This is a genomic window from Micromonospora sp. WMMC241, assembly GCF_027460165.1.
Lineage (GTDB): Bacteria > Actinomycetota > Actinomycetes > Mycobacteriales > Micromonosporaceae > Micromonospora > Micromonospora humi.
This window is the reverse complement of the sequence record NZ_JAPZBF010000001.1, coordinates 5,696,326-5,810,155: the sequence shown is the minus strand read 5'-3', so window position 1 is coordinate 5,810,155 and position 113,830 is coordinate 5,696,326. Positions and strand designations below refer to the sequence as shown.

The window sequence follows — 113,830 nt, the reverse complement described above, 5'->3', positions numbered from 1 at the left end:
CCGACGACCCGAGCCAGCAGGTCACCTCCAACATCGCGCTGGTGCCGCTGGGCACCCCGCTGCTGGCCGGCCCCGGCGCCATCGTGGCCACCATGCTGTTCGTGCAGCGGGCCGGCGGAGTGACCGACTACGTGGCCATCGCGCTCGCCATCGTCGCGGTGATGGTGGCGGTCTGGGTGGTGCTGCGCTTCTCCGGCGGGATCGTCAAGGTGCTCCGCCCGGGCGGCATCGAGGTGCTGACCCGGATCGCCGGCCTGCTGCTGGCCGCCATCGCGGTGCAGCTCATCGCGGACGCGATCGCGGCGTTCGTGACCGAGTACCTCACCAACGCCTGAGCCGTCCGTCCGGTGTCACAGCCGGGTGGCAGGATCTCCGGTGTGCGACGACCTTCACCGACCGGACGACCCACCGGCGGCCGGGCGCCCCGGCCCCGCGCCGAGCAGGCCGAGCAGCTCGGCTTCGAGGGCATGCCCGAACGGCTGTTCGTCTGCACGCCCAGCAAGTTGGGCGCCTACGCCGACTGCCCCCGGCGCTACCGCTACGCGTACGTCGACCGGCCGGCCCCGCCGAAGGGGCCGCCGTGGGCGCACAACTCGCTCGGCGCCAGCGTCCACACCGCCCTGAAGAACTGGTATGCGCTGGCCCCCGACCGGCGCCGTCCCGAGGCGCTCGGCACCCTGCTCAAGGGCACCTGGGTGCGCGAGGGCTACCGCGACGACGAGCAGGAACGCGACGCCTTCCGGCGGGCGCTGGGCTGGCTCGAGTCCTACGTGGCGGGCCTCGACCCGGCCGACGAGCCGATCGGCGTGGAGCGGGTGGTCGCCGTCAAGACCGCTGTGCTGGCGTTCAACGGCCGCACCGACCGGATCGACTCGCGCCCCGGCCCCGACGGGCGGCCCGAGCTGGTCATCGTCGACTACAAGACCGGCCGCACCGGGCTCGACGCCGACGACGCCCGCGGCTCGCAGGCGCTCGCGCTCTACGCGTACGCGGCGGAGCGGGTGTTCCGGCGACCGTGCCACCGGGTCGAACTGCACCACCTGCCCTCCGGCACGGTCGCCGCGCACGAGCACACCCCGGAGTCGCTGCACCGGCAGCTCACCCGCGCCGAGGAGACCGCCCGCGACATCATGGCCGCCGAGCGCGCGGTGGCCGGCGGGGCCGACCCCGACGACGAGTTCCCCACCGAGCCGGGGCCACGCTGCGGCTGGTGCGACTACCGACGCACCTGCCCGGCCGGCGCGCAGGCCCCCGGCAAGGACCCGTGGTCGGCCGTCGAACGCTACGCCGACGCCGACTGAGGATGCCTCAGGCCGCCGCGAGCCGGGCCGCGCGCTCCTTGGCCGCCTGCTGCAACGGCCCCTCCCGGTAACGTCGCGGCACTGCCCCCAGGGCGAGCCGCAACGCCCGCACGCCAACCTCCGCCGAGAGCGCGGTGGTGGGCAGGCCCAGCCCGCCGTAGAGCCGCAACGCCCAGGGCGGCAGCAGCCCCAGCGCGGTGCCGGCCACCCCCAGGTACGCCCAGCGCGGCGGCCCGAGGTTCAGGCCCAGCTTCACCGTCGGGCTGAGCTTCCACGGGATCGGCGGGGCGGTCAGGAACAGCGCGGTCTCGGCCGCCTCCCGGGTCATCCGCAGCTCCGGGCGTACGTCCCGGTAGTAGGCCTCCACCTCGGCGGCGGTGCCCGGCACGGCCGCCGGGTCCAGCCCGACCAGGGCGGCCGACCGGCGCTGCTCGGTGTAGTAGCCGTCCACCTCGTCGTCGGTCAACGCGAGCCCGGCCCGCCGCGCGGTGCTCACGAACGACTCGACCTCGGTGACGTGCACCCAGCGCAGCAGGTCCGGCTCGTCGACGCGGAACTCCTCGCCGGTGACCGGGTCGGTGGCGCGCATCCGGGCGTGCAGCCCGCGCAGGCGCCGGCCGGCCGCCTCCGCCTCGGCGGTGGTGCCGTAGATCGTCGTCGCCACGTAGGTGGCCGTGCGGACCAGCCGACCCCAGGCGTCGGCACGGTAGTTGCTGTTCTGCGCCACCCCGGCCATCGCGCGCGGGTGCAGCGCCTGCAGGTAGAGCGAGCGCAGGCCGGCGACGATCAGGACCGGTTCCTCGTGCACCTTCCACGTGACCGATCCCGGACCGAACAGGCCGATGTCGTCGGTGTCCACCGATCAAGAGTGCCACGGGTGAACCGGAACGATCCTCGGTGCGTGGATCTCGGTGCGCGGCCACGCCGCGTCGTACGCTGACCGCGCGCGAATCCGTCCACTCGCCGGAGGTGTCGGTGTTCAGGGAAGTCAACGGTCTCCCGGGCCACGTCCTGGTCATTCACGCGGTGGTGGTGCTGGTGCCGCTGCTGGCGCTGCTCACCGTCGCCTACGGGGCGCTGCCCCGCTGGCGGCCCCGGCTGGACTGGGCGGTGCTGGCGCTCGCCGTGGTCACCCCGATCCTCGCCTGGGTGGCGACGGAATCCGGCGAGGAACTGGAGGAGGCGCTGGAGTCGCGCGGCTACCCGCCCGAGGGGCTCCAGAAGATCCACGAGCATTCCGAGTACGGCGAGACCCTGCTCTGGTTCACGCTCGGGCTGGCGGTCGTGGCGCTCCTGCTGGTGCTGAGCACCAAGGGCTTCGCCCGCACCCGCGACCTGCCCCGCTGGGTGCCCTTGGCGCTCACCGCGGTCGCGGTCGTGCTCGGCGTGTTCGCGCTGGTCTACGTCTATCTGACCGGCGACAGCGGGGCCAAGATGGTGTGGGACGGCATCGTCTGAGGCTGGCTCGCGATCCGCTGTCGCTCAGAACAGGATCCGCGAGCAGAGCAGGCACGTCAGCAGCAACAGCACCACGCCGACGACCGCCCCGATGCCGTAGGTGAGCTGTTGGGCGCGCTGCTCGGAACGGTCCATGGCGGCCATGTCCTGCGGCGGCAGCCGGCGGGGCGGTGGCACCTGCACGTGCACCGGCGGTCGCCAGCCGGGCGGCGGCGGGGTGCTGGGCGGCGGTCCGGCGTACCCGCCCGGCGCCGGGCGGCCCCCGGGACCGGCCGGGTCGGGCCATCCACCGCCGGTCGGGGTCCAGCCTCCGGCCGGCGCGGTCGGGCCCGGCCGCGCCCAGGGGCTCTCCGAGGCACCCGCACGCGACCACGGGCTGACGCCCTCGGCGGCAGCCACCTCGGGACCGTGGGCCGCGCCGGTGCCGGGCACCTCGGCTTCGGCAACGCCGGTGTCGCCCGTGCGGTCGTCAGAAGCGCCGGACCCGGCGGCCGGACGCCAGGCCGCGGCGGAGGCGTCCGCCGGGCCGGTTGCTTCGGAATGTGCCGCGTCGGACGGGCCGTCCCCTGCGGGGTCGCTCGCCTGGGTTCCGGTGGGACTCGCGTGGCCCCCACCGGCCGTCTCCGAGACCGTCGGGTGCGTCACGGCCGAGTCCGCGCCGGCGGGGTCCACCTCCTCAGCCGTGCTGTCGGAAGCGTGACCCGCTCCGGCCGGTCGGCCGGCGCCGGTGCGCTCCGCGTCCGGTGTCCCGTCCGCTGCGGCCGGCTGCTCGGGGCGTCGCCAGGTCTCGTCGGAGTTGCCGCTCGGCGTCGTCACGCCGACCGACGCTACCAACGCCTCGGCCACTCGGCCGCCCGACGCGGCGAGCGTCGATGGACCGACCGCGTCACGTTCGGCGGGCGCGCCAGGCGCTCACCCGGCTGCGGCCCGGGACCGCGCGCGCGGGCCGGCCGCTGCGAGACGCCGACCGACGCCGACCCTGCCCTCCCGAGCCCGCGGGCCCGCCCGGCCCGGGCCGGGCGGCGTGGCGGGTGGCGCGGGGGAGACGGGCCGCCGTCCGGCGGCGGTATCGTTGCTGCTCGTGACCGAACCCGGCATCCGGGTCCCGCGCGGCGACGACGACCGCGTGGTCGACCTCAGCGAAGACTTCGTGGTGCTGCCCGAGCAGACCACCGACGACACCGACCGTGGCTGGGGCGAGCGCCCCAGCGGCAGCGACGACTGGCTGCTCGCCGAGCGCCCGCCGCACTGGGACTGACCGACCGGCCGCCGCCGAAGTCAGCCGCGTACCACCACGGCGAAACGGCTGCCCTCGGGCAGGCCGACCGCGCGCCGAGCCTGCTCCGGCGGGAGCGCCAGGTAGAGCGCCGAGGACCCGTCGACCGCCCCGGCGGCACCCACCACGTCGAGCACCAGCGCGCGCGGGGCGAGCAGGCTCGGGTCGGGTGACCCGCCGGCCGGCACCACCAGCAGGTCGACCCGGGCGCCCGGGCGCAGCACCGCCAGGGCGGCCGGCTCGGCCAGCCGGATCGGTACGCCGACCGCCCCGGCGGGCAGTGCCGGAGACCCGGTGGTGCGGGCCGGGTCGGGCGTCGTGGGAGCGCCGGCCGGGGTCGGCCCGGGTGGACAGCCGGCCGGGGTCTGCAGCACCGCGGCGGCCAGCCCCAGCAGCACCGCGACCAGGGTCACCCGAATCAGCGTCCGGCGGCGGGGCAGCCCCCGCCAGCGCACCGGTCGCAACGTCGACTCCGCACCCGCCACCGCAGGCCTCCCGCCCGTCCCCGCATCCCGACCACCTGTCGGCCCGACCGTTTCCGGCCCGACCGTCCTGGCATGGTCCGACCAGTCCCGGCTGGGCCAGACCGTGCCCGGCCCACCAGCAGGCTAGGCGCGAGCCGTCGCTCCGCGTCGCCCCCAGCGCTCACCCTGTGGATAACCCGGCAGGCTGTGGACGAGCGGGGCGCGAGCCGCCGGGAACCACCGGTTCGGCGGCCGCTGCTCCCGGGTGCGCTGACGCCGCCACCGCGCCGGGCGGCGCGCTCGTCCGCTCGAGAGTTGTTAAGAGGGGGCCCCGCCTCTACCGAATGCGTTAACAGGGGGCCCCGCCTTTCCGCCGACGCGAGAAGTGGCCGCCCCGGACGGGACGGCCACTTCCGAAAGCGCGAGCGTCAGGACGAGCTGGCGGCCGAGGCCTTGCTCGCGGTCGAACCCGAACCGCCCCCCGAGGACCCCGAGGATCCCGACGACGAGGACGACGAGGACGATCCGGACGACGAGGAGTCGGACGAGGACGACGTCGACGACTCGGACTTGGCCGGCTTGTTCGTGCTGCCGGCGGCGTTGTCGGAACCGGACGAACGGGAGTCCGTCCGATAGAAACCGGAGCCCTTGAACACGATGCCGACCGAGTTGAAGAGCTTGCGCAGCCGCCCCTCGCACGCGGGGCACTCGGTCAGCGGCTGGTCCGAGAAGGACTGCACCGCCTCGAGCTGGTGGCCGCACGCGGTGCAGGCGTACTGGTACGTGGGCACGTTCTCCTCCGGATCTTGGCACGGCCGGTCTGGCACTCGTGGTCTTCGAGTGCCAATGGTGCGTCATCGCACCCGGATTCGTCCAGCGGAAGCGCCCGGTCCCACACCCGGCAGCGCGACCAGCCCGTCCCGAGGCGTGATCACGCAGTGCACCGGCCGGTCGTGCGGGTCGGCGGGAACGGCCGTGACCAGCTCGCCGTCGTGCAGCAGCGCCACCGTCGGCACGGTCGCGGGCACCCGGGCCAGCGCCCGGTCGTACGAGCCGCCGCCCCGACCCAGCCGGACGCCCCGGCGATCCACCGCCAGCGCCGGCACCACCACCAGGTCCGCCCCGGCCACCGCGGCCCGGCCCCGCGGCGGCCCGGTCGGCTCGCGCAGCCCTCGACCGGCGGCCCGCAGCGAACCCGGATCGGTGTAGGCGGCCCAGTCCAGGTCCAGGTCGTCGGCGAGCACCGGCAGCAGCAGCTCGGCGCCGGGCGGCAGCGCGGCCCGCAGCACCTCCGGCAGGTCGGGTCCGCCGGGCTCCGAGGCGACCGGCACGTACGCGGTCATCCGGGCCGGTCGCAGCCGGCGTACCAGCGCCGTCAGCTCGGCCTGCACGGACGCCGCGGCCTCGGCGCGGTGGGGCGCGGACAGCGACCGGCGGGCGGCGAGCAGCCCGACGCGCAGCTCCCGTTTCGCCTCGTGCACCTCATCCGAAAAATCCGGCACGCAACACTCCTGACGCAACGCTTGCCTACCGGTCGCTCTGTGTCAGCATCGCACCAAGGGGCGCGGAACTTCCGGGGGGAAGGCTTGACGCTACGCGGGCGGTTGACGGTGGCCTTCCTCGTGGTGGTCCTCGGCCCCGTGCTGCTCGGCGCGGCCTTCGTGGGCACCACGTTGAACGCGGTGGACCGCAGCCGCGCCACAGAGCGGCTGGGGCTGGCCGCGGCCGGCGTGCGTACCTCCGTCGACGCCCTCTGCCAGCAACTGCGCGCGGCGGCCGACGCGGTAGCGCTGGTCGCCGACCCGGCGGCCCGGTCGCGCGCCGCCGACCAGGTGGTCGGCCGCGGGCTGGCCGCCGCCGTGGTGATCGCCGACCCGACCGGCCGGACCAGCTACGCCACCGCCGGCGGGCCGGCCGGCCCCTGGCAGGACTGCGCCGGTGCGCCGGCCGGCCCGGTGGGCGCGCTCGCCGTCCAGGTCCGGCTCCGCGACCCGGCCGGCGCCGACCTCGGTGCGGTCGCCGCCGCGCTGCCCGTCGACAGGGCCTTCGTGGCGCGGCTCGCGGCCGTGACCGGCGTCGGGATCACCCTCCTCGGCGACCCCGGGCGGATCACCCACACGACCGAGGACCAGGGGGTACGCGCGGCGGTGCTGGCCGCCGCCCGCCGGGTGGCCGGGGACCGGGTGGCCGGCGCCGGCGACGGCCGGTACGTGCGTCGGGTCGGGCCGTCCCCGGGGCAGCCGCTGCCGCTGGTGCTCTCGGTGCCGGAGCAGCGCCCGCCCGGCCTGTACGGCGCGCTGGTCGCCGCGGTGGTGCTGGCCGCGCTGCTGGCGGTGCTGGCCGCCTGGCGGCTGGCCCGGGTGACCACCCGCCCGCTGGTCGAGCTGGCCGGCGCCGTGGACCGGGTGGCGCACGGCGACCTGACCGCGCGGGTGCCGGTGCGCAGCCGGGACGAGATCGGGCGGCTGGCCGGCGCGTTCAACCGGATGACCCGGGAGACCGGCAGCTACGTGGCGGCGTTGACCAGCAGCCGGGACCAGCTCCGCAACCACCTGGTGGTGCTCGGCGACACCCTGGCCAGCACGCACGACCTGCAACGCATCCTGCGGGTGATCCTGGACAGCGCGATCGCCGGGACCGGCGCGCGGGCCGGGGCGGTGCTGCTGCTCGACGGCCACGGGGTGCTGGTCGGCCAGTGCGTGGAAGGGCTGGCCGGGCGCTGGCCGACCGAGGACCCGGCCGACCCGGCGACGTTGCGGGTGCCGGTCGGCGCCGGGGTGGTCGGCGCGGTGGCCGCCACCGGGGAGCCGCTGCGCGGCCGGTGGACCCCGCCGGAGGCGCCGACCGGGGAGCCGACCTGCGAGACGTACGTGGCGGTGCCGTTCGCCGCGCCCGAGGCGCGCGGCCCGGAGCGGCCCGGCCACCCGCCGGCCGACGGCGACCCAGCCGCCCCGCCCAGCGCCGCGCTCGGCGTGCTGGCGCTCTACGACCGGCTCGGCGGGGACGAGTTCGACGACGACGACCTGGTCATGCTGCGGACGTTCGGCGGGCACGCCGCGGTGGCGGTGGAGAACGTCCGGGTGCACGAGGAGGCGCAGCGGCTCTCCCTCACCGACCCGCTGACCGGGCTGTGGAACTACCGCTACCTGCGCGAGTCGATCCGGCGGGAGGTGGAGCGGGCGAACCGGTTCGGCCGGATGCTCAGTGTGCTCGCCCTCGACCTGGACCGGTTCAAGCACGTCAACGACACCTGGGGGCACGCCGCCGGGGACGCGGTGCTCGTCGAGTTCGCCCGCCGGGTGCGCGGCGTGATCCGCGAGGTGGACCTGGCGTTCCGGCACGGCGGCGAGGAGTTCGTGGTGCTGCTGCCGGAGACCGACGCCCGGGGCGCCACGATCGTCGCCGAGCGGATCGGTGCGGTGGTGCGCGACCAGCCGGTGCCGGTCGACGGGCACGGCGACGAGCCGCTGCGGGTGCCGGTGACGGTGTCCATCGGCATCGCCGTCTACCCGGACCACGCCGGCGGCGGCCAGCAGGTGCTCGACGCGGCCGACGACGCGCTCTACGCGGCCAAGGCCGCCGGGCGGGACGGCTTCCGGCTGGCACCGGTCGGGGATCCGGTGCGCACCCAGGAGATTCCGGTGGTGGCGGCCACGGTCAGCCCACCCGACGGGCTGCCGAGGGCGGGCACGGCGGACCCGGCGAGCGCCGCACCGGGCGGCGCGTCTTCCGGTCCTCACCCGCCGCGGCAGAGCCGTGGCCGATAGTCTCGCGGCATGTCGGAGCACTCAGCGAACCCCTCAGCGGCCTCCGGTCGCTCCCGCGCGGTCAAGGCCGTCATCCCGGCCGCCGGCCTGGCCACCCGGTTCCTGCCGGCCACCAAGGCGGTCCCCAAGGAGTTGTTGCCGGTCGTCGACCGGCCGGTTCTGCAGTACATCGTCGAGGAGGCCACCCAGGCCGGCATCACCGACGTGCTGCTGATCACCGGGCGGGGCAAGACCTCGATGGTCGACCACTTCGACCGGCGGCCCGACCTGGAGGAACGGCTCGCCAAGAAGCCCGAGCTGCTGGCCGCGGTGAAGCGCACCGAGGAGCTGGCCGCGATCTACACCTGCCGCCAGCCGGAGCAGCTCGGCCTGGGCCACGCCGTCGGCTACGCCGAGTCGCACGTCGGCGACGCGCCCTTCGCGGTGCTGCTCGGCGACGAGTTCGTCAAGCCCTCCGAGCCGCTGCTGCCGGCCATGCTGGAGCTCCAGGCCCGCACCGGCGGCGTGGTGCTCGCGTTCTTCGAGGTCGACCCCGCCGAGACCAGCCGCTACGGCATCGCCTCGGTCGAGCCGGCCGAGTCCGAATACTCCGACATCGCCGAGGTCGTCAAGGTCACCGGGATGGTCGAGAAGCCCAGCCCGGACGAGGCGCCCAGCAACCTGGCCGTCCTCGGCCGGTACGTGCTCCCGGGGCGGATCTTCGACGCGATCCGGCGCACCGAACCGGGCAGTGGCGGCGAGATCCAGCTCACCGACGCGATGGAGCTGCTGCGCACCGAGGGCGTGCCGGTGCACGCCATCGTCTACCGGGGCACCCGCTACGACACCGGCATGCCGCTCGGCTACCTGCAGACCGTGGTCCAGATCGCCGCCGAGCGCGAGGACCTGGGCGCCGAGTTCCGCAAGTGGCTGGCCGAGTTCGTCAACAACGGCGACGAGACGGTCACCGCGGCGGTCCTCAACGGGATCCGCGACGCGTCCGGCGGTGCCAATACATGACCGCGACGGCCGACGCCGAGGCGGCCGCGAACGAGTTGACGCCGCTCGCCGACTACCTGGGCAGTGTGCTGCGCAGGTTACGCGCGCTGCCTCCGCTCGACCTCGACCTGACCCAGGCGTACGGCAACGTGCTCGCCGAGGACGTGGTCGCCCCGCACTCGTTCCCCGCCTTCGACCAGGCGGCGGTGGACGGGTACGCCGCGCGCTGGGAGGACATCTCCGGAGGGAGCCGGGGGCCGGGCTACGTCCCGGCCCCCTCCGGTATGCCCGGCGGGCGCAGCATCCGGCTCAACGTGGTCGGTGACCTGGGCGCGGCGAGCTGGCGACCGGTCCGGCTCACCCCCGGGGCGTGCTTCTCGGTGGCGGCCGGCGCGCCGCTGCCGATCGGCGCGGACGTGGTGGTCCCGGTCGAGTGGACCGACCAGGGCATGGCCGCGGTGGAGATCTTCCGCGCCCCCAAACGCGGGTACGGCCTGCGCCGCGCCGGGGAGGAGCTGGTCGCCGGCACGCTGCTCGCCCGCGCCGGCGCGTACGTCTCGCCGGCCCTGGTGGCGGTGTTCGCGGCCACCGGCATCGGGCACGTGGTGGTGCGGCCCAGCCCGCGGGTGGTAATCGTGGCCACCGGCGACGAACTGGTCGACGTGGGCCGGGGCAGCCAGCCCGGCCAGGTGGTGGACACCAACTCGCACGCGTTGACCGCGGCGGCGGCCGAGGCGGGCGGGCTCGCGTACCGGGTGGGCATCTGTGACGACGATCCGGAGGCGCTGCGCGGCCTGCTGGAGGACCAGACGCTGCGGGCTGACCTGATCATCACGACCGGCGGCACCGGCACCGGCCCGGGCGACATGGTCCGCCGGATCCTGTCCCGCCGGGACGGCGGGCGGGCCGGCCCGGTCTCCTTCACAGAGGTGGCCCTCTATCCGGGAACGGCTCTCGGGTTCGGTACGGTCGGCGCCGAGGAGGTGCCGGTGGTGTGTCTGCCCGGTGAGCCCGGCGCGGCGTTGATCGGTTTCGAGGTGCTCGCGCGCCCGGCCATCCAACTGCTGGCCGGCGCCGAGCCGGTGTTCCGGCCGAGCGTGCGCGCGCACCTGTTGGAGACCGTCGCGTCCCCGGTGGGGCTGCGCGAGTTCCGCCCCGCGCACGTCGCCGAGCGGCGCGGCGGCGGCTACACCGTGCAGCCGTTGACCGGCGGCCCCTTCACGCTCTCCGGCCTGGCCGAGGCGAACGGCCTGCTGGTGCTCGGCGAGCGGGTCACCACCGCCGCCGCCGGCTCCACCGTGGACGTGCTCCTGCTGGACCGGCGCCGGTGAGCGCGAGGAGTGCAGCGAAGCGGAGCCCCGCAGTCGCGAACGGTTCCGGCTCGGTGAGCGCGAGGAGTGCAGCGAAGCGGAGCCCCGCAGTCGCGAACGGTTCCGGCTCGGTGAGCGCGAGGAGTGCAGCGAAGCGGAGCCCCGCAGTCGCGAACGGTTCCGGCTCGGTGAGCGCGAGGAGTGCAGCGAAGCGGAGCCCCGCAGTCGCGAACGGTTCCGGCTCGGTGAGCGCGAGGAGTGCAGCGAAGCGGAGCCCCGCAGTCGCGAACGGTTCCGGCTCGATGAGCGCCCGGTGATGTTCCGGCGGGCGCCGGGGTGGCCGGCGGTGCTGGTGGACGGTCCGGTGGTGCTGCGGCCCTACCGGCGCTCCGACGCGTTGGCCTGGTCGGCGATCCGGCGGGCCAACCGGGAGTGGCTGGCCCCGTGGGAGTCGCATGTGCCGGGCGGGTGGGACGAGACGAACTCTCCGGCCGCGTTCCGCCTGGTCCACGCCGATCAGCGGAAGTCCGCGCGCACCGGCGACGGCATGCCGTTCGCGGTCTGCCTGCGCGAGGGCGGGCAGGAGCGGCTGGTCGGCCACCTCAACGTGGGCAGCATCGTGCGGCGGGCGTTCTGCTCGGGGTACGTCGGCTACTGGGTCGACTCCCGGGTGGCCGGCCGGGGTGTGATTCCGACCGCTGTCGCGCTCGCCGTGGACCACGCGTTCGGCCCCGGCGGCCTGCACCGGATCGAGGTGAACATCCGGCCGGAGAACGTGCCGTCCCGGCGGGTGGTGGAGAAGCTGGGCTTCCGCGAGGAGGCCTACCACGTGCGGTACATGCACATCGACGGTGCCTGGCGGGACCACATCGGATACGCGATGACCGGCGAGGAAGTGGCCGCCGAGGGCGGGCTGCTGGCCCGTTGGCACCGCGTACGTGACAACCGGCGTTGACCCCTTCGGGCGGTGAGCGCCCGGCGCGGCGCACGGTGAACCGGGTCGGCGGCCCGTAACCTCAAGTAACTGCAAGCTGTGGCAAGCGCTGTCCGCCCGCATGATGTGCGCCGTTAACGAGAGTCGACGGAAGAAGTTGCGGTCGTGTGGCGCTCGCCCCGAACTTGGTGACGGGAGGGGTGAGGGTGCCGACGTCGGTGCTCCTCGCCGTCCTCGCCGCCGCCGGTCTGCTCGCCTTCGCTCCGGCGCTGGTCCGCCGGTACGACGCCACCGAGCGGCTGGTGGCGGAGCGGGCGCAGTCGACGGCGCGGGTGCTCCAGCGCGAGCGTCGTCGCCGCACCGTGCCCGGACGCCGCCCGCTGCACCCGCCGCGCGCACTTGTCGTCACCTTGAGTGAGAATTCCGACACGGGCGGTCTTGCCCGACCGGTCTCCGCCCCGCCGGTCCGGCGGCGCTCCGGCCGACTCCGGCCCGTTTCGGCGGTCCCGGCGCAGTCCCGCCGACGGCACCCGCCCCGACGCCGGCACACTCCGGCGGTCTACCGTCGCCGCCGGGTGCTCGCCGCGCTGCTCCTGCTCAACCTGGTCGAGTTGGTCGGCGTGATGCTGGTCGGTCCCGGGTTCTGGATCAGCGTCTCGGTCACCGGCGCGCTGCTCGTCGCGTACGTCGTACACCTGCGGCAGCGGGCCCTGGCCGAGCGCCGGCGGCGGCGCGCGGACGCCCGCGAGGCGGCCTGGTTGGCTGCCCGCCAGGCCGAGGTGCGTCGTGAGCAGGCCCGGCGCGCCGCGGCGCGGCGGGAGGCGCAGCGCCGGCTGGCCGCCCAGCGGGAGGCGGTCCGGCGTACCGCGATGGGCCTGGACCGGCCGGCGGACCTGCCGCCGGCCGCCAGCGGCGGTTCGGTCTCCTACCGGCGGGCCGGCGGCCTACGCGGCCGCCCCTACCAGTCCGGCCGGGGCGCCTGACCCCGCCCCTTGCCTTCCCCTCCCCGCCTCCCGCCTCCGCGTCGATCTTGGACTTGTGGCGCCAAGGTTGCCCCGTTGGCGAATTATCGGAGGTGCCACGACTCCAAGATCGACGAGAAGGGCGAGCTGCGCCCCGCTGCCGTGGGGACGCGGGGCGGGGTGGTTCGCGTGGTGGGGGCGGGACCTGTTAGCCTTGGCGCCGGCCCGCCCGGTGAAAGCCGGGTGGGACCTGCGCCGGTCCGCCGGCGGAGGGGCTGTGGCGCAGACTGGTAGCGCACCTCGTTCGCATCGAGGGGGTCAGGGGTTCAAATCCCCTCAGCTCCACCCAGTTCAAAGGCCGTTTCCGCTTGGCGGAAACGGCCTTTTTTCGAACGTGTGGAGCGTCAGTCGAATAGCTTGTCGAGCGCCTTCTGTTCGAGGTCGCGCCAGCGCTCGGCGTCCTTCTGCGCCTTGGCGATCTCCTTCTCGTCGAGGTGGTGGGCGCCCTCCTCGCGGATGCACGCGACGCTGAACGGCCCGCCCACCGACGGCGAGGTCCGCTCCAGCGCCTCCAGCACCCGCACCACTCCCACCACGCCGAACTCGACGGTGCGGGCGGTCATCCGGAAGTGGGACAGCAGCGCGCCGGCCTGCTGGGCCATGGGCGCGCCTGATCCGATGGCGTGGAAGCCCACGTCCTCGTAGCGGCCGATGAGCCCGTTGGGGTTGATCTCCACGATCCACGGGCCGCCCTGGCTGTAGCCGGCCGCGAGCAGGTACGCCGACACCCCGCCGCCGCTGCCCTCGCCGGGCACGTCCGGGATGTAGTTCTCGTAGTGCTTCTTGAAGACGGGCAGGACGCGCTCCTGCAACTCGTCGCCGATGTCGGGTGCTTCGAGGATGGCGGTGGCCGAGTCCTGGAGGAGGGGGCGCAGGTCGTTGAGCACTCCCCGCGCGCCGCTGCCGCCCCAGGCGGCGCAGGAGCCCAGCGGGTGCAGCTTCTGGGCCGGGAAGCTCAGGCCGCGGTCGCTCTCGGTGATCTGGGAGTCCGCGCCGATCACCACCCCGTCGCTGCAGACAACGGCGAGTACGACGGTCATGGGGATCCTCCTGAGCAGGGGTAAGGGGTCGGGCGCGAGGTACCCGGCAGCCCGTCCGCCTACACCCCCGGCCGTCCAGGGCATCCACTGTCACCGATTGACAATGTTTGGAACCCAAACTTATTCTCGCGCCGGGCGGGGTGCGCGCCCGCCCGACCCGTCCACGCGCACACCCCACCACCCGAAGGAACCACGATGCTCGGCTTCTTCCGTACCGCGAGGCGGGCCCGCATGCGGGTCGGACTCGTGGCCGCCACCGCGGCGACACTCGTCGCCGGCACCGCCCTCCTGGCGACCACCGCCCAGGCGGCCGCCGGCTGCCGCGTCACCTACACGACCGCCAGCCAGTGGGCCGGCGGCTTCACCGCCGACGTCGCCGTCACCAACCTCGGCGACCCGGTCAACGGCTGGAGCCTGCGCTGGACGTTCCCGTCCGGCCAGCAGGTCACCCAGGCGTGGAACGCCTCGGTCAGCTCATCCGGCGCCCAGGTCACCGCCACGAACGTCGGCTACAACGGCGCGATCGCCACCAACGGCAGCGTCTCGTTCGGCTTCAACGGCTCCTGGTCCGGCGCCAACACGGCGCCGACCTCGTTCACGCTCAACGGCGTCGCCTGCACCGGCGGTGTCGTCGGGACCACCGCGCCGCCCAGCCCCACCCCGCCGGTGACCACGCCGCCGCCCACGACCCCGCCACCCACCACGCCGCCGCCGGCCGGCAACGCCATGGCGGCGGTCGCCGCCATGCAGCCCGGCTGGAACCTCGGCAACTCGTTCGACGCGGTCGGCGCGGACGAGACCGCCTGGGGCAACCCGCGGGTGACCCAGGCGCTGCTGGACAACGTGCGGGCGCAGGGCTTCAACAGCATCCGGATCCCGGTGACCTGGAGCAACCACCACGGCGCCGCCCCGAACTACACCATCGACGCCGCCTGGCTCAGCCGGGTACGCGAGGTGGTCGACTGGGCCCTCGCGGACGGCTTCTACGTGGTGATCAACATCCACCACGACTCGTGGCAGTGGATCAACACGATGCCCACCGACCGCACCACCGTGCTGAACCGCTACAACGCGCTCTGGACGCAGATCGCCGCCGCCTTCCGCGGCTCCTCGTCGAAGCTGATCTTCGAGAGCGTCAACGAGCCGCAGTTCACCGGCAGCTCCGGCGACGCGCAGAACGCCACCCTGCTCAACGAGCTGAACACCTCGTTCCAGCGGATCGTCCGCCAGTCCGGCGGCAACAACGCCACCCGGCTGCTCGTGCTGCCCACCCTGCACACCTCGGCCGAGCAGGCCCGGGTCGACGAACTGGTCAGCACGTTCAACACGCTGAACGACCCGAACCTGATCGCCACCGTCCACTTCTACGGCTACTGGCCGTTCAGCGTGAACATCGCCGGCGGCACGACGTTCGACGCCACCGTGCAGCAGGACCTGACCGACCAGTTCGACCGGGTCTACACCGCGTTCGTCACCCGGAACATCCCGGTGATCATCGGCGAGTACGGCCTGCTCGGCTTCGACCGCCACACCGGCACCATCGAGCAGGGCGAGAAGCTGAAGTTCTTCGAGTTCCTCGGCCACTACGCGCGCAGCCGAAAGCTCACCACCCAGCTCTGGGACAACGGCCAGCACTTCGACCGCACCTCCTTCGTGTGGAAGGACCCGGAGCTGTTCGCGCAGATCAGGTCGAGCTGGACCACCCGCTCCGGCACCGCGTCCCGCGACCAGGTGTACGTGCCGCGCACCGGCACGATCACCGCCAAGAGCCTGACCCTCAACCTCAACGGCACCACGTTCCAAGGGCTGCGGCAGGGCACCACCGACCTGGCCAACGGCACCGACTACACGGTCTCCGGCAGCACCCTCACGCTCACCGCGTCGGCGCTCACCCGGCTGGTCGGCTCCCGCGCCTACGGGGTGAACGCCAACCTCCAGGCCCGCTTCTCCACCGGCGTGCCCTGGCGGATCAGCATCATCACGTACGACCCGCCGGTGCTCGGCAACGCCACCGGCCCCACCGGCGGGTTCGACCTACCGGCGCAGTTCCGGGGTGACCAACTGGCCACCATGGAGGCGAAGTACGCGGACGGCAGCAACGCCGGCCCGCAGAACTGGACCCCGTTCAAGGAGTTCGACGTGACGTTCACGCCGAACTACAGCAGCAACACGATCACCTTGAAGCCGGAGTTCTTCGCCGAGGTCAACGACGGCCAGCGGGTCACCCTGACGTTCCACTTCTGGAGCGGCACCAAGCTGACCTACTACGTCACCAGGTCCGGCGGCACCGTCACCGGCACGGTGAGCTGACACCGGCCCGGCTCCCCGGCGGCCTCCGCCGCCGGGGAGCGGTCAGGCGGGGCGCAGGTCGGTGACCATGACCGGGTACGGGCCGGCGGGCGCGTCGGGCTCGGCCTGGTCGGCCGGGACCACGTTGTCCATCCGCATCAGCAGACGACCCGGCTCGACCGCCTCGAACACGATCCGCCAGGCCCAACCGCCGCCGTACTCGCCGGTCAGCTCGACTGTGGCCGCCCCGCCCGCCGTCCCGGTCAGCGTCATCGCCGTCGGCTGCTGGTGCCACGAGTCGCCCCACCAGGCCGCCAGCGAACCCGGCGACTCGCCTGCGGCGATCACCACCAGGCCGTCCTGCGGGCCGTCGTCCGGATGCGCCCAGGAGTACGCCACCGTGGTCAGGTGACCGCCGGCGGCGGTCGCGACGGCCAGCGTGGCCGGTGACTCGACGAGCGGGTCGGCGGGCATCATCCGGAAGCCGTTGGTGCCGGCCCAGGAGCCGGTCACATCCGCGAGAACCATCGACCCAGCATAGGTGCGGGATCGTCGGCCCACCGTCCGCGCCCGGCCCGGTCACCGGTTGTCGATGTGGACGACCACCTCATCGGAGACGGTGTGCGCATCGTCGGCGTACCGCCATCCGGTGCGCTGTCCAGTTCAAGATGCCGCTGGTCTCACGCTAGGCGGCGCGCCACCTCGCCCGGTCCTCGCCGGCCTTGCGCGTGCAGCGCATCAACGTGCCCTTGGCCGTGCGGCCGAGCGCCCCCTCCGGGGTGCAGAAGGCACCCGGGTGGACGGCACCCTTCGTGGTGCCGCTCGACGGCTTCGTGGTCCGGGGGGCGCTTGTGGTCCGCTTCGGCACGGGCTTGGGAGTGGTGCGCTTCGGTCTGGGGGTCGGCTTCGCGGTGGCCGTCCGGGTCGTCGGTCGGGGGGACCCCGTGGTCGGGGACGCCGACGGTGGGGCGGTCGGCGCCTCGACGGACGGCGGGCCGGATGCGGGGACGGCAAGCGCCAGGCCGGGGTCCGGTGCGGCTGCGGATGAGGCGGAGGTGAGCGGCGCCGGCTTCTCGTCCGACGAGCCGCCGATGGCCGCGAGCCCGCCGCCGCAGCAGCAGAGCACGAGTACGCCGGCGGACACGACCGCGACCTTCGCGCCGCCGGAGAGCCGACGCCACCACGACTGCTTGGGGGCGGGATGAGCTGATACGGGGGGAGCCGGTGGTGATGGGTGCGTCACGCTCCTCAGTCTGCTTGCACGCTCAGCAATTGCCAGCGGTCAATCGGAGCGCTCCGTGCCGACAGACCGACGACCAATCATGACGAGGGTGGCGGGATTCGGACCGACCGACGTGGTCCAACGCTGCCTCGGCGGTCAGGGCCAGCGGTTCGGTCGGCACCACGACGGACGGTAGCCCGGCGGGCGTCCACCCGTTCGGCCACCAGGGGTAGGCGCTCCCGGTCGGAGACCGGATAGATCTTGGTACGTTTCGGCCCCTCCCGGGGCCATTTCGTACCAAGATCTCGGGGGAGTGGCGGGTTTCAGTCGGTCGGCAGCGCGGCGGTCAGGTCGGCGGCGTGCTGGCGGGTGTCGGCCAGTCGCTCGCGCGACTCCGCGCCCAGCGGCACCGCGCCGGCGCGCCGCAGCAGGTCCCGCGCCGCCTCCGGTTCGTCGAGCAGCAGCGCCAGCTCCGCCCGGTAGACCAGCGCCTCCACGTGGACGGCGGGGTCGTCGGTGGCGTCCGGTCGGGCCAGTGCGCCGTCGAGGATCTTCGCGGCCTGCCGTGGGTTGCCCCGGGAGTCGGCCTGCACCACCGCGTTCCCCAGCGCCCGGGCCAGCGCGCCCTGGTCCTCGCGGTCACCAGGCCCACCGGTGGCCCGGGCCACGAACCGGATCCAGTTTCCGCCGGGGTCGACGATGCTGAAACCGGTGTGCCCGTCCTGGTTGCGGCGGACCCGGGGCCGGCTCATCCGGGGCACCCCGGAGACGAGCACCTTCCCGTACGCGGCGCGCAGGCCCGCCGCGAAGGCGCGGTGGATGCCGACCAGGTCGTCCACCACGACCAGGCAACTGCCGTACGAGGTGGCCGGGTCGAACTCCGGCATGCCGAAGAAGTGCAGGTTCAGATCCTCCCGACGCAGGGCCAGGTAGGGGTTGGGGCGCGCCTGCCGGTGCGTCACCTGGAAGCCGAGCGCCTGGTAGAACGGCGCCACGTCGTCGAGGAGCCGGCAGGGCAGCAGCGGGATGGTGGTCTCGTTCGCCATCGTTCGAGCCTGCCGGCCGGCGAACGGCCCGCGCACATGGAAAGGACCGAACGGCTGGGCGGGACCGTCCGAACGGCGAGGGGGCCGGTCCCGGGCGGGACCGGCCCCCTCCGCGGGGTCGCGCGGGGTCAGGGCTTCCAGGACCCGGCGGTACGCAGGTTGTGCTCGTACTCGACGACGCCGCTCTTGTCCTTGACGTCGAAGATGAGCTGGCCGCTGCGCTTGGAGCCGACCGGCAGGTTGTTGCCCGACGTCATCAGCTTGCCGCAGCCGGAGAAGGCGCCGCCGATGCCGCTCTCCTCGGTGCCGTCCGATCCCTTCCAGGTGAAGAAGAACGGGTTGATCGAGCCGGTGCCCTTGGTGATCTCGGCGGTCACGTCGGCGATCAGGAACATGCCGTTCTTCGGGCCGGGCATGAACTCCCGGCAGGCGGCGTCCTTGGTACGGAAGTTGCCGACCGTGATCTCGATGGTGCCCTCGTCGTCGTTGATGATGAGCTTGTCGCCGGCCGGCATGTTGAACGTCTCGTTGTCGGTGGTGCCCGGCTGCGGCGTGGCGGACGGCGCGCCGGTGGTCGGGGCGTCGACCGGGTCGCTGTAGGTGACGCCCGGCGTGGGCAGGCTGTCGATCGCCTCCTGGGTCTTCTTCGCCCCGCTGTAGATGGCGAAGATGCCGCCGCCGCAGCAGAGCAGCAGCAGGACCGCCGCCACGATGCCGATCGTGATCCAGACGTTCTTGTTGGACTTCTTGGCCGGCGGCCCGAACGGCTGCCCCGGCGGGGGCGGGTACGGCCCGGCCGGGTACGCCTCACCCGGCGGGTACTGCCCCGGCGGCGGATAGGGCGCGCCCGAGGTGGGCGGGTACGGCGGCTGCGCCCCGCCGGGCGGCGGGTAGCCCCCACCCGCGGGCGGGTACGAGCCACCAGGCGGCGGGTAGCCACCGGCCTGCGGATATTCGCCACCCGGCGGCGGGTAGCCACCGGCCTGTGGGTACTCGCCACCCGGCGGCGGGTAGGAGCTGCCCGGCTGCGCCTGGGCGCCGCCCGGCGGCGGGTACGGCGAACCCGAGGTCGGCGGTGCCGGCGGGAAGGCGGCCGTGGGCGGTGCCGGCGGGAACGCCTCGGTCGGCGGTGCCGGCGGGAACGCCTCGGTGGGTGGTGCCGGCGGGAACGCCTCGGTGGGTGGCGCCGGGTAGGGCGTGCCCGAGGTGGGCGCCTGCGGCGCACCGGAGGCGGGGGCCCCGGAGGTCGGCTGCTGCGGCGCGCCCGAGGTGGGCTGCGCGTCCGCGGCGGGCGGCGCCCAGGGGCTGCCGGAGGCCGGCGGCATCGGCGCGGTGGGAAACGCCTCTGTCGGCGGTTCCTGCGGCTGCTGGTTCGGGTCCTGCGACCCGGACGGAGGCTGAGGGTTGCTCACCGTACTCCTTGGGCACCTTCGGGATTTTCAGTCGGAACGACGGTACAAGCCGGGGGCAACCCGGCCGTCAGGCCCTCACCGGTGTGCCAGGACGGCGGCGGTGCGCACCAGGCCGTCGTCCACCGCGAACCGTCCGGTCACCGACGGCGGCGGATCGGACACCGGAGCGGCGGCGAGCCGGGCCGGGGAGATCTCCGCGTGAAACGTGCCCGCGTCGGGGTCGAGCGTGACCCGGGCGTCCGGGAAGCCCAGCCAGGTGCCGACGAGCGGGTACCAGACCTTGTAGACGGCCTCCTTGGCGCTGAACAGCACGGTCGGCCAGGGTGGACCGGCCGGCAGCCGGGCCAGGTCCGCTTCCTCGTCGGGCCGGCACACCTTGCGGCGTACCCCCTCGGAGAGCGGGCGGTGCCGCTCGGCGTCGATGCCGACCGCGCGCAGGTCGGCGGCGCGGGCGACGGCGGCCGCGCAGTAGCCGTCGGTGTGGGTGATCGCCCCGACCACGCCGGCCGGCCAGACCGGGGCGCGGTCGGCGCCGGCGGGCACCGGCGTGACCGGCAGGCCGAGCGTGGCAAGGGCCCGGCGGGCACACGCCCGGCCGGCGGTGAAGTCGCGTCGGCGGCTGGGCACGGCACGCTCGCCCAGCGCGGCCTGCTCGGCCGGCAGGAGTTCGCCGGACCAGTCGGCCGGGCCCGCCACCGCCACGGCGACGGCGGGTGGCAACAGATCACGCACGAGCGTCGGTGGGTGACGGGAACACGCGGTGACCGTACCGTAACGCCGGAGCGCGCTGTGGCGCTGAAGGAACGTTGCGGGGGGAGGCAGCGTAGAGATCGATGGAAGGAGTGGCCGATGACCCCCGGTGTGGAGGCGTCGGAACCACGGTCCGGCGAGCACGTCCCCGTGACGCCCGACTGGACCTGCGGCTCGTGCGGCGACGACTGGCCCTGCGCCACGAAACGCCGGCACCTGCTGATCGAGTACCAGGTGGACCGGGCGTCGTTGAGCGTCTATCTCGGGTCCTGCCTGGCGGCCGCCACGCACGACCTGCGTACCGCGCCGGTCACCGCGTTGCAGGACCGGTTCATCGGCTGGGTGCCGCGCGGTCCGCGCCCGGTCTGAGCCTCGGCGCTTCCGGTGGCCGCCGCGTCGGGTTCACGGCGGCCACCGGTCGCGGCTTCAGCGGCGGCGGGGCCGCCGGGTGAGGGCGAAGCCGGCGACGCCGGCCACGGCGGCGAGCACGCCGCCCACGGTGGTCCAGACCCAGCGCGAACCGGCCTCGGGCAACCAGCCGGTCAGGTCGGTCTCCTCCTCGACGACCGGTTCGGGCGTCGGCTCGGCGGCCAGCACCGTCCCGGCCCGCGTGTTCGGCACCAGCGGCGCCGCCAGCTCACCGTCGTCGCCGGACGCGCCGCCGGAGTCGGCGGCGCCGACCACCAGGTCCACGTCGATCGGCGCGCCCAGGTCGGGCTCGGGCAGGTCGGTGACGGAGAGCCGGACGTAGTAGGCGCCCGGTAGCGGGTCGCCCGACCACGGCTCGGCCCACGGCCGCACCCGGCGCAGCGTGCAACCGAGCGTCACGCTGGTGGCGGCCGGCTCCGCGGTCGGTGTCTGCGCGCCGGCCGTGCAGGCCTGCCGGCGGCGCAGCCCGTCGAAGACGTCGACGGTCCAGGTGGATGCGCCGGAGCGCGGCTTTCCGAAGGTGACCGTGACGCCGATCTCGTGCACCTGCCCGGCGTCGGCGCGGAACGACCAGTAGAGGTGGTCGCCGGTCGAGGCGCCCACCCGTACCGGCTGGCCGGCGTCGATGGTGGTGGCGGTGAGGAACGAGGTGCCGGCCTTGGCCACGGTGGTCGCGCCCGGTGACGGGCTCGGCGCGGCGAGGGCCGCGGTCGGGGCGAGGGCGAGGCCGGTGGCGGCCGTCGCCGCCACGAAGCGGATCAGGGTACGCATCCTCAGTTCTCCCTCCAGGTGGCGACCCACCAGCGGGTGAGCAGCCCGGCGACCAGCCCGGTGAGGAGGCCGGCCAGGGTGAGCAGGAGCAGCAGGGCCCAGCCGCGGCCGAGGTCCGGCCCGTCCGGCGCGGGGGAGGCGGCGACCACGTCCACGGTCAGCTCCACCGGCATGCCCGGCTCGGCCCGGGTGCCCGGGCGGGCCGCGAACGAGTTGCTGACCACCAGGCAGACGGTCCGGGCGGCCCGCGTACCGCTGGGGGTCGGTTCGGGGGTGACCGTTTCCTCCTCCTCGGCGGCCGACCAGCGCAGGCCGGCCGACACCACGTCGGTACGCCCGCTGCCGGCGTCGACGCCGCGGACCAGTTCCCGCCCGTCCGGCGCGGTGGCGCGCAGCAGCACCCCGTAATCGGGGTTGACCGGCCGGTCCAGCGCGACGCTCACCGACGCGCGCAGCTCCTGGCCCGGGCGCACCGGAACCCGGTACCAGCGGTGCTCGGAGAAGGTCTCCCGGTCGGTGTAGACGCCTGGTGCGAGCAGCGGGGCGCCGTCGCAGGCCGCCGTGCCGCCGACCACCGCCGGGGCGGCCGTGTACGTGTCGCGGGCCCGGTCGACAAGCTGCTTGATCCGGCCGGTCAGCTCCTCGGCGCTCTGCGCCGCGGTGTAGGTGCCGCCGGTGGCACCGGCGATGCAGAGCAACTGCCGGCGTACCTTCTCGTCCGGGGCGAGGCCGAGCGTGTCGACCACCAGCCGGGTGCCCTGGGCGGCGAGTTCGCGGGCCACCTCGCACGGGTCGGGCGGGGCGCAGGTGTCCTCACCGTCGGTGATCAGCACGATCCGGCGGGCGGTGCTGCCGGTGCCCAGGTCCTGCGCGGCGGACCGCAGCGCCAGCCCGACCGGGGTGAACCCGGTGGGGCGCAGGCCGGCGACGGCGGCCTTGGCCTGGGCCCGGTCGACCGGCCCGACCGGCACGATCTGCTGGGTGTCCCGGCAGCCCTGCTTCTTGTCCTTGCCCCGGTAGGTCGCGCCGAGCACGCGGATGCCGAGCTGTGTCTCGTCCGGGAGCCCGTCGACCACCTCGTTGAACGCCTGCTGCGCGACGGAGATCCGGCTGCGCCCGTCGATGTCGCGGGCCCGCATCGAGCCGCTGACGTCGAGAACCAGTTCGACCTTGGGTGGTTCGGCGGCGGGTTCGGTGGTCTCGTCGTCGGCCCCGGCAGGGCTCGGACCGATCAGCGCGGTCGCCGCCAGCAGTCCGAACAGGACGGCCGCCGATCGTCTCTTGTTGATCACCGGGCGAAGTGTAGTGAGATCCACTTTGGAAGATCATCCGGGTCGGGTCCGGTCGGGCCGGGCCGGTGGCGGTCCGGCGGCGATGCTGTCGAACTCGGTATGTTCCGGACGGATGACCCACCGTTAGATGCCCGATGTAAACCTTTCGGGGGGTGGCGCGTCGGTCGGAAATCTGACTCGGCTGCACCCGTTGTGCGGCTGGCGCGCTGTGGTTAAGCTCTGTCTTGCACGCCCCAATCGCCCGCTTCCCCCGTGGCAGGCGATCGGGGCGTGCTTTTTCGTGGCTCGGTTCGTCCATGCGTCCCAACGCGGTGATCGCAACCGAATTACGGCCCGGCGGGAACCTCCCACCGGGCCGTCGTGCGCTCGCCCCGCTCAGATCCAGCGGCCGTCCAGCCACATCCGAGCGGACCAGTCCGCGTACGGCAGGATCTTCCCCACGAAGATCGGATAGAAGTAGCCGAAGCAGAGCGCGACCAGCAGCACATAGGCGCCGGCGATGATGCCGCCGACCAGGCGACGGTCGTTGACCTGCTCGGCGGTCGGCGGCGCGGCCCCCGGGGCGACCGGCGCGGGCGTCACGATCGCACCGAGCACGTAGACCACCGCGAGCACCAGGAACGGCACCGCCGGCGCGGCGTAGAAGGAGAACATCGTCCGGCCGTCGAGGGCGAACCAGAACCAGGGCAGCAGGCCGGCGGCGGCACTCAGCAGGATCGCCCCGGCGCGCCAGTCCCGCCGGGCCAGGCCCAGCCAGGCCGTCGCGGCCAGCGCCGGCAGGAACGACCACCACAGCAGCGGCGTGCCCAGCAGCAGCACCTCGGAGGCGCAGCTCGACGCGCCGCAGCTGCCGTCGCCGGAATAGGAGAACGCGACCGGCCGGCCCAGCAGCAGCCACTGCCACGGCCAGGACTGGTATTTGTGCGGGTCGTCGAGCTGGGTGTGGAAGCCGTACGCGGCCTTGTGGTATTCCCACAGGTTGATCAGCGGGCCGATGAACGGCGTGTCGCTCAGCCCCGGAACGTTCGGGTAGCGGCTGGCCAGGCGGTAGTAGCCCTCGTCGCTGAGCAACCAGCCCGACCAGGTGGCCACGTAGGTGACCACCATGAGCACGCCGGCCGCGAGCAGCCAGGGCAACTCGTCGAGCACGGCGTCGCGCCACGGCCGGCGGACGCCGGACGAGCGGCGGACGCCGACCTCCCAGAGCAGCACCAGCAGCGCGAACGCCGGCACGAAGTAGACCCCGCTCCACTTCACCGAGCAGGCACACCCGAGCAGGACCCCGGCGGCCAGCCGCCACCACGGCCAGTTCCGCCAGCCCGACGGCGGCCGGCCGGCGCGCCCCGGCGTCGTCGGGTCGAGCCCGTCCGCCAACGCCCGGGCCCAGCGCCGCCGGCGGGCGTCCCGGTCGAGCACCAGCGCGCCGAACGCGGCCAGCACGAACAGCAGCAGGAAGATGTCGAGGATCGCCGTGCGGGACAGCACCAGGTGGAAGCCGTCCAGCGCGAGCAGCAGGCCGGCCGCGCAGCCGAGCGTGGTGGAGTGGAACATCCGCCGGCCGATGCGCACCAGCAGCAGCACCGACAGCGTGCCGCACACCGCCGCGCCGAAGCGCCAGCCGAACTCCGGCGCGGTGGTCATCAGGTGCCCGGGCACCGACACGTTGGTCTCGGCGTCCTGGTAGCCGAAGGCCCACTCGCCGATCCCGATCAACCACTTGCCCAGCGGCGGGTGGACCACGTAGGACGGGCCGTTGTCCTTGTAGTTCCACTCGACGCCGCGGTCGATCAGCCCGTAGGCGTCCTTGGCGTAGTAGGTCTCGTCGAAGATCTTGCCGGACGGGTGACTGAGCCCGACGAAGCGCAGGATCGCGGCGATCGCCACCACCACGGCGGTGGCCAGCCACGCCTGCCCCCGGCCGAGGTGGTCGTCGACGGTGGCGAGTCGCCGCCGGACCGCGGCCGGCAGCCCACCGCCCCCGCCCCCGTCGTCGCCCGGGGAGCCGGCGGCCCGGTCGGTGGTGGAGGGCTCCTGTGCTGTCGACGCACTCGTCACCCGGCGATCGTAGGCTGCGAGGGTGCCCGGTGGCGTCCGTCGTCCCCGAAATTGGTACGACCATCGATGAGGGAGCGCACGCCGTGGGGGAAATGTCCGAGGTAGGGCGGTTGGTGCTGCTCGGTGCGCCGCTGGGCAACCCGGCCGACGCGTCCGCCCGGTTCCGTGAGGTGCTCGCCGCCGCCGACGTGGTCGCCGCCGAGGACACCCGCCGGCTCACCCGGCTCGCCCGCGACCTCGACGTCACCGTCGCGGGCCGGATCGTCTCCTACTTCGAGGGCAACGAGGAGCGGCGTACGCCGGAACTGGCCGACGTGCTCACCGCCGGCTACACGGTCGCCCTGGTCACCGACGGCGGCATGCCGAGCGTCTCCGACCCCGGCTACCGCCTGGTCCGGGCCGCGCTGGAGGCCGGCGTCCCGGTCACCGCGGCACCCGGGCCGAGCGCGGTCACCACCGCCCTGGCGCTGAGCGGGCTGCCCTGCGACCGGTTCTGCTTCGAGGGCTTCCTGCCCCGTACCCCCGGCGCCCGCCGCTCCCGCCTGCGCGCGCTCGCCGGCGAGGAGCGCACGCTGGTGCTGTTCGAGGCGACGCACCGCATCGGCGGCGCCCTGGCCGACCTGGCCGAGGCGTTCGGCCCGGACCGGCCCGCCGCGCTCTGCCGGGAGCTGACCAAGACCTACGAGGAGGTGGTCCGCCGCCCGCTGGGCGAGCTGGCCGCGTGGGCCGCCGAGAACGAGGTGCGCGGCGAGATCACGCTGGTCGTGGCCGGCGCGTCACCGCAACCGGCCGCCCGGCCGGACGACGACACGCTGCGCGCCGCGGTCGACGAGCGCGAGGCGTCCGGGATGTCCCGGCGGGACGCGATCACCGAGGTCGCGACCGCGTACGGGCTGCGCCGCCGCGAGGTCTACGCGGTCGTCCACCGCTGAGTGGGTGTGTAAGGAAGGGCCCCCTCTTAACGCCTCCGGTAGAGAAGGGGCCCCCTCTCACCGCGAGGTGTTAAAAGGGGGCCCCGCCTTGCACCTCACCAGGCGGCGGCGAGGAAGCCGACCGTGATGAGCAGCGGACCGGCCAGCGCCAGGCCCACCGCCCAGCGCCGGTGCCGCTGGTCCGTCAGCCGGGTCGCGCCGGTCCACCGGGCGATCCCCGCCGCGCAGCCCGCCATCAGGGCGAGCCCGAGCAGCCAGCGCAGGTGCCGCCCGACGCCCCGGTCCGCGTAGGCGGTGGACCCGTCCGGGCCGGTCATCCGGGCCGGCAGCGTGCTGCCGGTGGCGGTCCGCCCCGCCGGCACGCCGCTGACCCGTACCCCCTGGGCCTGGAAGCGGTCATGGTCGGCCTGGAAGATCCCCCGGCAGCGCTGGGCGAGCCCACCCCCGGCGCACCCGGTGATCATCACGGTGCCGCCGGTGGAGTGCCCCACCGCGAGCCAGAACGGGCCCGCGCTCACCCAGGCGAAGAACGCGGCGAGCAGGCTCAGGGCCAGCAGCACGGCCAGCCCGGCGGGCGGGTCCGGCGGGCGGACCGGTCGGGTCGGGCGCCGGGCCGGGGCGTCGACGGCGCGGGGGCGTGGCTCGTCGCGCAGCGGCGTGCCGTCCCAGTGCACCTCCTCGATCGGCGCCCAGCCGTCCACCTCGTCGCCGGCCCGGGCGGACCGCCGGTGCCAGCGCGGCTGCCGCACCGGCACCCGGCGGGGGACCGCGTCGCGCGGCGCTCCGGTGGTCGGCTCCACCTCCACCGGCGGGTCGGCCGGGTCCAGCCGGGGCTGCGGGGCGACCGGAGCGCCGGGCACGGTCCGCGCGGCCCGGTCGGCCGCGGACGGCTCGGGTGCCGCTGGTCTGCTGGTCACGACGTTCATTGGACACCGGCACGCCGTGCTCGTCGGGCAGCTCAGGCCGCGTGTCGGCGACAAATCGGGCGTACGGCGGCGGCACCCGCCCTATTGGTTCGCGGGGCGCCCACGGCAATCACTAGTCTTGACGCTCATGAGTCACGTTCTCGCCGCGGTCGCCTGGCCCTACGCCAACGGCCCGCGCCACATCGGCCACGTATCCGGATTCGGCGTTCCCTCCGACGTCTTCGCCCGGTACATGCGGATGGCCGGTCACGACGTGCTCATGGTCTCCGGCACCGACGAGCACGGCACCCCGATCCAGGTGCAGGCCGACGCCGAGGGGGTCAGCCCGCGCGAGCTGGCCGACCGCTACAACCGGGTGATCGCCGAGGACCTGCGGGCGCTGGGCCTGTCGTACGACCTGTTCACCCGCACCACCACCCGCAACCACTACGCGGTGGTGCAGGAGCTGTTCACCGGGCTGCACCGCAACGGCTACATCGTCCCGAAGGTCACCACCGGCGCGATCTCCCCGTCCACCGGCCGCACCCTGCCCGACCGCTACATCGAGGGCACCTGCCCGATCTGCGGCTACGACAGCGCGCGCGGCGACCAGTGCGACAACTGCGGCAACCAACTCGACCCGATCGACCTGATCGACCCCAAGTCGAAGATCAACGGCGAGACGCCGGAGTTCGTGGAGACCGAGCACTTCTTCCTCGACCTGCCCGCCCTGGCCGACGCGCTGCGGCAGTGGCTGGACACCCGGGAGGGCTGGCGCCCCAACGTGCTCCGGTTCTCCCGCAACCTGCTCGACGACCTCCAGCCCCGGGCCATCACCCGCGACCTGGAGTGGGGCGTGCCGATCCCGCTGGAGGGCTGGCAGGACCGGTCCGACAAGCGGATCTACGTCTGGTTCGACGCGGTGATCGGCTACCTGTCCGCGTCCATCGAGTGGGCCCGCCGCACCGGTGACCCCGAGGCGTGGCGGAAGTGGTGGTCGGCGGACGGCGAGGGGAAGGACGCGCTCGGCTACTACTTCATGGGCAAGGACAACATCGTCTTCCACTCGGTGATCTGGCCGGCGCTGCTCGGCGGCTACTCCGGCGCGGGCACCCACGACGGCGAGCCCGGCGAACTGGGCCGGCTCAACCTGCCCACCGAGGTGGTCTCCAGCGAATACCTGACCATGGAGGGGCGGAAGTTCTCCTCCTCCCGCAAGGTGGTCATCTACGTCCGCGACTTCCTCGAACGCTACGACGCCGACGCGCTGCGCTACTTCATCGCCGTCGCCGGCCCGGAGAGCAACGACACCGACTTCACCTGGGCCGAGTTCCTCCGCCGCAACAACGACGAGCTGGTCGCCGGCTGGGGCAACCTGGTCAACCGGTCCGTCTCGATGGCGGCGAAGAACTTCGGCGCCATCCCGCCGGTCGACCCGGCCGGGCTGACCGAGGCCGACGAGGCGCTGCTCGCGGTGGCCCGCGCCGGCTTCGCCACGGTCGGCGACCTGATCGCCCGGCACCGGCAGAAGCAGGCCATCGGCGAGGCCATGAAGGTGGTCGCCGAGGCCAACAAGTACCTGTCCGAGCAGGCGCCGTGGAAGCTCAAGGGCGACGACGACAAGCCGCGGATGGGCACGATCCTGCACGTCGCCCTCCAGGTGGTCAGCGACGCCAACACGCTGCTCACCCCGTTCCTGCCGCACTCCGCGCAGCAGATCCACGAGCTGCTCGGCGGCACCGGCACGCACGCGCCGATGCCGGTGATCGAGGAGGTCGACGACCTCGACGGCGGCCCGTCCTACCCGGTGCTGACCGGTGACTACACGGTCGGCGCGCGCTGGGAGTCCGTACCCCTGGAGGCGGGCCGGCCGCTCGCGGCGCCCAAGCCGGTGTTCCGCAAGCTGGACCCGTCCATCGTCGACGAGGAACTGGCCCGCCTCGCCGGGTGACCACCGACGCGCGGACGGCCCCGGGGAACCCCCGGGGCCGTCCGTCGTTCCGGGTCAGGCCCGGGCCATGCTCGGCTTGCCGATGAACTCCATGATCGCGTTGTTGACCTCGGTCGGGTGCGTCCACGGCGTGCCGTGCGGCGCGCCCTTCAGCGTGACCAGCTTGGCGTCGGACAGCATGTTCACCAGCCGCTGACCCGTCACCGGGAACGGCAGCACGTTGTCCTTGTCGCCCTGGATGATCAACACCGGCACGTCGATGTTCGGCAGGTCCCCGCGGAAGTCGGTCTGCCAGGCGTCCACCGAGTCGTGGGTGCCCTTCGCCGACGCCTGCGCGCCGATCTGCCAGTGCGCGTGGTAGGCCTCGTCGCTGACCAGCTTCCCCCGGTTCTCGCTCGCGTTGAAGAACGCGTCGCAGAACTGGGTCAGATAGGCGAACCGGTCCTGGATGATCGCCTTCTGGAACCCCTCGAACATGCTCTTGTCGACGCCCTCCGGGTCGTCCGGGGCCTTCAGCAGGTACGGCGCCAACGGGGCCATCATGACCGCGCGCTCCACCCGGTCCGACCCGTACGCCCCCAGGTAGCGGGTGACCTCACCGGTGCCCATCGAGTGCCCGACCAGGATCGCGTTACGCAGGTCCAGCTCGGTCATCAGCACGTCGAGGTCGGCGGCGAACGTGTCGTAGTCGTAACCCGACGCCGGCTGCGCGGAACTGCCGAACCCGCGCCGGTCGTACGTGATCACCCGGTACCCGGCGGCGAGCAGCGGACCGCTCATCTTCTCCCAGGTGGCCCCGTTGAACGGGAAACCGTGGATCAGCACGATCGGCTGACCGGAGCCGTGATCCTCGTAGTACAGGTCGATGGGTGCGGAATTCTCCGTACCGACGGTGACGAAAGGCATGTCGGGATTCCCCCTACGCGTGGGTCTCGGACGCCCACGCCTTCCCGACCCGCCGCCGTCTATTCGTTCGGCCGCGGATAGGGCACGTCCACCACCCGGTCGTCGGTCAGCTCGACGCCCGGCGCCCAGACCTCGTAGACGCCGCGTTCGTGACACTGCGCCCCGGTCCGGGCCACCGCGTCCGGATCCGGGCGACGAAGCCGCAACCGCAGCCAGCCCGCCTCCTCCCGCAGCACCAGGCAGGGCACCCCGCGCCAGGCCGCCGTCCGCAGCCGGCGGGCCGCCGCCTCCACCGGATAGCGGGCCGCCCGGGTCATCGCCAGCACCCGGAACCCGCCCGGCTGGTCGGCCACCGCCTCGTACTCCACCCCGGCGTACGCGCCGACGAGCCGGGTGGAGCGCGGCGCGTCGCCGGTCGGCACGTACTCCTGGTCGGCCGCCAGCCCCGGCACCGCCGCCAGCAGGTGCCGCCACTGCGGGCCGGCCAGCCGCAACCAGCCGCGCTGCTCCGCCTGATAGGTGTAGAGCACCACCTCCACCCCGTCGGCCGGGTAGGCGAGCAGGGTGGCGTTCGCCGGCATCGGCAGGTCGGCGAAGTCCCGGGTGACGAACTCCGGGACGAGCTGCGCGTCGCTCGGCACGAAACCGGTGCCCAACACCGGCGGCCCGAGCCGGTCCCGGGGCGGCAGGACGGTCAGCCCGCGGTGCGCCGGGCCGACCGGCACGTCGTAGTCGGCCGGATCGGCGGCCCGCCAGCGCAACGCGTACGCCACGTCGCCGCCCTCCGGGTCGCCCCGCAGCACCGCCATCCCGGCCGGCGTGCGCAGGTGCGCCACGTCGTGCTCCCGGTAGCAGAAGCCGTGCGGCAGCCAACCCCGCACGTAACCGGCGAGCTGCCGGGCGGAGAGCACCTTCATCATCCGGGTGCCCGGCCGGATCACCGCCGACGCCCGCACCGCGGCCAACGTCGGATCGTCCGCCGCCGCCGGCCGCTGGCTGAGCTGGTGCACGTACGCCCAGCCGCGCGCCCGGTGCACCGGCATCAGCAGCGGCGCATCCGCCTCGTCGCTCGGCTCCGCCGCCCCGTGCACCGCCTCCACCTCGGTCGCGTGCACGAACCTCCGCCACGGGTGACCGCCGTCGGGTCGGGGGCACCACTCGAAGCCGGGCACCTCGTCGGCGCTGAACAGCTCGTAGGCCGCGCCCCGGGCGATCTCCTCGGCCGGGTGCACCCGGCCGTCGTACGTCACGCGCAACCCGGTCCGCTCGGAGGCGGCCCCGCCGGCCTGGTCAGTGACGGTCACCCCGGGACGCTAAGCCGGCCAGATGTGGGGCGTGTGAACGGACGATGGCGGTCCGGGAACGGGGTCGCCGGCCGGTGTGTGATGCTGGCCGCGATGACCGAGCAGACCGAGACCCGCAAGCAGCGCGCCGCCCGCCGGGCCGGCGAGTTCCCCCCTCCGCCGGAGCCGCTGCCGGCGCCCGTGGCGGACAGCCACACCCACCTCGACATCACCGTCGGCGAGTACGGCACGCCACCGGGCGGCACCGGCGACGGCGACCCGGTGGCCGCCGCGATCACCGTCGCCGCCGCTGTCGGCGTGGACCGGCTCGTCCAGGTCGGCGTGGACGTGGAGTCGTCCCGCTGGGGCGCCGACGTCGCCGACCGGCACCCGGCGGTGCTGGCCACCGTGGCGCTGCACCCCAACGAGGCGCCCCGGCTGGCGGACCTGGACGAGGCGCTGCGCGAGATCGAGGCGCTCGCCGGGCGGGACCGGGTCCGCGGCGTCGGCGAGACCGGCATGGACTTCTTCCGTACCGGCGCCGAGGGGCGGGCCGCGCAGGAGGAGAGCTTCCGGGCCCACGTCGCCGTCGCCAAGCGGTACGGCAAGGCGCTGGTCATCCACGACCGCGACGCCCACGCCGACGTGTTGCGGATCCTCGACGACGAGGGCGCGCCGGACACCGTGGTGATGCACTGCTTCTCCGGCGACGCCGACTTCGCCCGCGAGTGCGTCCGGCGCGGCTTCCTGCTGAGCTTCGCCGGCACGGTCACCTTCGGCAGCGCGGCCGCACTGCGCGAGGCCGCCGCCGTCACCCCGCCGGAGCAGATGCTGGTGGAGACCGACGCGCCCTACCTGACGCCGATGCCGTACCGGGGACGGCCGAACGCGTCGTACCTGATCCCGCTGACCGTCCGCTTCCTCGCCGAGACCACCGGCGCCGACCTGGAGTCGCTGTGCGCCGCCATCAGCACCAACAGCGAGCGCGCCTTCGGCCCGTGGTGAAAGGAGGGGCCCCTTCTTAACGCCAGGCGATAAGAAGGGGCCCCTCCTAACCCCAACAGCTGGGCGCTTACGCTACGGGGCGTGACCGGACTCCTCGGCCCGGCGGAGATCCGGGAACTCGCCGCGCGGCTCGGCGTCACGCCGACCAAGAAGCTCGGCCAGAACTTCGTGCACGACCCGAACACCGTGCGACGGATCGTCACCGCCGCCGGCCTCGCCCCGGACGACGTGGCGCTGGAGGTCGGCCCCGGCCTCGGCTCGCTCACCCTGGCCCTGCTGCCGGTCGCCGCGCACGTGCACGCCGTGGAACTCGACCCGGCGCTCGCCGCCGCGCTGCCGGAGACCGCCGGCCGGTTCGCCGGGCCGGACGCCGCCCGGCTCACCGTCCACCCCGCCGACGCGCTGCGGGTCACCGCCGCCGACCTGGCCGACCCGGCGCCCACCGCGCTGGTGGCGAACCTGCCCTACAACGTCGCCGTGCCGGTGGTGCTGCACCTGCTCGCCGAGCTGCCCACCCTGCGACACGGCCTGGTGATGGTGCAGAAGGAGGTCGCCGACCGGCTCGTCGCCGGTCCCGGCTCCAAGGTGTACGGCATCCCCTCGGTCAAACTCGCCTGGTACGCCCGCTCCCGGTCCGCCGGCAAGGTCCCACCGAACGTGTTCTGGCCGGTACCCAACGTCGACTCCGGGCTCGTCGCGTTCACCCGCCGCGAGCCGCCCCGCCCCGACGTACCCCGGCGGGCCGTGTTCGCGGTCGTCGACGCCGCGTTCGCCCAGCGTCGCAAGACGCTGCGCGCCGCCCTGGCCGGCTGGGCCGGCGGCGCGGACCAGGCCGCCGCCGCGCTCACCGCCGCCGGCGTGGACCCGGGCGCACGCGGCGAGTCACTCACCGTCGAGCAGTTCGCCGCCATCGCCGCGTCGGCCCCGGACGGCTCCGCCGCCGCCCAGTAGGCTGGCGCCGTTGCCCGACCCCGCCGAGGAGCTGACCGTGCAGAAGCCGTTCGACATCCGCCTGCGTCCACGGGAGTTCCCCCGGTGACCGAGGCCTGGCGACCGGAGGACGAGGACGGGCAGCGGCGCGGGGCCAGCGGCCCGGTGAAGGTGCGCGTGCCCGCCAAGGTCAACCTGCACCTCGGGGTGGGGCCGCTGCGCCGGGACGGCTACCACGAGCTGAACACCGTCTACCACGCGATCTCCATCTACGACGAGCTGACCGCACGCCGTGGCGACACCCTCACCCTCACCATGGAGGGCGAGGGCGCCGGCGAACTGGCCCTCGACGACACCAACCTGGTGCTGCGCGCCGCGCACGCCCTCGCCGGCTACGCCGGTGTCGCCCCGCACGCCCGGCTGCACCTGCGCAAGCACATCCCGCTCGCCGGCGGGCTGGCCGGCGGCAGCGCCGACGCGGCGGCCGCGCTGGTCGCCTGCGACGCGCTCTGGGGCACCGGCCTGTCCCGCGACGAACTGGCCGGCATCGCCGCCGACCTCGGCTCCGACGTGCCGTTCCTGATCCACGGCGGCACCGCGCTCGGCACCGGCCGGGGTGAGGCGGTCAGCCCGGTGCTGGCCCGCCCCACCTCCTGGCACTGGGTGGTGGCCATCGCCGACGGCGGCCTCTCCACCCCGGCCGCCTACCGCGAGCTGGACCGGCTGCGCGAGGCCGGGGCCGCCGGCACGCCGTTGGGCAGCACCGACGCGCTGCTCGGCGCGCTGCGCCAGCGGGACCCGAGGGTGCTCGCCGCCACGCTCGGCAACGACCTCCAGGACGCCGCGCTGACCATGCGCCCGGCGCTCGCCGGCACGCTCAAGGCCGGCGAGGCCGCCGGCGCGCTGGCCGGCCTCGTCTCCGGCTCCGGGCCCACCTGCGTGTTCCTCGCCGCCGACGCCGCCGACGCCGGGCGGATCGCCGACGAGCTGACCGCCGCCGGGGTGTGCCGGGAGGCCCGGGTCGCGCACGGCCCGGTGCACGGCGCCCGCATCGTCTGACGCCCCGTACCCTTGACTCAGGCGTCCCGGCCCCCGGGGCGCCTGAGTCATGAAAGGTGGGTCCGTGGCCAACATCGTCAACCTGGACCGGGTGTCCAAGGGGTACGGCGCCGCCGGGCCGCTGCTCACCGACGTGTCGCTCGGCCTCGACGACGCCGACCGGGTCGGCGTGGTCGGCCTCAACGGCGCCGGCAAGTCGACGCTGCTGCGGATGCTCACCCGCACCGAGGAACCCGACGACGGCCGGGTGACCCACCGTCGCGACCTGCGCGTGGCCTGGCTGCCGCAGCGCCTCGACCTGGCGCCGGACCTCACCGTGCGCGACGTGGTGCTCGGCACCGCCTGGCTCGACCAGAGCATGGGCGCCGAGCACGAGTGGGCCGGCGACGCCGGCGTCCGGGCCATCCTCGCCGGCCTCGGCATGCCCCATCTCGGCCTCGACACCCCGGTCGGCCCGATGTCCGGTGGGGAACGCCGCCGGGTCGCGCTCGCCGCGCTGCTGGTCCGCGACGCCGACCTGCTGGTCCTCGACGAGCCCACCAACCACCTCGACGTCGGCGGCGTCGACTGGCTGGCCCGGCACCTGGTCACCCGCAAGGGCGCGCTCGTCGTGGTCACCCACGACCGGTGGTTCCTCGACGCCGTCTGCACCACCACCTGGGAGGTGGCCGACCAGACCGTCCGGGCGTACGAGGGCGGCTTCGCCGCCTGGACGCTGGCCCGCATCGAGCGGCAACGCATCGCCGCCGCCACCGAGGCCCGCCGGCAGAACCTGCTCCGCAAGGAGATCGCCTGGCTGCGCCGGGGCCCGCCGGCGCGGACGTCCAAGCCCAAGTTCCGCATCGACGCGGCCAACGCGCTCATCGCCGACGTGCCGGAACCGCGCGACACCATGTCGCTGCAACGGCTGGCCACCGCCCGGCTCGGCAAGCAGGTGTACGACCTGGAACACGTCACCCTGCACGCCGGCCCGAAGGAGATCCTGCGCGACACCACCTGGCAGGTCGGGCCCGGCGACCGGATCGCCGTGCTGGGTCGCAACGGCGCCGGCAAGACCACCCTGCTGCGGTTGCTCGCGGGCGTGACCGGCGCCGACGGCGGGCGCTTCGCCGCCGGGCAGACCGTGCGGCCGGCGTTCCTCTCCCAAGAACTCGCCGAACTCCCCGGTCACCTGCGCGTCCTGGAGGCGGTCGAGGAGGTGGCCCGCCGGGTGCAGTTCGGCGACCGGGAGATCAGCGCGTCCCAGCTCGCCGAGATCTTCGGCTTCGACGACCGGCGGCTCTGGACCCCGGTGAGCGACCTCTCCGGCGGCGAGCGCCGCCGTCTGCAGATGCTGCGGCTGCTCGCCGGCGAACCCAACGTGCTCCTGCTCGACGAGCCCACCAACGACCTGGACACCGACACCCTCGCCGCGCTGGAGGACCTGCTCGACTCCTGGCCCGGCACCATCGTGGTGGCCAGCCACGACCGCTACCTGATCGAGCGGGTCACCGACGTCGCGTACGGGATGTTCGGCGACGGCCGGCTGGTGCACCTGCCCGGCGGCGTCGAGGAATACCTGGCGCGCGCGGCCGCGGCCGGTGGCCCGGCGCCCGCCGACCTCACCCCGGGCACGGCTGCGGCGGCCCGCGACGGCATGTCCGCCGCCGAGGTACGCACCGCGAAGAAGGAGCTCAACCGGCTGGAGCGGCAGATCGCCAAGCTCGAGCAGAAGGAGGCGGGCCTGCACGAGCAGCTCGCCGCCAACGCCACCGACTACGCCCGCGTCGCCGAGCTGGACGGCCAGCTCAAGGAGGTGCGGGCCGAGCGGGACCGCACCGAGGAGACGTGGCTGGCGCTGGCCGAGGAACTGCCCGGCGGCTGAGGAGTGGGGGTGTGCGGCGTCACTGACCGGCGTACGGGACAATCGGCGGTGGAACCCTCATCCGAACGGTCTTGGAGACGCAGAGATGGCCCACACCCCCGTCAACCACCCCGCGCGGCCGATCTTCCGGGCGATCGGCGGGCTGGTCGGTCTTTACTTCGTCGTCTTCGGTGGGCTCGGCTTCATCGCCGGCGCCGGCAGCGACTTCTTCGCCCAGGACGACACCAAGGCCCTCGGGCAGGGCACCAACATGGGCTTCTCGCTCCTGTCCGTGCTGATCGGCGTGGTGATCCTGGCCGGCACCGTGATCGGCCGCAACCTCGACGTGGTGATCAACCAGTGGATGGCCTACTCCCTGATGGTCGTCGGCCTGGCCGCGCTGGCGTTCCTCCAGACGGACGCCAACGTGCTCAACTTCTCGATCATGACGGTGGTCGTGGTCCTCACCCTGTCGCTGGTGCTCCTGGTGGTCGGCATGTACGGCAAGGTCGGCACCGACGACGAGCACGAGGCCTGGCAGAAGGCCCGCCTGGTGCTCTGATCCGTTCCGTCCCGACGGCCCGGCGCGACGCGCCGGGCCGTCGGCGTTTTCCGGGACGGAGGCGGGCGACTCAGGCGACAATTGCCCCGAATCAGTCAGGCGACTGGAGGGCACCATGGCGCACTTCCCGGTGAACCACCCCGCGCGACCGCTCTACCGGGTGCTGTCCGGGCTCATCGGCCTCTACATCCTGGTCTTCGGCGTCTACGGCGTGTTCCAGACCTGGGGTGACGGGCTGTTCGGCCGGGACGGCAACTGGGCCCTCGGGCTGCGCACCAACCTGGCCTTCTCACTGGTCTCGGTGGCCTTCGGCGCGGTCCTCATGCTCGGCGCGTCCCGCCGCGACAACCTCGGGCACTACATGAACCTCACCGCCGGCGCGGTCTTCCTGGTCACCGGCATCCTGATGATGTCGGTGCTGCAGACCTCGGCGAACTTCCTGAACTTCTCGATGTCCACCGTCATCGTGTCGATGCTGTTCGGGCTGATCCTGCTCGCCACCGGCCTCTACGACAAGGTCGGGCCGCCCGAGCACGCCGAGGAGGAGCGCCGGCGCCGCTACCACCCGGTCGCCGAGGGCCCTAACCGCTGATCGGGCCCGGCTTCGACTCCAGGTGGGACAGGCCGTTCCAGGCCAGGTTCACCAGGTGCGCCGCCACCGCCTCCTTGCGCGGCTTGCGGACCTCCAGCCACCAGCGCCCGGTCAATGCCACCATGCCCACCAGCGCCTGCGAGTAGAGCTCCGCAAGCTTCGGGTCGTACCCCCGGCTGTGGAACTCCGCGCCCAGGATGTGCTCCACCTGGTGCGCGACGTCGTTCATCACGCTGCTGAAGTTGCCCGTCGCCGACATCAACGGCGACTCCCGGACCAGCACCCGGAACCCGCTGGTCTCCTCCTCGATGTAGGTCAGCAACGTCAGCGCGGCCTGCTCCAACAGCTCCCGCGGGTGACCGGCGGTCAACGCCGTGGTGATCCGGTCCAGCAACGAGCGGACCTCCCGGTCCACCACCACCGCGTAGAGCCCCTCCTTGCCGCCGAAGTGCTCGTAGACCACCGGCTTGGACACCTTCGCCCGCGCCGCGATCTCCTCGATCGAGGTGGCGTCGAACCCGCGCTCGGCGAAGATCTGCCGAGCGATCGAGATCAACTGCTCGCGTCGCTGCGTCGCGGACATCCGGACCCGGGAGGGCTTGGCTGCCGGGACGGCCCGCCGGCGAGCGCGGTCGCTGCCGGGAACATCGGTCACCCGCCCCATCCTGCCAGGCGCGGCGGGCGGGGGCCGACTGGTCCGGATGTTGTCGTACACATGTTCTAAGTTGCGCTCATGGCTGACCCACTCGCCGCCGAGGCGCGGCGGCTGCGCGTCGAGGAGCAGCTCTCCGTCGCGGAGATCCGGGCTCGCCTCGGCATCGGTCGGGACAGGGTCTACGCCCTGCTGCGTGGCATCCCCCCGCCGGCTTGGACCCGCCGGCCGCGGGCTCGTGACGAGGCTCGCGCCGAAGCCCTACGGCTGCGCGCGGACGGTCGGTCGGTGAACCAGATCGCGGAGCAGTTCGGGGTCGCGAAGTCGACCGCCTACCAGTGGGTGCGACACCTGCCGCTGGACCCGGACCCGGCGACGGCCGAGCGTCGGCGCGCGCACTCGAAGGCGATGACGGACGCCCGGTGGGGCGCGTACCGGGAGTCACGGGACGCGGAGCAGGCCGTCGAGCGGGCGCGGGCGGCAGGGGTCGTGGGCGAGCTCAGTGAGCGGGACCTGTTGGTGCTGGGCGCGGCGATCTACTGGTGCGAAGGGGCCAAGTCCAAGCCGTGGCGGCGGCCGGTGACGATGCAGTTCGTCAACACCGACCCGGGTCTGCTGGCGCTGTTCCTGCGCCTCCTCGAAGTCTGCGGCGTGGATCGGGCGGTGCCGACCTACCGGGTGAGCATCCACGAGTCGGCCGACGCCGAGGCCGCCGTCCGCTGGTGGGCGCGGCGGCTGCGGCTGCCCCTGGAGCGGTTCGGCCGCACCGTGCTGAAGCGGCATAACCCGACAACGGTGCGGCGCAACACCGGCGACACCTATCACGGTTGCCTGGTGATCACTGTGCCGCGCAGCCGTGCGCTCTACTGGCGGATCGAAGGTATGATCTCCGAGCTGTTCCGGATCGCGGACGGAGAGGCCGAAGAGGGCGACCCGTAGGTCTTGACACGGCAATGGGGTGTGGGGTAACGGCAACCCGCAGGCCTTTGGAGCCTTGAGCTCCTGGTTCGAATCCAGGCACCCCAGCTCATTCGCTGAATCGCGCAGGCGAGCGGCGTTTGTGCGGCCGGATGTGAATTGGGGCGAGTCGCGTGGTTAGCATGACCGCGAGACTGTCGCCGTCCCGACGGGAGCACGTCGTGTCCCAGCCCCACCTCCGCACCGTTGTCGTGCTCGCCGCCGGTGAGGGCAAGCGGATGAAGTCGTCCCTGCCCAAGGTGCTGCACCCACTGCTCGGCCGTACCCTGCTCGGTCACGTCCTGGTCGCCGCCGAGCCGTTGGGCGCGGACCGCACCGTGGTCGTGGTCGGCCACGGCGCCGACCAGGTGCGGGCGCACCTGGCCGAGGTGGCCCCGGCGGCCACGTCGGTCCTCCAGGAGCGCCAGCTCGGCACCGGGCACGCGGTCCGCATCGCGCTCGACGCCGTGCCGGACGCCACCGGCACGGTCGTGGTGATCAACGGCGACGTGCCGCTGCTGCGACCGGAGACGGTCGCGGCTCTCGTCGAGGCGCACGAGGGTGCCGCCGCCGCGGCGACCGTGCTGGCCGCCGAGGTGCCGGACCCGACCGGCCTGGGCCGGATCGTGCGGGACGTGCAGGGGCAGCTGGAGCAGATCGTCGAGGAGCGTGACGCCACGCCGCAGCAGCGCGCGCTGCGGGAGATCAACGCCGGCATCTACGCGTTCGACGTGGCCCGGCTGCGGGAGGCGCTGAGCAAGCTCTCCACCGACAACGACCAGGGCGAGGAATACCTGACCGACGTCTTCGCCCTGCTCCGGGACGCGGGCGAGCCGGTTGCGGTGCACGTCGCGGCCGACCACGTGGAGACGCTGGGCTGCAACGACCGGGTGGAGCTGGCCGGGCTGCGCCGGCTGTTGCGCGACCGGGTCAACGAGCGCTGGATGCGCACCGGGGTGAGCCTCCTCGACCCGCACACCACCTGGATCGACGTGACGGTGACCGTGGAGCGGGACGCGGTGATCGACCAGAACACCCAGTTGCAGGGCGTCACGACTGTCGGCGCGGGCGCCCTGGTCGGCCCGGACACCACGCTCGTGGACACCGTGGTGGGCGAGGGCGCGAGCGTGGTGCGCAGCCACGCGGTGGGCGCCGAGGTGGGCCCGCAGGCCAGCGTCGGCCCGTACGCCTACCTGCGGCCGGAGTCGCGGCTGGGTCGCAAGGCGAAGGTCGGCACGTTCGTGGAGACCAAGAAGGCGTCGATCGGTGAGGGCTCGAAGGTGCCGCACCTGTCGTACGTGGGGGACGCGACGATCGGCGACCACAGCAACATCGGCGCGGCCTCGGTCTTCGTCAACTACGACGGGGTGCGCAAGCACCACACCACCATCGGCAGTCACGCGCGCACCGGGGCGGACAACATGTTCGTGGCGCCGGTGCGGGTGGGCGACGGCGCGTACACCGCGGCCGGTTCGGTGATCATCGCGGACGTGCCGGCGGGCGCGATGGCGGTGGCCCGGGGTCAGCAGCGCAACGTGGAGGGCTGGGTGCTGCGCAAGCGGGCCGGCACGGCGGCCGCGGAGGCGGCGCGGCGGGCCGGCGAGGGTGCGTCGGAGTCGGGCGGGTCCGCAAGCGAAGGTGACTGAATCCACGGGGGCGGCCGGGCCATGGGTGGACCGGTGAACCCGGGGGATACTGCAACCGAACAGTCCCCGGCCCCACCTCCGCCGGGCACCACCGACACACGGGAGCAGACGGGCCCATGGGCAGCATCGTCGCCGAGAACCGCAAGAGCCTGATGCTCTTCTCCGGGAGGGGTTTTCCGGAGCTGGCCAAGGAGATCGGTGAGGTGCTCGGCGTCGCGCCGACGCCCGCCGACGCCTACGACTTCGCCAACGGTGAGATCTTCGTACGGTTCAAGGACTCGGTGCGTGGTTCGGACGCCTTCGTGGTGCAGTCCGTGACGCACGGGGTGAACACCTGGGTCATGGAGACCCTGATCATGGTGGACGCGCTGAAGCGCGGTTCGGCCAAGCGGATCACCGTGGTGCTGCCGTTCTACCCCTACTCCCGGCAGGACAAGAAGCACCGGGGGCGGGAGCCGATCTCGGCGCGGCTGGTGGCCGACCTGCTGAAGACCGCGGGCGCCAACCGCATCCTCACCGTCGACCTGCACACCGCGCAGATCCAGGGCTTCTTCGACGGCCCGGTGGATCACCTGTTCGCGATGGACATCCTGGCCGAGTACGTCGAGCACAAGTACGCCGGCCGTCCGATGACGGTGGTGGCGCCGGACTCGGGCCGGGTGCGGGTGGCCGAGCGGTGGACGGACCGGCTGGGCGGTTGCCCGCTGGCGTTCATCCACAAGACCCGGGACCCGATGAAGCCGAACCAGGTGGTGGCGAACCGGGTGGTCGGTGAGGTCGAGGGCCGGGTGTGCCTGATCGTCGACGACATGATCGACACCGGTGGCACGATCAGCAAGGCGGCCGACATCCTGAAGGAGTCGGGCGCGGCGGAGATCGTCGTCGCGTCGACCCACGCGTTGCTGTCGGACCCGGCGACGGAGCGGTTGAAGAACAGCCCGATCAGCGAGGTCGTGGTGACGAACACGCTGCCGCTGCCGCCGGAGAAGCAGCTCGACAAGCTGACCGTGCTGTCGATCGCGCCGCTGCTGGCCCGGGCGATCCGCGAGGTCTTCGACGACGGTTCGGTGACCACCCTCTTCGGTGGCCTGAGCTGATCGTCCGGCCCGGCCGCCGGCGTCGTCCGGCGGCCGGGCCGTTGCCCTGCGGACCGGCCGGGGCGGTGATATGGGGACTGCCGGAGAGTCGGGAAATCGCTCGGGTAGACTGGTGCGGTTGCCACGGCGAGGGTGCCCGGCGGGCTGCTGAATAGCACCGCACGGAGGCGCCGTCATCGACGCGGTGCTCCGGGCGGTCGTTCATGACCTTGAGCCCCAGCGAGCCCCTCGCCCAGCACCGCCAGACGACAAGCCGCCGCAGCGAAGCATCAGGAGTTTCCCCGTGTCCGAGGTAAAGATCAGCGCCGAGCCCCGTACCGAGTTCGGCAAGGGTGGTGCCCGTCGTACCCGCCGGGCCGGCAAGGTGCCCGCCGTGCTGTACGGCCACGGCGAGAAGCCCAAGCACATCGCGCTGCCGGCGCGGGAGTTCGCCGCCGCGATCCGTAAGGGCGGCGCGAACCAGCTCTTCGCGATCGAGGTCAGCGACGGCACCCAGGTGCTGGCGCTGCCGAAGGCGATCCAGCGTGACCCGATCAAGGACAGCTTCGAGCACGTGGACCTGCTGCTGGTCCGCCGTGGCGAGAAGGTCACCGTCGAGGTCCCGGTCCAGCTGACCGGTGAGGCCGCGAAGGACACCCTGATCGTGCACGACCACGACACGCTGTCGGTGACCGCCGACGCGACCAAGGTGCCGGACCACCTGGAGGCGTCGATCGAGGGTGCCGAGCCGGGCACCACGATCACCGCCGGTGACGTCGAGCTGCCGTCCGGCGTCGAGCTGGCCACCGACGAGGAGACCGCTGTCGCCTCGGTGACCGCCGCGCCGACCGCCGAGCAGCTCGAGGCCACCCTCCCCGAGGTCGAGGAGGCCACCGAGGAGGCCGAGGCCGAGGCCGGCGAGGAGACCGCCGAGGCTCCGGAGGGCGCTCCGGCCGCCGAGGGCGAGGCTCCGGCCGAGGCGAAGACCGAGGCCTGATCGGTCCGCAGGCTGTGCGACAGGCGTCCCCGGGGTTCGGGGGCGCCTGTCGGCGTATCGGGGCGGGTCGTCGGGGTAGCGAGCGGGAAAGGGTGTCTCAGGTGACGGACGAGGCGGGGCCGTGGCTGGTGGTCGGCCTGGGCAACCCCGGTCGGGAGTACGCGAACAACCGGCACAACGTGGGGTTCATGGTGGCCGACCTGCTGGCGGCGCGGGTGGGCGCGAAGTTCGGCCGGCATCGGCGCGCGGTGGCCGAGGTCGCCGAGGGTCGGCTGGGGTTCGGCGGCCCGAAGCTGGTGCTGCTGAAGCCGTTGACCTACATGAACCTCTCCGGTGGCCCGGTGGCGGGGCTGGCCCAGTTCCACAAGATCCCGCCGGCTCGGGTGATCGCGGTGCACGACGAGCTGGACATCGACTACGGGCAGGTGCGGGTGAAGTTCGGCGGTGGCGAGGGCGGGCACAACGGCCTGCGGTCGATGTCGAAGTCGCTCGGTACGAAGGACTACGCGCGGGTGCGGTTCGGTGTGGGGCGCCCGCCGGGCCGGCAGGACCCGGCTGACTTCGTACTCTCGGATTTCTCCGCCGCGGAGCGCAAGGAGCTGGAGTTCCTGGTCGACCGCGCGGCGGACGTGGTGGAGTCGGTGGTCACCAAGGGTGTGGAGCCGACGCAGAACCTGTACCACGGGGCGTGACCGGCGGACCCGGCAGCGGCCGGTAGTCTGCGCCTTCGACGTGAGCGAAGGCGGGCGACGGGAGCGGTAACACGATGGGCAGTCCTCCGATGATCGACGGCGCGTTCGCCCGCTGGCTGGCGTCGCGGGCCGGGCAGGCGTTGACGGACCTGCGCGCGGAGATGGGCTTCGCCGACGCCGGGGCGTTGCGGTCGGCCGGGGACAAGGTCTCGCACGACCTGATCCGGACCGAGCTGGCGCGGTGGCGTCCGGCGGACGCGGTCCTGTCGGAGGAGGACGAGGGTTCGCGCCTGGCCTGGACCGCGGAGGTGAGCCGGGAGGCGATGCCCCGGCTGACCACGGACCGGGTGTGGATCGTCGATCCGCTGGACGGCACCCGGGAGTACGCCGAGGAGGGGCGCGGCGACTGGGCGGTGCACGTGGCGCTCTGGTCGCGGCACGCGCCCACGCCGCACGGTCTGGTGGCGGGCGCGGTGGGCCTGCCGGCGCAGCACCGGGTGCTGGGCACGGACTACCCGCCGGCCTATCCGCCGATGCGGGTGGAGGCGGCGACGGCGGGTGGCGCGCGGACCATCCGGTTGGCGGCGAGTCGCAGCCGTCCGCCGGTTTTCCTGACCGATCTGGCGGCGGACGTCGGCGCTCATCTGGTTCCGATGGGCTCGGCGGGTGCGAAGATCGCCGCCGTGGTCACCGGTGAGGTCGACGCGTACATCCACGCGGGCGGCCAGTACGAGTGGGATTCGGCCGCTCCGGTCGCTGTGGCGACGGCCACCGGACTGCACGCTTCCCGGATCGACGGTTCTGCGCTGAAATACAACGAGGCCGACCCGCGCCTACCGGATCTGTTGGTCTGCCGCAAGGATCTCGCGAGTCGGTTGCTTGCGGCGTTGCAGCGGCACTCCGGGTAACCTGAGCGTTCTTCTTCACGAGTCCGACCGGAAAGGTCTGGAATCCGATGTGCGGATCCGAGCGAATCGAGTTCGTGTCATGACGGCCCCCGCCGCGTACCAGGTGTCGCACCTCGACGCGCTCGAGGCGGAGAGCATCTTCGTGATGCGCGAGGTCGTCGCCGAGATGGAGCGGCCGGTGCTGCTCTTCTCCGGCGGCAAGGACTCGATCGTGATGCTCCGGTTGGCGCAGAAGGCGTTCGCGCCGGCCAACATCCCGTTCCCGGTGATGCATGTGGACACCGGGCACAACTTCCCCGAGGTGCTCGACTACCGCGACCAGCGGGTGGCCGAGCTGGGCCTGCAGCTCATCGTGGCGAGCGTCCCGGAGGCGCTGAACAAGGGCATGGTCCGCGAGGCGGCGGACGGCACGCGTAACCGGATCCAGACGCCGGTGCTGCTGGACGCGGTGGAGAAGCACCGTTTCGACGCGCTCTTCGGCGGTGCCCGGCGGGACGAGGAGAAGGCCCGGGCCAAGGAGCGGGTGTTCAGCTTCCGCGACGAGTTCGGCCAGTGGGATCCGAAGAACCAGCGCCCGGAGTTGTGGTCGCTCTACAACGGCCGGCACCACCCCGGCGAGTCGATCCGGGTGTTCCCGCTGTCCAACTGGACCGAGCTGGACGTCTGGCACTACATCGCACGGGAGCGGATCCCGCTGCCGTCGATCTACTACGCGCACGAGCGCGAGGTGATCGAGCGCGACGGCATGCTCTACGCGGTGAACGAGTTCTTCCGGGCCCGCGCCGGCGAGCAGCCGGTCAAGGCCCAGGTGCGGTACCGGACCGTGGGTGACGCCTCGTGCACCGCGGCGGTCCGCTCGGACGCCGACACGGTGGAGAAGGTGATCGAGGAGGTGGCCGCGACGCGGATCACCGAGCGCGGCGCGACCCGCGGTGACGACCGGGTCAGCGAGGCCGCCATGGAGGACCGCAAGCGGGAGGGCTACTTCTGATGAGTGTCGAGACCTTGGCGCCGGCCGACGGCGAGACCAGCGTACGGCCGATGGACCTGTTGCGGTTCGCCACCGCCGGCAGCGTCGACGACGGCAAGTCGACGCTGATCGGTCGGCTGCTCTACGACACGAAGTCGCTCTTCAGCGACCAGCTCGCCGCCGTCGAGGCGGTCAGCGCGGCACGCGGCGACGAATACACCAACCTGGCGTTGCTCACCGACGGCCTGCGCGCCGAGCGGGAGCAGGGCATCACCATCGACGTGGCGTACCGCTACTTCGCCACGCCGCGGCGCAAGTTCATCATCGCCGACACCCCGGGGCACATCCAGTACACCCGGAACATGGTCACCGGCGCCTCCACTGCCGATCTGGCGCTGATCCTGGTGGACGCGCGCAAGGGCCTGGTGGAGCAGTCCCGCCGGCACGCGTTCCTCTGCTCGCTGCTGCGGGTGCCGCACCTGGTCCTGTGCGTCAACAAGATGGACCTGGTCGACTGGTCGCAGGAGGTCTTCGAGCGGATCGCCGACGAGTTCACCGCGTTCGCGGCGAAGCTCGACGTGCCGGACCTGACCGTGGTGCCGGTCTCCGCGCTGCGCGGCGACAACATCGTCTCCCGCTCGGAGAACATGCCGTGGTACGAGGGCCCGTCGCTGCTGCACCACCTGGAGCGGGTGCACATCGCCTCGGACCGGAACCTGGTCGACGTCCGCTTCCCGGTGCAGTACGTGATCCGGCCGCAGTCCACGACCGTCACCGACTACCGGGGCTACGCGGGTCAGGTGGCCTCGGGCGTGCTCAAGCCGGGTGACGAGGTGATGGTGCTGCCGTCCGGCTTCACCAGCCGGATCGCCGCGGTGGAGACCGCCGACGGGCCGGTGGACGAGGCGTTCCCGCCGATGTCGGTGACGGTCCGGTTGACCGACGAGATCGACATCTCGCGGGGCGACTTGATCTGCCGCCCGAACAACGCGCCGATGGTCGCGCAGGACATCGAGGCGATGGTCTGCTGGATGGACGAGAGCCGGCCGCTCCAGGTGGGCGGCAAGTACGCGATCAAGCACACCACCCGGTCGGCGCGGGCGATAGTGCGCGAGCTGCACTACCGGCTGGACATCAACTCGTTGCACCGGGACGAGTCGGCCGGCGAGCTGAAGCTCAACGAAATCGGCCGGGTCCGGCTGCGGACCACCGTCCCGCTGCTCGCCGACGAGTACCGCCGCAACCGCACCACGGGCGGCTTCGTCATCATCGACGAGTCCACCAACCGCACGGTGGGTGCCGGCATGATCGTCGAGGCCAGCTGAGCTGACGCTGTTGTGTGAGAGGGGGCCCCTTCTTGACGCCAGGCGTTAAGAAGGGGCCCCTCCTTACAGCCGGGCAACGCCGGCGGCGGGGAGGACCGTGAGGGTGCCGGGGGCGGCGAAGCCGCGCTCGGCGTACGCGGCGGCCACCGCGGCCGCAACCGTCTCGGCGGCGGAGGCGTCGACCAGGGCGAGCACGCAGCCGCCGAAGCCGCCGCCGGTCATCCGGGCGCCGTACGCCCCGGCGGCCAGCGCCGCCTCGACCGCGGTGTCGACCTCCGGCACGGTGATCTCGAAGTCGTCGCGCATCGAGGCGTGCGAGGCGGTCAGCAGCGGACCGATGTCGCGGGCCCGGTCGGCGCGGAGCAACGCGACGGTGTCGAGCACCCGTTGGTTCTCGGTGACCACGTGCCGGACCCGGCGGCGGGTCTCGTCGTCGTCGAGGCGGGCCAGCGCCGCGTCGAGGTCGGCGGTGGGCACGTCGCGCAGGGCGGCCACGCCGAGCGTCGCGGCGGCCCGTTCGCAGCTCCGGCGCCGGGCGGCGTACTCGCCGTCGGCGTGCCGGTGCGGCGCGCGGGAGTCGACGACCAGCACGGCCAGCCCGGCGGCGTCCAGGTCGAACGGGATCTGTTCGACCTCCTCGCTGCGGCAGTCGAGGAAGAGCGCATGCCCCTCCCGGCACCGGACGACGGCGGACTGGTCCATGATCCCGGTCGGTGCGCCGACGTAGTCGTTCTCTGCGCGCTGGGCGAGCCGGGGCCACCGGTCGGTGGGCAGGTCGAGCCCGCCGAGGTCGACCAGCGCGGCCAGCACCGCCGACTCGATGGCGGCCGACGAGGAGAGTCCGGAGCCGACCGGGACGTCGGAGGCGATCGCGAGCCGCGCGCCGGGGACGTCGAGGCCGGCGGCGCGCAGCGCCCACACCACGCCGGCCACGTAGGCGGCCCAGCCGTCGACCCGGCCGGGTTCGTCGGCCTCCGCGGCCCCGAACTCGACTGGCTCGTCGTCCAGCTCCGACCAGACCGTCCAGCGGCCGTCCGGGCCGGGCGCCGCGGCGACGACGGTACGCAGGGGGAGCGCGAAGGGCAGCACGAAGCCGTCGTTGTAGTCGGTGTGCTCGCCGATCAGGTTGACCCGACCGGGAGCCGCCCAGCGGCCGGCCGGCTCGGCGTCGTACCGCTGCCGGAAGCCCTCGGTGGCGCGGTCCGCGACGTCGCCGCTCACCGCGCCGCCTTTCGTTCGCGACTGCGGGGCTCGCAACCCCGGCTCACTCCTCGCGCTCACGAGGTCGGCCCGGCGATGTGCTCGCGGTAGAACGCCCAGGCGTCGCCGACCATGTCGTGCAGGGTCGGCTTCGCCGGCACCCAGCCCAGCTCGTCGCGGGCCAGCGCGGACGACGCGACCAGCTCGGCGGGGTCGCCTTCGCGGCGCGGCGCCACCTCGACCGGCACCGGGTGACCGGTGACCTCGCGGACCACCTCGACCACCTGCCGGTTGGTGAAGCCGTTGCCGTTGCCCAGGTTGTAGATCCGGTGCCGGCCCGGCGTGGCCGCGTCGAGGGCGAGCAGGTGGGCGCGGGCCAGGTCCTCGACGTGGATGTAGTCGCGGACGCAGGTGCCGTCGGCGGTGGGGTAGTCGTCGCCGAAGAGCTGGAGTTTCTCGCGCCGGCCGGCGGCCACGTCGAGGGCGATCGGGATGAGGTGCGTCTCCGGGTCGTGCCGCTCGCCGATGGTCGCGCCGTCGTGCCGGTAGGCCCCTGCGACGTTGAAGTAGCGCAGCGAGACGGCGCCCAGCTCGTGCGCGATCGCCTCGGAGGTGAGCGCCATGTCGACGGCCAGTTTCGTGGCCCCGTAGGTGCTGGTGGGGGCCTTGACGGCGGTTTCCGGGATGGGCAGCTCGGTGGGGTTGCCGTAGACGGCGGCGGTGGAGGAGAAGACCATCCGCGGGACCCGGGCGGCGCGGACCGCGTCGATGAGGGCGAGCGAGCCGACGGTGTTGGTGTGCCAGTAGAGCTCCGGGCGGGTCATCGACTCGCCGGCGGCGATCAGGGCGGCGAAGTGCAGCACGCCGTCGAACCCGGCGTCGGGGGTGAGCACCCGGGCCGCCTCGTGCACCGGCAGGTCGACGTGGGTGGCGTCGGGGGCGAGCGCCTCGCGGTGGCCGGTGCGCAGGTCGTCCAGCACGGTCACCCGGTGGCCGTGGTCGAGCAGCATCCGGGTCACCACGCTGCCGATGTAGCCGGCGCCGCCGGTGACGAGCAGTTTCACGTCGGTCCTCCTGCCTGGCCGCGTCCGTGTCGGCCGTTCCGTGATCACCCTACGGCCGGCGGTGGTGGCACGGCGGTGGAGTGAGTCCCACTCCATTCCATCACGATCCACCAGGATTGAACAGATACGCACATCGGGTCGGCCGTCCGGCGGGCGCTGTCTACCATGCTTCTCATGCGGGAAGCGGGTGGTCCCGGGCCCCGGCGACGACCGTCGGGGCGACCCCGACGCGAATCCGGCCCGCTGGCCCGGACGGTGGCCCGCGTCGTGGTGCGGGCCGCCGACGGCGCCACCCGCCTGGTCACCGGCCTGCTCGGGGCGAGCCCCACCGCCGGGCGGGAACGGATCAGCGAGGCCGAGCTACGCGACCTGGTGGCGGCCAACACGCTTCTCGACGCGGACGAGCGCCGGATCATCGACGAGGTGCTGGTGGCCGGCGCGCGGCTGATCCGCGAGGTGATGGTGCCCCGCACCGAGGTGGTCTTCCTCGCCGCCGGCCTGCCGGTGACCGAGGCGCAGCGACTGGTGCGGGCCGACCCGCACACCCGCTACCCGGTGGTGGACGGCACCCACGACGACGTGGTCGGCCTGGTGCACCTGCGGGACGTGCTGCTCCGCCCGGAGCCGGCCGGCCCGGTCGCCGTCGGGGAGCTGACCCGCGAGGTGAAGCGGCTGCCGGGCAGCAAGCGGGTGCTCGCGGCGCTCACCGAGATGCGCCGGGAGGGCCACCACCTGGCCGTGGTGGTCGACGAGTACGGCGGCACCGCCGGCATCGTCACCTGCGAGGACCTGGTCGAGGAACTGGTCGGGGAGATCCACGACGAGGGCGACGGCCCACCCGGTCCGGCCCCCGCCGGCCTGCCCGCCGTGGTCGACGGCCGGCTCAACCTGGCCGACTTCGCCGAACGCACGGGCGTCCCGCTGCCCGCCGGCCCGTACGAGACGGTCGGCGGATACGTGATGGCCGCGCTGGGCCGCCTGCCGGTGGCCGGCGACGAGGTGCCGGTCTCGGTCGGGGCGGACGACGGGGCGGACGCCACCGATCCGGAGGGCTGGCTGCTGCGGGTGCTGGCGCTCGACGGCCGGCGGGTGTCCCGCCTGGCGGTCTCCACCCGGCGCCTGCCCGAGCCCCGGCGCGAGGTCAGCGGCCCGCCGCCACCCGTACCGGCCCGACCCGCCGGCCCGTCATGACGAATCCCCGGCCTTGCTGACAGAATCACCGCCATGTCCGACGTACCAGTCCGCCCGCGCGTCTTCTCCGGCATCCAGCCGACGGCCGACTCGTTCCACCTCGGCAACTACCTGGGCGCGCTGCGGCACTGGGTGGCCCTGCAGGACAGCCACGACGCGTTCTACTGCGTGGTGGACCTGCACGCGATCACCGCGGGCCACGACCCGGCGGTGCTGAAGCGGCGCAGCCGGGTGGCGGCCGCGCAGCTCTTCGCGCTGGGCATCGACCCGGAGCGCAGCACCCTCTTCGTCCAGTCGCAGGTGCCCGAGCACCCGCAGTTGGCCTGGGTGCTCGGCTGCATCACCGGCTTCGGCGAGGCCGGCCGGATGACCCAGTTCAAGGACAAGTCGCAGAAGCAGGGCAGCGAGCGGGCCAGTGTCGGCCTGTTCACCTACCCGATCCTGCAGGCCGCCGACATCCTGCTCTACCAGGCGCACGCGGTGCCGGTCGGCGAGGACCAGCGGCAGCACCTGGAGCTCTCCCGCGACCTGGCCCAGCGGTTCAACTCGCTGTTCGGCCCGACGTTCACGGTGCCGGTGCCGCACATCGTGAAGGACACTGCCAAGATCACCGACCTGCAGGACCCGACGGCCAAGATGTCGAAGTCGTCCTCCTCCCCGGCCGGCATCATCGACCTGCTGGAGGACCCGGCCCGCTCGGCCAAGAAGATCCGCTCCGCGGTCACCGACACCGGCCGCGAGATCGTCTTCGACGCGGAGGGGAAGCCGGGCATCTCCAACCTGCTCACCATCTACTCCGCGCTGTCCGGTCGCGGCATCGACGACCTGGTCGCCGCGTACGACGGCCGGGGCTACGGCGACCTCAAGAAGGACCTCGCCGAGGTGGTGCGGGAGTTCGTCACCCCGGTCCAGGAGCGCACCAACGGCTACCTGGACGACCCGGCCCAGTTGGACAAGCTGCTCGCGCAGGGCGCGGAGAAGGCCCGGGCGGTGGCGGCCGGCACGCTGCGCACCGCGTACGACCGGGTCGGCTTCTTCCCCCCGGTGCGGTCCGAGTAGCGGCCGGCGCGGAGATGGCGGACAACGTGACGGACGGCGGGGACACGATCCAGATCGGGATCGCGGTGGACATCCCCGAGCCGTGGGGCGGGATGCTCACCCGCCGGCGGGTCTCCGCCGGCGACCCGCAGGCCGTGCCGGCCCACGTCACCCTGCTCGGGCCCACCGAGATCCCGGTCCGCGCGCTGCCCGCCGTCGAGGAGCACCTGACCGGGGTGGCCGCCGCGCACCTGCCGTTCACCCTGCACCTGCGCGGCACCGGCACATTCCGCCCGGTCACCCAGGTGGTCTTCGTGACGGTCGCGGCCGGGATCAGCGAGTGCGAGCTGCTCGCCTCCGCCATCAACTCGGCCCCCGAGCTGCGTCGGGAGGCACGCTTCCCCTACCACCCGCATGTGACCGTGGCCCAGGACGTGCCGCCCGAGGTGCTCGACAAGGCCTACGAGGACCTCGCCGACTTCTCCGCGCTGTTCGAGGTGGAGGCGTTCACGCTCTTCTCGCACAGCGGGGCGGCCCGGTGGCAGCCCCGCCGCGACTTCCGGCTCGGCGGCCGGCGCTGAACACCCGACCCGCCGGGCCTCCTCCGCCGGGGGCGGTGATCGGCGAGGATGGCGGGGTGAACGTCTTCGGCCGGATCGAGGCGGCGCTCGGTCGCCGGATCGACGCGGCCCGCGGTCGATCGCCGGTCTTCGACCACCTGTGGCAGGCCGGGACGCTCTACGCCGACCTGCTCGCCGGTCGGCTCGCCGCCGCCATCGCCTACTACGGCTTCTTCGCCGTGTTCGCGCTCGCCCTGGTCGCGTACTGGATCTTCGGCGCGGTGCTGCGGGACAACGAGGACGTGAGCCGCGCGGCGGCCGACTTCCTCCGCGAGAACCTGCCGTTCCTCGACCCGGCCCAGATCGCCGAGAGCAGCAACACCGTCGGCGTGGTCGGCCTGGTCATCCTGGTCTTCACCGGGATCGGGTGGGTGGAGGCGATCCGCTCCTCCCAGCGGCTGATGTACGGCTTCAACCAGCAGCCCGGCAACCTGGTCATGCGCCGCCTGGTCGACCTCGGCGTGCTGGTCGCGGTCTTCGTGCTGCTCTTCGTCTCGGTCGCCGCCGTCGACGCCCTGGAGTCGCTGCTGCGGTTCCTGCTGCGCAGCACCGGTTCGGTCGGCCTGACCACGGTCAGCGCGGTGCTCAGCGTGCTGGTCAACGCCGTGCTCGCCGCCGCGCTGCTGCTGGCCGTGCCCCGGCTGCGGATGAGCCGGCGCCGGCTGCGCCCGGCGGTGCTGACCGTCGCGATCGGCATCACTCTGCTCAACACCGTGGGGCGCTACTACGTGGTGCGCACCGAGCGGAACCCGGCCTACACGGTGGTGGCGACCGCGGTGGGCCTGCTGCTCTACCTCTACCTGCTCAACCAGCTGGTGCTCTTCGGCGCCGCGCTCGCCGCCACCAGCCGGTACGGCCGGGTGGTGGACCTGGCCGAGGGCGGGGCGGGGGCACGGGAGGTGGACGTGGAGGCGGACGTGCTCGACGAGGAGACCGATCCGGGCACGCCCGGAGGCGGCGGATGAGCCCGCGCGTCCGGGTCGACGCCGAGTCGGCGGTGCCCCCGTACGAGCAGGTGCGCGCGCAGCTCGCGAGCGCCATCGGCGACGGTCGGCTGGCGGTGGGCACCCGGCTGCCCGCGGTCCGGCAGCTCGCCGCCGACCTGGGGCTGGCGGCGAACACGGTGGCCCGGGCCTACCGCGAGTTGGAGTCCGCCGGCCTGGTGGAGACCCGCGGCCGGCACGGCACCGTGGTGGCCCCGGGCCGCGACGACGCCACCGACCGGCTGCACCGCGCCGCCGAGGGGTACGCGGCCGAGGCGCGTCGCCTGGGTGTCCCGCCGGAGCGGGCGCTCGCGCTGGTCCGTGCGGCGCTGGACGCCGGTACGCGTGGTTGAGAGCGGTCGCCTGAGCGGGGAGAGTCGGGGGATTGCCGTCCCCGCGCGGGCGCGCAGCGACCATGATGGGCCGGTGGGCGCACTCGTGACACTGGACCTGCCGGACGACTCGCCGATGCTGGGCCTGCCGTGGATCATCACGTTCGGTCCGCTCGGCGCGGAGGACGAGTGGGAGCCGGTGGTCTGCGGCCCGTACGAGCGACCGCACGCGCTGGCGCTGGCCGAGGCGGTGGTGGCGGAGGAACAGCTGATGGCGGTCGTGGAGCCGCTGCTTCCGGCGCTCACCCCGGAGGAGATCCGCGGCGAGATCGCCGCCGCCCAGATCGCCGCCGCCGACGAGGTGGCCGAGATCGACCAGGCGGATCTCTACGGCGACTTCGAGGACGTCATCGACGACGAGCTGGAACTGGCCGCCGAGCGCCAGCCGGAGCCGCAGCCGGCGAGCCCGCCGGACCGCGACGAGGTCCGGGCCGGGTTCGCCCGGATCGCCGCGCTGCTCACCGCGAAGGGCGCCTGACCGCCGGGGCGGGCGTCGATGGACACCGGCCCCCGGGAGCGGACTCCCGGGGGCCGGTACCACCTCACCCCCCACCACAAGGGGTCGGCAGCCCAGCCGCCCGTCGGCGCGGGGCACAACGGACGGCCAGGTCGTTGGCGGGTTACCCGGCTCAGCGCCGTTCGAACCACGCAGCTGAGTCCACCGGCAGGACGTGTCCGTCGCCCCGCTCGGTGAGGTCGGCGCTGGCGACGAGCGGCCGGCCGTGGCCGGTGACCGTCACGTCGGCGCCGCTGAGGTTGACCACACAGGTCAGCTCGGTGTCACCGGCGGCGCGACGGAACGCCAGCACGCCGGGCTCGGTCTCCAGCCAGGTGATGCCGGCGAGGCCGGCCAGCGCGGGGTGCTCGCCCCGGATCCGCAGCGCGGCCCGGTAGAGCTCCAGCGTCGAGCCGGGCGTTCCGGTCTGGGCGGCCACCGAGAGGGCCCGCCAGGTCGCCGGCGCGGGCAGCCAGCTCAGCTCGCTGCCGTCCGGCCCGAAGCCGTACGGGGCCAGCTCGCCGCTCCACGGGATCGGCACCCGGCAGCCGTCGCGGCTCTCGCCGGTGCGCCGGAACGCCGGGTCCTGGCGCAGCTCGTCGGGGAGGTCCAGCACCTCCGGCAGGCCCAGTTCCTCGCCCTGGTAGACGTACGCGCAGCCGGGCAGCGCGAACATCAGCAGCGCGGCGGCCCGGGCGCGGCGCAGGCCGACCTCGCCGTCGCCGTAGCGGGTGACGTGGCGCTGCCGGTCGTGGTTGGAGAGCACCCAGGTGGTGGGCGCGCCGACGATCGTCGACTCGGCAAGCGCCGTGTCGATCACCTTGCGGAACGAGTCGGCCGACCAGGTGGCGTCGAGGAAGTCGAAGCTGAACGCCTGGTGCAGCTCGTCCGGGCCGATGTAGCGGGCCAGCCGCTGCGGCGTCTCGGCCCAGGCCTCGGCGACCGCCATCCGTCCGCCGGGGTAGCTGTCCAGGATCGGCCGCCAGGCGCGGTAGATGTCGTGCACCTCGTCCTGGTCGAAGTAGGGCAGCCGGCCCTTGCCGAGCAGCTCAGACTGGCGCTGCCCGGTGGTCATCGAGTTGAAACCGACGTCGGGCAGGCCCTCGGCCTTGATCATCCCGTGCGCCACGTCGATCCGGAAGCCGTCCACGCCGCGGTCCAGCCAGAACCGTAGGACGTCCTCGAACTCGGCGCGCACCTCGGGGTGGCGCCAGTTCAGGTCGGGCTGGGCCGGGTCGAACAGGTGCAGGTACCACTGGCCGTCGACGACCCGGGTCCAGGCGGGGCCGCCGAAGATGCTCTCCCAGTCGTTGGGGGGCAGCTCGCCCTGCTCGCCCTTGCCGTCGGCGAACAGGTAGCGCTCGCGCTCCGGCGAGCCCGGGCCGGCGGCGAGCGCGGCGGCGAACCACGGGTGCGCGCTGGAGGTGTGGTTGGGCACCAGGTCGACGATGATCCGCAGGCCCAGGGCGTGGGCGTCGGTGATCATCTCGTCGAAGTCGGTCAGGTTGCCGAAGAGCGGGTCGACGTCGCGGTAGTCGGCCACGTCGTAGCCGGCGTCGACCTGCGGCGAGGTGTAGAAGGGAGTCAACCAGAGCGCGTCGACGCCCAGGTCGCGCAGGTAGGGCAGGCGCCCCCGGATGCCCTGGAGGTCGCCGACGCCGTCGGAGTTCGCGTCGGCGAAGCTGCGGACGTAGACCTGGTAGACGACCGCGGAGCGCCACCAGTCGTCGTCGGTGGTCAGCGGCGCGGGGGTGGGGGCGGAGGTCATCGGCGTCGATTCCCGTTCTGTGGCGGCACAGGGTGTCTGAGCAGAATGCCGCGCCGCCTCTGCAAGAGTCAAGCATTCCTTGCGCAAGAAATGACCGCGATCACGCGTTGGCCAGGTCGATCACGCACGGGTAGCCGTCCCGGATCGCGGGACGGCGGGGCGAGGGGTTGGCGTCAGGCGGGGACGGCGAGGGAGGTGGGGGTGGGGCGCTGGCGCTTCACGGCGGGGGTGGGGCGGGAGACCGCGGTGGAGCCGCGCACCACCAGCTCGGGGCGGAACAGATACTCCGAGTGCGGCGCGGCGTGTCCGTTGATCTCGTCGACCAGGGCCCGCACCGCGGCGACCGCCATCGCGGTCACCGGCTGACGCATGGTCGTCAACGGCGGATCGGTGAAGGCCATCAGCGGCGAGTCGTCGTAGCCGACCACGGACAGCTCGCCGGGTACGGACCGACCGCGCTGCCGGGCGGCCCGGATCGCGCCGAGCGCCATCAGGTCCGAGCCGCAGACGATGCCGGTGACGTCCCGCTCGATGAGCCGGCCGGCGGCCGCCTCGCCGCCCTCCACGCCGAACAGGGACAGCTCGGCCAGCTCGTCCAGCTCGCTCTCGGCCACGCCGGCGAGCCGGGACATGGCGGCCCGGAAGCCGGCCACCCGGCGCTGCACCGGCACGAACCGGTCCGGGCCGGTGATCAGCCCGATCCGGCGGTGGCCGAGCGCCACCAGGTGGGCGACGGCCAGCTCGGTGGCCTCCCGGTCGTCGCAGGAGACGAACGGCGCGGCGATGTTGGGGGCGAACCCGTTGATCATGACGATCGGCAGCGGCCGGGCGATCAGCGCCCGGTACCGGTCGTGGTTGGCCGCGGTGTCGGCGTGCAGGCCCGAGACGAAGACGATGCCGGAGACCTGGCGGTCCAGCAGCATCTCCACGTACTCGTCCTCGGTGACCCCGCCCGGGGTCTGCGTGCACAGCACCGGGGTGAACCCGCTCTGCGCCAGGGTCGACTCGATGACCTGGGCGAACGCCGGGAAGATCGGGTTCTCCAGCTCGGGCACGACCAGGCCGACCAGCCCGGCGCTGCGCTTGCGCAGCCGGGCCGGACGCTCGTAGCCGAGCACGTCGAGGGCGGTGAGGACGGCCTGCCGGGTCTCCGGGGCCACTCCGGGGCGGTCGTTGAGCACCCGCGACACCGTGGCCTCGCTGACTTCGGCCTGTTGGGCGATGTCGGACAGTCGAGCGCGCATGGCGGCACTTTAGCTCAACGGCAAAGTCTTGCGTACACTTCTGCAAGCCCTTCCATTCTCTGCAACCTCTTGCTAACGTCCCCGCAACATGCGAGACCAGCGGCGCAGTACCCCCGCGCCGGTTAGCAAGAAATTTCAGAGGTTCCCACTGGCGGTCGCCCTTCCCCCGGCGGACCGCCATGACGACAGGAGTACCGATGCGCATCCGTACCGCGGGTGTGGTCGCCGTCCTCGGCCTGGCGCTCGCCGCGTCCGGCTGTGGTGACAGCGGCAGCGACAAGCCGGCCGCCGAGCAGTCCGCCAGCAAGGCGACCGGTGGCAAGCTGGTCATCTGGGCCGACGACAAGCGCACCGCCGCCCTCAAGCCCTTCGCCGACGAGTTCGGCAAGGAGAACGGCGTGACCGTCGAGGTCCAGGCCGTCTCCAAGGACCTGCAGACCAACTTCGTCACCGCCTCCCAGCAGGGCAGCGGCCCGGACGTCGTGGTCGGCGCGCACGACTGGATCGGCAACCTGGTCCAGAACGGCGCCATCGACCCGGTCCAGCTGCCGGCCGAGCAGAAGACCGGCTTCAACGAGACCGCGATCAAGGCCGTCACGTTCAACGGTCAGCTCTACGGTGTGCCCTACGCCACCGAGAACGTCGCGCTGATCCGCAACACCGAGCTGGCCCCCGAGGCGCCGAAGACGATCGAGGACCTGGTCACCGCCGGCAAGAAGCTCAAGGCGCAGAAGAAGGCCACCGAGATCCTCTGCCTCCAGTCCGGGCAGAACGGCGACGCGTACCACATCTACCCGCTGTACACCTCGGCCGGCGGCTACCTGTTCGGCACCGCCGCCAACGGCGACTACGACCCGAAGGACCTGGGCGTGGGCAAGCCGGAGTCGATCGCCGCGTTCCAGAAGATCGGCAAGCTCGGTGAGAAGGGCGACGGCGCGCTCAAGCGTTCCATCACCCCGGAGAACGCCATCTCCACCTTCACCGGCAAGAAGTGCGCCTTCCTGGTCTCCGGCCCGTGGGCCGTCGCCGACGCCAAGAAGGCCAACATCAAGTACGACATCTCCCCGGTCCCCGGCTTCGCCGGCGCCAAGGAGGCCCAGCCGTTCGTGGGCGTCCAGGCGTTCTACGTCGCCGCCAAGGGCAAGAACAAGGCCCTGGCCCAGGAGTTCGTCACCAACTACGTGACCAAGCCCGAGCTGGCCGTCGCGCTCTACAAGGCCGAGCCGCGCCCGCCGGCGCTGACCGCCGCCTTCGACCAGGTCAAGGGCGAGGACGCGGACCTGGCCAAGTTCTCCGAGGCCGGCAAGAACGGCCAGGTGCTCCCGGCGATCCCGGCCATGGCCGCGATCTGGGACCCGTTCGGCAAGGCCGAGGCCGCCGTCATCGGCGGCGCCGACCCGGCCAAGACGATCACGGCCGCTGGCAAGACCATCCAGGGTCAGATCAAGTAATGAGCGAGCCGCTGTCCGGCCCGGGGTCCGCCACGCGGACCCCGGGCCGGGAGCCCGCTCGGCCCGGGCTCCCGCGCTCCTCCCGCACCGCGCGGAACCACGCGCCGATCACCGCGACCGGTCTCCTCGTCAAGGTGGTCCTGCTCGGCCTGGTGGCCGGAATCGCGCTCTGGGCGGCGTTCCCGCTCATCGAGGCCGGATACTGGCTCGGACTGGGCGTCCTGGCGGTCACCACCGCCGGCCTGTTCTACCTCTACCTGAGCCGTCGGCACATCCCGGCCAAGTACCTGGTCCCCGGCACGCTCTTCCTGATCGCCTTCCAGATCTTCCCGGTGCTCTACACCGCGAGCACCGCGTTCACGAACTTCGGCGACGGACACCGCGGCAGCAAGGACGACGCGGTCGTCGCCATCCAGACCTCCTCGGTGAAGCAGGTTCCCGGCTCGACCGAGTACGCGCTCACCATCGCCACCACCGGTGACCCGGCGACCGGGCCCCTGACCTTCCTGCTCAGCGACCCGAAGACCAAGGAGGTCTTCGCCGGTGACGCGGGCGGGCTGCGCCAGCTCGACGCCTCCGACGTCACCGTCAGCAGCCTCAGCGGCAAGATCACCGCCGCCGACGGCTACACCGTGCTGAACATCGGGCAGGCCAGCGGCCGCAGTGACGCGATCACCGCGCTGATCGTGCCGACCGACGACGGCGCCATCCGCTCCAACGGCCTCACCCGGGCCTACGAGGGCAAGGCGGCCCGGGCGTACGACGCCGGCTGCGACTGCGTCAAGGACAGCGAGACCGGCAAGACCTGGACCGCCGACGAGAAGATCGGCTCCTTCGTCGCCGCCGACGGCGAGCGGCTCACCCAGGGCTGGAAGGTCAACGTCGGGCTGAAGAACTTCGGCGCGGTACTCACCGACCCGAACATCTCCAAGCCGTTCTTCGGCACGCTGGCCTGGAACTTCGCGTTCGCGATCGGCTCGACCGGGTTCACGTTCCTGCTCGGCATGGCCATCGCGCTCGCGCTGCACTCGCCCCGGATGCGGGGCACCAACTTCTACCGGGTGCTGCTGATCCTGCCGTACGCCATGCCCTCGTTCGCGATGCTGCTGGTCTGGCGGGACATGTTCAACACCGACTTCGGCCTGCTCAACAACCTGTTCGGGCTGGACGTCGACTGGTTCGGCGGCGCCTGGTCGGCCCGGATCGCGGTGCTGCTGGTGCAGCTCTGGCTCGGCTACCCGTACATGTTCCTGGTGGCCACCGGCGCGCTCCAGGCCATCCCGCGGGAGTTGACCGAGGCCACCTCGGTCGACGGGGCGTCGCCCTGGCAGTCGTTCAAGGCGGTCACCCTGCCACTGCTGCTGGTGGCGCTCTCGCCGCTGCTGATCGCGTCGTTCGCGTACAACTTCAACAACGTCAACGCGATCCTGTTCACCACCGAGGGCGGGCCGTTCGCGCCGGACAACCCGCGCAACGGCGCCACCGACCTGCTGATCACCTACACGTACCGGCTGGCGTTCGGCGCCCAGGGCGCCGAGTTCGGCCTGGCCGCCACCGTCTCGATCTTCATCTTCGCGATCGTGGCGACGGTGTCGGCGATCAGCTTCCGGCGCACCCGCAAGCAGGAGGAGGTGTACTCGTGACCAGCATCGCGCAGAAGCCGGCGGTCCGCGGATCGCGCAACCGGTGGTTCACCCAGGTCGGCTGGCGGCACCTGGTCGGGGTGCTGGCCGTGGTGTTCAGCCTCTTCCCGATCCTGTTCGTGATCTCGGCGGCGCTCAACCCGCTCGGCACGCTCTCCTCGACCCAGTTGCTGCCGACCGGGGCGTCGTTGGAGAACTTCACCAACCTGTTCGACCGCACCGCGTTCGGCCACTGGTTCCTCAACTCGCTGCTGCTCGCGGGCGTGGCCAGCTTCGCGTCGATCTTCCTGTCGGCGCTGGCCGCGTACGCGTTCTCGCGGATGCGGTTCGCCGGGCGTCGGGTCGGCCTGCTGGCGTTGCTGCTGATCCAGATGTTCCCGCAGTTCCTGGCGATCGTGGCGATCTTCCTGATCTTCACCACGCTCACCGACCTCTACCCGGTGATCGGCTTCAACACCCCGTGGGGCCTGTTCCTGCTCTACATGGGTGGCGCGCTGGGGGCCAACACCTGGCTGATGAAGGGCTTCTTCGACACGCTGCCGAAGGAGCTGGACGAGTCGGCGACCATGGACGGCGCCTCGCACGTGCAGGTCTTCTTCCGGATCATGCTGCCGCTGGTGGCACCGATCCTGGCGGTGACCGGCCTGCTCGCGTTCATCGGGTCGATCAACGAGTTCATCATCGCCAACGTGTTCCTCACCAACACCGAGTCGAAGACCCTCGCGGTCGGCATGTACGGCCTGGTGGCGGGCGAGCGCAACAACAACTTCGGGATGTTCGCGGCGGGCACGCTGCTCACCGCGATCCCCACGGTGCTGGTGTTCCAACTTCTCCAGCGCTACATCGTCTCCGGCCTCACCTCCGGAGCCGTCAAGGGCTGAGCCTCCTCGGCTCACGCTGCGGCAAGGGCGTCGTGTCGGCGTACACCACAGCGGTTTGGAGGGCGGACCGTCGCGGTCGGGTGACCGATCGCGGCGGTCGCCCCACTCACTGTCGGTACGACGCGGAAGGCACCACCATGTCCCTACAGCCGCACCACGACGGATCCGCCACCTACGTGCCGGAGCAGGAGCCCGCGCTCGGGCAGACCGTGCCGGTCTTCGTCCGGGTACCAGCCGGCTCCGGCGTCGACCGGGTGCACGTGCGCACCACCGGCGACGGCGAGCCGCACTTCGCCGAGGCGGTCGTCGACCGCACCGCCGGCGGTGACGTGTGGTGGCGGGCCGACGTCGAGGTCCGCAACCCGGTCAGCAACTACCGCTTCCTGCTCGACGGCGACCACGGTGCCCGATGGCTGAACGCGGCCGGCACGGCCGCCCACGACGTGCCGGACCACGGCGACTTCAAGCTGGTCAGCCACGCGCCGCCACCGGCCTGGGCCCGGGACGCGCTGATCTACCAGATCTTCCCGGACCGGTTCGCCCGATCGGGCGCCGCCGACGGCCGCGCCGCCCCGGACTGGGCCATCCCGTGTGACTGGGACACCCCGGTGATCGGCCGGGGCCCGGAGACGCCCCGCCAGTTCTACGGCGGCGACCTGGACGGGATCGCCGAGCGTCTGGACCACCTGGAGCGGCTCGGCGTCAACACGGTCTACCTCACGCCGATCTTCCCGGCGCGCTCCAACCACAGGTACGACGCGTCCAGCTTCGACACCGTCGACCCGCTGCTCGGCGGCGACGCGGCGCTGGTCCGGCTCGCCGACGCGGTCCGCGCCCGGGGCTGGCGGCTGCTCGGCGACATCACCAGCAACCACACCGGCGACGCGCACCGCTGGTTCACCGACGCGATCTCCGACGTCCACGCCCCGGAGCGCGCGCTGTACTACTTCGACCTTCCGGGACACGACTACGAGTCGTGGAACGGGGTGAAGTCGCTGCCGAAGCTCAACTGGGGCAGCGCGGAGCTGCGCCGGCGCTTCGCCACCGCCGAGGACTCGCTGCTGCGGCGCTGGCTGCGCCCGCCGTACGGGCTGGACGGCTGGCGGGTCGACGTGGCGAACATGACCGGCCGGCGCGGCGTGGACGCGTACACCCACGAGGTGGCGCGACTGCTGCGCGAGGTGGTCGCCGAGACCCGGCCGGACGGGCTGCTGCTCGCCGAGCACGGCCACGACCACACCGGCGACCTGGACGCCGACGGCTGGCACGGCACCATGAACTACGTCGGCTTCACCGACCCGGTGTGGTCCTGGCTGCGCCACGGCGACGGCCCGGTGCCGAACTTCCTCGGCACGCCGGGCGGGGTGCGGCGGCGGGACGCGGACGCGGTGCTGGCCACCATGAACGCCTACCGGTCGCTGATCTCCTGGCGGTCGTACACGCACTCGTGGCAGCTGCTCGGCTCGCACGACTCGGCCCGGATCCGCACCGTGGTCGGCGACGCGGCCCGGCAGGAGGTCGCCGCCGGGCTGCTCGCCACCATGCCCGGCACCCCTGTCATCTTCGCCGGTGACGAGCTGGGCCTGACCGGCACCAACGGGGAGGGCTCGCGTACCCCGATGCCGTGGCACCGGCCGGAGAGCTGGGACCGGCGCACGTTCGACGCGTACCGGTCGCTGCTGGCGCTGCGCCGCGACGAGCCGGCGCTGCGGCACGGCGGCCTGCGGTGGGTGCACGCCGACGCGGACACGCTGGTCTTCCTCCGCGAGACGCCGACCGGCTCGGTGCTGGCGCTGGCCCGCCGCGCCCCCGGCCGCCCCATCCACCTGCCCGGCCTGCCGGCCGCCGACAACATCTACGGCGGCGCGCCCGCGCTGCCCCCCGGCGCGGCCACGCTGCCCGCCGACGGCCCCACCTTCCAGCTCTGGCGCTGGTGAAAGGAGGGGCCCCTTGTTAACGCATTCTGCATAACAAGGGGCCCCTCCTAACACCTCAGCGCAGGAGCGCGCGGGCGCCCGCGAGGTAGGTGGCGCGGTCCGGCGAGCCGGTGAGGATCCGCTGGGTGAAGTAGCCCGGCACCAGCCCGAACAGCGCCGCGCCCACGGCGGCGGGATCGGCGTCGGGGGGCAGCTCACCGGCGTCGCGGGCCCGCTCGGCGGCCGTCACGAAGTGGCCGCGCAGCCGGGTGTACGTGGCGGCGACGAACTCGGCCAGCACCGGGTCCCGCTGCGCCTCGCTCCACACCTGAAGGGCCAGCGGCAGCACGCCGTCCGGGCCGAGCTGGGTGTCGACGAAGGTCAGGGCGCGTTCCAGCACGCCGGTCAGCGGCAACGGCGGCTCGGCGGTGGACAGGTCGGCGAAGGTCGCGTCGGCGGTGCCGACCACCGCCTGGGCGATGGCCGTGATCAGGTCGTTCTTGCTGGGGAAGTAGCGGTAGACCGCGCCGACGGAGAGCCCGGCCTCCTTGATCACGTCCTGCATCGAGGTGTGGTGGAACCCGTCGCGCACGAAGCAGCGCCGGGCCGCGTCGAGGATCTGCTGGCGGCGGGCGGCGAGGTGCTGTTCGGAGACGCGTGGCACGGCACACATCCTAAAGCGAACGTTCGTTCTTGACGAATGCGCGCATGACGGCGCACGCTCAGCTCAAGAGAACGAACATTCGTTTTAAGGAGATCGCGATGCCCCGCTCACCGTGGACCCTCGCCGCGCTGCTCGTCGGCGCGGCGGTGGTGGTGCAGGCGCTGCTCGTACCGCTGTTCGCGGCACCCGCCGCCCACCTCGCACCGCGCGACCTGCCGGTGGCCGTGGCCGGCCCGCCGCCGGCGGTGGCCGAGCTGACCGCCCGGCTCGCCGCGGCCCGCCCCGGCGGCTTCGCGGTCACCACGCTGCCGGACGCGGCGGCGGCCGACCGGGCGCTGCGCGACCGCGAGGTCTACGCCGCGTTCCTGGTCGGCCCGGACGGCGTCGCCCTGCACACCGCGCCGGCCGCGAGCCCGACCGTGGCGGCCCTGCTCACCGAGGCCGCCGGGCAGCTCTCGGCCGGCCGCCCGGTGCCGGTGACCCCGGTCGTGCCGGCCGACCCGGACGACCCGCGCGGCGCCGGGTTCGCCGCCGGCTTCCTGCCGCTGGCGCTCACCGGCATGCTGGCCGGCGCGCTGCTCACCCTCCTCGTCGCCGGCCGCCGCGCCCGGCTCGCCGGCCTGATCGGGTACGCGGTGCTGGCCGGCGCGGCCGGCACGGCGGTGCTGCACGGCTGGCTCGGCCTGCTCGACGGCGACCCGTGGCGGGAGTCGGCCGCCATCGGCCTGTTCTCGCTCGCCGCCACCGGCACCGTGGCGGGCCTCGGCGCGCTGCTCGGTCGCGCCGGCCTCGGGCTCGGGGCGCTGCTCGTCTTCCTGGTCGGCAACCCGCTCTCCGCTGTCGCCGCCGCGCCCGAGCTGCTGCCGCAGCCGTGGGGGGCGGTCGGGCAGTTCCTGCCGGTCGGCGCCGGCGGCACGCTGCTGCGCTCGGCGGCCTTCTTCGACGGCGCGGGCGCCGGCCGGCCGCTGGCCGTGCTGACCGGGTACGCGCTGGTCGGGTTGGCCCTGGTCCTGGTCGGCCGTCGGGCCGGCGGCGGCGTGCAGCCGGAGCCGGTGGCGGCCCGGCCGACGGCGGCGCAGGTCACGGTATGACGGCACCTGGCCGAGCTGACTACTACGCGGCGTCGTTGATGGGGGAGAATGGCCGGCGTGGAAGCTCTTCGACTGATCCTTCTCTACGTCCATCTGATCGGCTTCGCGCTGCTGCTCGGCGGCGGGATCGCCCAGTACGTCAGCGGCCGGCTGCGGATCAACGCGGCCATGCTCTGGGGAGCGGTGATCCAGATCCTGACCGGTCTCGGACTCTCCGCGCCCCTGCGGGACGGCGACGAACCGGCCCCGGCGAAGCTTGTTACCAAGTTGGTGCTCGCGTTGCTCATCTTCGTCATGGTCTTCTTCTCCCGTAAGCGGGAGTCCGTGAACCGCGGGCACTTCCTTGCGATCATCGGGTTGACGCTGCTCAACGCGGCGGTCGCGGTGTTCTGGCGGTAGCCCGCAGAGCAACGGGAGCGCACCGGAAAACGGACGTTCAGGACACGCCCGCGCACGCCCACCGGCCGGAAAAGTGATCTGCCCCACCCAAGGGTTACACCGGGGTAACGGACGCTCAACAGTCGTGCACGATTGTCGGCCGGTGGGTGGGCGCGGGCGTACGCTCCCGTCCGTAACGTGGGACGCCGGCGGCACACCGCAGGCCGGCGCAAGGGCATGCGTACCGCGCACGACGCGGGCGCAATGGGAAGGAGACGTCTTGCGCTCTGTGCGTGGGATGCGGATCGCCTCCGCCTTCGTGGCGGGTGGCCTCGTGCTGGGCGCCGCCGCGTGTGGTGAGGCTCCGGACGACGACAACAACAACGCCGGCGGCAACGGCGGCAAGAAGTACAGCGCCTGCATGGTGACCGACGTCGGTGGCATCGACGACAAGTCCTTCAACACCTCGGCCTGGAAGGGCCTCCAGGAGGCGAAGAAGGAGAACGACAACATCGACATCAAGAACGTCCAGTCGAAGGCCGAGGCGGACTACGAGGTCAACCTCAAGGGCTTCGTCGACCAGAAGTGCGACTTCATCCTGGCCGTCGGTGGCCTGATGTCGGACGCCACCAAGGCGGCTGCCACCGCGAACCCGAACCAGCAGTTCGCGATTGTGGACGCCAACCCGGGCGTCGGCAACATCTATCCGATGCAGTTCGACACCGCGCAGGCCGCGTTCCAGGCCGGCTACCTGGCCGCCGGGATGAGCAAGACCGGCAAGGTGGGCACCTACGGCGGCCTGCCGATCCCGCCGGTCACCATCTTCATGGACGGCTTCGCCGACGGCGTGGCGTACTACAACAAGGCCAAGAACAAGAACGTCTCGGTCATCGGCTGGGACAAGGCCACCCAGAAGGGCTCCTTCACCAACGACTTCGTCAAGCAGGACGAGGGCAAGAAGGTGTCCGACACGCTCGTCGCCCAGGGCGCCGACATCATCATGCCGGTCGCCGGCGGCGCCGGCCTCGGCACCACCGCCGCGGCCAAGGCCTCGGGCGGCAAGTACTCGGTCGTCTGGGTCGACGTCGACGGCTGCGAGAGCACCCCGGACTGCTCGGCGATCGTGACCACGGTCGTCAAGAACATCCCGGAGGCCGTCAAGGAGGCCGTGGTGAAGGCCGCCGGTGGCGAGAAGCTGCAGTCCACCCCGGGCTTCGTGGGCACCCTGGCGAACACCGGCGTCTCCATCGCGCCGTACCACGACTTCGACAGCAAGGTCCCGGCGGACCTGAAGGCCGAGGTCGACAAGATCAAGGCGGACATCGCCGCCGGCACCATCACGGTCACCTCGAAGGCCCAGCCGACCAAGTGACCGCTCCGCCGGCCGCCGCGGTGAGATCATCGGCAGCGGGGCCGGCGAGCACCAGGTAGCACGATCCGGCCGTCCCGGGCGTACGGGTTCCGACCCCACGCCCGGGGCGGCCGGTCACCGTGATCCCCCTTCACCCCTACCCGGCGCGGTGGCGGCGCGGCAGTCGCTACGCTGCACCATCGCTCGCACTCCAGGAGGTTGCGCTGAGACTCGAACTGCGCGGCATCACCAAACGGTTCGGTGATCTGGTCGCCAACGACCACATCGACCTCACGGTGGAGCCTGGAGAGATCCACGCCCTGCTCGGCGAGAACGGCGCCGGCAAGTCGACCCTGATGAACGTGCTCTACGGCCTCTACCAGCCGGACGAGGGCGAGATCCTGGTCGACGGCAAGCCGCTGAAGCTGAAGGGCCCCTCGGACGCGATCGCCGCCGGGATCGGCATGGTGCACCAGCACTTCATGCTGGTGCCGGTCTTCACCGTGGCTGAGAACGTGATGCTCGGCGCCGAGCAGGTCAAGCTGCCCTTCGCCGGGCTGCTGGACCGCCGGCGGGCCCGGCGCGAGGTCGCCGAGGTGTCCGAGCGGTACAACCTCCGGGTCGACCCGGACGCGGTGATCGAGGACCTGCCGGTCGGCATCCAACAGCGGGTGGAGATCGTCAAGGCGCTCACCCGCGACGTCGACCTGCTGATCCTCGACGAGCCGACCGCCGTGCTCACCCCGCAGGAGACCGACGAACTGCTCACCGTCATGCGGTCGCTCAAGGCCGCCGGCAAGTCGATCGTGTTCATCACCCACAAGCTGGGCGAGGTGAAGGCGATCGCGGACCGGATCACCGTGATCCGGCGCGGGCGGACGGTCGGCACCGCCGAGCCGACCGCCAGCCGGGACGAGCTGGCCGCGCTGATGGTCGGCCGCAACGTCCGGCTGACCGTGGACAAGAAGCCCGCCACCCCGGGCAAGCCGATCCTGGAGGTCGCCGGCCTGGTCGTCGACGACGATCGGCAGGTCCGCGCGGTCGACGGCATCGACCTGACCGTGCACGCCGGCGAGGTGCTCGGCGTCGCGGGCGTGCAGGGCAACGGCCAGACCGAGCTGATCGAGGCGATCATGGGCCTGCGTCCGGTGCTCGCCGGCACGATCACCCTCGACGGTGAGGCGACGGCCGGTTGGTCGACCAAGAAGGTGCTGCGCGCCGGCGTCGGCTACGTGCCGGAGGACCGCAGCGTCGACGGCCTGGTCAAGGAGTTCTCCGTGGCGGAGAACCTGGTGCTGGACATCTACGACCGGCCGCCGTTCGGCAAGGGCCTGTCGTTGAAGCCGGACGCGATCGCGAAGTCGGCGAAGGAGCGGATCGAGCAGTTCGACGTCCGAACCTCGTCGGCCGACGCGGCGGTCGGCACGCTCTCCGGCGGCAACCAGCAGAAGGTGATCGTGGCCCGGGAGCTGTCCCGGCCGCTGAAGCTCTTCATCGCCGCCCAGCCCACCCGGGGCGTGGACGTCGGTTCGATCGAGTTCATCCACAGCCGGGTCATCCGCGAGCGGGACGTCGGCACCGCGGTCATGGTCGTCTCCAGCGAGCTGGACGAGGTGATCGGCCTGGCCGACCGGATCGCGGTGATGTACCGCGGCCGGGTCATCGGCATCGTCGGCCCGGACACACCGCGTGAGGAGATCGGCCTGCTGATGGCCGGCATCACCCCGGACACCGCGCCCGCGACCCCGCACGAGGGCGGTGCCCCCGCCACCCCGCACGAGGGCGACGCCGCCCCGGCCCCCGAGGGCCCCGGCAACGAGGATGAGGCATGACGAACCCGAACCCGGCGTCGGGCTCCCCGGACAAGGAGCCGGCGACCGAGGCGCTCCAGGCGCGCGAGGAGGCCCGGGCGACGCCGACCGCGCCGGCCGGCGACACCGCGCTGAAGCAGCGGCCCGCCGAGGCGCCCCGGCCCAGCCTGGGCCGGCTTTTCCTGGACAACCTCTGGGCGGCCAACACGGTCACGGTGACCGTGCTCGCGGTCGTGCTGGCGATGCTCGTCGGCGCGGTGCTGATCATCGTCTCCGACCCGGAGGTGCTGGCCACCTACGGCTACATCACCGCCCGACCGGCGGACGCGTTGAACGCCAGCTGGACGGTGGTCAGCGAGGCGTACGCGAACCTGTTCAAGGGCGCGGTCTTCGACCCGGACGCGGTCGGCTTCACCGCCGCGATGGGTCCGATCTCGGAGACGCTCACCTACACCGCGCCGCTGGTCTTCACCGGCCTGTCGGTGGCGCTGGCCTTCCGCGGCGGCCTGTTCAACATCGGCGCCCAGGGCCAGGCGACCATCGGCGTCGTCCTGGCCGCCGTCGCCGGGTTCGCGCTGCCGCTGCCGCCCGGGGTGCACCTGCTGGTGGCGCTGATCGCCGGTGCGCTGGGCGGTGCGCTCTGGGGCTTCATCCCGGGCATCCTCAAGGCCCGCACCGGCGCCCACGAGGTGATCAACACGATCATGCTCAACTACGTGGCGGTCTACTTCCTCTCCTGGATCATCATCCAGAGCGGGGTGCAGAACCCGAGCCGGTCGGACGCGATCAGCAAGCCGGTGGACTCCTCCGCGCAGCTGCCCCGGCTGCTCGGCGACAACCTGCGGGTGCACGCCGGCATCCTGCTCGCGGTGCTGGCCACCTGGTTCATCGCCTGGCTGCTCAACCGCTCCACGCTCGGCTTCGAACTGCGCGCGGTGGGCGCCAACCCGGACGCCGCCCGGACCGCCGGCATCAGCGTGACCAAGACGTACGTGCTGGTGATGGTGATCGCGGGTCTGCTGGCCGGCCTCGGCGGCTCGAACATGGTGCTCGGCTCCACCGCCAACGCGCTGACCCCGCTGGTGATCGCGCAGATCGGGTTCGACGGCATCCTGGTCGCCCTGCTCGGCCGGGTGAAGCCGTGGGGCGTGCTGCTGGCCGCGCTGCTGTTCGGCGCGCTCCAGGCCGGCGGCAACCGGATGCAGTCGTACTCCGGGATCTCGCTGGAGCTGGTCACCGTGCTCCAGGCGCTCATCGTCATCTTCATCGCCGCGCCCGCCCTGGTGAAGGCGATCTTCCAGCTCCGGGCGGCCCGCGCCGCCCGGCTGCAGACGAGCCTCGCGAAGGGCTGGTGAGCATGTCCACCACCGCAGTCCCCGACGTCGCGGTCACCGCGGTCGACGAGGGTTTCTGGACGCGGGCCCGCAAGGCCGGTGCCGTCCTGCTGGCGCTTGGTGTGCTCGCGGCGGTGCTGTTCGGCGCGCTCGCCACCGACCAGCAGGCCCGCTTCACGCTCAGCGAGACCGAGGGCGGCGCCGCACTGGAGATCAACGGCACGGTCGGCGCGATCCTGTTCGGGGTCATCGCCGCCGCGGCCGGGGCCGCGCTGCTGGCCGGCGTGCCCAAGCGCTGGTTCACGCTGCTGCTCGGCGCCGGGCTGGTCGCCTTCGTGCTGAGCTTCCTGTGCTGGCAGGTCTCCGCCGCCCCCGAGGGGCGCAACTTCATGCCGCTGGTCAACGTGCTGCGCGGCACGTTCATCCTGGCGCTGCCGCTGATCTTCGGGGCGCTGGCCGGGGTGCTCTGCGAGCGCTCCGGCGTGGTCAACGTGGCGATCGAGGGCCAACTGCTGATGGGCGCCTTCTCCGGCGCGCTGTTCGGCAGCATCTCCGGCAACGTCTGGGTGGGTCTGGTGGCCGCCGCGATCGGCGGCGCGTTCATCTCGCTGCTGCTGGCCGTGTTCGCCATCCGCTACCTGGTCGACCAGGTGGTCATGGGCATCGTGCTCAACCTGCTGGCGGTCGGCATCACCGGCTTCCTCTACGAGCGGCTGATGCAGACCGACGCGGCCAAGTACAACAGCGCGCCGCGGTTCAGCAACTGGGAGATCCCGCTGCTGAAGGACATCCCGCTGCTCGGTCCGGCGCTGTTCCGGGGCAACATCTTCCTCTACCTCGGCCTGCTGCTGGTGCTGGTCATCCACCTGGCGCTGTTCCGCACCCGGTGGGGCCTGCGCACCCGGTCGGTCGGTGAGCACCCGACCGCCGCCGACACGCTCGGTGTGAAGGTGCTGCGGCTGCGCTACCGCAACGTGCTCCTGGCCGGTCTGGTGGCCGGCGTCGGCGGCGCGTCGTACACGCTGGCGCTCTACTCGTTCACCAAGAACATGATCGGCGGCAAGGGCTTCATCGCGCTGGCCGCGCTGATCTTCGGCCGGTGGAGCCCGACCGGCGCGCTGCTCGCGGCGCTCTTCTTCGGCTTCGCCGACCAGCTCGCCACCTACCTGGGTGCGATCGGCAGCAGCATCCCGAGCCAGTTCCTGGCGATGCTGCCCTACCTGGCGACGATCCTGGCGGTGGCCGGGCTGGTCGGTCGGGTCCGGGCGCCGGCCGCCGACGGCAAGCCGTACATCAAGGGCTGACTGCCGCGCGACGCACCGTGCCCGGCGGGGGTGACTCGCCGGGCACCGTCGTCTCCGGCCGCGCCCGCGACCGATCGGCGTGAATTGGGCAGAATGGGAGTCGTGATGGAGATCGACTGGGAGCGGCTGCGGGCCGCCGCCACCGAGGTCATGCGGCACGCGTACGTGCCGTACTCGAAGTTCCCGGTCGGGGCCGCCGCCCTGGTCGACGACGGCCGCGTGGTGGTCGGCTGCAACGTGGAGAACGCCGCGTACGGCGTGGTGCTCTGCGCCGAGTGCGGCGTGGTCTCCTCGCTGCACGCCACCGGCGGCGGCCGGATCGTGGCGCTGTCCTGCGTCGACGCCACGGGCGAACCGCTGATGCCGTGCGGCAGGTGCCGGCAGCTGCTCTGGGAACAGGGCGGGCCGGAATGCCTGATCGAGGCCGACGGCGGGCCGCTGCGGATGGCCGAGCTGCTGCCGCACGCGTTCGACGTGGCCGACATCGAGGCGGTGACCGGCGAGCACCCGGTGCCCGTGGTGCCGGACCGGCTGGCTGCCTGGCGGGGGCGGGGCACGGTGTTCGTGCACCCCGACCTCTCCGACGGGCAGCAGGTGTGGACCGCCTACTGGGAACGGTCGGCCGGTGACACCGAGGGCGCCGAGACCGGCGTGCTGGAGGAGGGCCCGAGCTGGGACGATCCCGACGGGGCCATCGAGTGGGGAATGGCGCGGACGCCGCGCGTGGTCGTGGTGGACGCGTCGGGCGCGATCTTCTGGGCCGGGGAGGGTGAGCCGCCTTCGGAGATTCCGGTTCGTTGGGGCTGAGGTGGGGGAATCGGGCCGACCGTGCCCGGCTCCGGGCGGTCAGGCTTGATCCCTCCGCCGGTCACGGTCGGCCCGATTCCTCGACGGTCACCGTTCGCGGGGATGTGCGACCACCCGCTATTACTGATTGGATCTTGTGGTGAGTGCTTTTGCGGCGGTTGATGTCATTCGGGCGAAGCGAGACGGGGGTGTGCTGAGCGACGGGCAGATCGACTGGGTGGTCGACGCGTACACCAGGGGGTTGGTGGCCGACGAGCAGATGTCGGCGCTGGCCATGGCGATCCTGCTGCGCGGCATGACCGGCCCGGAGATCGCCCGGTGGACCGCCGCGATGATCGCCAGTGGTGAGCGCCTGGACCTGTCGCCGGTGGCCCGGCCGACCGTGGACAAGCACTCCACCGGCGGCGTCGGTGACAAGATCACCCTGCCGCTGACCCCGCTGGTCGCCGCGTGCGGCGCGGCCGTCCCGCAGCTCTCCGGCCGGGGTCTCGGCCACACCGGCGGCACCCTGGACAAGCTGGAGTCGATCCCGGGCTGGCGGGCGGCGCTGAGCAACGACGAGTTCATCGCCCAGCTCCGCGACGTCGGCGCGGTGATCTGCGCGGCCGGTGACGGGCTCGCCCCGGCCGACCGCAAGCTGTACGCGCTGCGTGACGTCACCGGCACCGTCGAGGCCATCCCGCTGATCGCCAGCTCGATCATGAGCAAGAAGATCGCCGAGGGGACCGGGGCACTGGTGCTCGACGTGAAGGTCGGCTCCGGCGCGTTCATGAAGAACGTCGACGACGCCCGCGAGCTGGCCCGCACCATGGTCGAGCTGGGCGGCGCGCACGGGGTGCGGACGGTCGCCCTGCTCACCGACATGTCCACCCCGCTCGGCCTGGCCGTCGGCAACGCGGTCGAGGTGACCGAGTCGGTGGAGGTGCTGGCCGGCGGCGGCCCGGCCGACGTGGTGGAGCTGACGCTGGCGCTGGCCCGGGAGATGCTCGACGCGGCCGGCCTGCCGGACGCCGACCCGGCCGCCGCGCTGCGCGACGGGCGGGCCATGGACTCGTGGCGCGCGATGATCCGGGCGCAGGGCGGCGACCCGGACGCCCCGATGCCCACCGCGAACGAGATCGAGCTGGTCACCGCGACCGAGGACGGCTGGGTGGCCGAGGTGGACGCGTACGCGATCGGGGTGGCCGCCTGGCGCCTCGGCGCCGGCCGGGCCCGCAAGGAGGACCCGGTCAGCGTCCCGGCCGGCGTGGTGCTGCACAAGCGCCCCGGCGACCCGGTGCGCGTCGGCGACCCGCTGTTCGAGCTGCGCGCCGAGCACGCCGAGCGGATCCCGGCCGCGTTGGCGCAGGCACGCGACGCGATCCGGGTGGCGCCGGCGGCCCCGGCCCCGACGCCGCTGGTGATCGAACGGATCGGCTGACCGGCGGGCCATGGTGCCGGCCCGGTCGGAACCGCTATCCTCGCAGGCCAGGGGGACCGACCGGCATCGAGCCGAGGCGAGCAGACAGGGACTGAGGCGTTGCGCGTATCCGCTCCCGACCCCCGGGCCGTCCGTGAGGCGAGTCTCGACGAGCTGTCCCGGCTGGGTCTTCCGCTGCCGCCGCCGCAGTTCCCGCTGGTCTGGGAGCCGGGCGACGAGATCGAGCTGCGTGCCACGCCGGAGATCGAGGCGCGGATCGCGGTGCTGCACCTGATCCTGGCCCGCTGCTTCGGCATGCCGCCGCAGGCCGCGATGAGCTGGCTGCTGGAGTCGCACCTGGTGGAGATGCTGACGCCGCCGGAGTGGCAGTTCGTGATGGGCGGCCGGGGCGACCACCGGTCGTTCGTGCTGCACCACGACGCGCTGTTCTCGCTGGCCTGGGTGCTCGGCCTGAGCAAGCAGCTGGACCCGACCGTGCCGGTGGACGAGCGGCTGGTCGAGCGGATGCCGAACCTGGTCACGGGGGAGACGTTCCCGCAGTGGCGGGCCCGCATCCTGGCCGCCCCGCAGCATCCCGCCGACGCTGCCGCGCTGCTCGACCTGCACTACTGCCTCGACTGGGCCTACCTGGAGACCGAGCGGGCCGGGCAGGCGCTGCCCGGGCTGGTGGACGCGAACGCGATCGGGCAGCGCCGGTGGGCGCTGGAGTGGGCGGTGATGCTGCGCGGGCCGTACCACGACGAGCCGCCGGGCTGGGAAGAGGTCGACCTCTCCACCTAACGCGGTCGGTGGGTGGAGAGCCGGACGGCGAGCGTGACCGGCGTCGGCTCGGGCAGCGCGGCGATCCGCGCGGCGAGCCGCTGCGGGTCCGCGTGCCAGGCGCTGGGGCCCATCCCGACCAGCGTGCCGACCTCGGCGCGGGTCAACGACAGCCGGGCCCGGTGCTCGCCGGCGGACTCCTCGACGAAGTGGGCGCCCAGGCTGTCGGCGACCCGGTCGGCCTTGGCCGGGTCCACCCGCAGCAGGTCCAGCGCCTCGACCAGCTCGCCGAGGTGGTCGGTGGTCGGGGTGACCACCAGCAGCGCGCCGGCCGGGTCGAGCACCCGGTGGAACTCCGGGCCGTTGCGGGGCGCGAAGACGTTCAGCAGCACGCGCACGGACCGGTCGGCCAGCGGCAGCCGCTGCCAGGTGTCGGCGAGCGCGGCGGCGGCGCGCGGGTGGGCGCGGGCGGCGCGGCGCAGCGCCGGCTTGGAGACGTCCAGGGCCAGGCCGGCGGCGCCCGGCAGCGCCGCCAGCACCGCGGCGAGGTAGTGCCCGGTGCCGGCGCCGGGCTCCACCACCAGGGGGTACGGATCCCCGGGCGCGATCCGGCTCGCGGCGGCGGCTAGTGCGGCGGCGAGCCTGTCGTAATGGCCGGCGGCCAGGAAGTCGGCCCGGGCGGCCACCATCTCCGCGCTGTCCCCGCCGTGCGGGGCCCGGCCGGCGAGCAGGTTGACGTATCCCTGCCGGGCGGTGTCGAAGCTGTGCCCGCGCGGGCAGCGCAGCGCGCGGGTGGTGCCGGCGGTGGCCTCGGCCAGCGGATCGCCGCAGACCGGGCAGCGCAGCCGGGTCAGGATGCGGGGGTCCACGCGTCAGCCCGCCGCTTCCGTGCGGTCGGTGAGGTGGTCGACGACCCGTCGGCTCAGCGTGCCGAGCGCCGCCAGCTCCGTCGGGGTGAGCAGGTCGATCAGGTGCCGCCGGACGGCGGCCACGTGCCCCGGCGCGGCGCTCTCGACGGCCCGCCGGCCGGCCGGGGTGAGCGCGACGATCGAACCGCGGCCGTCGGTGGCGCACTCCTCCCGGGTGACCAGGCCGCGTTGCTGCATCCGGGAGATGTGGTGGGAGAGCCGGCTGCGGGACCAGAGCATGCGATCGGCCAGCTCGCTGAGCCGCAACCGCTGGTCCGGTGTCTCGGAGAGGTCGCTGAGGACGTCGTAGTCCGGCTCGGAGAGGCCGGCGTCCTGCATCAGCTCGCGGGCCAGCTCCAGGTCGAGCAGGCGGCGCATCCGCCGGTAGCCGCGCCACGCGCGGTCCTCCCGCTCGTCCAGCCAGCGCGGTCCGTCCATGCCCCGATCCTACCCGGGTGGTTGACATGTCACCAACTCGCGGCCTAGCTTGATGACATGTCAACCAAACTGCCGGCCCGAGTGGTCCGGCTCCTGGCCGGCCTGGCCCTGTTCGGGGTGAGCGTCGCGCTGATGGTCCGCGCCGACCTCGGCCTCGCTTCCTGGGACGTGCTGCACCAGGGCCTCGCCGCCCGCACCGGCCTGCCGATGGGGCTGCTGGTCAATGGCGTGGCGTTGCTGGTGCTGCTGCTGTGGGTCCCGTTGCGCCAGCGTCCCGGGGTCGGCACGGTGGCGAACGTGGCGCTGGTCGGGCTGGCCCTCGACGCGACGCTGGCCCTGGTGCCGCCGGTCGACCCGCTCGCCGCCCGGATCTGCCTGCTGGGCGCCGGCATCCTGCTCAACGGTCTCGCCACCGCGCTCTACCTGGGCGCCCGGCTCGGCCCGGGTCCGCGGGACGGGCTGATGACCGGCCTGGCCGCCCGCGGCCTTCCGCTCGGCCCGGCGCGCACCGGGATCGAGGTGACCGTGCTGGCGGTCGGTTGGCTGCTCGGCGGGGCCGTCGGCCCCGGCACCCTGCTCTACGCGATCGGCATCGGGCCGATCGTCGCCCGGCTCGTTCCCCGACTCACCGTGCCGGCCCTGACCGCCACCTCCACCGGAGTGACCTCACCATGCCCAGCCTGAACGTGATCGTCGCCAGCACCCGACCCGGCCGCGTCGGTCGCCGCATCGGTGACTGGTTCACCGCCGCCGCCGTCCGCCACGCCGGCTTCGACGAGGTTCGGCTCGTCGACCTGGCCGAGGTCGGGCTGCCCTTCCACGACGAGCCGGACCACCCCTCGGAGCGGATCTACCGGCACGAGCACACCCGTTCCTGGAGCGCCACCATCGACGCCGCGGACGCCTTCGTCCTGGTGATGCCGGAATACAACTACGGCTTCAGCGCGCCGCTCAAGAACGCGATCGACTACCTCTACCACGAGTGGCAGCACAAGCCGGTGGGCTTCGTCAGCTACGGCATGACCTCCGGGGGCCTGCGCGCGGTGCAGATGATCAAGCAGGTGGTGACCACCTTGAACATGGTCCCGGTGAACGACGCGGTGAACGTCTTCCTGCGGCAGGCGCTGGACGAGGCCGGCGAGCTGCGACCCGACCCGGGCCGCGAGCAGGCCGCCGAGCTGATGCTCGACCAACTCGTCCGGCTGGCGGCCGCGCTCGCCCCGCTGCGGACGACCGAGGTGCCGGCATGAGCGAACGCACCGAGCGGAGCGAGGGCCGTGAGGGCATGCCCGGTCGGCTCGGCATGAGCGAACGCACCGAGCGGAGCGAGGGCCGTGAGGGCATGCCCGGTCGGCTCGGCATGAGCGAACGCACCGAGCGGCTGTGGGGGCTGTTCGGGTCGCGCGGGCGCGGTGTGCTGGCCACCCTGCGCCGGGACGGTCGCCCGCAGCTGTCCAACCTCGACTACCTGGCCGAGCCGGGCCTGATCCGGTGCTCCACCACCGGCGGCCGGGCCAAAGTGCGCAACCTGCGCCGCGATCCCCGGGCCAGCTTCCACGTGACCACCGCCGACGGCGGCGCGTACGCGGTGGCCGAAGGCACGGTCACGCTCACCCCGCCGGCCGCCGCGACCGACGACGCGACGGTCGAGGAACTGGTCGAGGTCTACCGGCGGATCCGCGGCGAGCACCCGGACTGGGCGGACTACCGGGCCGCCATGGTGGCCGACGGGCGTCTGGTCCTGCGCCTGACGGTCGAGCGGGTGTACGGCTGGCGGCCCTGACGGCGGTCCGCTGCCCGACCGGCACCGCCGGTGACTAGGGTCTGGGCATGGTCGCAATCTCGTACGAGGACATCGTCAAGGTCCCGAAGGCGCTGCTGCACGATCACCTCGACGGCGGCCTGCGGCCCGCGACGATCGTCGAGCTGGCCGCCGAGGCCGGCCACGAACTGCCCACCACCGACCCGGACGCGCTCGGTCGCTGGTTCGCCGAGGCGGCGAACTCCGGTTCGCTGGAGCGCTACCTGGAGACGTTCGCGCACACCGTGGCGGTGATGCAGACCGCGAGCGCGTTGCGCCGGGTCGCCCGGGAGTGCGCGCTGGACCTGGCCGCCGACGGCGTCGTCTACGCCGAGGTCCGGTTCGCGCCCGAGCAGCACCTGGAGCGGAACCTGACCCTGGACGAGGTGGTCGAGGCGGTGGTCACCGGGTTCCGGGAGGGCAGCGCGCTGGCCGGCGAGGCGGGCACGCCGATCCGGATCGGCACCCTGCTCACCGCGATGCGGCACGCCGCCCGCTCGCAGGAGATCGCCGAGCTGGCGGTGCGGCACCGGGACACCGGGGTGGTCGGCTTCGACATCGCCGGCGCGGAGGCGGGCTTCCCGCCCACCCGGCACCTGGACGCGTTCGAATATCTCCAGCGGGAGAACTTCCACTTCACCATCCACGCCGGCGAGGCGTTCGGGCTGCCGTCGATCTGGCAGGCGATCCAGTGGTGCGGCGCGGACCGGCTGGGCCACGGCGTCCGGATCGTCGACGACATCACCCCGGGCAACCCGCCCGCGCTGGGCCGGCTGGCCGCGTACGTGCGGGACAAGCGCATCCCGCTGGAGCTGTGCCCGTCGTCGAATGTGCAGACCGGCGCGGCGGCGTCGATCGCCGACCATCCGATCGGGCTGCTGCGCGACCTGCGGTTCCGGGTGACGGTGAACACCGACAACCGGCTGATGAGCGGCACCTCGATGTCGCGGGAGATGGCGCTGCTGGTGGAGGCCTTCGGCTACGGCTGGAAGGAACTCCAGTGGTTCACCATCAACGCGATGAAGAGCGCCTTCATCCCGTTCGACGAGCGCCTGCGGATCATCGACGAGGTGATCAAGCCGGCGTACGCGAAGCTGATCGGCTGATCACGGCCGGCGCGGGTGGCCGGCGAGCAGGGCGGCCACCCCGCGCAGCACCTCGCCGGCCCGGGCGGCCTCGGCGCCCAGCCCGGTCTGGCGGCGCAGCACGGCCGGCTCGGCCCGCAGCAGGGTGAGCCCGCGCCGGATCAGCACCCGGGGTGCCTTGCGTTGTTCGGCGAGGTCGCGGGCGAGCCGACGCAGGAACGTGGCGCCGCGCGGGCGGCGCAGGGCGTACGCCCCGGCGAGCAGGCCGCGGCGCCGGCACTCGGCGACGATCTCGGCGGCGAAGATCCCTTCGGCGACGAAGAATGGCGATCCGTCGACGTCGAATGGCCGGGTGGCCACCCTCCGGTCCGCGCCGATCGCATAAACCGGCACTTCGGCCTTGCCCTCCCGGGCCAATCGGGCAATTGTTTCCACCGCCGTGTCCGCATCCCAGGACGAGGGGGACTCCCAGTCGACCTGTCCGTTTCGGAGGGGACACGTAGGGTCATCACCGTCCTTGTAGAAGTCGTCCAGGCACAGCACCGGAAGTCCGGTTCGCTGTGCAATGTACGACTTTCCCGAGCCGGAGGGTCCGGCGAGGAGGACGACGCGGTGCGGATGTTCCATTACCTTCAGTGACTCCGGCCAGACGGATTGCTATCAAATTGCATCAACATCTCATCACACCTCCGGCGAGGGACAACCTGGGCTTTCTCTTTGCGGGGCGGCGTGATGGAATCTCGGAGGTCCGACCCGCCGGGTCGGTCGCTCGGCGTTGCCCTCAGGTGACGTCGGACGCGGTTTTGCGAGGGCGGTGACGTGAGCAAACGGCCAACGACGGCGGGCTCCTTCCTGTCGCGGCTGAGCCGGCCGGCGAGCCGGCTGCGCGACATGCCGATCTGGTCCAAGCTCGGTCTGATCATGATCGTGCCGACCATCGCCACGGTCGTGGTGGGCACCAGCGGTCTGGTCGAGAACCTGGAGACACTCAACAGTGCCAACCGGGCCGGCGACCTGGCCAGCCTGATCGGCTACTCGGGTGACCTGGCCGACACGATGCAGGACGAGCGGGCCGGCTCGGTGCTCTTCCTCGGCGCCAAGGAGATCCAGACCCGGGCGCAGTACCAGGAGGCCTTCAACCGGGCCAACCAGCGGGTGGACCAGGCGAAGGCGCCCTACTCGCGGCAGCGCGGCGAGCTCAACGACCTGCCACGCAACTTCGAGGTCCGGCTGAACGAGATCGACGACCAGCTCAAGGACCTGCCCGCCACCCGCAGTCAGGTGCTGAACGGCAAGCTCAAGATCGACGACGCCAAGAAGGTGTACGACAGCCTGATCGACGACCTGCTGTCGATCCGCGACTCGACCACCCAGCTCGCCGGCGACAACGACCTGAGCGACCGGATGCGCGCCGCCGCCGCGGTGGCCCGGCAGAAGGAATACCTGGCCCAGCGCCGGGTGGTCGTGCACCAGGCGCTCACCCAGGGGCAGTACAGTCCCGCGCTGCGCGAGCAGTTCATTGCCAGCGGCACCGCCCAGGCCCAGGCGCTCGCGACCTTCCGTTCCGTCGCCACCCCGGCCGACTCCGAGTTCTTCGACCAGACCGTCGAGGGTCCCGACCTGCGCAAGGCGGAGAACCTCACGGGCTTCATGCGGGGCAACAACAGCGGCTCGATGCGGGGCGCGCCGTTCGGTCCGGACCAGTGGGACCAGGCCATGGTCGGCAACGCCAAGCTGATCCGCGCGGTCGAGTCCCGGCTCGACGGCAACGTGGTCCGGCAGGCCGACGAGCTGCGCTCGGACACCCAGCGCCAGGTGTTCCTCACGACCGGCCTGCTGCTCACCATGCTGCTGCTGGCCATCCTCTTCGCCTACCTGGTCGCCCGCTCGATGGCCCGGTCGCTGCGCGACCTGCGCCAGGGCGCCCTCTCGGTGGCCCAGTACGGCCTGCCGCAGGCGGTGGCCCGGCTGCGCGACCCGCAGGTGACCGGCCAGCTCTCCCCGGTGCAGCTGGCCAACCAGATCGCCGAGCCGCTGCCGGTGCGCAGCAAGGACGAGTTCGGCCAGGTGACCGAGGCGTTCAACGCCGTCCACCTGGAGGCGGTCCGGACCGCGGCCGAGCAGGCCGCGCTGCGCGCGTCCGTCGCGACCATGTTCGTCAACCTGGCCCGCCGCTCGCAGATCCTGGTCGACCGCCTGATCGGTCACCTCGACCGGCTGGAGCGCGGCGAGGAGGATCCGGACCGCCTGGCCGAGCTGTTCCAGCTCGACCACCTGGCCACCCGGATGCGCCGGAACGACGAGAACCTGCTGGTCCTCGCCGGCGCGGACTCCACCCGCGTGCAGCGCGAGCCGGCCGCCCTGATCGACGTGCTCCGCGCCGCCCAGTCCGAGGTCGAGCACTACACCCGGATCGAGTTCGGCGTCATCGACCGGGACATCGAGGTCGCCGCGCACGCGGTCAACGACCTGGTGCACCTGGTCGCCGAGCTGTTCGACAACGCCACCGCGTTCTCCCCGCCGGACTCGCACGTCATGGTGGAGGCCCGCCGCGTCGGCGACCGTGCCTCGCTCTACGTCGAGGACCGTGGCATCGGCATCAGCGCCGACCAGCTCCACGACCTCAACGAGCGGCTGGCCACGCCGCCGCAGGTGGACGTGGCGGTCTCCCGGATGATGGGCCTCGTCGTGGTCGCCCGGCTGGCGGCCCGGCACGGCGTCAAGGTCGAGCTGCGGCCCGCCGCCGACCGGGGCACCGTCGCCGACGTCACGCTTCCCACCACGGTCCTGGTGCCGCGCGCCCTCGCCGGGCGTGGACAGCCGGCGCCGGCGCTCCCGGCCGCCGGTCCGCAGCAGGGCGGTCCGGTCCCGGCCTTCGGTGCGGGCCCCGCGCCCGCCTTCGGTGCCGGCCCGGCACCGGCCTTCGGCACCGGTCCGGCACCGGCCTTCGGCGCGCTGGCCGCGCTCGGCAACGGCCCGCACACCCCGCCGCCGGCACCGCACCCCGGTGCCTCCGGCAACCAGGTGACGCTCGGCGGCCGGTCCTTCGACCCGGGCCACCGCAACGGCGCCGGCACCCCGGCCAACGCCGGTCGCGCCATGCCGGCCTGGTCCGACCTGACCGGAGCCAACGCGAGTGCCGGCGACGGCTACCCGCCGCGGCCGGAGAACGGCCAGCGGGTCGACCCGCTGCCCCAGCGGCGCAACCCGGGCGACGGCGACCCCGCCGTCAGCGGCCAGCAGCCGGCGATCCCGCGGCAGCTGCCCAGCAGCCCCGAGGCGCGGCCCTACAACCCGCCGCCGGTCTCCGCCCCGCCGATCCCGCCGGTGTCGGCGCCGCCGCTGCCGCCGGTCTCCGGCGCCCCGGCCGCCGGCCACCCGTTCGCCGGCCGTCCGGTGTCGGCCGCCCCCGTCTCCGGCCACCCGGTCTCGGGCGACCCGTACCAGGGCGACCCCTACTCCGGCCGTCCGGTCTCGGGCGACGGATACTCGGGCCGTCCGGTCTCGGGCGACGGATACTCGGGCCGTCCGGCGGCGGACGACCCCTACTCGGGCCGTCCGGTGTCGGCCGCGCCGGTCTCGGGCACTCCGCTCCCGACCCGTCCGGTGTCGGCGGCGCCGGTCTCCGGCACCCCGCTCCCGACCCGTCCGGTCTCCGGCCGGACGGCCGACGGCCACCCGGTCTCCGCGCCGCCGGCCGACCAGCCGCCGTCGCGTCCGGCACCCGCGTCGCACGTGGGCGCGCCGCCGGTCTGGCCGCCGGTCGCCGCCCCGACCCCGGCTCCCGCCGTGCCGGAGCGACCCACCAGCGGCCTGGACATGACCGCCGAACTGCCACGGGTCCCGCGTTCCGAGACCCCGTCGGCCGCGTCGCAGCAGCCCGCCGCGCAGCCGCCTGCCACGCCGTCGGCACCGGCCCCCGCGCCGCGGCAGGCGCCGCAGCAGGCCGGCAACCGCCAGCGGTACGCGGACGAGACGATGGAGCTGCCGATCTTCCGGGAGCTCGAGTCGGCCTGGTTCCGCACCCGCCGGCCAGGGCCGAACGAGGAGGCGGCGGCGCCGGCTCCGACCCCGGCGGCCCCGGCGAACGGCGCCGCGACCCAGCAGTTCGCCAAGGTGGACACCGCCGGTCGGCCCGTGCCGCAGGCGACACCCGCAACGACAGGTAACACGCCGATGGCACAGACCCCGACGGCCGGCGGAACACCGCGGGACAGCCGGGCGGCGAACGGGAACGGTCGTCCCGCGTACGCCGGAGGGTTGCCCACCCGGCAGCCGGCGGCGCCGCAGCAGTCGTCGCCGTGGCAGACCGCGGCGGACGACGGGTGGCGGGCCGCCTCGGCGGCCACCGAGGTCCCGGTCGCGGAGACCACCCAGAAGGGCCTGCCGAAGCGGACGCCGATGGCGCAGCTCGTGCCGGGCAGCATCGACAAGCCGTCGCCGGCGGTGCAGCGGCGGACGCCGGAGGCCGTCCGGGGTCTGCTCTCGGCCTACCATCGGGGTGTCCAGCGGGGGCGTAACCACCCGACCGACAGCAACACGACCGGCCCGGAGGGCACTCCGGCCGGGCAGCAGTCCTCGCAGTCTGGCTCAGGCCCGGTGGCCGGGAGCGGGCAGAAGGAGCAACAAGGATGACTACTACGCAGGATCTCGGATGGCTGCTCGCCAACTTCGCCGACCGGGTGCCCGGCGTGGCGCACGCGGTCGCGGTCTCGGCCGACGGCCTGCTTCTCGCCTCGTCGCGTGACCTTCCGCGGGACCGCGCCGACCAGCTCGCGGCGATCGCCTCCGGCCTGGTCAGCCTGACCCAGGGCGCGGCACGCTGCTTCGAGGGTGGGGCGGTGCTGCAGACAGTCGTCGAGATGGACAACGGTTTCCTGTTCCTGATGTCCATCTCCGACGGCTCGTCGTTCGCGGTGCTCGCGGCGCGCAGCTGCGACGTGGGCCAGGTCGGGTACGAGATGGCCCTGCTCGTCGACCGGGTGGGAGACGCCCTGACTCCGCAGCCGCGTACGGCTGTGGGGATGATGGGCTGAATGACGCGCTGGCCGGTGGGTCAGGAGCGGGAACAACAACGACAGCGACGGGTGTCACCGGGGCGAGCCGGTGTCGGGTACGAGGGAGGTGAGCGGCGACATGGTGGATCGTGACGAACCGACCGGAGCGTTGGTCCGGCCGTACGCCGTGACCCGTGGTCGTACCCGTCCTCGGCTCGACATCGCCCTGGAGGCGCTCGTCGAGACGACGGTGCGCGGCCGAGCGGTGGCCACTGGCAACGGTGGCCAAGGCCGTGAACACCAGTACATCGCCGCGTTGTGTGACGGACGTGTGCAGTCGCTCGCCGAGATCGCGGCGCGGATGCAGCTTCCGCTCGGCGTGGCCCGGGTGCTCATCGCCGACATGGCGACGGATGGCCTGGTCGCGGTCCACGAGCCGACCATTCTGGACGACTCCGACGACGCGATGGGCACTGAATTGCTGGAGAGGGTGCTGAGTGGACTTCGCAGGCTCTGACATGTCGCACCGGCCGCCGGTGCCGAGCGGACGCGTGACGTCGGCGAAGATCGTAATCGCCGGTGGTTTCGGCGTCGGCAAGACGACGCTGGTCGGCTCGGTCTCGGAGATCACGCCGCTGACCACGGAGGCGATCATGACCTCCGCCGGCGTGGGCGTCGACGACACCCGGCAGGTGCCGGGCAAGACGACGACCACGGTGGCGATGGACTTCGGTCGTATCTCGATCGACCGTGACCTGATCCTGTACCTCTTCGGTACGCCGGGTCAGACGCGGTTCTGGTTCATGTGGGACGAGTTGGTCCGGGGAGCGATCGGCGCGGTGGTGATGGTGGACACCCGCCGGCTCGCCGACTGCTTCGCCGCCATCGACTTCTTCGAGCACCGGCGGCTGCCGTACCTGGTGGCCATCAACTGCTTCGACGGCATGCAGTACCACGACCCGCAGGACGTCCGGGACGCGCTGGCGATCTCCCGCGACGTGCCGGTGGTGCCCTGCGACGCCCGTAACCGGGAGTCGACGAAGCACGTGCTGATCTCGCTTGTCGAGTACGTGCTCACCATGCGGCGCTCGCGGGCCGTCGCGCCCGCCTGACCGACGCGCGGAAGCGCCCGGTGGCCATCGGCCACCGGGCGCTTCCTGCTGTCCGTCGCCGGACGTGACGCGCGCTCGCCCGGACCGTCCGGCGGGACGGCCCGGGCAACCTACGGTCAGGCGTACCGGGTCCAGCTGCCCTGCGACACCTGGTAGACGCCGAGCGAGTCGGCCTCCATGCCCCCGTGCCGGTTCTCGGTGAACGCGTACCCGCCCGCGATGCCCTCGTTCATCTGGGTCTGCAGGAACGCCCGCAGCCGGCCCCGGTCGAGGCTCGTCGCCTTTCGGGCCGCCGCCGCGAGGAGCTGGAGCGCGTCCGCGGCGTACGGGGCGAAGCCGACCGAGGTGCCGTGCCGCTGGGTGTAGCGGTAGTCGAAGTCCCGCCGGGCCACCAGCGCGCCGCTGGTGGCGGTGAGCGCGGAACCGCCGAGGCAGGCCGGGTGCACCGCGTACGCGCCCTCGACGGCCTTCGCGTTGGTGCCGCTCAACGTGTCGTCGGCGACGGCGCCGGCGTCGAAGAAGAGAGCGCCCCGGTGGCCGGCGCGGCGCAGCTCCCGCGCCGCGGTGCCGGAATCGGGTGCGGTGCCCCACACGATGACGGCGTCCGGGTTCCCGGTGGTGACCCGCTCCGCGGCGGCGCGGAAGCTCCGCCCGCCGGCCGGCAGGCGTACCGTGCGCCCCAGGTCCACGGTGCTGCTGGCGAACGCCTCCCGGAGCGCCCGTACGCCGGAGTCGCCGTGCAGGCCGTCCTCGGCCAGCAGGGCCACCCGTCCGACCCGCTGCGACTCGAGCAGGTCCACCATCCGGCGCGCCATGTCGTTGGCGTCCGGGGTGAGCTTGAAGCTGTACGTGCGCTCGGACAGCGGCTGCACGATGCGGTCGGAGAAGCCCAGCGCGAGGAACGGTGTCTTGACCCGCTGGGCGGCCACCGCGATGGCCGTGGCGGTGTCGCCGAGGACGCCGCCGACCAGGGCGTGCGCCCCGGCGCGGGTCAACTCGGCGGCGTGCCGGCCGGCGACCTCCGGGTCGCTGCCGTTGTCCCGGAACTCCAGCCGGACCGACCGGAGCAGGTTGCCGACCGGGATACCGGACCGGTTCAGCGCCTCCGCGGTGATCTCCAGCGCCCGCCGCTGCACCACACCGAGCGCCGCGCCCCGGCCGCTCAGTTCCAGGCTGACGCCGACGACCAGATTCTGGTCACCGGGTGCGCTGCTGCTGGCGCCGTCGTCGGGCCGCTGACCCTGCGGCCCGCAGCCCGCGAGCAGCAGGCTGCCGGCCGCGGCCGCGAGGACGCCCCGACGGGTGAGCATGGTGGAGTCGAATGCCGGTGTCGCCAATGGAGTCGCCTTCCCACCACGGCGAACACGCGCCGCCGCTGGTCCGCCGGGTATGTTCCCGGCCGGCCGGACCCGGCGTCAAATTATCCGGGTGTGGGCAGGAACACCAGGCCTGCGGCCTGCGGTCAGGACCGGTAGCCCGCCGAGCGGTATTCGTATTCCCGCTCGTCGTCGCGGTCGCCGGTGTCCCGGCTGAAGTCCCAGCCGCCGGCCGCCTCACGGCCCGGTCGGCCGCCGACGGCGAAGCCGCCGATCTCCTGACCGCGCCGCCACCCCCGGAAGTAGCCGGTGGTGTTCTCGGCGAGACTGGCCGCGTTACGGACGATCCGCAGTGGACGTTCCTCGCGAAGGGGCGAGCCCGGCACCAGGTTGGCCTGCGGCACCCGCTTGGGCAGGCCGGCCTTGGTCTCCGCGCCGATCGCCGGGCGGGCTGCCTGCTCGGCGGCCTGCCAGCCGGTGTCGGCGGTGGACGCCCACTCCAGGTCGGCCTCGTCGCCGTGCCCGACGAACCAGGCGGACTTGGCCTGCGCGAAGATCAGCAGATCGCCGTCGCCCTCGTCGGAGACCGGCGGGGGCCGGTGCTCCTTCGGCGCGGGGCGTCGCTCCAGCGGAGCGGGCATCTCGACGTGGGACTGAGCCCGGGCCGCGCCGCCCCGGTCGACCAGCCGCAGCGGCGGTGTGTCCAGGCCCGGGTCGGTCGGTCGGTTCAGACTCGGGTCGGCCGGGCGGTCCAGCCCGGCGCGCAGCGCCCGGTCGGCCAGCGGCGGCGGCTCGACCAGCCGCAGCATCGGCGGCTCCGGCGGCAGGTCGTCGGCGAGCCAGGGCGGGGTGACCCGACCCGGGTCACTCGGCGCGTCCACACTCCGCCCGTACGGGTAGGCGGGCGCCTCCCGCTCGCGGTCGGCCTGGTCGTCACCGGTGTTGACCAGCGGCCAGTTGGCCCGGGAGCCCGGCGGCGCGGCCTCCGGGGCGGACGGGCGCGGGTTCGGCACCGGGATACTCAGATCGGTGGCGCTGAAGCCGCCGGTGGGCGGCTCCGCCGGAGTGGTCTTCGGGCGCGGCGGGATGACCGTGCGCTGCCGCTCGGCCCGGGCCTTGTTGATCGCCGCGGTGGTCAGCGTCGGCCGGAACGGCTCGCCGGCCTCGGCCGGCGGCACCGCACCGCGCTGGGACGGGGTGATCGGGGTGATCCCGGGCGGCGGCGGGGGTGGCGCGGAGACCGGCCGGTTGGTCGGTCCGTCCACCCGCGAGGGCAGCGGGGCGCCGGTCGGCTCGGGGCGGCTCGGGGGCGCGGACATCGGCCGGCCCAGTGCCGCGGCCGGTGCGACCGGTGCCATCGGGGCCGGGGCGACCGGCGGCGGTGCGACCGGGGCGGGTGCCACCGGCGGCGGGCCGAGCGGTCGGGGCGTGCTCGCCGCGGCCGGACCGGAGACCGGTTCCGGGCGACTGCGCCGGCCACCGGGGACCGGCTCGGGTCGGCTGCGCCGGCCCACCGGTTCGGTGGCGTCGGGCTCCGGCTCGGGTCGGCTGCGCCGACCGGCCGGCTCGACGGCGGGTGCGGGCTGGGCCGGGCGCACCGGACGCAGCCCGGTGGGTGCGGTCAGTTCGCCGACCTGCTCGCCGCGGCGGGCAGCGGCCCGACGGCCGGGGGCCGGGGCGGGCGTGGCGCGCTCGGCGAGCGCGCCCACCAGCGCGTCGCAGCCGGCATCCAAGGCCCGGACGGACGCGACGGCCTGCCGCACCGTCTCGGCGACGGCGGCGGTGAGCACCCGGTTGACGGTGGCCCGCCGGGGGGTCTCGGAGATGGCGACGCGCAGCGCGGTCACCGCCTCGGTGACGGTGTCGGCGTCCGCCAGGCCCTCGGCGGCCAGCTGCGCGGTCACCGCCTCGGTGGCCGCGCCGATCTCACGGCCACGGCCGGCGCCGGTCAGCATGCCCGGTTCGGGCAGCGCGTCGAGCACCGCCAGGGCGACCGGTTCGGCGGGGTCGGGGTAGGCCCGCAGCGCGGCCGGGTAGACCTCGCGCAGCACCTCGCGCAGCGTCACCGCGGCCGAGTGGCGACCGCTGGCCAGCGCCGCGTGCGCGGACAGGACCTGCTTGTAGCCAGCGAGGTCGCGCGGGGCGGGGAGGCTCACCGCGGAGAGCGCGCCGGCCTGCAGGGCCCGGGCGAGACCGACCGCGCGGCGCTCGGCCGGCGCGGACTGCATCTCCTCCAGGGAGTCGTCGTCGGCGAAGCGCTCGGCGAAGTCGTCGACCGAGTCGTCGTCCGCGATCGCGAGCGGCCGGCCGGCGGCGCTGAGCAGCGACGTGACCGTGTGGTCGTCGCTGTCCGCGGCGATGGCCGCCCCGCTGGGCCCACCGGACCGCTCCACCAGCAGCGCGACCAGCCGGGCGTAGCCGGCGGGCTCGTCACCGATCTCACAGACGTGCAGAAGACGGCCTGCGTCGTCGACCACAGCGGACGTCAGCGTCGTTCCGGCCGAGGCCGTTCGGTCGGCCGGATCTGCCGAGGCCAGACCGCAGTACACGCGCACGAGCGCCACGGCGTCGTCCTCCTCCCGGGACACAGGTCTTGTTCTGCCAGAGACTGATGCTCCCCGCTCCGGGTCAGTCGCGCCAGTCCACAACGGCAGAGATCTTGCCGACAATGGTGCGCCAACCCAGACTTGCGGTTTGTGCCCCGATTTTCTTCAACCGGCGGCGACCCAGGAAACCACCCACCCCGCCGTTGACGGAAGCGCGCAGCGCCTCGTCCAGATCGTCCAGGCTGGACCCGGCGGAGAGCATGTCGAGCACGGCCGGTAGCCGCAGGGCGTACGCCAGGTCACGGGCGATCTCGCCGGCCTCGATCAGCAGCGCGGGATCCCACGCGTCGTGCCCGCCGCGCAGGTTCTCCACCACCAGGTCGAGTTCGTAGGTGTCCTCGTCCAGCGGGGCGATGTCGGCCGGCTCCAGCCGTTCGGACAGTTCATTCCAACTGTCCAGCTGGGACAGGTCGTTGGGCGCACCGGAACGGATGAAAGTGACGAGTGACTCCGGCGTCTTGAACAGCAGCAGCTTGCCCTTGTGGGTGAGGAAGACCGGCACCTCCTCGTCGCCCGCGGCGTCGTCCTCGTCCGCCTCGTCGTCGTCCTCGTCGTCGGTGGCATCCGCGTCGGCGTCGGCGTCGGCGGCGTCCGCGGCGGCCGTGCCGCGACGGGTCGTGGCGCGCTCGCCGTCCTTCTTCCCGTCCTCGTCGTCCTCGTCGGCGGAGAGGGCGGCGAACTCCTCGTCGAGGATCACCACCTCCTCGTCGTCCTCGGTCTCGACGACCTGGCGGCGGGCCAGGAAGGGGTCGTCCAGGTCGCGCTCGGCGACGTCGGTCGGGGTCAGCTCCCGCGCGGACCGGTAGGCCCGCAGCGTGTAGCCGGTGCCGGCGGGCAGGGCGATCTCCACCGGGTCGATCCGCACCTCGTCCCAGAGCGCGCGGTCGGCGGCCGGGCGGTCGACCTCGACCTCGTCTGCTTCGGTCGGCGTCTCGGTGTCGTCGAGCTCGGGCTCGTCGGCGTCGGGCCGTTGGGGCGACTGGCGGGCCACGCTGACCTCCGTGTGCGTTCGGGTGCCCACCCGGCGGCGTCGCGCCGCCGAGTGACTCTGCGCACATACCCTAGTGGGCGACCGGTTCCGGTTGGGAGCCGCACCCCGGTGGCGTCCCGAAGCCTTGACAAGTAGTCTTTCTACACATGAAGGCGCAGGCGCTGCACGGACACCTGGACGCGCTGCTGCTGGCCGTGCTGGAGCAGGGCTCGCGGCACGGCTACGCGATCATCGAGGCGTTGCGGGCGCGCAGCGGCGGCACGCTGGACCTGCCCACCGGCACCATCTATCCGGCGCTGCGCCGGCTGGAACGCGCCGGCCTGGTGGCCAGCACCTGGAGCACGGTCAACGGCCGGGAACGGCGTACCTACCAACTCACCGAGGCCGGTGGCCGGGCGCTCGCCGGGGAACGGGCCGGCTGGCGTGAGTTCAGCGCCACCGTCGGCCGCTTCCTCGGTGCGGACGAGCCGCCGACGGCACCGGCCTGACCCGTTCCTCACCGGCGGGCCAACCGGGCGCCGCGCGCGCTCAGCAGCCACCAGCGGGCCGAGCGGGCCAGGGCGAACCAGGCCGCCGACACCACCACCGCCCCGATGATCATCGGGGGCCAGGTCAGCGCGGCGTCCCACAGCCGGACCGACCAGCCGAACAACGCGCCGCCGGCGAGCGCGCCGACCAGCAGGCCGCCGGTCAGCCCGAAACCGACCGCCCGGGCCGACCGGAGGACACCGGTCGACGGCCGTCGGGCGGCCAGCGCACCGAGCAGCAGCCCGGCCAGCGCCAACCCGCCGACCACCGCCCAGATGCCGTTCAGCGCGGCGGAGAGCAGCAGGTAGCCCGACGGCGGGCGCGGGCCGGCGCTCCAGCTCGACCCCTGCCAGGTCAGGTCCCCGGCGGCGATGAGCACCCCCGCCACCGCGAGCGTGCGCAACGCCAGCCCGCGCAACGCGCAGGCGGCCAGCTCGGCCTGGAAACCGGGCGCGAGCTGGGCGACGCTGCCGAACTCGGCCACCGCCCGCCGCTCGGCCTCGGCCCGGGGCAGGCCGCCGTCCCGGTACGCCTCGGCGGCGTCCTCCAGCGCGTGCCGCGCCTCGGTCAGCAGGTCGGCCTTCAATCGGGTGGGCCCGTGCAGCCGCCCGGACAGCTCACGCAGCCGGTCCTCGACCCGTGCCTCCTGATCCACGCGCATGGCACCAGCCTGCCACCGCCGGCCACGGGTCGCGTCGGGGAAATCCCCTACCGCCGGCTCAGGGGGCGAGCGACAGGTAGCCGCGCTCGGCCGCCTCCTGGCGCAGCCACTGCTCCCGGTACCAGCCGGGTCGCGCCACCAGCTCGTCGTGCCGCCCGCGCTGCGCCACCCCGCCGTCCTCCAGCACCACGATCTCGTCCAGCCCGGCCAGCCCGCTGAGCCGGTGGCTGATCAGCAGCACCGAGTGCCCGGCCGGGGTGGCGGCGAGCGCGGACGCGAGCACCGCGTCGGCCGCCGCCGGGTCGAGGCCCTCGGTCGGCTCGTCCAGCACCAGCACCGGCGGGGCGGCCAGCAGCGCCCGGGCCAGCGCGAGCCGCTGCCGCTGCCCGCCGGAGAGCTGCCCGCCCTGCTCGCCGACCACGGTGTCCCAGCCCTCGGGCTGGTCGCGTACCCAGTCCAGCAGCCCGGCCGCCCGGGTCGCGTCGGCCAGCTCCGCCGCACCGGCGTCCGGCCGGCCGAGCAGCAGGTTCTCCCGCACCGTGGCGTGGAAGACGTACGCCTCGGCGAGCAGGCCGCCGACCAGCCGGGGCAGGTCGTCGGCCGGCTGGTCGGAGACCGGCACGCCGCCGACGGTGACCCGGCCCTCGGTGGGGACCACAGCGCCGGTGAGCACCCCGGCGACCGTGCTCTTGCCGGCCCCGCTCGGCCCGACCACGGCCACCCGCCGGCCGGCCGGCAGGTCGAGGTCGAACCCGGCCAGCGCCGGCGCGGCACCGGCCCGGTAGCGGACCGTCACGTCCTCGAACCGCACGTCGTGGCCGCCGGACGCGGGCGGTGCGGCGGCGGCCGGCGCCGGCCCGGCCGGCTCGGTCAGCAGGTCGGCCACCCGGGCCAGCCCGGCACGGAGCTGGGTGCGTTGCCGGGCGGCGGCGACCAGGGCGAGCGCCACCTCGACGGCGGCCAGCGTGCCCACCGCGAGCACGCCGACCAGCACCCCACGCACGTCGGCGCGCAGCGCCACGACCACCACCGCGGCGGCGGTGAGGCCGCCCACCAGCACACCGGCCGCGTCCACCGCGAAGCCGGTCGCGGCGAGCCGGCGTTCCAACCGGGCCAGCCGCCCGGCCCGCCCCTGCGCGGCGGCCAGCGCGGCTTCGGTCGCCCCGAAGGCGGCCAGGTCGGCGGCGCCGTGGGTGAGGTCGACCGCGTCCACCGCGAGCGCGCCCCGCAACGGGGCCACCTCGTCGGCGGCCCGGCGGGTCAGCCGGGTGGCCAGCGCGGGCAGCGCCACCCCGGCCAGCAGCAGGCCGACCGCGAGGACGCCGGCGGCCGGCGGCGAGATCAGCGCCGCGCCCCCGACCGCGAGCACGCTGACCAGGGCCGCGGCGGCACCCGGCACCAGCACGCGCAGGAGCAGGTCCTGGGCCGCCTCCACGTCGGAGACCAGCCGGCTGAGCGCGTCACCGGTGCGCCGGTCGACGCCGTCGCGCCGGACGGCGAGCGTGGCGAAGACCCGCGCCCGCACGTCGGTGATCATGCGGAGCACGGCGTCGTGCCCGGCGAGCCGCTCGGTGTAGCGGAACACGCCCCGGCCGACGGCCAGCGCCCGGACCGCGACGATCGCCACGGTCAACCGGTCGAGCGGCGGCCGGCCGGCGGCGCTCATCAGCAGCCAGGTGGCGGTGGCCATCAGCGCCAGCCCGGCGAACTCGGTGGCGGCGGCGAGCAGCCCGGCACCGAGCAGCCGGCCCAGGTAGGGCCGGGCCAGGCGCAGCACGGCGCGCTCGGCGCCCGGACGGGCCGGTGCCGGTGGCTCCGGCGCGCCCGATGCCTCCACCGGGACCCCGGTCGGGCCTGCGGGCTCGCGGCCCACAGGCGTCACGCCGTCGCCTGCGGTCATCGGGTCACCGCCGGGCCGGTGACGGTCGGGCGCAGCTCGGTGACCCGGCCGTCGTCGACGCGCAGGATCCGGTCGGCGTCGGCCAGCAGCGCCGGCCGGTGCGCGACCAGCAGCGCGGTCCGCCCGGCGACCAGCCGGCGGGTGGCGGTCAGCACGACCGCCTCGCTGGCGCTGTCCAGTCGGGCGGTCGGCTCGTCGAGGAGCACCAGCGGGGCGTCCCGGAGGAACGCCCGGGCCAGCGCGACGCGTTGCCGCTGCCCGCTGGAGAGGCCGTGGCCGCGTTCGCCGAGCCGGGTGTCGAGCCCGTCGGGCAGCGCGTCGAGCACCTCGTCCAGCGCGGCGTCGGCGACCGCGGCGGCCAGCGCGGCGTCCGGGGTGTCCGGCGCGCCGAGACGGATGTTGTCGGCGAGCGAACCGGCGAACAGGTGCGCCCGCTGCGGCACCCAGGCCAGCTCGCGCCGCCAGGCGTCGAGGTCGACGCCGGCCAGGTCGACGCCGTCCACGGTGACCCGCCCGGCGGTCGGCGCGACGAAGCCGAGGAGCAGGTTGAGCAGCGTGCTCTTGCCCGCGCCGCTGGGACCGATGACGGCCACCCGATCGCCGGGGCGGATGGTCAGGTTGACGTCGCGCAGCGCGGTCGTCCGGTCGTACGCGACGGTCACGCCCTCGAAGCGGATCTCGCCGCGACCGGTCGGCGCCGTGCGCCCGGCGGCCGGCGGGGCCGGTTCGGTGGTCGCGGACAGCGTGAGCGCCTCGTCCAGCGCGGTGAGCCCCTCCATGCTGGCGTGGAACCGGCTGCCGGCGGCCCGCAACGGCAGGTACGCCTCCGGCGTGAGCAGCAGCACCAGCAGCGCGGTGGAGAGCGTGATCCCGCCGCCGAGCAGGCGGATGCCGACCGGCACCGCGACCAGCGCCACGGAGAGCGTGGCGACCAGTTCGAGGACCAGCGCGGACAGGAACGCGATCCGGAGCGTCCGCATGGTGGCCTCACGGTGGCCGTCGGCCATCCGGCGCACCACGTCCACCTGGGCCCGGGCCCGGCCGAACGCGCGCAGCGTGGGCAGCCCGGCGACCATGTCGAGGAAGTGCCCGCCGAGCAGCGACAGCCGCCGCCACTGGCGCTCGGTGGCGGCCTGCGCCTGCCAGCCGAGCAGCGCCCCGAAGATCGGGATGAGCGGGATGGTGAGCGCGATGATCAGCGCCGAACTCCAGTCGGCGAACACGATCCGGGCCAGCACCGCCGCCGGCACGGTCACGCTCAGCACGAGCTGCGGCAGGTAGCCGGTGAAGTAGGGGTCGAGCGCGTCCAGGCCGCGACCGGCGAGCGTGGCGAGCTGCCCGGCCCGCCGGCCGGCGACCCAGGTGGGACCGTGCCGGCCGACCGCGCGCAGCAGGTCCGCCCGCAGGGCCGCCTTGACCGTCGCGGCGGCCCGCGCCGCCACCGTGCCCTGCGCCCAGCTCACCAGCGCCCGGGCGGCGACCGCCGCGGCGAAACCGGCAAGCGCCGGCCGGTGCAGCCGCCCGTCGATCGCGGTGGCCAGCACCGTGGCCAGCGCGGTGGCCTGGGCCACCACCAGCAGCGCGGTCAGCCCGCCCAGTAGCGCGAGCACGGCGAGGTCGCGCCGGGCCGCGGGGACCCGACGCAGCAGACGCGGGTCGAACGGGCGGCGGTTCACCAGTACACCGGTGCCCTGCCGTCGATCCGTCCCCGGAACACCCACCAGCACATCGCCTGAAAGCCTAGTAGGGCCGGCAGGAGCGGCAGCACGAGCCAGCCCAGCAGCGCCAGCGTCGGTCGGCTCGCGGCCGCCTCGGCGACGCTCAGTGACGTCGCCGGGTCGGTGGTGGAGACCAGGATCCGGGGCCACAGCGCGGCGCCGACCAGCGGCACGGGCAGCGCCAGCGCCGTTGCGGTGGCGGCGAAGGCCACCCCGGCCCGGCCGCGGCGCAGCGCCGCGCGGGCCACCAGCAGCGCCGCCACCAGCGCCAACGGCAGGAGTACGGCGACCGCCGGTCGCGCCACGGCGGCGCGTACCCGGTCGGAGAGCAGGCCCAGGACGGTGGCCGCCGCGACCGCGGTGAGCGCGGCGGGCACCAGGCCGCGGGCCAGCCGGGCGAGTGCCGGCGCGTCGGTGGCGGGCAGTCGCAGCGTGAGGAAGGTCGCACCGTGCAGCGCGACCAGCGCGACAAGCGCCAGCCCGGCGGCGGCCACGAACGGGGTCGCCACGTGGCCGACGCCCGCGACGTGCCCGTCGGCGGTGAGCGGCACGCCCTGGAGCAGGCCGCCGAGCAGGGCGCCCCAGCCCAGCGCCGCCAGCACGCTGCCGACCACCACCAGCCGGTCCCAGCCGGCCCGGGCCGCCTCGCCGCCGGCCCGGCCGCGCAGCTGCACGCCGGCAGTCACCAGCACCACCCCGGCCAGCGCGCCGAGCACGACCGGGTAGAAGCCGGAGAGCAGTTCCCCCTCCAGCGTGGGGAACGCGCCGAACAGGATGCCGACGGCGGCCACCAGCCAGACCTCGTTGCCGAGGAAGAACGGGCCGACGGCGGTGAGCGCGACCCGGCGGGCGACCGCGTCGTCCGGGCCGGCGCCGGCGCGCCGGGCCAGCAGCAGGCCGACGCCGTAGTCGTAGCCGCCGAGCACCAGGTAGGTGGCGAAGAAGAGACCGAGCAGGGCGTACCAGGCGAGTTCCACGGCTGTCTCCCTCAGGCGAACACGGGCTGGTGGTGGTCGTCGGTGTCGGGCGCGGGCGGGCGGCCGAGCAGCGGGTCTTGCGCCCCCCGGGCGGCGTGCCGGGCCAGCAGCACCCAGTTGGCGACGGTGAGCGCGCCGAGCAGCAGGGTGAAGCCGATCAGCGAGGCGAGCATCAGCCCGGGCGGGACCGGGGAGACGGCCTGCGCGGTGGGCAGCAGCCCGTATGCCAACCAGGGCTGTCGGCCCACCTCGCGGGCGATCCAGCCGAGCAGCACCGCCACGAACGGCAGCGGCAGGCCGAGCAGGACCAGCCAGAGCGGGAACCGCAGCCGGATGATCCAGTCGCGCCAGAGCAGCGGCAGCAGGAGCCAGACGCAGCCCAGCGCGAAGCCGATCAGGATCATGAAGCCGAGGCCGACGCTGGACAGCACCGGCGGGTCCCAGTCGCCGGGGCCGAACCGGGCGGTCCAGTCGGCGACCGCCGCGTCCCGGTCCGGGCCGCCGCCGAACTTGGTGGGCTGGAGCTGCCCGACCGGGCCGAACTGGGCGAAGCCGAAGCCCTGCACGGCACTCACCGCGAGCGCCGCGGTGACCAGCCCGAGCCGCAGCGAGGTGCGGAACAGCGCGAAGTCGGGCGTGCGGCGCAGCAGGTGCCAGGCGCTGACCGCGGCCATCAGCAGGCCGCCGGTGACCAGGCTGGCGGACACCACGTGCCCGAACGCGAAGCCGAACGTGGGGTTGGTGACCAGCGCGCCGAAGTCGGTGAGATGGGCGACGCCGTCGCGCACCTCGTAGCCGACCGGGTGTTGGAGCCAGGCGTTGGCCACCATGATCCAGAACGCCGAGGCGTACGCGGTGATCGCGACCCCCCAGAGCAGCAACAGGTGTACGCCGCGCCGGAGCCGGTGCCAGCCGAAGATCCACATGCCGAGGAACGTGGACTCCAGGAAGAACGCCACGAGTGTCTCGATGGCCAGCGGCGCGCCGAACACGTTGCCCACGTAGCGCGACAGGCCGCTCCAGTTCAGCCCGAACTGGAACTCCAGCACGATCCCGGTGGCGATGCCGAGCACGTAGTTGATCACGTAGAGCTGGCCCCAGAACCGGGTCAGCCGCTCGTAGACCGGCTTGCCGGTGAGGTAGCCGGCGGTCTGGAGCCCGACCAGGAGGGTGACGAGGCCGAGCGTGACCACCACGAAGAGGAAGTGGAGCGAGGTGGTGGTGGCGAACTGCAGGCGGGCGAGGAGGAGGGGATCCATGGCGGTTCTCCCACGGGTTGGATCGCTTGTCATAGCGAGCCTACACGTAGCGTCGCTACCTATCAGGCCGCGCGGACCCGGAGAAGGCCCGTAGGGGTCGTCAGCTCAGGAACAGCGAGATCGGCAGCGCGACCAGGGTGCCGGCGACGGCCAGCGCGGTGGCGCCCAGCACCCGCGGCGGACGGTCCGCCACCAGCAGCCGCTGCACGCGTACGTCGAGGTCACGGTCCCCGATGCCGAGCGTGCCGGCCGGCGTGAGCCGGTGCCCGGCGGCGGCGAACCGGCGCAGCGCGCCCGCCAGCGGCTCCTCCGCGTGCAGCTCCCGGGCCTTGTCGTCGGCGCGCATCTCGACCAGCAACGCCACCCGCGCGTGCGCGTCGCGCACCCAGCGGAACCAGGGCAGCGCCCGGCACAGCGCGGTGAACGGCAGCAGCACCAGGTCGTGCCGCTCCTGGGCGTGCGCCCGCTCGTGGGTGAGCACCGCCGCCAGTTCGGCCGGGGCGAGCAGGTCGACAGTGCCGGCGCTCACCACCACCCGGGGCCGCACCCCGGGCAGGCAGTACGCCGCCGCGCTCGGATGGTCGAGCACCAGCGCGCCGGGCACCGTCGGGTCCCGCCGGGCGACCAGGCTGAGCAGCTCACGGTGCCGACGCTGGGCGCGAACCGCGCCGTGCACCGCGCGCACGGTCGTGGTCAGCAGCACCGCGCCGATGCCGAAGCCCACCCCGACCAGGCCGAGGTGCGCCGCACCCACGCCGGGCGGCAGCGTGCCGTGGGCCAGGTCGTCGGCGAGCGCCAGCAGCGCGCCCCCGGTCGGCCGGTCGTAGGCGGCCAGACCCACCGCCATCGGCAGCCCCATCGCGGAGAGGCCGAGCGCCAACCCGACCGCCTGCCAGCAGACGATCGCCACCCTTGGCGCGCGCCACGTCCAGCGCGCGGCGGCGAGGACCTGCGCGGTGAGCCAGCAGGCCAGCACGGTCGCGGCGAAGTGCACGGCGTACGCCACGGCGGCCGCCTACCGGTCCGTCGCCTCGTCGAGCGCCGGCCCGGCGGGCCGCGGATCCTCGACCCGACCGGTCAGCCCGGCCCCGCGGGTCCGGCCCTGGCCGGCGGGCCCAGCCTCGGTGGCCCGGGTCGGGTCGGCGGGCCCGGCCCCGGTGGCTCGGGTCGGGTCGGCCGGCCCGGCCTCGGCGGCGAGCGCGGCGCGCAGCACGTCCGCCTCCGTGCCGGTCACCGAGCGGGCGAAGCGCACCAGCGCGGCGTCCCGGCTGCCGCCGAGGTCGAGGGCGTCGAGCATGAGCTGGGCGATGTGCGCTTCGCGAGTGGCGGCGGGCCGGTAACGCCAGGCCCGCCCCTCCCGCTCGCGCTGCACCATGCCCTTGCCGGCGAGCCGGTCGAGCACCGTCATGACCGTGGTGTAGGCCAGCTCACGCCCGTCCAGGGCGTCGGCGACCTCGCGCACGGTCACCCCGTCGGGCGTGGTGGGCGCCGAATCCCACAGCACGTCCATCACCGCACGCTCAAGGTCCCCCAACCGAGTCACCCGTCAATCCTACCCCGCGTAGTAGAACCGGGTTGGACCCCGTCCGGCCGCCGTGGGTCCGGCGCCTCTCATGATCCACGCCACCTCGGCGGAGTGGTGCCATCCCTCGGAACTGATACGACCACCTCGGCGAGATGGAGTTGATCTCGCCGAGGTGGTCGGTCGGGCACGGACCGGCCGGGGGTACGGGGCGGCCGAGGTGCCGAGGGTGGACCGGGTCAGACGCCCTTCGGGTGCCAGACCGTCTTGGTCTCCAGCAGCGTGGTCATCCGGGTGAGGCCCGGGTCGGCGTGCCAGTCGTGGTCGGCCGGGGCCGGTCGGAGCACCCGCTTGAGGTTCTCCGCGGCCTTGACCTCCAGGTCCGCCGCCAGCTCGGCGTCGGCGACGCCGGTCAGGTCGACGGCGTTGACGTCCATGTGCGCGGCCAGCGTCGGCGCGGTCTCGGTGATCTTCCCGGTGAGGATGTTGACCACGCCGCCCGGCAGGTCGGAGGTGGCCAGCACCTCGGCCAGGGTCACCGCCGCCAGCGGCGCCGCCGGGGAGGCGGCCACCACCACGGTGTTGCCGGTGACGATCGCCGGGGCGATCACGCTCACCAGGCCGAGCAGCGCCGGGGCCTCGGGCGCCACCACCGCCACCACGCCGGTCGGCTCCGGCGCCGAGAGGTTGAAGTACGGGCCGGCCACCGGGTTCGCCCCGCCGTAGACCTGCGCCAGCTTGTCGGACCAGCCCGCGTACCAGACCCAGCGGTCGATCGCCGCGTCCACCTCGTCGGCCGGTACGCCGAGCGCCACGAACTGCTCGCGCCGGCCCTCCAGCATCTCGGCCACCCGGTAGAGGATCTGGCCCCGGTTGTAGGCGGTCGCCCCGGCCCAGCCCTTCACCGCGGCGCGGGCCGCGACGACCGCGTCCCGCGCGTCCTTGCGGGAGGCCAGCGACACGTTGGAGTCCTGCACGAGATACGACCGTCCCGACTCGCTGCGCGGGAACTTCCCGCCGATGAAGAGCTTGTACGTCTTGCGTACCGCGACCCGCTCAGACATTGAGGTACCCCTCCAGCCCGTGCCGGCCGCCCTCGCGACCGTAACCCGACTCCTTGTAGCCGCCGAACGGCGAGGTCGGGTCGAACTTGTTGAACGTGTTGGCCCAGACCACGCCGGCGCGCAGCCGGTCGGCCATCCACAGGATCCGGGAACCCTTGTCGGTCCAGATCCCGGCCGACAGCCCGTACGGCGTGTTGTTGGCCTTCTCCACCGCCTCCGCCGGGGTGCGGAAGGTGAGCACGGACAGCACCGGGCCGAAGATCTCCTCGCGGGCGATCCGGTGCGCCTGGGTGACCCCGGTGAAGATGGTCGGCGCGAACCAGAAGCCGCGGTCGGGCAGCTCGCACGGCGGCGACCAGCGCTCCGCGCCCTCGGCGGCGCCGACCTCGGACAGCTCGCGGATCCGCGCCAACTGCTCGGCCGAGTTGATCGCCCCGACGTCGGTGTTCTTGTCCAACGGGTCACCGACCCGCAGCCGGGCCATCCGGCGCTTGAGCGACTCCAGCACCTCGTCGGCGACCGACTCCTGGACCAGCAGGCGGGAGCCGGCGCAGCAGACGTGCCCCTGGTTGAAGAAGATGCCGTTGACGATCCCCTCGACCGCCTGGTCGACCGGGGCGTCGTCGAAGACGATGTTGGCGGCCTTGCCGCCCAGCTCCAGGGTCAGCTTCTTGCGGGTGCCGGCGACGGCGCGGGCGATGGCCCGGCCGACCTCGGTGGAGCCGGTGAACGCGACCTTGTCCACGCCCGGGTGCTCGACCAGCGCCCGGCCGGTGTCACCGGCGCCGGTGACGATGTTGACCACGCCGGCCGGCAGGTCGGCCTGCTGGCAGATCTCGGCGAAGAGCAGCGCGGTCAGCGGGGTGGTCTCGGCCGGCTTCAGCACCACCGTGTTGCCGGCGGCGAGCGCCGGGGCGATCTTCCAGGCCAGCATGAGCAGCGGGAAGTTCCACGGGATGACCTGCGCGGCCACGCCAAGAGGCTGCGGAATCGCGCCGCTGTGCTGGCTCGTCGGCCTCCGGCCGAACCCGGCGTGCTCCAGCTTGTCGGCCCAGCCGGCGTAGTAGAAGAAGTGCGCGGCGACCAGCGGCAGGTCGACGTCGCGGGACTCCCGGATCGGCTTGCCGTTGTCCAGCGACTCCAGCACGGCCAGCTCGCGCGAGCGCTCCTGGATGATCCGGGCGATCCGGTACAGGTACTTCGCCCGGTCCCGGCCCGGCATCGGACCCCAGACCTTCTCGTACGCCGCGCGCGCGGCGCGGACCGCGCGGTCCACGTCTCCGCTGCCGGCCTCGGCGATCTCGGCCAGGACCTCCTCGGAGGCCGGGTTGACCGACTTGAAGCTGCCGCCGTCGGAGGGGTCGACGAACGTCCCGTCGACGAAGAGCCCGTACGAGGGCTTGATGTCGACCACCGAGCGTGACTCGGGGGCGGGTGCGTACTCGAACATCGCGTTCAGTCCAGGGTGAAGTAGTCGGGGCCGGCGTATACGCCGGTCGTCAGCTTGGTGCGTTGCATGAGCAGGTCGTTGAGCAGGCTGGACGCGCCGAAGCGGAACCAGTCCGGGTCGAGCCAGTCGGCGCCGACGGTCTCGTTGACCATGACCAGGTACTTGATCGCGTCCTTGGTGTTCTTGATGCCGCCGGCCGGCTTCACACCGACCTGCCGCCCGGTGGCGGCGCGGAAGTCGCGGACCGCCTCCAGCATCACCAGCGTCACCGGCAGCGTGGCCGCGACCGGGACCTTGCCGGTGGAGGTCTTGATGAAGTCGCCGCCGGCCAGCATGGCGAGCCACGACGCGCGCCGCACGTTGTCGTAGGTGGCCAGCTCGCCGGTCTCCAGGATCACCTTGAGGTGCGCGTCCCCGCACGCCTCCTTGGTGGCGACGATCTCGTCGTAGACCTCGGAGTAGCGCCCGGCCAGGAACGCGCCCCGGTTGATCACCATGTCGATCTCGTCCGCGCCCGCGGTGACCGCGGCCCGGACGTCGGCGAGCTTGATCTCCAGCGGCGCCTGCCCGGACGGGAACGCGGTCGCCACGCTCGCCAGGTGCACGCCGGATCCGGCCAGCACCTCGGCCACGTGCGGGACCATGGCGGGATAGACGCAGACCGCGCCGACGTGCGGGCAGCTCGGGTCCGCCGGGTCGGGGCGCAGCGCCTTGGCGGCCAGCGCCCGCACCTTGCCCGGGGTGTCGGCCCCCTCCAGGGTGGTCAGGTCGACCATCCGGATCGCCAGGTCGATCGCCTCGGCCTTGGCCGTGGTCTTGATGGAGCGGGTGCCGAGTTGGGCCGCCCGCTGCTCCGCGCCGACCTGGTCCACGCCCGGTAGGCCGTGCAGGAAGGTCCGCAGAGCGGTCTCGGATCGTCCCAGCTCGGAGAGGTCCGACCGGGCCGACGTCGCTGTCGCCGTCATGCCCCGAATAGTACGCACCCGCGAGTCGAGTGATCTTGGTCACGGCCGAGCGGCCGTGCGAGTTGCACGTGAGCGGCGTCGCTGGTCGGGCCGCACCCGGCGTGCGGCGGGCCGGGGACCGGTAGGTTGAGCGATCGTGGACGTAACAGTCATTGACCATCCGCTCGCCCAGACGCGGCTGACCGCCATGCGGGACGCCCGGACCGACTCCGCGTCGTTCCGGGCCGCGCTGCGCGAACTCACCACCATGCTGGTGTACGAGGCCGCGCGCTCCTTCCCCGTCGAGAACTACTCGATCCAGACCCCGGTCACCGCCACCGAGGGCACCCGGCTGGCGAACCCGCCGCTGCTGGTGCCGGTGCTGCGGGCCGGGCTCGGCATGGCCGACGCCGCGCTGGGCCTGGTGCCCGAGTCGTCGATGGGCTTCGTGGGCCTGGCCCGCGACGAGGAGACGTACGAGCCGCGGGCGTACATGGAGTCGCTGCCCCGCGACCTCAGCGGCCTGCCGGTGCTGGTGCTCGACCCGATGCTGGCCACCGGCGGCTCGCTGGAGCACTGCTGCCGACTGCTCGCCGACCGGGGCTGCACCGACATCACCGTGCTCTGCGTGCTGGCCGCCCCGGTCGGCATCGAGCGGCTGAAGCGCAGTGGCCTGCCGCTGCGCCTGGTCACCGCGTCCATCGACGAGGGCCTGAACGACAAGATGTTCATCGTGCCCGGCCTCGGCGACGCCGGCGACCGCCAGTTCGGCGGCATGCCGCGCTTCTGAGACCTCGGCAAAGGGCCCGATCCGCCCGGACGGGCCCTTTGCTCGTGATCCGGGCGGCGGGGCGGGTGACCTCGGCGAGTCGGTGCGCGGGGGTGCGGCGAGGCGCTAGCGTTCCGGGCCATGACTGGTGTTGCGCTCGCCGAGGAGCTGCTCCTCCTCGCGTATGACGACGAAACCGGCAAGGCCGCCATGCCGCGGATCAGCCTCGACCTGGGCATGGCCGCCGCGGTGCTGGTCGAGCTGGCCCTGGCCGGTCGGGTCGCGTACGCCGACGGCAACCTCGCGGTGGTCGACCCGGCGCCGACCGGCGAGCCGATCGCGGACGCGGTCCTCGCCAAGATCGCCGCGGACACCCCGCACACGCCGTCGTCCTGGGTGCAGCGGCTGCGGCACGGGCTGCGCGACCGGATCCTCGGTGACCTGTGCGGCCGGGGCGTGGTCCGCGACGTCGACGAGACCGAGCTGGGCTTCATCCACGTGCACCGCTACCCGGTCGCGGACGCCTCGTTCGAGGCGGACATCCGGCGGCGGCTGGCCGAGGCGCTGACCAGCGGCCAGCTCCCGGACGAGCGGACCGCCGCGTTGGCCACGCTGGTCGCCGTGCTGCGGATGGAACCGGCGCTCGGGCTCACCGGCGCCGCCGCCGAGGAGGCCGGCGCCCGCCTGGAGGAGATCGCCACCGGCGCCGGCTTCTCCGGCACGGTGAGCCTGGACGACAGCGTGGTGCGCCCCTCGGTGAGCCTGGTCATCGCCGCCCTCGCCCAAGCGGTCGACGCCGCCCTCGGCAAGCGGCAGGTGCAAGGAGGGGCCCCCTCTTAACGCCTCCGGTAGAGAAGGGGCCCCCTCTCACACTCCGCGTGTTAAGAAGGGGCCCCTGCTTACACCTCAGAGGCCGAGGGCGAGGGCGATCTCGCTGCGCAGCTCGGTGACCGCCGCGCGGGCCCGGTGCCGGGACGCGGCGACGTCGCCGCCCGTGACCGGCTCCACCACCTCCAGGTACGCCTTGAGCTTCGGCTCGGTGCCGGAGGGCCGGATCACCACCCGGGCGGCGTCGGTGCGCAGGATCACCACGTCCGCGTCGGGGAGCAGGTCGGACGCCTCGGTGACCGGGTGCCCCAGCAGCGTGGTCGGGGTGGCCGCCCGGATCCGCGCCATCGAGTCCGTGATCACCCGCAGGTCCTCCACCCGCACCGAGAGCTGGTCGGTGTGGTGCACGCCGAACTCGGCGGCCAGCTCGTCCAGCCGGTCGCCGAGCGTACGGCCCTCGGCCTTGAGCCCGGCGGCCAGTTCGGCGACGGTCAGCGCGGCGGTGATGCCGTCCTTGTCCCGGACGTGGCCCGGGGCCACGCAGTAGCCCAGCGCCTCCTCGTAGCCGAAGACCAGCGGCTCCCGGCCGCCGCCCGCCCGGACGATCCACTTGAAGCCGGTCAGCGTCTCGTCGTAGGGCAGCCCACGTGCGCCGGCCATGGCCCGCAGCAGCGTCGACGAGACGATCGTGGTGGCGTACAGGCCGGTCACCCCGCGCCGCATCAGGTGGTCGGCGAGCAGCGCGCCCACCTCGTCGCCGCGCAGCATCCGCCAGGACCCGGCGTCGCGGACGGCCACCGCGCAGCGGTCCGCGTCCGGGTCGTTGGCGACGGCGAGGTCGGCGTCGATGCGGTCGGCGAGTGCGATCAGCAGGTCCACCGCGCCGGGCTCCTCCGGGTTGGGGAAGCTGACGGTCGGGAACGCCGGGTCCGGCTCGGCCTGCTCGGGCACCACGCCGGGCACCCCGAACCCGGCCCGGGCGAACGCGGCGGTCAGCACCGCGGCCCCCACCCCGTGCAGCGGCGTGTACGCCACCTTCAGGTCGCGCGGGCCGGCCGGGTCCACCACCGCGGCGGCCCGGTCCACGTACGCGGCGACCAGCTCGTCCCCGAGCACCTGGCCGGCCGGGCCGAGCGGCACCTCGGCGAGCGCGCCGACCGCCCGGATGGCGGCCTCGATGCCGGCGTCGGCCGGCGGCACGATCTGCGCCCCGGCACCCAGCTCACCGCCGAGCTGCGCGCCCAGGTAGACCTTGTAGCCGTTGTCCTGCGGCGGGTTGTGGCTGGCGGTGACCATCACCCCGGCGACCGCGCCGAGCTGCCGCACCGCGAACGCCAGGACCGGCGTGGGCAGCGGGCGAGGCAGCAGCAGTGCGGGCCGGCCGGCGCCGGTGGCCACCTGCGCGGTGCGCTCGGCGAAGGCTCGCGAACCGCGCCGGGCGTCGTACCCGATCACGAGCGGACCCTCGCCGCCCTGGGCGGCGAGCCAGCCGACCAGCCCGGCGGCGGCCCGGGTGACCACGGCGAGGTTCATCCCGTTGGGCCCGGCGCGCAGCGGGCCGCGCAGCCCGGCGGTGCCGAAGGTCAGCGGGCCGGCGAACCGGTCGGCCAACTCGGCGGCCGTGCCCGGCAGCCCGTCGAGGACGGCGCGCAGCTCGTCCCGGTCGGCCGGGTCGGGGTCGTCGGCGAGCCAGCGCTCGGCTCGCGCGCGAAGGTCGTCAAGGTCAGTGGTATCCGCCGCCATTGCCTCATGAAAGCACGGCGGCGGATCACCACTGGCCGTCGGCCTCGACTCAGTTGGCACCCGTGAGCTGGAACGAACCGACCATCGCGTCGAAGATCGGCTTGCTCTCCGCGAACCGCGCGTCGGTGGAGGAGAGGTAGAACGAGTAGACCTTGCCGTCCTTCACCAGCCCCCGCCAGATGCCGTGTCGCATGCCGTCCCCCTCGCCGCAGGTGTATTCGACCTGGCCGGCGGTCTGGCCGGCGAGTGGCTGCTCCGAGACGGAGACCTCGGTGTAGGGCGCGGGGCAGGTCTTGCTCTTGTTGCTGTTCTTCTTGAGGTTCCGCGAGGCGAACTCGGCCCAGCTGATCGAGGTGCCGCCCCACTCCTCGGCGACGACCCGCACCTTGCGGCCCTCGTCCTCCGGGTCGACGTAGTCGACGAAGAGACCGCCGGTCTGCCGCTGCCAACCCTTCGGCACCTGGATGGTCACGCCCTTGACGGACTGCTCCTGCATGTCCACCGGCGGGGCGGCGGCCGAGTTGGACGGCAGCGTGCCCACGATCGGCGGGGGAGCGTCGTCGCCGCCACTGGTCAGCGCGATCACGCTCACCAGCAGCACCACGGCCAGACCGCCGGCGGCGGCGAGCTGCACCTTGCGGGGCCACGCCTTGACCTTGCCGAGCAGGCCCTGGACGCCCCCGCCGCTCGGTGCCGGCGCGGTGGCCGGAGTGGTCCACGGCTGGCCGGTGCCCGGCACCGACCACTGGTTGCCGCCGCCGTACACCGGTTGGGTGGCGTCGGCGGCACCGCCGTAGGTCGCCGGCGGGCCGGTGGGCACGCGCTGCGTGGCGTCGGAGCCGGCGCCCCGGCCGAAGCGGACCGTGGCGTCCGACGAGATGCGCTGGGTGGCCTCGGGCGCGTCCGGCCCGGACATCGCGCCGGTGGGCGTGTGCAGCGGCCCGGCCAGCGCGTCGGCGCTCGTCTCGTCGAGCGCCGCGGCGCCCGCCGCGGGCTTCGCGCCGGGGCGCTCACCGCGGCGCAGCGCGGCGAGCCGGTCGGTCAGCGACTCGCTGGGGCCGATCATCGCCCGGCCGCCGATCTGCCCGCCCGGCTTGGGCTCCGCGGCGACGGCCGGCGGCGTGGTCGGGCGCGGCACCGGCACCACGGCGTACGGGTCGGTGACCGAGTTGACCGCGGTGGCGGTGCTGGTCAGCGGGCCGGCGAGCAGCTCGCGCAGCATGGCCCGGGCGCGGTGCACGTCGAGCCGGCGGGCCGGGTCCTTCTCCAGCAGGCCCATCAGCACGCCGGTGAGCGGGCCGCTGCGCTGCGGAGTGGCGGGCGGGTCCTCGACCACGGCGTGCATGGTCTCGATCGGGTCGCCCTTGTCGAACGGGGGTCGGCCCTCGACCGCGGTGTAGAGCGTCACACCGAGCGAGAACAGGTCGCTGGGCGGCCCGAACTCCTGGCCCATGGCCCGCTCGGGGGAGATGAAGTGCGGCGAGCCGAGCACCATGCCGGGCGTGGTGAGCTGCACGTCGGTGGGCATCCGGGCGACGCCGAAGTCGGTCAGCACGCAGCGGCCGTCGGTGCAGATCAGCACGTTGGCCGGCTTGACGTCGCGGTGCAGCACGCTGAGGGCGTGGGCCACCTCCAGCGCGCCGAGCAGGGCGATGCCGATCTTGGCGACCGCGCGGGGCGCGACCGGCCCGTCCTCGATCACCATGTCGGCCAGGCTGCGGGCGTCCAGCAGCTCCATCACGATCCACGGCCGGCCACCCTCGGTGACCACGTCGTAGACCTGGACCACGGCCGGGTGCTGGATCGCGGCGGCGGCACGGGCCTCGCGAAGCGTGCGTTCGTAGAGCGCGTCGCGGTCGCTGGGGGCGAGCCCCGGCGGGAGGACGACCTCCTTGACCGCCACGTCGCGGCGCAGCAGGGTGTCTGTGGCCCGCCAGACCGTGCCCATGCCACCGTTGCCCACCGGGGAGCGCAACGAGTAGCGACCACCGATGGTGGTGCCGGGCGCCGCGCGTCCAGTGGGGGGACTGGCCGGTCCACCGCTCCACGTCGGAATCTGAGTCACAGAAAAGCCACCGGGGGATATCGAGGGGGCTGGGACACAACCCCTCTATCTTGCTGGTTCCGACGCCCGATGCGAAACCCGACGCGACGGGCGTTTACCTACTCGACGGTACGTGGGCAGCTACTCACCTCCGGTCGGTCGCCCGCTTCCCGGTGTGCGGTATCCCTCACCCGCCTGGTGGCGACCGCGTCCTACCATCCGGTAATGAGCGATGCGCGGTCAAGCGAGTCGGGTTTCCCGATCAAGGGCGTCTACACGGCGGCCGACCTTCCGGCGGACCTGGATTCCCGGTTGGGCGAGCCGGGCGACTATCCGTACACCCGCGGGGTCTACCCGACGATGTACACGTCCCGTCCGTGGACCATGCGGCAGTACGCCGGCTTCGGCACCGCGAGCGAGAGCAACGCCCGCTACCACCAGCTGCTGCGCGCCGGCACGATGGGCCTCTCCGTCGCGTTCGACCTGCCCACCCAGATGGGGTACGACTCGGACGACCCGATCGCGCACGGTGAGGTCGGCAAGGTCGGCGTCGCGATCGACTCCATCGAGGACATGCGCACGCTCTTCGCCGACATCCCGTTGGACAAGGTCTCCACCTCGATGACCATCAACGCGCCGGGCTCCGTGCTGCTGCTGCTCTACCAGCTGGTGGCGGAGGAGACCGGGGTGCCCGGGTCGGCGCTCAACGGGACCATCCAGAACGACATCCTCAAGGAGTACATCGCCCGGGGGACGTACATCTTCCCGCCGAAGCCCTCGCTGCGGCTGGTCGCCGACACCTTCGCCTACTGCCGGGCCGAGGTGCCGAAGTGGAACACCATCTCGATCTCCGGCTACCACATGGCCGAGGCCGGCGCCTCGCCCGCGCAGGAGATCGCGTTCACGCTCGCCAACGGCGTGGAGTACGTCCGGGCGGCGCTCGCCGCCGGGCTGGCCGTGGACGACTTCGCGCCCCGGCTGTCGTTCTTCTTCGTGGCCCGCACCACGCTGCTGGAGGAGGTCGCCAAGTTCCGCGCGGCGCGCCGCATCTGGGCCCGGCTGATGCGCGACGAGTTCGGCGCGAAGAACCCGAAGTCGATGATGCTGCGGTTCCACACCCAGACCGCCGGCGTGCAGCTCACCGCGCAGCAGCCCGAGGTCAACCTGGTCCGGGTGGCGGTGCAGGGCCTGGGCGCGGTGCTCGGCGGCACCCAGTCGCTGCACACCAACAGCTTCGACGAGGCGATCGCGCTGCCCACCGAGAAGGCGGCCCGGCTGGCGCTGCGCACCCAGCAGGTGCTGGCGTACGAGACGGACCTCACCGCCACGGTCGACCCGTTCGCCGGGTCGTACGTGGTGGAGGCGATGACCGACGAGCTGGAGACCGCGATCACCGCGCTGATGGAGCGGGTCGCCGACCACGGCTCGGCGGTGGACGCGATCGAGGCCGGCTTCCAGAAGCGGGAGATCGAGCAGTCGGCGTACCGGATCGCCCAGGAGATCGACGCGGGCGAGCGGGTGGTGGTCGGGCTCAACCGGTTCCGGATCGACGAGGAGGAGCCGTACGAGCCGCTGCGGGTGGACCCGACGATCGAGGCGGCCCAGGCGGAGCGGCTGGCCAAGCTGCGCGCCGATCGGGACGGGGGCGCGGTCGAGCGGGCCCTGGCCGAGCTGCGGGCGGCGGCCGAGGGCGACGCCAACGTGCTCCTTCCGATGAAGGAGGCGCTGCGGGCGCGCGCCACGGTCGGCGAGGTGTGCGGGACGCTGCGGGCGGTGTGGGGGATCTACCGGCCGAGCGACCGGTTCTGACGCGTACAGTCGGCGGCCCGCGCCGGCACACCCGGCGGGTGTGCGACGCGGGCCGCGTCGCGTCCGGGTGTGCGATTTCGGAATACGGGTAACCCGATCGGGTGAACGGGACGGACAGCCTGTGCGGGCGGTCGCCGGGCGGTCATGTCACCGTCGGGAGTCGCCCGGCAGCCGAATGTTGTCGGGCAATTGTCGGAGCGGCAGTTAATTGCCACGACTAATGCGACAATTCGGAACGACGACTTGCTATTTGGTGACCGATGAATCGGTTACGCGTTGTAGGAGGTGGGGGGCAGATGACGGCGTCCGACCACGATCTACCTGCTGTCCCGCAGATATTCGAGCACTCCCACCAGGGCATTCGTGACGCTGCGCGGTCCGACCGCTACGGGAAAGATGTTGCGCAGCGTCACCGCCGGGGGTCTAGGCTGTCTGCTGTTCTACCCGATGATCCTTCCTTCTCTAGTGATCGAGAATTCGACGTGACGAGTGCGTTGACGCTGCCTTCGGGCGGCCCGCTGGCGTCGTCCCGGCCCGAGTCGCCGACCGGTTCCCAGCCCCTGCCCTTCGAGCTCGACCATCTGCTCGCGCTGCGGGTGCCCGGCCTCATCGCCACCCGCCGTCACATCCATTCCCACCCGGAACTGTCGGGCGAGGAGTTCGAGACGGCGGCCCTGGTGCACCGCGAGCTGTCGCTCGCCGGGTTGAAGCCGCGCCTGCTGCCGAAGGGCAACGGCGTCATCTGCGACATCGACGGCCGCCCCGACGGACCGGTGGTCGCGCTCCGCGCCGACATCGACGCGCTGCCGCTGAGCGACCCGAAGGACGTGCCCTACCGCTCGACGGTGGACGGCGTCTGCCACGCCTGCGGTCACGACGTGCACACCGCGGTGATGCTCGGCGTCGGCATGCTGCTCGCCCAGCTCGCCGACCTCGGGCAGTTGGACGGCCGGGTCCGGCTGATCTTCCAGCCGGCCGAGGAGATCCTGCCCTGCGGCTCGCTCGAGGTCATCGAGGCCGGCGGCCTGGACGACGTGGTGCAGATCTTCGCGCTGCACTGCGACCCGAACCTGCCGGTGGGCAAGGTCGGCCTGCGGGTCGGCCCGATCACCGCCGCCGCGGACAACGTCACCGTCCGGCTCACCGGGCCGGGCGGGCACACCGCCCGCCCGCACCTGACCGTCGACCTGGTCGACGCGCTCGGCCGGCTGGTCACCGAGGTGCCGACGCTGATCAGTCGCCGGGTGCCGGCCAACAGCGGACTGCTGCTGGTGTTCGGCCACGCGTCGGCCGGCACCCGCTACAACGTCATCCCCTCCGAGGCGTCCGCGGCCGGCACGCTCCGGGTGATGGACCGGGAGACGTGGGACCAGGCGCCCAAGATCGTGGCTCAGGTGGTGCGGGACGTGCTCGCCCCCACCGGTGCCACGGTGGACCTGGAATACCTGCGCGGCCGCCCGCCGGTGACCAACGACGCCGGGGCGATCGGTGTGTTCACCGCGGCCACCGCGTCGGCACTCGGCCCGGAGGGCATCGCCGAGACGCCGCAGAGCATGGGCGGCGAGGACTTCTCCTGGTATCTGGAGCACGTGCCCGGCGCGCTCGCCCGCCTCGGCGTCGGCCGGAACGGTCCCAACGTGGACCTGCACCGGGCCTCCTTCGACGTGGACGAGCGCGCCATCGAGGCGGGCGTACGCCTCATGGTCCAGACCGCGCTGCGGGCACTGGCGGCGGCGCGCTGACCGGACCGCCGGGCGGCCCGAACGGCGGCCCCGGCGGGTTCGGTCCGGCCGGCGGCGGGGTCCGCCGGGGCCGCCGGCGTCGCCACCGCAGCAGCAGCCACAGCGGTACGCCGATCACCACCGCGAACGGCAGCAGCGCGCCGAGCACGGTGAGCAGCACGCGTACCGAGGTGAGGAAGACGGCCCAGCCGCCACCGAGACCACTGAGGAAGCCGAGGTCGGCACCCTCCTCGGCGGTGCTGGCGTCCCGGCCCAGGAACGTCACGGTGATGGTGGAGAGCGCGGTCAGGTCGGCCAGCCGGCGCTTGCGCGCCTCCAGTGCGGCCAGGTCCGCCTGCCGGGTGCCCACCTCGTTCTCCAGCGTGACCAACTGGTCCACGGAACTGGCCTGGGCGAGCAGCTTGCGGGCGCTCTCCACCCGGGCCCGCTGGGTGGCGATCCGGGCGTCCAGGTCGACCACCTGCTCGGTGACGTCCTCGGTGCGGATCTCCCGACGCTCCTGCTTGCCGTAGCCGGCCAACTGGTCGATCACGCCGGCGAACTTCTCCGCCGGCACCCGCAGCGTCAGCACCGCCCGGGCGTCGGCCGACTGGCTCGACCGCCGGTCCCCACCGACGAAGCCGCCGGCCGCGGTGACCGCCGCTGTCGCCTCCCGCGCCGCGGTGTCCACGTCGTCCACCCGGACCTGCATCGTCCCGGTGTAGATGATGGACCGCTGGTCCACCCGCAGGTCGGCGCCGCCGGTCCCGCCCGGCGCCGCCTTGTCCTGGTCCCGCCCGGCGCCACCCTCGGCGGCCGGCGCCGCCGCGTCACCGCCGCCGCTGTCCCCACCACTGTCCCCGCCCGCGCTGCAGGCCCCCACGGCCAGCACCGCGGCGAGACCCACCGCTGCCAGGGCCATGCCCCGGAGTCGTCGTCCGCCCATCTCCCCGCTCCGATCGTCGACGGCCCCGCGAGCCGGGACCGATACCTCGGACGCGACGCGTTGTCGCGCCGGTTCCGGCAGACTGCGCTGAGGACGTCACGATTCGATAATCGAGGAGTCACGATGCAGCTCACCAAGTACGCCCACTCCTGTCTCCGGGTGGAGCACGACGGGGGAGTGCTCGTCGTCGACCCGGGTGTCTTCAGCGCCGCGGCCGAGGCGCTGGACGGGGCGGACGCGGTGCTGATCACCCACCAGCATCCGGACCACGTGGACGTCCCGGCGCTGACCGCGGCGCTGGAGCGGCGGCCGGTGCCGGTGCACGGGCCGGCCTCGCTCGCCGAGGTGCTCGGCGACGCCGCCGAGGCGCTCGTCGCGGTCGCGCCGGGGGAGTCGTTCACCGCCGCCGGGGTGCCGGTGCGGGCGTACGGGGGCCAGCACGCCGTGATCCACCCGGACCTCCCGGTGATCCCGAACCTGGGCTACCTCCTCGACGACACGGTCTACCACCCGGGCGACGCGCTGTACGTCCCCGACGACGCCCCTGTCGACACGCTGTTCGCCCCGATCCACGCGCCCTGGTCGAAGTTCTCCGAGGTGCTCGACTTCATCCGGGCGGTCGCGCCGCGGCGGGCGTACGCGCTGCACGACGGGCTGCTCAACGCCAACGGCTTCGGGGTGCTGGACCGGCAGTACACCGCGATGTCCAACACCGACTACCGCCGTCTGGAGCCGGGCACCCGGATCGATGCCTGACGTCCCCGCCGAGGTGATCCGGCGGCTCTACGCCACGCCGCCGGAGAAGTTCGTCGCGGCCCGGGACGCCGCCGTCGCGCAGGCACGCGAGGCCGGCGACCCGCGTACCGCCCGGGAGATCGGCCGGCTGCGGCGACCCACCGTCGCGGCCTGGCTGGTCAACCTGCTCGCGATCCGGCGACCCGAACTGGTCGCCGACCTGACCCGGCTCGCCGAGTCGCTCCGCGCCGCGCAACGCGACCTGCGCGGCGGTGAGCTCCGGGAACTCTCCGCCCAGCGCCGCGCCGTGGTGGGCGCGCTGGTCGCCGAGGTACGCCGGCTGGCCGCCGCGGAGCCTGCCGCCCCGCCGGCCGGGAAGCTGCCGCTGGGCGAGGTGGAGGCGACGCTCAACGCCGCGCTCTCCGACACCGAGGTGGCCGAGCAGGTACGCACCGGACGGCTGCTGCGGTCCAGCCACTACGCCGGATTCGGCGAGGTGCCCCGCCCCCAGCTCCGCCTGGTCACCGGCGGCGAGGAGAAGCACCGGGCCGGCAAGCCCGGCACACCGGGCGGGGCGGCGAGGTCCGGCGTGCCGACGGAGGCGGTCGGGTCCGGCGTACCGACTGAGCCGGTCGGGTCCGGCGTACCGGACGGGGCGGCGGCCGAGCGGGCCGAGGCGCGCCGGGCCCGCGAAGCGCGGGCGGCGCGGGCCGAACGGGCGAAGCGGCGGCGGACGGCCACCCGCGAACTGGAGAAGGCGCGCGCGGAGCTGGGCCGGGCCGAGACGGACCTCTCCGGTGCCGGACGGGCCGAGCGGGACGGCGCCGCCACGCTGGATCGGATCGAGACCGAGCTGGCCGAGCTGGAGCGCCGCCGGGCCGTGGCCGAGCAGGAACTGAGCCGGGCCCGGCTGGCCCGCCGGGGCGCGGAACGGGCGGTCACCGCCGCCCGGCGGCGGGCCGGCGAGGTGGAGGCCGTGTTGGAGGCGCTCGACGCCGAAGAGGGGGATGCCGAAGTCGGTGACGAACGGGCAGACTGAGCGCGATGAACGGCCACGGTGGACGGACGACGGTGGGTCGTCGATGACTCCGGAGCAGGTCGCCGCCGCCTGCAAACCGCTGGTGCTGGAACTCGGGGAGGCGTTCTCCCGCTGCCCGTCGACGCTGCGCCGGGCCCGACTGCTCGGCATCTCCGGGTGGGCCTTCTACATCACCGGTCGGGCCGGCGCGCTCGGTGACGTCCGCGCCGAGACGGTGGCGTCGGCGCTCGGTTTCATCGCCCCGGAGGCGGTCGCCGACGGCTGGGACGCCGCGGCGCGCGCGGTGCCACCGCTGGAGGTGGCCGCCGCCAACCTGACCGAGTGCTGCCGGTGGGGGATGTCCCGGCTGGGCGACGCGCCCGGCGTGTCCCGGCTGGCCGGGCTGCTCGGCCGGGCCGTCGACGCGGCGGACGGCAGCGCCATGCCGCTCTTCGCCGCCTGGCGGGCCATGCCGATGCCCGACCCGTCCCCCGCCGCCCGCGCCGCCGTCGGCCTGCTGCTGCTGCGTGAGCACTTCGCCGGGGCCTACCTGCTGGCCGTACGGGCCTCCGGGCTGACGCCGCTGGAGGCGGTGCTGGCCGGGCCGGAGGGGGAGGCGGGCGCCGCCGCCTGCGGGTGGTCGCCGCCCTACCCGCCGGTCGGGCCGCTCGTGCGGCGCCGGATCTGGGCCGAGGCCGTGACCGACCGGCTGGTGTCCCCGGCGTTCCAGGCGCTCGGCGCCGCCGGTGGCGCGGAACTGGTCGACCTGCTCACCGCCGCGCGGCTGCACACCCGGCACGGATAAATGGGAGGCGCGAGGGCGGGCCGGCTGCCAGGATCTGCCGCGTGACGCTCCCCGCCGGTTGGACGGCCCGCCGCCCCACCCTCGACGACGTCCCCGCGATCCTGGCGGTGGTGCACGCCGCCGACACGTTCGCCGTGGGTCACCCCGACTTCGACGCGGAGGACGTACGGGATGCGCTCACCGCGCCCTTCGTCGACCCGTCCCGGGACTCCTGGCTGGTCACCGACCCGGACGGGACGGCGGTCGCCTGGTCGATCCTGGGCAACCCGACCGGGGTGGGCCGGGAGTGGGTGGACGTGCTCGTCGACCCCGACCGCGGCGTCGAACTGCGCGCCCCGCTGCTGGCCCGGCTGCTCGACCGGGTCGCCGAACGCGCCGCCGAGCGAGGGCTGCCCGCGCTGGTCGCCCGCGCCGGCGTGTACGCGCCGGAGACGCGCTGGGCGGGCGAGCTGGTGGCGGCCGGGTTCACCCGGGTCAAGCGCTACGTCCGGATGAGCCGCTCCCTGGCCGACCTGCCCGCCGAGCCGGCGCCGCCGGCCGGGGTGACGGTCCGGCCGCTGCGCCCCGACGACGAGGCCGACCTGCGGCTGTTCCACCGGATCTACGACACCGCGTTCCAGGACACGCTCGATCACGAGCCGCTCGACTTCGACCGCTGGCGGGAGCTGCTCCCGTCGTACGCCAAGGTCTGGGACGAGTGGTTCGTGGCCGAGGTCGACGGCGAGCCGGCCGGTGCCCTGCAGTCCTCCGACCAGGCGGTGGAGCACGACGCGGGCTGGGTCCGGACGCTGTCCGTGCTGCCGGCCCACCGTCGGCGCGGGGTGGGCGCGGCGCTGCTGCGCCGGGCCTTCGCGGTCTACGCGGCGAAGGGCCGCGCCCGCGCCGGGCTCGGGGTGGACCTGGCCAACCCGACCGCGCCGGTCACCCTCTACCGCTCGGTCGGGCTGGTGGAGGAGCGCTGGGTCGACATGTACGAGCGGAGCGTGCCCGCCCCGCAGGTGTGACCCGGGCCCCCCGGATCGGGGTCGCCGAGCGGGCGGACGACCGCCCGGCGCACACTGTCGGGGTGGGAGACGCGCTACGCGGACGCCGTGCCGGTGGGGCGGGACCGCAGCTCGGTGACGTAGTCGTCCGGCGCGCCCGCCTTCTCCGCCGCGTTCGCGATCTCCGACAGGTACCACGACGTCGGCAGGCCGCCCTCGTAGCCGTCGAAGACGTAGACCCACGCCGTCACGTCCCCGTCGAGCGTCGAGACGCGGACGGTCAGCTTGCGGTAGGTCCCGGCGGTCACGCCCTCGATCTCGTCGAGCTGGGCGGCGTCG

At 73.5% G+C, this 113,830-nt stretch carries 105 protein-coding genes, 2 tRNA genes and 1 pseudogene (2 of these 108 running past the window's edge); 66 read left to right on the top strand and 42 right to left on the bottom strand.

From position 1 onward, the window contains the following. Both O7598_RS26210 and O7598_RS26205 read left to right on the top strand, forming a co-directional pair. Nucleotides 1-335 carry the 3' portion of a MarC family protein gene (locus O7598_RS26210; protein WP_269693904.1) on the top strand. It extends 280 nt beyond the left edge of the window, so the window shows 335 of its 615 coding nt (coding positions 281-615); the start codon falls outside the window, past its left edge; its stop codon occupies nucleotides 333-335. Nucleotides 336-467: 132 nt separating this feature from the next. Further along, entirely contained in the window at nucleotides 468-1,301 is an 834-nt protein-coding gene (locus O7598_RS26205) for a RecB family exonuclease (RefSeq protein ID WP_269694987.1), read from the top strand. A gap of 7 nt (nucleotides 1,302-1,308) precedes the next feature. On the opposite strand, the gene O7598_RS26200 is transcribed toward O7598_RS26205, so the two are convergent. Beyond that, nucleotides 1,309-2,160, bottom strand: a complete 852-nt coding sequence (locus O7598_RS26200; protein WP_269693903.1) for an oxygenase MpaB family protein — start codon at nucleotides 2,158-2,160, stop codon at nucleotides 1,309-1,311. Between the two features lie 116 nt (nucleotides 2,161-2,276). Between O7598_RS26200 and O7598_RS26195 the strand changes: the two genes are divergently transcribed. Then, entirely contained in the window at nucleotides 2,277-2,759 is a 483-nt protein-coding gene (locus tag O7598_RS26195; RefSeq protein ID WP_269693902.1) for a DUF2231 domain-containing protein, read from the top strand. A 24-nt stretch (nucleotides 2,760-2,783) separates the two neighbouring features. On the opposite strand, the gene O7598_RS26190 is transcribed toward O7598_RS26195, so the two are convergent. Next, nucleotides 2,784-3,158 carry a hypothetical protein gene (locus O7598_RS26190; RefSeq protein WP_269693901.1) on the bottom strand — a complete coding sequence of 125 codons (375 nt, stop codon included), beginning with the start codon at nucleotides 3,156-3,158 and terminating at the stop codon, nucleotides 2,784-2,786. 676 nt (nucleotides 3,159-3,834) lie between these two features. On the opposite strand from O7598_RS26190, the gene O7598_RS26185 reads away from it, so the two are divergent. Next, complete coding sequence (locus tag O7598_RS26185) at nucleotides 3,835-4,017, top strand: hypothetical protein (protein ID WP_091061512.1); 183 nt, start codon at nucleotides 3,835-3,837, stop codon at nucleotides 4,015-4,017. A gap of 20 nt (nucleotides 4,018-4,037) precedes the next feature. Here the strand turns inward: O7598_RS26185 and O7598_RS26180 are convergent, their stop codons facing one another. The 3 genes from O7598_RS26180 to O7598_RS26170 all read right to left on the bottom strand — a co-directional run bounded on the left by O7598_RS26180 (nucleotide 4,038) and on the right by O7598_RS26170 (nucleotide 6,001). Continuing rightward, nucleotides 4,038-4,520, bottom strand: coding sequence for a flagellar biosynthesis protein FlgA (locus tag O7598_RS26180; protein ID WP_269693900.1), 483 nt, complete (start codon nucleotides 4,518-4,520; stop codon nucleotides 4,038-4,040). Nucleotides 4,521-4,927: 407 nt separating this feature from the next. Continuing rightward, nucleotides 4,928-5,290 (bottom strand): FmdB family zinc ribbon protein, encoded by a 363-nt coding sequence (locus O7598_RS26175; protein WP_269693899.1) that lies wholly within the window; start codon nucleotides 5,288-5,290, stop codon nucleotides 4,928-4,930. 63 nt (nucleotides 5,291-5,353) lie between these two features. Then, nucleotides 5,354-6,001 carry a 5-formyltetrahydrofolate cyclo-ligase gene (locus O7598_RS26170; protein ID WP_269693898.1) on the bottom strand — a complete coding sequence of 216 codons (648 nt, stop codon included), beginning with the start codon at nucleotides 5,999-6,001 and terminating at the stop codon, nucleotides 5,354-5,356. A gap of 84 nt (nucleotides 6,002-6,085) precedes the next feature. Between O7598_RS26170 and O7598_RS26165 the strand changes: the two genes are divergently transcribed. From O7598_RS26165 to O7598_RS26140, 6 genes are all read left to right on the top strand, one after another. Next, entirely contained in the window at nucleotides 6,086-8,266 is a 2,181-nt protein-coding gene (locus tag O7598_RS26165; RefSeq protein ID WP_269693897.1) for a GGDEF domain-containing protein, read from the top strand. 9 nt (nucleotides 8,267-8,275) lie between these two features. Then, a complete protein-coding gene (locus O7598_RS26160) occupies nucleotides 8,276-9,265 on the top strand; it encodes a UTP--glucose-1-phosphate uridylyltransferase (protein ID WP_269693896.1) in 990 nt (329 codons plus the stop codon). Next, nucleotides 9,262-10,575, top strand: coding sequence for a molybdopterin molybdotransferase MoeA (locus tag O7598_RS26155; protein ID WP_091061227.1), 1,314 nt, complete (start codon nucleotides 9,262-9,264; stop codon nucleotides 10,573-10,575). Before O7598_RS26160 ends, O7598_RS26155 begins: the two co-directional genes overlap by 4 nt. A 295-nt stretch (nucleotides 10,576-10,870) precedes the next feature. Beyond that, the gene (locus O7598_RS26150) at nucleotides 10,871-11,509 is read left to right on the top strand and encodes a GNAT family N-acetyltransferase (protein WP_269694985.1); all 639 of its coding nucleotides are present in this window, start codon (nucleotides 10,871-10,873) and stop codon (nucleotides 11,507-11,509) included. Nucleotides 11,510-11,688: 179 nt separating this feature from the next. Continuing rightward, nucleotides 11,689-12,471, top strand: coding sequence for a divisome protein SepX/GlpR (sepX, locus tag O7598_RS26145; protein WP_269693895.1), 783 nt, complete (start codon nucleotides 11,689-11,691; stop codon nucleotides 12,469-12,471). Between the two features lie 250 nt (nucleotides 12,472-12,721). Further along, nucleotides 12,722-12,795: transfer RNA gene (locus tag O7598_RS26140), tRNA-Ala, on the top strand. A gap of 59 nt (nucleotides 12,796-12,854) precedes the next feature. On the opposite strand, the gene O7598_RS26135 is transcribed toward O7598_RS26140, so the two are convergent. Further along, a complete protein-coding gene (locus O7598_RS26135; RefSeq protein WP_269693894.1) occupies nucleotides 12,855-13,550 on the bottom strand; it encodes a proteasome protein in 696 nt (231 codons plus the stop codon). Between the two features lie 231 nt (nucleotides 13,551-13,781). Here O7598_RS26135 and O7598_RS26130 point away from each other — a divergent pair, with 231 nt between their 5' ends. Then, nucleotides 13,782-15,860 (top strand): cellulase family glycosylhydrolase, encoded by a 2,079-nt coding sequence (locus O7598_RS26130; protein ID WP_269693893.1) that lies wholly within the window; start codon nucleotides 13,782-13,784, stop codon nucleotides 15,858-15,860. A gap of 42 nt (nucleotides 15,861-15,902) precedes the next feature. On the opposite strand, the gene O7598_RS26125 is transcribed toward O7598_RS26130, so the two are convergent. Further along, nucleotides 15,903-16,367 carry a hypothetical protein gene (locus tag O7598_RS26125; protein ID WP_269693892.1) on the bottom strand — a complete coding sequence of 155 codons (465 nt, stop codon included), beginning with the start codon at nucleotides 16,365-16,367 and terminating at the stop codon, nucleotides 15,903-15,905. A gap of 200 nt (nucleotides 16,368-16,567) precedes the next feature. On the opposite strand from O7598_RS26125, the gene O7598_RS26120 reads away from it, so the two are divergent. After that, nucleotides 16,568-17,044, top strand: coding sequence for a hypothetical protein (locus tag O7598_RS26120; RefSeq protein WP_269693891.1), 477 nt, complete (start codon nucleotides 16,568-16,570; stop codon nucleotides 17,042-17,044). A 340-nt stretch (nucleotides 17,045-17,384) separates the two neighbouring features. Here O7598_RS26120 and O7598_RS26115 read toward each other — a convergent pair whose 3' ends face one another. The 3 genes from O7598_RS26115 to O7598_RS26105 form a co-directional block, all read right to left on the bottom strand. After that, entirely contained in the window at nucleotides 17,385-18,107 is a 723-nt protein-coding gene (locus tag O7598_RS26115) for a VOC family protein (protein ID WP_269693890.1), read from the bottom strand. Between the two features lie 128 nt (nucleotides 18,108-18,235). Further along, complete coding sequence (locus O7598_RS26110) at nucleotides 18,236-19,519, bottom strand: hypothetical protein (protein ID WP_269693889.1); 1,284 nt, start codon at nucleotides 19,517-19,519, stop codon at nucleotides 18,236-18,238. 75 nt (nucleotides 19,520-19,594) lie between these two features. Further along, nucleotides 19,595-20,251 (bottom strand): 4'-phosphopantetheinyl transferase family protein, encoded by a 657-nt coding sequence (locus tag O7598_RS26105; RefSeq protein ID WP_269693888.1) that lies wholly within the window; start codon nucleotides 20,249-20,251, stop codon nucleotides 19,595-19,597. Between the two features lie 117 nt (nucleotides 20,252-20,368). Between O7598_RS26105 and O7598_RS26100 the strand changes: the two genes are divergently transcribed. Further along, nucleotides 20,369-20,638, top strand: a complete 270-nt coding sequence (locus tag O7598_RS26100) for a hypothetical protein (protein WP_091061192.1) — start codon at nucleotides 20,369-20,371, stop codon at nucleotides 20,636-20,638. 57 nt (nucleotides 20,639-20,695) lie between these two features. On the opposite strand, the gene O7598_RS26095 is transcribed toward O7598_RS26100, so the two are convergent. From O7598_RS26095 to O7598_RS26085, 3 genes are all read right to left on the bottom strand, one after another. Beyond that, complete coding sequence (locus O7598_RS26095; RefSeq protein WP_269693887.1) at nucleotides 20,696-21,469, bottom strand: peptidase; 774 nt, start codon at nucleotides 21,467-21,469, stop codon at nucleotides 20,696-20,698. Between the two features lie 2 nt (nucleotides 21,470-21,471). Then, nucleotides 21,472-22,761 (bottom strand): VWA domain-containing protein, encoded by a 1,290-nt coding sequence (locus O7598_RS26090; RefSeq protein ID WP_269693886.1) that lies wholly within the window; start codon nucleotides 22,759-22,761, stop codon nucleotides 21,472-21,474. A gap of 375 nt (nucleotides 22,762-23,136) precedes the next feature. Continuing rightward, nucleotides 23,137-24,816, bottom strand: coding sequence for a dolichyl-phosphate-mannose--protein mannosyltransferase (locus O7598_RS26085; protein ID WP_269693885.1), 1,680 nt, complete (start codon nucleotides 24,814-24,816; stop codon nucleotides 23,137-23,139). Nucleotides 24,817-24,908: 92 nt separating this feature from the next. Here O7598_RS26085 and rsmI point away from each other — a divergent pair, with 92 nt between their 5' ends. After that, nucleotides 24,909-25,748, top strand: a complete 840-nt coding sequence (gene rsmI / locus O7598_RS26080; RefSeq protein ID WP_442929895.1) for a 16S rRNA (cytidine(1402)-2'-O)-methyltransferase — start codon at nucleotides 24,909-24,911, stop codon at nucleotides 25,746-25,748. A gap of 95 nt (nucleotides 25,749-25,843) precedes the next feature. On the opposite strand, the gene O7598_RS26075 is transcribed toward rsmI, so the two are convergent. Continuing rightward, nucleotides 25,844-26,674: a hypothetical protein gene (locus O7598_RS26075; RefSeq protein WP_269693883.1), complete on the bottom strand. Its 831-nt coding sequence runs from the start codon at nucleotides 26,672-26,674 to the stop codon at nucleotides 25,844-25,846. A 127-nt stretch (nucleotides 26,675-26,801) separates the two neighbouring features. Here O7598_RS26075 and metG point away from each other — a divergent pair, with 127 nt between their 5' ends. After that, nucleotides 26,802-28,604: a methionine--tRNA ligase gene (gene metG, locus O7598_RS26070; protein WP_269693882.1), complete on the top strand. Its 1,803-nt coding sequence runs from the start codon at nucleotides 26,802-26,804 to the stop codon at nucleotides 28,602-28,604. Nucleotides 28,605-28,658: 54 nt separating this feature from the next. Here the strand turns inward: metG and O7598_RS26065 are convergent, their stop codons facing one another. Together O7598_RS26065 and O7598_RS26060 are read right to left on the bottom strand one after the other, a co-directional pair. Then, a complete protein-coding gene (locus tag O7598_RS26065) occupies nucleotides 28,659-29,510 on the bottom strand; it encodes an alpha/beta fold hydrolase (protein ID WP_269693881.1) in 852 nt (283 codons plus the stop codon). 59 nt (nucleotides 29,511-29,569) lie between these two features. Continuing rightward, nucleotides 29,570-30,814 carry a hypothetical protein gene (locus O7598_RS26060; protein WP_269693880.1) on the bottom strand — a complete coding sequence of 415 codons (1,245 nt, stop codon included), beginning with the start codon at nucleotides 30,812-30,814 and terminating at the stop codon, nucleotides 29,570-29,572. 81 nt (nucleotides 30,815-30,895) lie between these two features. Here O7598_RS26060 and O7598_RS26055 point away from each other — a divergent pair, with 81 nt between their 5' ends. From O7598_RS26055 to O7598_RS26030, 6 genes are all read left to right on the top strand, one after another. Continuing rightward, on the top strand, nucleotides 30,896-31,798 hold the full coding sequence (locus O7598_RS26055; RefSeq protein WP_269694984.1) for a TatD family hydrolase: 903 nt from the start codon (nucleotides 30,896-30,898) through the stop codon (nucleotides 31,796-31,798). A gap of 81 nt (nucleotides 31,799-31,879) precedes the next feature. Next, nucleotides 31,880-32,749 (top strand): 16S rRNA (adenine(1518)-N(6)/adenine(1519)-N(6))-dimethyltransferase RsmA, encoded by an 870-nt coding sequence (gene rsmA, locus O7598_RS26050; RefSeq protein ID WP_269693879.1) that lies wholly within the window; start codon nucleotides 31,880-31,882, stop codon nucleotides 32,747-32,749. A gap of 84 nt (nucleotides 32,750-32,833) precedes the next feature. Further along, the gene (locus O7598_RS26045) at nucleotides 32,834-33,787 is read left to right on the top strand and encodes a 4-(cytidine 5'-diphospho)-2-C-methyl-D-erythritol kinase (RefSeq protein WP_269693878.1); all 954 of its coding nucleotides are present in this window, start codon (nucleotides 32,834-32,836) and stop codon (nucleotides 33,785-33,787) included. Between the two features lie 64 nt (nucleotides 33,788-33,851). Next, a complete protein-coding gene (locus tag O7598_RS26040) occupies nucleotides 33,852-35,651 on the top strand; it encodes an ABC-F family ATP-binding cassette domain-containing protein (RefSeq protein ID WP_269693877.1) in 1,800 nt (599 codons plus the stop codon). Nucleotides 35,652-35,736: 85 nt separating this feature from the next. Next, the gene (locus tag O7598_RS26035) at nucleotides 35,737-36,192 is read left to right on the top strand and encodes a DUF4383 domain-containing protein (protein ID WP_269693876.1); all 456 of its coding nucleotides are present in this window, start codon (nucleotides 35,737-35,739) and stop codon (nucleotides 36,190-36,192) included. 115 nt (nucleotides 36,193-36,307) lie between these two features. Next, nucleotides 36,308-36,784: a DUF4383 domain-containing protein gene (locus tag O7598_RS26030; RefSeq protein WP_269693875.1), complete on the top strand. Its 477-nt coding sequence runs from the start codon at nucleotides 36,308-36,310 to the stop codon at nucleotides 36,782-36,784. On the opposite strand, the gene O7598_RS26025 is transcribed toward O7598_RS26030, so the two are convergent. Beyond that, nucleotides 36,774-37,439: a TetR/AcrR family transcriptional regulator gene (locus O7598_RS26025; RefSeq protein WP_269693874.1), complete on the bottom strand. Its 666-nt coding sequence runs from the start codon at nucleotides 37,437-37,439 to the stop codon at nucleotides 36,774-36,776. The genes O7598_RS26030 and O7598_RS26025 overlap by 11 nt on opposite strands. Before the next feature lie 78 nt (nucleotides 37,440-37,517). On the opposite strand from O7598_RS26025, the gene O7598_RS26020 reads away from it, so the two are divergent. The 9 genes and pseudogenes from O7598_RS26020 (at nucleotide 37,518) to cysN (ending at nucleotide 46,007) form a co-directional block, all read left to right on the top strand. Then, entirely contained in the window at nucleotides 37,518-38,375 is an 858-nt protein-coding gene (locus O7598_RS26020) for a helix-turn-helix domain-containing protein (protein ID WP_269693873.1), read from the top strand. 15 nt (nucleotides 38,376-38,390) lie between these two features. After that, nucleotides 38,391-38,462 (top strand) — tRNA-Gln (locus O7598_RS26015). Nucleotides 38,463-38,536: 74 nt separating this feature from the next. Next, nucleotides 38,537-40,099 (top strand): annotated as a pseudogene (gene glmU, locus O7598_RS26010) (bifunctional UDP-N-acetylglucosamine diphosphorylase/glucosamine-1-phosphate N-acetyltransferase GlmU); the annotation flags it as partial. Between the two features lie 56 nt (nucleotides 40,100-40,155). Then, the gene (locus O7598_RS26005; RefSeq protein WP_269693872.1) at nucleotides 40,156-41,136 is read left to right on the top strand and encodes a ribose-phosphate diphosphokinase; all 981 of its coding nucleotides are present in this window, start codon (nucleotides 40,156-40,158) and stop codon (nucleotides 41,134-41,136) included. A 283-nt stretch (nucleotides 41,137-41,419) separates the two neighbouring features. After that, the gene (locus O7598_RS26000; RefSeq protein ID WP_269693871.1) at nucleotides 41,420-42,112 is read left to right on the top strand and encodes a 50S ribosomal protein L25/general stress protein Ctc; all 693 of its coding nucleotides are present in this window, start codon (nucleotides 41,420-41,422) and stop codon (nucleotides 42,110-42,112) included. Between the two features lie 101 nt (nucleotides 42,113-42,213). Next, nucleotides 42,214-42,804 carry an aminoacyl-tRNA hydrolase gene (pth, locus tag O7598_RS25995; RefSeq protein WP_269693870.1) on the top strand — a complete coding sequence of 197 codons (591 nt, stop codon included), beginning with the start codon at nucleotides 42,214-42,216 and terminating at the stop codon, nucleotides 42,802-42,804. Between the two features lie 74 nt (nucleotides 42,805-42,878). Further along, complete coding sequence (locus O7598_RS25990; protein ID WP_269693869.1) at nucleotides 42,879-43,712, top strand: inositol monophosphatase family protein; 834 nt, start codon at nucleotides 42,879-42,881, stop codon at nucleotides 43,710-43,712. A gap of 79 nt (nucleotides 43,713-43,791) precedes the next feature. After that, nucleotides 43,792-44,703, top strand: coding sequence for a sulfate adenylyltransferase subunit CysD (gene cysD / locus O7598_RS25985; protein WP_091061121.1), 912 nt, complete (start codon nucleotides 43,792-43,794; stop codon nucleotides 44,701-44,703). Continuing rightward, nucleotides 44,703-46,007: a sulfate adenylyltransferase subunit CysN gene (gene cysN / locus O7598_RS25980; protein ID WP_269693868.1), complete on the top strand. Its 1,305-nt coding sequence runs from the start codon at nucleotides 44,703-44,705 to the stop codon at nucleotides 46,005-46,007. The genes cysD and cysN overlap by 1 nt, the downstream gene beginning before the upstream one ends. Nucleotides 46,008-46,070: 63 nt before the next feature. Here cysN and galK read toward each other — a convergent pair whose 3' ends face one another. Then, entirely contained in the window at nucleotides 46,071-47,228 is a 1,158-nt protein-coding gene (gene galK, locus O7598_RS25975) for a galactokinase (RefSeq protein WP_269693867.1), read from the bottom strand. 56 nt (nucleotides 47,229-47,284) lie between these two features. Beyond that, entirely contained in the window at nucleotides 47,285-48,271 is a 987-nt protein-coding gene (gene galE, locus O7598_RS25970; RefSeq protein WP_269693866.1) for a UDP-glucose 4-epimerase GalE, read from the bottom strand. Between the two features lie 174 nt (nucleotides 48,272-48,445). On the opposite strand from galE, the gene O7598_RS25965 reads away from it, so the two are divergent. From O7598_RS25965 to O7598_RS25940, 6 genes are all read left to right on the top strand, one after another. Then, a complete protein-coding gene (locus O7598_RS25965; RefSeq protein ID WP_269693865.1) occupies nucleotides 48,446-49,462 on the top strand; it encodes a hemolysin family protein in 1,017 nt (338 codons plus the stop codon). A 33-nt stretch (nucleotides 49,463-49,495) separates the two neighbouring features. After that, on the top strand, nucleotides 49,496-50,521 hold the full coding sequence (trpS, locus tag O7598_RS25960) for a tryptophan--tRNA ligase (RefSeq protein WP_269693864.1): 1,026 nt from the start codon (nucleotides 49,496-49,498) through the stop codon (nucleotides 50,519-50,521). A 14-nt stretch (nucleotides 50,522-50,535) separates the two neighbouring features. Beyond that, nucleotides 50,536-51,081, top strand: a complete 546-nt coding sequence (locus tag O7598_RS25955) for a 2'-5' RNA ligase family protein (protein ID WP_269693863.1) — start codon at nucleotides 50,536-50,538, stop codon at nucleotides 51,079-51,081. Nucleotides 51,082-51,137: 56 nt separating this feature from the next. Further along, entirely contained in the window at nucleotides 51,138-52,085 is a 948-nt protein-coding gene (locus O7598_RS25950; RefSeq protein ID WP_269693862.1) for a YhjD/YihY/BrkB family envelope integrity protein, read from the top strand. Continuing rightward, complete coding sequence (locus tag O7598_RS25945) at nucleotides 52,082-52,456, top strand: GntR family transcriptional regulator (protein WP_269693861.1); 375 nt, start codon at nucleotides 52,082-52,084, stop codon at nucleotides 52,454-52,456. Before O7598_RS25950 ends, O7598_RS25945 begins: the two co-directional genes overlap by 4 nt. 73 nt (nucleotides 52,457-52,529) lie before the next feature. Then, a complete protein-coding gene (locus O7598_RS25940) occupies nucleotides 52,530-52,973 on the top strand; it encodes a hypothetical protein (protein ID WP_269693860.1) in 444 nt (147 codons plus the stop codon). Between the two features lie 151 nt (nucleotides 52,974-53,124). Here O7598_RS25940 and O7598_RS25935 read toward each other — a convergent pair whose 3' ends face one another. Both O7598_RS25935 and O7598_RS25930 read right to left on the bottom strand, forming a co-directional pair. After that, complete coding sequence (locus tag O7598_RS25935) at nucleotides 53,125-54,759, bottom strand: glycoside hydrolase family 13 protein (protein WP_269693859.1); 1,635 nt, start codon at nucleotides 54,757-54,759, stop codon at nucleotides 53,125-53,127. A 173-nt stretch (nucleotides 54,760-54,932) separates the two neighbouring features. After that, nucleotides 54,933-56,003, bottom strand: coding sequence for a LacI family DNA-binding transcriptional regulator (locus O7598_RS25930; protein ID WP_269693858.1), 1,071 nt, complete (start codon nucleotides 56,001-56,003; stop codon nucleotides 54,933-54,935). Nucleotides 56,004-56,200: 197 nt separating this feature from the next. On the opposite strand from O7598_RS25930, the gene O7598_RS25925 reads away from it, so the two are divergent. The 4 genes from O7598_RS25925 (at nucleotide 56,201) to O7598_RS25910 (ending at nucleotide 61,915) form a co-directional block, all read left to right on the top strand. Then, nucleotides 56,201-57,454 carry a sugar ABC transporter substrate-binding protein gene (locus tag O7598_RS25925; protein WP_269693857.1) on the top strand — a complete coding sequence of 418 codons (1,254 nt, stop codon included), beginning with the start codon at nucleotides 56,201-56,203 and terminating at the stop codon, nucleotides 57,452-57,454. After that, nucleotides 57,454-59,097: an ABC transporter permease subunit gene (locus tag O7598_RS25920; RefSeq protein WP_269693856.1), complete on the top strand. Its 1,644-nt coding sequence runs from the start codon at nucleotides 57,454-57,456 to the stop codon at nucleotides 59,095-59,097. The genes O7598_RS25925 and O7598_RS25920 overlap by 1 nt, the downstream gene beginning before the upstream one ends. After that, a complete protein-coding gene (locus tag O7598_RS25915) occupies nucleotides 59,094-59,978 on the top strand; it encodes a sugar ABC transporter permease (protein ID WP_442929894.1) in 885 nt (294 codons plus the stop codon). Before O7598_RS25920 ends, O7598_RS25915 begins: the two co-directional genes overlap by 4 nt. 137 nt (nucleotides 59,979-60,115) lie before the next feature. Then, nucleotides 60,116-61,915: a glycoside hydrolase family 13 protein gene (locus tag O7598_RS25910; RefSeq protein WP_269693855.1), complete on the top strand. Its 1,800-nt coding sequence runs from the start codon at nucleotides 60,116-60,118 to the stop codon at nucleotides 61,913-61,915. Nucleotides 61,916-61,970: 55 nt separating this feature from the next. Here O7598_RS25910 and O7598_RS25905 read toward each other — a convergent pair whose 3' ends face one another. Next, on the bottom strand, nucleotides 61,971-62,558 hold the full coding sequence (locus O7598_RS25905; protein ID WP_269693854.1) for a TetR/AcrR family transcriptional regulator: 588 nt from the start codon (nucleotides 62,556-62,558) through the stop codon (nucleotides 61,971-61,973). Between the two features lie 98 nt (nucleotides 62,559-62,656). Here O7598_RS25905 and O7598_RS25900 point away from each other — a divergent pair, with 98 nt between their 5' ends. The 9 genes from O7598_RS25900 (at nucleotide 62,657) to O7598_RS25860 (ending at nucleotide 72,834) form a co-directional block, all read left to right on the top strand. Next, complete coding sequence (locus O7598_RS25900; protein ID WP_269693853.1) at nucleotides 62,657-63,649, top strand: hypothetical protein; 993 nt, start codon at nucleotides 62,657-62,659, stop codon at nucleotides 63,647-63,649. Nucleotides 63,650-63,706: 57 nt separating this feature from the next. Further along, on the top strand, nucleotides 63,707-64,048 hold the full coding sequence (locus O7598_RS25895; protein ID WP_091061503.1) for a hypothetical protein: 342 nt from the start codon (nucleotides 63,707-63,709) through the stop codon (nucleotides 64,046-64,048). Between the two features lie 277 nt (nucleotides 64,049-64,325). Further along, entirely contained in the window at nucleotides 64,326-65,399 is a 1,074-nt protein-coding gene (locus tag O7598_RS25890) for a BMP family lipoprotein (RefSeq protein WP_269694982.1), read from the top strand. A gap of 119 nt (nucleotides 65,400-65,518) precedes the next feature. Continuing rightward, nucleotides 65,519-67,210, top strand: a complete 1,692-nt coding sequence (locus tag O7598_RS25885) for an ABC transporter ATP-binding protein (RefSeq protein WP_269693852.1) — start codon at nucleotides 65,519-65,521, stop codon at nucleotides 67,208-67,210. After that, nucleotides 67,207-68,544 (top strand): ABC transporter permease, encoded by a 1,338-nt coding sequence (locus O7598_RS25880; RefSeq protein WP_269693851.1) that lies wholly within the window; start codon nucleotides 67,207-67,209, stop codon nucleotides 68,542-68,544. The genes O7598_RS25885 and O7598_RS25880 overlap by 4 nt, the downstream gene beginning before the upstream one ends. A 2-nt stretch (nucleotides 68,545-68,546) precedes the next feature. Continuing rightward, nucleotides 68,547-69,827, top strand: a complete 1,281-nt coding sequence (locus O7598_RS25875; RefSeq protein ID WP_269693850.1) for an ABC transporter permease — start codon at nucleotides 68,547-68,549, stop codon at nucleotides 69,825-69,827. Between the two features lie 93 nt (nucleotides 69,828-69,920). Further along, entirely contained in the window at nucleotides 69,921-70,634 is a 714-nt protein-coding gene (locus tag O7598_RS25870) for a cytidine deaminase (RefSeq protein WP_269693849.1), read from the top strand. A gap of 139 nt (nucleotides 70,635-70,773) precedes the next feature. Further along, nucleotides 70,774-72,054 carry a thymidine phosphorylase gene (locus tag O7598_RS25865; protein WP_269693848.1) on the top strand — a complete coding sequence of 427 codons (1,281 nt, stop codon included), beginning with the start codon at nucleotides 70,774-70,776 and terminating at the stop codon, nucleotides 72,052-72,054. 99 nt (nucleotides 72,055-72,153) lie between these two features. Next, nucleotides 72,154-72,834, top strand: a complete 681-nt coding sequence (locus O7598_RS25860; RefSeq protein WP_269693847.1) for a DUF4272 domain-containing protein — start codon at nucleotides 72,154-72,156, stop codon at nucleotides 72,832-72,834. On the opposite strand, the gene O7598_RS25855 is transcribed toward O7598_RS25860, so the two are convergent. Continuing rightward, the gene (locus tag O7598_RS25855) at nucleotides 72,831-73,682 is read right to left on the bottom strand and encodes a putative RNA methyltransferase (protein ID WP_269693846.1); all 852 of its coding nucleotides are present in this window, start codon (nucleotides 73,680-73,682) and stop codon (nucleotides 72,831-72,833) included. The genes O7598_RS25860 and O7598_RS25855 overlap by 4 nt on opposite strands. Nucleotides 73,683-73,685: 3 nt before the next feature. Further along, a complete protein-coding gene (locus O7598_RS25850; protein ID WP_091061040.1) occupies nucleotides 73,686-74,159 on the bottom strand; it encodes a MarR family winged helix-turn-helix transcriptional regulator in 474 nt (157 codons plus the stop codon). A gap of 57 nt (nucleotides 74,160-74,216) precedes the next feature. Between O7598_RS25850 and yczE the strand changes: the two genes are divergently transcribed. From yczE to O7598_RS25830, 4 genes are all read left to right on the top strand, one after another. Next, entirely contained in the window at nucleotides 74,217-74,843 is a 627-nt protein-coding gene (yczE, locus tag O7598_RS25845; RefSeq protein ID WP_269693845.1) for a membrane protein YczE, read from the top strand. After that, the gene (locus O7598_RS25840; RefSeq protein ID WP_269693844.1) at nucleotides 74,831-75,409 is read left to right on the top strand and encodes an NADPH-dependent FMN reductase; all 579 of its coding nucleotides are present in this window, start codon (nucleotides 74,831-74,833) and stop codon (nucleotides 75,407-75,409) included. The genes yczE and O7598_RS25840 overlap by 13 nt, the downstream gene beginning before the upstream one ends. Nucleotides 75,410-75,519: 110 nt before the next feature. Next, the gene (locus O7598_RS25835) at nucleotides 75,520-75,942 is read left to right on the top strand and encodes a PPOX class F420-dependent oxidoreductase (RefSeq protein WP_269694981.1); all 423 of its coding nucleotides are present in this window, start codon (nucleotides 75,520-75,522) and stop codon (nucleotides 75,940-75,942) included. Nucleotides 75,943-75,989: 47 nt separating this feature from the next. Continuing rightward, entirely contained in the window at nucleotides 75,990-77,066 is a 1,077-nt protein-coding gene (locus O7598_RS25830) for an adenosine deaminase (protein ID WP_091061030.1), read from the top strand. Here the strand turns inward: O7598_RS25830 and O7598_RS25825 are convergent, their stop codons facing one another. Next, nucleotides 77,067-77,405, bottom strand: coding sequence for a hypothetical protein (locus tag O7598_RS25825; protein ID WP_269693843.1), 339 nt, complete (start codon nucleotides 77,403-77,405; stop codon nucleotides 77,067-77,069). Nucleotides 77,406-77,864: 459 nt separating this feature from the next. On the opposite strand from O7598_RS25825, the gene O7598_RS25820 reads away from it, so the two are divergent. The 4 genes from O7598_RS25820 to O7598_RS25805 all read left to right on the top strand — a co-directional run bounded on the left by O7598_RS25820 (nucleotide 77,865) and on the right by O7598_RS25805 (nucleotide 83,154). Continuing rightward, nucleotides 77,865-81,680 carry a sensor histidine kinase gene (locus tag O7598_RS25820; RefSeq protein WP_269693842.1) on the top strand — a complete coding sequence of 1,272 codons (3,816 nt, stop codon included), beginning with the start codon at nucleotides 77,865-77,867 and terminating at the stop codon, nucleotides 81,678-81,680. Further along, nucleotides 81,677-82,081 (top strand): roadblock/LC7 domain-containing protein, encoded by a 405-nt coding sequence (locus O7598_RS25815; RefSeq protein WP_013283992.1) that lies wholly within the window; start codon nucleotides 81,677-81,679, stop codon nucleotides 82,079-82,081. The genes O7598_RS25820 and O7598_RS25815 overlap by 4 nt, the downstream gene beginning before the upstream one ends. 100 nt (nucleotides 82,082-82,181) lie before the next feature. Continuing rightward, complete coding sequence (locus tag O7598_RS25810; protein ID WP_269694979.1) at nucleotides 82,182-82,559, top strand: DUF742 domain-containing protein; 378 nt, start codon at nucleotides 82,182-82,184, stop codon at nucleotides 82,557-82,559. A 1-nt stretch (nucleotide 82,560) separates the two neighbouring features. Further along, nucleotides 82,561-83,154, top strand: coding sequence for a GTP-binding protein (locus O7598_RS25805; RefSeq protein WP_091061022.1), 594 nt, complete (start codon nucleotides 82,561-82,563; stop codon nucleotides 83,152-83,154). Nucleotides 83,155-83,270: 116 nt separating this feature from the next. Here O7598_RS25805 and O7598_RS25800 read toward each other — a convergent pair whose 3' ends face one another. The 3 genes from O7598_RS25800 to O7598_RS25790 form a co-directional block, all read right to left on the bottom strand. Then, complete coding sequence (locus tag O7598_RS25800; protein ID WP_269693841.1) at nucleotides 83,271-84,491, bottom strand: ABC transporter substrate-binding protein; 1,221 nt, start codon at nucleotides 84,489-84,491, stop codon at nucleotides 83,271-83,273. Between the two features lie 125 nt (nucleotides 84,492-84,616). Beyond that, on the bottom strand, nucleotides 84,617-87,058 hold the full coding sequence (locus tag O7598_RS25795) for a transposase (protein WP_269693840.1): 2,442 nt from the start codon (nucleotides 87,056-87,058) through the stop codon (nucleotides 84,617-84,619). 40 nt (nucleotides 87,059-87,098) lie between these two features. Next, a complete protein-coding gene (locus O7598_RS25790) occupies nucleotides 87,099-88,097 on the bottom strand; it encodes a DNA primase (RefSeq protein ID WP_269693839.1) in 999 nt (332 codons plus the stop codon). Nucleotides 88,098-88,213: 116 nt separating this feature from the next. On the opposite strand from O7598_RS25790, the gene O7598_RS25785 reads away from it, so the two are divergent. Further along, complete coding sequence (locus O7598_RS25785; RefSeq protein ID WP_091061009.1) at nucleotides 88,214-88,555, top strand: PadR family transcriptional regulator; 342 nt, start codon at nucleotides 88,214-88,216, stop codon at nucleotides 88,553-88,555. Nucleotides 88,556-88,563: 8 nt separating this feature from the next. Here the strand turns inward: O7598_RS25785 and O7598_RS25780 are convergent, their stop codons facing one another. From O7598_RS25780 to deoC, 10 genes are all read right to left on the bottom strand, one after another. Beyond that, complete coding sequence (locus tag O7598_RS25780; protein WP_269693838.1) at nucleotides 88,564-89,256, bottom strand: permease prefix domain 1-containing protein; 693 nt, start codon at nucleotides 89,254-89,256, stop codon at nucleotides 88,564-88,566. 58 nt (nucleotides 89,257-89,314) lie between these two features. After that, complete coding sequence (cydC, locus tag O7598_RS25775; RefSeq protein WP_269693837.1) at nucleotides 89,315-91,156, bottom strand: thiol reductant ABC exporter subunit CydC; 1,842 nt, start codon at nucleotides 91,154-91,156, stop codon at nucleotides 89,315-89,317. Then, on the bottom strand, nucleotides 91,153-92,832 hold the full coding sequence (gene cydD / locus O7598_RS25770; protein WP_269693836.1) for a thiol reductant ABC exporter subunit CydD: 1,680 nt from the start codon (nucleotides 92,830-92,832) through the stop codon (nucleotides 91,153-91,155). Before cydD ends, cydC begins: the two co-directional genes overlap by 4 nt. Further along, complete coding sequence (locus O7598_RS25765; RefSeq protein ID WP_269693835.1) at nucleotides 92,829-93,851, bottom strand: cytochrome d ubiquinol oxidase subunit II; 1,023 nt, start codon at nucleotides 93,849-93,851, stop codon at nucleotides 92,829-92,831. The genes cydD and O7598_RS25765 overlap by 4 nt, the downstream gene beginning before the upstream one ends. An 11-nt stretch (nucleotides 93,852-93,862) precedes the next feature. Further along, a complete protein-coding gene (locus O7598_RS25760) occupies nucleotides 93,863-95,110 on the bottom strand; it encodes a cytochrome ubiquinol oxidase subunit I (RefSeq protein ID WP_269693834.1) in 1,248 nt (415 codons plus the stop codon). A 100-nt stretch (nucleotides 95,111-95,210) separates the two neighbouring features. After that, nucleotides 95,211-96,116, bottom strand: a complete 906-nt coding sequence (locus O7598_RS25755; RefSeq protein WP_269693833.1) for a M56 family metallopeptidase — start codon at nucleotides 96,114-96,116, stop codon at nucleotides 95,211-95,213. Between the two features lie 9 nt (nucleotides 96,117-96,125). Beyond that, on the bottom strand, nucleotides 96,126-96,653 hold the full coding sequence (locus O7598_RS25750; protein WP_269693832.1) for a BlaI/MecI/CopY family transcriptional regulator: 528 nt from the start codon (nucleotides 96,651-96,653) through the stop codon (nucleotides 96,126-96,128). A gap of 218 nt (nucleotides 96,654-96,871) precedes the next feature. Next, complete coding sequence (locus O7598_RS25745; protein WP_269693831.1) at nucleotides 96,872-97,696, bottom strand: aldehyde dehydrogenase family protein; 825 nt, start codon at nucleotides 97,694-97,696, stop codon at nucleotides 96,872-96,874. Beyond that, on the bottom strand, nucleotides 97,689-99,146 hold the full coding sequence (locus O7598_RS25740; RefSeq protein WP_269693830.1) for an aldehyde dehydrogenase family protein: 1,458 nt from the start codon (nucleotides 99,144-99,146) through the stop codon (nucleotides 97,689-97,691). The genes O7598_RS25745 and O7598_RS25740 overlap by 8 nt, the downstream gene beginning before the upstream one ends. Before the next feature lie 5 nt (nucleotides 99,147-99,151). Beyond that, complete coding sequence (deoC, locus tag O7598_RS25735) at nucleotides 99,152-100,111, bottom strand: deoxyribose-phosphate aldolase (protein ID WP_269693829.1); 960 nt, start codon at nucleotides 100,109-100,111, stop codon at nucleotides 99,152-99,154. A gap of 136 nt (nucleotides 100,112-100,247) precedes the next feature. On the opposite strand from deoC, the gene upp reads away from it, so the two are divergent. Together upp and O7598_RS25725 are read left to right on the top strand one after the other, a co-directional pair. Beyond that, on the top strand, nucleotides 100,248-100,880 hold the full coding sequence (upp, locus tag O7598_RS25730; protein WP_269693828.1) for a uracil phosphoribosyltransferase: 633 nt from the start codon (nucleotides 100,248-100,250) through the stop codon (nucleotides 100,878-100,880). Nucleotides 100,881-101,000: 120 nt separating this feature from the next. Then, the gene (locus O7598_RS25725; RefSeq protein WP_269693827.1) at nucleotides 101,001-101,699 is read left to right on the top strand and encodes a GOLPH3/VPS74 family protein; all 699 of its coding nucleotides are present in this window, start codon (nucleotides 101,001-101,003) and stop codon (nucleotides 101,697-101,699) included. A gap of 66 nt (nucleotides 101,700-101,765) precedes the next feature. Here O7598_RS25725 and O7598_RS25720 read toward each other — a convergent pair whose 3' ends face one another. After that, nucleotides 101,766-103,430, bottom strand: coding sequence for a phospho-sugar mutase (locus O7598_RS25720; protein ID WP_269693826.1), 1,665 nt, complete (start codon nucleotides 103,428-103,430; stop codon nucleotides 101,766-101,768). A 49-nt stretch (nucleotides 103,431-103,479) separates the two neighbouring features. Continuing rightward, nucleotides 103,480-105,495, bottom strand: a complete 2,016-nt coding sequence (locus O7598_RS25715) for a serine/threonine-protein kinase (protein WP_269693825.1) — start codon at nucleotides 105,493-105,495, stop codon at nucleotides 103,480-103,482. Between the two features lie 204 nt (nucleotides 105,496-105,699). Here O7598_RS25715 and O7598_RS25710 point away from each other — a divergent pair, with 204 nt between their 5' ends. Both O7598_RS25710 and O7598_RS25705 read left to right on the top strand, forming a co-directional pair. Next, complete coding sequence (locus O7598_RS25710; RefSeq protein ID WP_269693824.1) at nucleotides 105,700-107,283, top strand: acyl-CoA mutase large subunit family protein; 1,584 nt, start codon at nucleotides 105,700-105,702, stop codon at nucleotides 107,281-107,283. Between the two features lie 482 nt (nucleotides 107,284-107,765). Further along, on the top strand, nucleotides 107,766-109,025 hold the full coding sequence (locus O7598_RS25705) for an amidohydrolase (RefSeq protein WP_269693823.1): 1,260 nt from the start codon (nucleotides 107,766-107,768) through the stop codon (nucleotides 109,023-109,025). Here the strand turns inward: O7598_RS25705 and O7598_RS25700 are convergent. Then, nucleotides 108,982-109,950 (bottom strand): DUF4349 domain-containing protein, encoded by a 969-nt coding sequence (locus O7598_RS25700; RefSeq protein ID WP_269693822.1) that lies wholly within the window; start codon nucleotides 109,948-109,950, stop codon nucleotides 108,982-108,984. The two genes, O7598_RS25705 and O7598_RS25700, sit on opposite strands and share 44 nt — an antisense overlap. 123 nt (nucleotides 109,951-110,073) lie before the next feature. Between O7598_RS25700 and O7598_RS25695 the strand changes: the two genes are divergently transcribed. Genes O7598_RS25695 through O7598_RS25680 form a run of 4 tightly spaced genes read left to right on the top strand, consistent with a single transcriptional unit; the run spans nucleotide 110,074 to nucleotide 113,512 of the window. Continuing rightward, nucleotides 110,074-110,706, top strand: a complete 633-nt coding sequence (locus O7598_RS25695; RefSeq protein ID WP_269693821.1) for an MBL fold metallo-hydrolase — start codon at nucleotides 110,074-110,076, stop codon at nucleotides 110,704-110,706. After that, on the top strand, nucleotides 110,699-111,724 hold the full coding sequence (locus tag O7598_RS25690) for a hypothetical protein (RefSeq protein WP_269693820.1): 1,026 nt from the start codon (nucleotides 110,699-110,701) through the stop codon (nucleotides 111,722-111,724). Before O7598_RS25695 ends, O7598_RS25690 begins: the two co-directional genes overlap by 8 nt. Before the next feature lie 43 nt (nucleotides 111,725-111,767). Then, nucleotides 111,768-112,508: an SCO6745 family protein gene (locus tag O7598_RS25685; protein ID WP_269693819.1), complete on the top strand. Its 741-nt coding sequence runs from the start codon at nucleotides 111,768-111,770 to the stop codon at nucleotides 112,506-112,508. Nucleotides 112,509-112,549: 41 nt separating this feature from the next. After that, nucleotides 112,550-113,512, top strand: coding sequence for a GNAT family N-acetyltransferase (locus O7598_RS25680; RefSeq protein WP_269693818.1), 963 nt, complete (start codon nucleotides 112,550-112,552; stop codon nucleotides 113,510-113,512). Between the two features lie 74 nt (nucleotides 113,513-113,586). Here O7598_RS25680 and O7598_RS25675 read toward each other — a convergent pair whose 3' ends face one another. Next, nucleotides 113,587-113,830 carry the 3' portion of a gamma-glutamylcyclotransferase gene (locus tag O7598_RS25675; RefSeq protein WP_269693817.1) on the bottom strand. It continues 212 nt past the right edge of the window, so only the last 244 of its 456 coding nucleotides appear in the window; its start codon lies off the right edge, out of view; the stop codon is at nucleotides 113,587-113,589.

Excerpts from the sequence above, each read along its gene's own strand:
- O7598_RS26205 (WP_269694987.1), top strand. The coding sequence starts at position 468 with ATGCCCGAACGGCTGTTCGTCTGCACGCCCAGCAAGTTGGGCGCCTAC.
- O7598_RS26160 (WP_269693896.1), top strand. The coding sequence starts at position 8,276 with ATGTCGGAGCACTCAGCGAACCCCTCAGCGGCCTCCGGTCGCTCCCGC.
- O7598_RS26155 (WP_091061227.1), top strand. The coding sequence starts at position 9,262 with ATGACCGCGACGGCCGACGCCGAGGCGGCCGCGAACGAGTTGACGCCG.
- O7598_RS26150 (WP_269694985.1), top strand. The coding sequence starts at position 10,871 with ATGTTCCGGCGGGCGCCGGGGTGGCCGGCGGTGCTGGTGGACGGTCCG.
- O7598_RS26135 (WP_269693894.1), bottom strand. The coding sequence starts at position 13,550 with ATGACCGTCGTACTCGCCGTTGTCTGCAGCGACGGGGTGGTGATCGGC.
- O7598_RS26130 (WP_269693893.1), top strand. The coding sequence starts at position 13,782 with ATGCGGGTCGGACTCGTGGCCGCCACCGCGGCGACACTCGTCGCCGGC.
- O7598_RS26125 (WP_269693892.1), bottom strand. The coding sequence starts at position 16,367 with ATGGTTCTCGCGGATGTGACCGGCTCCTGGGCCGGCACCAACGGCTTC.
- O7598_RS26115 (WP_269693890.1), bottom strand. The coding sequence starts at position 18,107 with ATGGCGAACGAGACCACCATCCCGCTGCTGCCCTGCCGGCTCCTCGAC.
- O7598_RS26100 (WP_091061192.1), top strand. The coding sequence starts at position 20,369 with ATGACCCCCGGTGTGGAGGCGTCGGAACCACGGTCCGGCGAGCACGTC.
- O7598_RS26095 (WP_269693887.1), bottom strand. The coding sequence starts at position 21,469 with ATGCGTACCCTGATCCGCTTCGTGGCGGCGACGGCCGCCACCGGCCTC.
- rsmI (WP_442929895.1), top strand. The coding sequence starts at position 24,909 with ATGTCCGAGGTAGGGCGGTTGGTGCTGCTCGGTGCGCCGCTGGGCAAC.
- O7598_RS26075 (WP_269693883.1), bottom strand. The coding sequence starts at position 26,674 with ATGAACGTCGTGACCAGCAGACCAGCGGCACCCGAGCCGTCCGCGGCC.
- metG (WP_269693882.1), top strand. The coding sequence starts at position 26,802 with ATGAGTCACGTTCTCGCCGCGGTCGCCTGGCCCTACGCCAACGGCCCG.
- O7598_RS26065 (WP_269693881.1), bottom strand. The coding sequence starts at position 29,510 with ATGCCTTTCGTCACCGTCGGTACGGAGAATTCCGCACCCATCGACCTG.
- O7598_RS26055 (WP_269694984.1), top strand. The coding sequence starts at position 30,896 with ATGCTGGCCGCGATGACCGAGCAGACCGAGACCCGCAAGCAGCGCGCC.
- O7598_RS26035 (WP_269693876.1), top strand. The coding sequence starts at position 35,737 with ATGGCCCACACCCCCGTCAACCACCCCGCGCGGCCGATCTTCCGGGCG.
- O7598_RS26030 (WP_269693875.1), top strand. The coding sequence starts at position 36,308 with ATGGCGCACTTCCCGGTGAACCACCCCGCGCGACCGCTCTACCGGGTG.
- O7598_RS26020 (WP_269693873.1), top strand. The coding sequence starts at position 37,518 with ATGGCTGACCCACTCGCCGCCGAGGCGCGGCGGCTGCGCGTCGAGGAG.
- O7598_RS26005 (WP_269693872.1), top strand. The coding sequence starts at position 40,156 with ATGGGCAGCATCGTCGCCGAGAACCGCAAGAGCCTGATGCTCTTCTCC.
- O7598_RS25990 (WP_269693869.1), top strand. The coding sequence starts at position 42,879 with ATGGGCAGTCCTCCGATGATCGACGGCGCGTTCGCCCGCTGGCTGGCG.
- cysD (WP_091061121.1), top strand. The coding sequence starts at position 43,792 with ATGACGGCCCCCGCCGCGTACCAGGTGTCGCACCTCGACGCGCTCGAG.
- cysN (WP_269693868.1), top strand. The coding sequence starts at position 44,703 with ATGAGTGTCGAGACCTTGGCGCCGGCCGACGGCGAGACCAGCGTACGG.
- O7598_RS25965 (WP_269693865.1), top strand. The coding sequence starts at position 48,446 with ATGCGGGAAGCGGGTGGTCCCGGGCCCCGGCGACGACCGTCGGGGCGA.
- trpS (WP_269693864.1), top strand. The coding sequence starts at position 49,496 with ATGTCCGACGTACCAGTCCGCCCGCGCGTCTTCTCCGGCATCCAGCCG.
- O7598_RS25955 (WP_269693863.1), top strand. The coding sequence starts at position 50,536 with ATGGCGGACAACGTGACGGACGGCGGGGACACGATCCAGATCGGGATC.
- O7598_RS25945 (WP_269693861.1), top strand. The coding sequence starts at position 52,082 with ATGAGCCCGCGCGTCCGGGTCGACGCCGAGTCGGCGGTGCCCCCGTAC.
- O7598_RS25935 (WP_269693859.1), bottom strand. The coding sequence starts at position 54,759 with ATGACCTCCGCCCCCACCCCCGCGCCGCTGACCACCGACGACGACTGG.
- O7598_RS25930 (WP_269693858.1), bottom strand. The coding sequence starts at position 56,003 with ATGCGCGCTCGACTGTCCGACATCGCCCAACAGGCCGAAGTCAGCGAG.
- O7598_RS25925 (WP_269693857.1), top strand. The coding sequence starts at position 56,201 with ATGCGCATCCGTACCGCGGGTGTGGTCGCCGTCCTCGGCCTGGCGCTC.
- O7598_RS25920 (WP_269693856.1), top strand. The coding sequence starts at position 57,454 with ATGAGCGAGCCGCTGTCCGGCCCGGGGTCCGCCACGCGGACCCCGGGC.
- O7598_RS25910 (WP_269693855.1), top strand. The coding sequence starts at position 60,116 with ATGTCCCTACAGCCGCACCACGACGGATCCGCCACCTACGTGCCGGAG.
- O7598_RS25900 (WP_269693853.1), top strand. The coding sequence starts at position 62,657 with ATGCCCCGCTCACCGTGGACCCTCGCCGCGCTGCTCGTCGGCGCGGCG.
- O7598_RS25890 (WP_269694982.1), top strand. The coding sequence starts at position 64,326 with ATGCGGATCGCCTCCGCCTTCGTGGCGGGTGGCCTCGTGCTGGGCGCC.
- O7598_RS25880 (WP_269693851.1), top strand. The coding sequence starts at position 67,207 with ATGACGAACCCGAACCCGGCGTCGGGCTCCCCGGACAAGGAGCCGGCG.
- O7598_RS25875 (WP_269693850.1), top strand. The coding sequence starts at position 68,547 with ATGTCCACCACCGCAGTCCCCGACGTCGCGGTCACCGCGGTCGACGAG.
- O7598_RS25870 (WP_269693849.1), top strand. The coding sequence starts at position 69,921 with ATGGGAGTCGTGATGGAGATCGACTGGGAGCGGCTGCGGGCCGCCGCC.
- O7598_RS25850 (WP_091061040.1), bottom strand. The coding sequence starts at position 74,159 with ATGGACGGACCGCGCTGGCTGGACGAGCGGGAGGACCGCGCGTGGCGC.
- yczE (WP_269693845.1), top strand. The coding sequence starts at position 74,217 with ATGTCAACCAAACTGCCGGCCCGAGTGGTCCGGCTCCTGGCCGGCCTG.
- O7598_RS25840 (WP_269693844.1), top strand. The coding sequence starts at position 74,831 with ATGCCCAGCCTGAACGTGATCGTCGCCAGCACCCGACCCGGCCGCGTC.
- O7598_RS25835 (WP_269694981.1), top strand. The coding sequence starts at position 75,520 with ATGAGCGAACGCACCGAGCGGCTGTGGGGGCTGTTCGGGTCGCGCGGG.
- O7598_RS25830 (WP_091061030.1), top strand. The coding sequence starts at position 75,990 with ATGGTCGCAATCTCGTACGAGGACATCGTCAAGGTCCCGAAGGCGCTG.
- O7598_RS25815 (WP_013283992.1), top strand. The coding sequence starts at position 81,677 with ATGACTACTACGCAGGATCTCGGATGGCTGCTCGCCAACTTCGCCGAC.
- O7598_RS25810 (WP_269694979.1), top strand. The coding sequence starts at position 82,182 with ATGGTGGATCGTGACGAACCGACCGGAGCGTTGGTCCGGCCGTACGCC.
- O7598_RS25805 (WP_091061022.1), top strand. The coding sequence starts at position 82,561 with ATGTCGCACCGGCCGCCGGTGCCGAGCGGACGCGTGACGTCGGCGAAG.
- O7598_RS25785 (WP_091061009.1), top strand. The coding sequence starts at position 88,214 with ATGAAGGCGCAGGCGCTGCACGGACACCTGGACGCGCTGCTGCTGGCC.
- O7598_RS25780 (WP_269693838.1), bottom strand. The coding sequence starts at position 89,256 with ATGCGCGTGGATCAGGAGGCACGGGTCGAGGACCGGCTGCGTGAGCTG.
- cydC (WP_269693837.1), bottom strand. The coding sequence starts at position 91,156 with ATGACCGCAGGCGACGGCGTGACGCCTGTGGGCCGCGAGCCCGCAGGC.
- O7598_RS25760 (WP_269693834.1), bottom strand. The coding sequence starts at position 95,110 with ATGGATCCCCTCCTCCTCGCCCGCCTGCAGTTCGCCACCACCACCTCG.
- O7598_RS25745 (WP_269693831.1), bottom strand. The coding sequence starts at position 97,696 with ATGTCTGAGCGGGTCGCGGTACGCAAGACGTACAAGCTCTTCATCGGC.
- O7598_RS25740 (WP_269693830.1), bottom strand. The coding sequence starts at position 99,146 with ATGTTCGAGTACGCACCCGCCCCCGAGTCACGCTCGGTGGTCGACATC.
- deoC (WP_269693829.1), bottom strand. The coding sequence starts at position 100,111 with ATGACGGCGACAGCGACGTCGGCCCGGTCGGACCTCTCCGAGCTGGGA.
- O7598_RS25725 (WP_269693827.1), top strand. The coding sequence starts at position 101,001 with ATGACTGGTGTTGCGCTCGCCGAGGAGCTGCTCCTCCTCGCGTATGAC.
- O7598_RS25720 (WP_269693826.1), bottom strand. The coding sequence starts at position 103,430 with ATGGCGGCGGATACCACTGACCTTGACGACCTTCGCGCGCGAGCCGAG.
- O7598_RS25710 (WP_269693824.1), top strand. The coding sequence starts at position 105,700 with ATGAGCGATGCGCGGTCAAGCGAGTCGGGTTTCCCGATCAAGGGCGTC.
- O7598_RS25700 (WP_269693822.1), bottom strand. The coding sequence starts at position 109,950 with ATGGGCGGACGACGACTCCGGGGCATGGCCCTGGCAGCGGTGGGTCTC.
- O7598_RS25695 (WP_269693821.1), top strand. The coding sequence starts at position 110,074 with ATGCAGCTCACCAAGTACGCCCACTCCTGTCTCCGGGTGGAGCACGAC.
- O7598_RS25690 (WP_269693820.1), top strand. The coding sequence starts at position 110,699 with ATGCCTGACGTCCCCGCCGAGGTGATCCGGCGGCTCTACGCCACGCCG.
- O7598_RS25685 (WP_269693819.1), top strand. The coding sequence starts at position 111,768 with ATGACTCCGGAGCAGGTCGCCGCCGCCTGCAAACCGCTGGTGCTGGAA.